Origin of the sequence: Glycomyces sambucus (genome assembly GCF_900102815.1) — a bacterium.
Taxonomy (GTDB): Bacteria; Actinomycetota; Actinomycetes; order Mycobacteriales; family Micromonosporaceae; genus Glycomyces; species Glycomyces sambucus.
Window position 1 is genome coordinate 501,651 of the sequence record NZ_FNGF01000004.1, and the last position, 101,259, is coordinate 602,909.

General features: G+C 72.0%; 83 protein-coding genes (1 of these 83 cut by a window edge). 20 read left to right on the top strand and 63 right to left on the bottom strand.

What is annotated here, in order from left to right:
* From BLS99_RS14875 to gsmA, 4 genes are all read right to left on the bottom strand, one after another.
* Positions 1-794: the start of an RICIN domain-containing protein gene (locus BLS99_RS14875; RefSeq protein ID WP_091051101.1), read on the bottom strand. It extends 1,096 nt beyond the left edge of the window; the window shows 794 of its 1,890 coding nt (coding positions 1-794); the start codon lies at positions 792-794; its stop codon lies off the left edge, out of view.
* Positions 795-883: 89 nt separating this feature from the next.
* Positions 884-1,321, bottom strand: a complete 438-nt coding sequence (locus tag BLS99_RS14880; RefSeq protein ID WP_176953367.1) for a prepilin peptidase — start codon at positions 1,319-1,321, stop codon at positions 884-886.
* Between the two features lie 404 nt (positions 1,322-1,725).
* Positions 1,726-4,626 (bottom strand): excinuclease ABC subunit UvrA, encoded by a 2,901-nt coding sequence (gene uvrA / locus BLS99_RS14885; RefSeq protein ID WP_091051487.1) that lies wholly within the window; start codon positions 4,624-4,626, stop codon positions 1,726-1,728.
* A 273-nt stretch (positions 4,627-4,899) separates the two neighbouring features.
* Positions 4,900-5,961, bottom strand: a complete 1,062-nt coding sequence (gsmA, locus tag BLS99_RS14890; RefSeq protein WP_176953368.1) for a sporangiospore maturation cell wall hydrolase GsmA — start codon at positions 5,959-5,961, stop codon at positions 4,900-4,902.
* A gap of 177 nt (positions 5,962-6,138) precedes the next feature.
* On the opposite strand from gsmA, the gene typA reads away from it, so the two are divergent.
* Entirely contained in the window at positions 6,139-8,013 is a 1,875-nt protein-coding gene (typA, locus tag BLS99_RS14895; protein ID WP_091051491.1) for a translational GTPase TypA, read from the top strand.
* A 64-nt stretch (positions 8,014-8,077) separates the two neighbouring features.
* On the opposite strand, the gene BLS99_RS14900 is transcribed toward typA, so the two are convergent.
* The 5 genes from BLS99_RS14900 to mraZ form a co-directional block, all read right to left on the bottom strand.
* Entirely contained in the window at positions 8,078-8,989 is a 912-nt protein-coding gene (locus BLS99_RS14900) for a proteasome assembly chaperone family protein (protein ID WP_091051111.1), read from the bottom strand.
* A 167-nt stretch (positions 8,990-9,156) separates the two neighbouring features.
* The gene (locus BLS99_RS14905; protein ID WP_091051114.1) at positions 9,157-11,370 is read right to left on the bottom strand and encodes a peptidoglycan D,D-transpeptidase FtsI family protein; all 2,214 of its coding nucleotides are present in this window, start codon (positions 11,368-11,370) and stop codon (positions 9,157-9,159) included.
* Between the two features lie 7 nt (positions 11,371-11,377).
* Positions 11,378-11,953 carry a cell division protein FtsL gene (gene ftsL / locus BLS99_RS14910; RefSeq protein ID WP_091051118.1) on the bottom strand — a complete coding sequence of 192 codons (576 nt, stop codon included), beginning with the start codon at positions 11,951-11,953 and terminating at the stop codon, positions 11,378-11,380.
* The gene (gene rsmH / locus BLS99_RS14915) at positions 11,950-12,921 is read right to left on the bottom strand and encodes a 16S rRNA (cytosine(1402)-N(4))-methyltransferase RsmH (RefSeq protein WP_091051121.1); all 972 of its coding nucleotides are present in this window, start codon (positions 12,919-12,921) and stop codon (positions 11,950-11,952) included. Before rsmH ends, ftsL begins: the two co-directional genes overlap by 4 nt.
* 16 nt (positions 12,922-12,937) lie before the next feature.
* Positions 12,938-13,369, bottom strand: coding sequence for a division/cell wall cluster transcriptional repressor MraZ (gene mraZ, locus BLS99_RS14920; RefSeq protein ID WP_091051494.1), 432 nt, complete (start codon positions 13,367-13,369; stop codon positions 12,938-12,940).
* 599 nt (positions 13,370-13,968) lie between these two features.
* On the opposite strand from mraZ, the gene BLS99_RS14925 reads away from it, so the two are divergent.
* From BLS99_RS14925 to BLS99_RS14950, 6 genes are all read left to right on the top strand, one after another.
* Positions 13,969-15,213, top strand: coding sequence for a Mur ligase family protein (locus tag BLS99_RS14925; RefSeq protein WP_176953369.1), 1,245 nt, complete (start codon positions 13,969-13,971; stop codon positions 15,211-15,213).
* 19 nt (positions 15,214-15,232) lie between these two features.
* Positions 15,233-15,958: a glutamine amidotransferase-related protein gene (locus BLS99_RS14930; RefSeq protein ID WP_091051125.1), complete on the top strand. Its 726-nt coding sequence runs from the start codon at positions 15,233-15,235 to the stop codon at positions 15,956-15,958.
* 108 nt (positions 15,959-16,066) lie between these two features.
* Positions 16,067-17,977 (top strand): beta-galactosidase, encoded by a 1,911-nt coding sequence (locus BLS99_RS14935; RefSeq protein WP_091051129.1) that lies wholly within the window; start codon positions 16,067-16,069, stop codon positions 17,975-17,977.
* Positions 17,978-18,024: 47 nt separating this feature from the next.
* Positions 18,025-19,623 (top strand): MDR family MFS transporter, encoded by a 1,599-nt coding sequence (locus BLS99_RS14940; protein WP_091051132.1) that lies wholly within the window; start codon positions 18,025-18,027, stop codon positions 19,621-19,623.
* Between the two features lie 45 nt (positions 19,624-19,668).
* Entirely contained in the window at positions 19,669-20,286 is a 618-nt protein-coding gene (locus tag BLS99_RS14945; RefSeq protein WP_091051135.1) for an NADPH-dependent F420 reductase, read from the top strand.
* A 95-nt stretch (positions 20,287-20,381) separates the two neighbouring features.
* Complete coding sequence (locus BLS99_RS14950) at positions 20,382-21,071, top strand: aspartate/glutamate racemase family protein (RefSeq protein ID WP_091051138.1); 690 nt, start codon at positions 20,382-20,384, stop codon at positions 21,069-21,071.
* A gap of 87 nt (positions 21,072-21,158) precedes the next feature.
* On the opposite strand, the gene BLS99_RS14955 is transcribed toward BLS99_RS14950, so the two are convergent.
* Genes BLS99_RS14955 through BLS99_RS14995 form a run of 9 tightly spaced genes read right to left on the bottom strand, consistent with a single transcriptional unit; the run spans position 21,159 to position 28,502 of the window.
* Complete coding sequence (locus BLS99_RS14955; protein WP_091051141.1) at positions 21,159-21,869, bottom strand: acVLRF1 family peptidyl-tRNA hydrolase; 711 nt, start codon at positions 21,867-21,869, stop codon at positions 21,159-21,161.
* A gap of 39 nt (positions 21,870-21,908) precedes the next feature.
* Entirely contained in the window at positions 21,909-22,247 is a 339-nt protein-coding gene (locus BLS99_RS14960) for a metal-sulfur cluster assembly factor (protein ID WP_091051143.1), read from the bottom strand.
* Entirely contained in the window at positions 22,244-22,699 is a 456-nt protein-coding gene (gene sufU / locus BLS99_RS14965; RefSeq protein ID WP_091051146.1) for a Fe-S cluster assembly sulfur transfer protein SufU, read from the bottom strand. Before sufU ends, BLS99_RS14960 begins: the two co-directional genes overlap by 4 nt.
* Positions 22,699-23,967 (bottom strand): cysteine desulfurase, encoded by a 1,269-nt coding sequence (locus BLS99_RS14970; protein ID WP_281243611.1) that lies wholly within the window; start codon positions 23,965-23,967, stop codon positions 22,699-22,701. The genes sufU and BLS99_RS14970 overlap by 1 nt, the downstream gene beginning before the upstream one ends.
* A 14-nt stretch (positions 23,968-23,981) precedes the next feature.
* Positions 23,982-24,743, bottom strand: coding sequence for a Fe-S cluster assembly ATPase SufC (gene sufC / locus BLS99_RS14975; protein ID WP_091051150.1), 762 nt, complete (start codon positions 24,741-24,743; stop codon positions 23,982-23,984).
* 11 nt (positions 24,744-24,754) lie between these two features.
* Positions 24,755-25,093, bottom strand: a complete 339-nt coding sequence (locus BLS99_RS14980; RefSeq protein WP_091051153.1) for a non-heme iron oxygenase ferredoxin subunit — start codon at positions 25,091-25,093, stop codon at positions 24,755-24,757.
* On the bottom strand, positions 25,090-26,271 hold the full coding sequence (gene sufD, locus BLS99_RS14985) for a Fe-S cluster assembly protein SufD (RefSeq protein ID WP_091051157.1): 1,182 nt from the start codon (positions 26,269-26,271) through the stop codon (positions 25,090-25,092). The genes BLS99_RS14980 and sufD overlap by 4 nt, the downstream gene beginning before the upstream one ends.
* A 36-nt stretch (positions 26,272-26,307) precedes the next feature.
* Entirely contained in the window at positions 26,308-27,741 is a 1,434-nt protein-coding gene (gene sufB, locus BLS99_RS14990) for a Fe-S cluster assembly protein SufB (RefSeq protein ID WP_091051161.1), read from the bottom strand.
* A gap of 8 nt (positions 27,742-27,749) precedes the next feature.
* Positions 27,750-28,502 carry a helix-turn-helix transcriptional regulator gene (locus tag BLS99_RS14995; RefSeq protein ID WP_091051167.1) on the bottom strand — a complete coding sequence of 251 codons (753 nt, stop codon included), beginning with the start codon at positions 28,500-28,502 and terminating at the stop codon, positions 27,750-27,752.
* Between the two features lie 164 nt (positions 28,503-28,666).
* Here BLS99_RS14995 and BLS99_RS15000 point away from each other — a divergent pair, with 164 nt between their 5' ends.
* Positions 28,667-29,686 (top strand): COX15/CtaA family protein, encoded by a 1,020-nt coding sequence (locus BLS99_RS15000; protein WP_091051171.1) that lies wholly within the window; start codon positions 28,667-28,669, stop codon positions 29,684-29,686.
* Between the two features lie 120 nt (positions 29,687-29,806).
* Complete coding sequence (locus BLS99_RS15005; protein ID WP_091051175.1) at positions 29,807-30,814, top strand: ADP-ribosylglycohydrolase family protein; 1,008 nt, start codon at positions 29,807-29,809, stop codon at positions 30,812-30,814.
* A gap of 20 nt (positions 30,815-30,834) precedes the next feature.
* On the opposite strand, the gene BLS99_RS15010 is transcribed toward BLS99_RS15005, so the two are convergent.
* From BLS99_RS15010 to BLS99_RS15055, 10 genes are all read right to left on the bottom strand, one after another.
* Positions 30,835-31,998: a malic enzyme-like NAD(P)-binding protein gene (locus BLS99_RS15010; RefSeq protein ID WP_091051178.1), complete on the bottom strand. Its 1,164-nt coding sequence runs from the start codon at positions 31,996-31,998 to the stop codon at positions 30,835-30,837.
* A 96-nt stretch (positions 31,999-32,094) separates the two neighbouring features.
* Positions 32,095-34,035 (bottom strand): hypothetical protein, encoded by a 1,941-nt coding sequence (locus BLS99_RS15015; protein ID WP_143034820.1) that lies wholly within the window; start codon positions 34,033-34,035, stop codon positions 32,095-32,097.
* A 51-nt stretch (positions 34,036-34,086) separates the two neighbouring features.
* Positions 34,087-35,226 (bottom strand): VWA domain-containing protein, encoded by a 1,140-nt coding sequence (locus BLS99_RS15020; RefSeq protein ID WP_091051185.1) that lies wholly within the window; start codon positions 35,224-35,226, stop codon positions 34,087-34,089.
* A complete protein-coding gene (locus BLS99_RS15025) occupies positions 35,223-37,493 on the bottom strand; it encodes a DUF5682 family protein (RefSeq protein ID WP_091051188.1) in 2,271 nt (756 codons plus the stop codon). The genes BLS99_RS15020 and BLS99_RS15025 overlap by 4 nt, the downstream gene beginning before the upstream one ends.
* Positions 37,490-38,578, bottom strand: coding sequence for an ATP-binding protein (locus BLS99_RS15030; protein WP_091051191.1), 1,089 nt, complete (start codon positions 38,576-38,578; stop codon positions 37,490-37,492). Before BLS99_RS15030 ends, BLS99_RS15025 begins: the two co-directional genes overlap by 4 nt.
* Positions 38,579-38,588: 10 nt before the next feature.
* Positions 38,589-41,801, bottom strand: coding sequence for a DUF4132 domain-containing protein (locus tag BLS99_RS27445; RefSeq protein ID WP_143034821.1), 3,213 nt, complete (start codon positions 41,799-41,801; stop codon positions 38,589-38,591).
* Between the two features lie 104 nt (positions 41,802-41,905).
* The gene (locus tag BLS99_RS15040) at positions 41,906-44,551 is read right to left on the bottom strand and encodes a DUF4132 domain-containing protein (protein WP_091051198.1); all 2,646 of its coding nucleotides are present in this window, start codon (positions 44,549-44,551) and stop codon (positions 41,906-41,908) included.
* A gap of 2 nt (positions 44,552-44,553) precedes the next feature.
* Complete coding sequence (locus BLS99_RS15045) at positions 44,554-47,871, bottom strand: DUF4132 domain-containing protein (RefSeq protein WP_091051202.1); 3,318 nt, start codon at positions 47,869-47,871, stop codon at positions 44,554-44,556.
* A 16-nt stretch (positions 47,872-47,887) separates the two neighbouring features.
* The gene (locus BLS99_RS15050) at positions 47,888-51,208 is read right to left on the bottom strand and encodes a DUF4132 domain-containing protein (protein WP_091051206.1); all 3,321 of its coding nucleotides are present in this window, start codon (positions 51,206-51,208) and stop codon (positions 47,888-47,890) included.
* A gap of 80 nt (positions 51,209-51,288) precedes the next feature.
* The gene (locus tag BLS99_RS15055; protein WP_143034822.1) at positions 51,289-54,624 is read right to left on the bottom strand and encodes a DUF4132 domain-containing protein; all 3,336 of its coding nucleotides are present in this window, start codon (positions 54,622-54,624) and stop codon (positions 51,289-51,291) included.
* Between the two features lie 247 nt (positions 54,625-54,871).
* Between BLS99_RS15055 and BLS99_RS15060 the strand changes: the two genes are divergently transcribed.
* Together BLS99_RS15060 and BLS99_RS15065 are read left to right on the top strand one after the other, a co-directional pair.
* The gene (locus BLS99_RS15060) at positions 54,872-56,017 is read left to right on the top strand and encodes an L-talarate/galactarate dehydratase (protein ID WP_143034825.1); all 1,146 of its coding nucleotides are present in this window, start codon (positions 54,872-54,874) and stop codon (positions 56,015-56,017) included.
* A 90-nt stretch (positions 56,018-56,107) separates the two neighbouring features.
* Positions 56,108-56,872 (top strand): IclR family transcriptional regulator, encoded by a 765-nt coding sequence (locus BLS99_RS15065; protein ID WP_091051211.1) that lies wholly within the window; start codon positions 56,108-56,110, stop codon positions 56,870-56,872.
* A gap of 24 nt (positions 56,873-56,896) precedes the next feature.
* Here the strand turns inward: BLS99_RS15065 and BLS99_RS15070 are convergent, their stop codons facing one another.
* The 6 genes from BLS99_RS15070 to kdgD all read right to left on the bottom strand — a co-directional run bounded on the left by BLS99_RS15070 (position 56,897) and on the right by kdgD (position 63,681).
* Entirely contained in the window at positions 56,897-58,408 is a 1,512-nt protein-coding gene (locus BLS99_RS15070; protein ID WP_091051214.1) for a tripartite tricarboxylate transporter permease, read from the bottom strand.
* 18 nt (positions 58,409-58,426) lie between these two features.
* Complete coding sequence (locus BLS99_RS15075; protein ID WP_091051220.1) at positions 58,427-58,954, bottom strand: tripartite tricarboxylate transporter TctB family protein; 528 nt, start codon at positions 58,952-58,954, stop codon at positions 58,427-58,429.
* The gene (locus tag BLS99_RS15080; protein ID WP_176953370.1) at positions 58,951-59,955 is read right to left on the bottom strand and encodes a Bug family tripartite tricarboxylate transporter substrate binding protein; all 1,005 of its coding nucleotides are present in this window, start codon (positions 59,953-59,955) and stop codon (positions 58,951-58,953) included. Before BLS99_RS15080 ends, BLS99_RS15075 begins: the two co-directional genes overlap by 4 nt.
* Before the next feature lie 65 nt (positions 59,956-60,020).
* Positions 60,021-61,337 carry an enolase C-terminal domain-like protein gene (locus tag BLS99_RS15085; protein ID WP_091051227.1) on the bottom strand — a complete coding sequence of 439 codons (1,317 nt, stop codon included), beginning with the start codon at positions 61,335-61,337 and terminating at the stop codon, positions 60,021-60,023.
* Entirely contained in the window at positions 61,334-62,755 is a 1,422-nt protein-coding gene (locus tag BLS99_RS15090; protein WP_218126512.1) for an aldehyde dehydrogenase (NADP(+)), read from the bottom strand. Before BLS99_RS15090 ends, BLS99_RS15085 begins: the two co-directional genes overlap by 4 nt.
* Positions 62,756-62,766: 11 nt before the next feature.
* A complete protein-coding gene (gene kdgD, locus BLS99_RS15095; protein ID WP_091051234.1) occupies positions 62,767-63,681 on the bottom strand; it encodes a 5-dehydro-4-deoxyglucarate dehydratase in 915 nt (304 codons plus the stop codon).
* 100 nt (positions 63,682-63,781) lie between these two features.
* Here kdgD and BLS99_RS15100 point away from each other — a divergent pair, with 100 nt between their 5' ends.
* The 3 genes from BLS99_RS15100 to BLS99_RS15110 all read left to right on the top strand — a co-directional run bounded on the left by BLS99_RS15100 (position 63,782) and on the right by BLS99_RS15110 (position 65,957).
* Positions 63,782-64,669: a LysR family transcriptional regulator gene (locus BLS99_RS15100; protein ID WP_091051237.1), complete on the top strand. Its 888-nt coding sequence runs from the start codon at positions 63,782-63,784 to the stop codon at positions 64,667-64,669.
* A 121-nt stretch (positions 64,670-64,790) separates the two neighbouring features.
* Complete coding sequence (locus tag BLS99_RS15105) at positions 64,791-65,168, top strand: DUF2784 domain-containing protein (RefSeq protein ID WP_091051240.1); 378 nt, start codon at positions 64,791-64,793, stop codon at positions 65,166-65,168.
* 72 nt (positions 65,169-65,240) lie between these two features.
* Entirely contained in the window at positions 65,241-65,957 is a 717-nt protein-coding gene (locus BLS99_RS15110) for a polyamine aminopropyltransferase (RefSeq protein WP_091051243.1), read from the top strand.
* A 74-nt stretch (positions 65,958-66,031) separates the two neighbouring features.
* Here the strand turns inward: BLS99_RS15110 and BLS99_RS15115 are convergent, their stop codons facing one another.
* Positions 66,032-67,015 carry a heme o synthase gene (locus BLS99_RS15115; protein WP_091051246.1) on the bottom strand — a complete coding sequence of 328 codons (984 nt, stop codon included), beginning with the start codon at positions 67,013-67,015 and terminating at the stop codon, positions 66,032-66,034.
* Positions 67,016-67,228: 213 nt separating this feature from the next.
* Between BLS99_RS15115 and tkt the strand changes: the two genes are divergently transcribed.
* From tkt to pgl, 6 genes are all read left to right on the top strand, one after another.
* Positions 67,229-69,307 (top strand): transketolase, encoded by a 2,079-nt coding sequence (gene tkt, locus BLS99_RS15120; RefSeq protein ID WP_218126513.1) that lies wholly within the window; start codon positions 67,229-67,231, stop codon positions 69,305-69,307.
* Positions 69,308-69,369: 62 nt separating this feature from the next.
* Positions 69,370-70,491 (top strand): transaldolase, encoded by a 1,122-nt coding sequence (tal, locus tag BLS99_RS15125; RefSeq protein WP_091051251.1) that lies wholly within the window; start codon positions 69,370-69,372, stop codon positions 70,489-70,491.
* Positions 70,488-72,101: a glucose-6-phosphate isomerase gene (locus BLS99_RS15130; protein WP_091051255.1), complete on the top strand. Its 1,614-nt coding sequence runs from the start codon at positions 70,488-70,490 to the stop codon at positions 72,099-72,101. The genes tal and BLS99_RS15130 overlap by 4 nt, the downstream gene beginning before the upstream one ends.
* Positions 72,102-73,640 carry a glucose-6-phosphate dehydrogenase gene (gene zwf / locus BLS99_RS15135; protein ID WP_091051258.1) on the top strand — a complete coding sequence of 513 codons (1,539 nt, stop codon included), beginning with the start codon at positions 72,102-72,104 and terminating at the stop codon, positions 73,638-73,640.
* A gap of 12 nt (positions 73,641-73,652) precedes the next feature.
* Positions 73,653-74,600 (top strand): glucose-6-phosphate dehydrogenase assembly protein OpcA, encoded by a 948-nt coding sequence (locus BLS99_RS15140; protein WP_091051261.1) that lies wholly within the window; start codon positions 73,653-73,655, stop codon positions 74,598-74,600.
* A complete protein-coding gene (gene pgl / locus BLS99_RS15145; RefSeq protein WP_091051264.1) occupies positions 74,597-75,337 on the top strand; it encodes a 6-phosphogluconolactonase in 741 nt (246 codons plus the stop codon). The genes BLS99_RS15140 and pgl overlap by 4 nt, the downstream gene beginning before the upstream one ends.
* Before the next feature lie 175 nt (positions 75,338-75,512).
* On the opposite strand, the gene BLS99_RS15150 is transcribed toward pgl, so the two are convergent.
* The 28 genes from BLS99_RS15150 to BLS99_RS15285 all read right to left on the bottom strand — a co-directional run.
* Positions 75,513-75,866: an RNA polymerase-binding protein RbpA gene (locus tag BLS99_RS15150; protein ID WP_091051269.1), complete on the bottom strand. Its 354-nt coding sequence runs from the start codon at positions 75,864-75,866 to the stop codon at positions 75,513-75,515.
* 364 nt (positions 75,867-76,230) lie between these two features.
* Positions 76,231-76,479: a preprotein translocase subunit SecG gene (gene secG, locus BLS99_RS15155; RefSeq protein WP_245712256.1), complete on the bottom strand. Its 249-nt coding sequence runs from the start codon at positions 76,477-76,479 to the stop codon at positions 76,231-76,233.
* Between the two features lie 247 nt (positions 76,480-76,726).
* Positions 76,727-77,512 carry a triose-phosphate isomerase gene (tpiA, locus tag BLS99_RS15160; protein ID WP_091051272.1) on the bottom strand — a complete coding sequence of 262 codons (786 nt, stop codon included), beginning with the start codon at positions 77,510-77,512 and terminating at the stop codon, positions 76,727-76,729.
* Positions 77,513-77,514: 2 nt separating this feature from the next.
* Positions 77,515-78,711, bottom strand: a complete 1,197-nt coding sequence (locus BLS99_RS15165; protein WP_091051276.1) for a phosphoglycerate kinase — start codon at positions 78,709-78,711, stop codon at positions 77,515-77,517.
* 7 nt (positions 78,712-78,718) lie between these two features.
* Positions 78,719-79,714 (bottom strand): type I glyceraldehyde-3-phosphate dehydrogenase, encoded by a 996-nt coding sequence (gap, locus tag BLS99_RS15170; RefSeq protein WP_091051278.1) that lies wholly within the window; start codon positions 79,712-79,714, stop codon positions 78,719-78,721.
* 284 nt (positions 79,715-79,998) lie between these two features.
* Positions 79,999-80,985 (bottom strand): DNA-binding protein WhiA, encoded by a 987-nt coding sequence (gene whiA, locus BLS99_RS15175; RefSeq protein ID WP_091051281.1) that lies wholly within the window; start codon positions 80,983-80,985, stop codon positions 79,999-80,001.
* A gap of 3 nt (positions 80,986-80,988) precedes the next feature.
* On the bottom strand, positions 80,989-81,906 hold the full coding sequence (locus tag BLS99_RS15180) for a gluconeogenesis factor YvcK family protein (protein WP_091051284.1): 918 nt from the start codon (positions 81,904-81,906) through the stop codon (positions 80,989-80,991).
* Positions 81,906-82,850, bottom strand: coding sequence for an RNase adapter RapZ (gene rapZ / locus BLS99_RS15185; protein ID WP_091051286.1), 945 nt, complete (start codon positions 82,848-82,850; stop codon positions 81,906-81,908). Before rapZ ends, BLS99_RS15180 begins: the two co-directional genes overlap by 1 nt.
* 93 nt (positions 82,851-82,943) lie before the next feature.
* Positions 82,944-84,827 carry an excinuclease ABC subunit UvrC gene (gene uvrC / locus BLS99_RS15190; RefSeq protein WP_091051289.1) on the bottom strand — a complete coding sequence of 628 codons (1,884 nt, stop codon included), beginning with the start codon at positions 84,825-84,827 and terminating at the stop codon, positions 82,944-82,946.
* Between the two features lie 37 nt (positions 84,828-84,864).
* Entirely contained in the window at positions 84,865-85,797 is a 933-nt protein-coding gene (locus tag BLS99_RS15195) for a serine protein kinase RIO (RefSeq protein ID WP_245712258.1), read from the bottom strand.
* Between the two features lie 213 nt (positions 85,798-86,010).
* Positions 86,011-86,817, bottom strand: a complete 807-nt coding sequence (locus BLS99_RS15200; protein WP_091051293.1) for an ABC transporter permease — start codon at positions 86,815-86,817, stop codon at positions 86,011-86,013.
* Positions 86,807-87,595 (bottom strand): ABC transporter permease, encoded by a 789-nt coding sequence (locus tag BLS99_RS15205; protein ID WP_091051297.1) that lies wholly within the window; start codon positions 87,593-87,595, stop codon positions 86,807-86,809. Before BLS99_RS15205 ends, BLS99_RS15200 begins: the two co-directional genes overlap by 11 nt.
* A 2-nt stretch (positions 87,596-87,597) precedes the next feature.
* Positions 87,598-88,416 carry an ABC transporter permease gene (locus BLS99_RS15210; RefSeq protein WP_091051301.1) on the bottom strand — a complete coding sequence of 273 codons (819 nt, stop codon included), beginning with the start codon at positions 88,414-88,416 and terminating at the stop codon, positions 87,598-87,600.
* Entirely contained in the window at positions 88,409-89,206 is a 798-nt protein-coding gene (locus BLS99_RS15215; protein ID WP_091051305.1) for an ABC transporter permease, read from the bottom strand. The genes BLS99_RS15210 and BLS99_RS15215 overlap by 8 nt, the downstream gene beginning before the upstream one ends.
* On the bottom strand, positions 89,203-90,201 hold the full coding sequence (locus BLS99_RS15220; RefSeq protein ID WP_091051309.1) for an ABC transporter ATP-binding protein: 999 nt from the start codon (positions 90,199-90,201) through the stop codon (positions 89,203-89,205). The genes BLS99_RS15215 and BLS99_RS15220 overlap by 4 nt, the downstream gene beginning before the upstream one ends.
* Complete coding sequence (locus BLS99_RS15225; protein ID WP_091051312.1) at positions 90,152-91,102, bottom strand: hypothetical protein; 951 nt, start codon at positions 91,100-91,102, stop codon at positions 90,152-90,154. Before BLS99_RS15225 ends, BLS99_RS15220 begins: the two co-directional genes overlap by 50 nt.
* Entirely contained in the window at positions 91,099-91,602 is a 504-nt protein-coding gene (locus BLS99_RS15230) for a hypothetical protein (protein ID WP_091051316.1), read from the bottom strand. The genes BLS99_RS15225 and BLS99_RS15230 overlap by 4 nt, the downstream gene beginning before the upstream one ends.
* Positions 91,603-91,644: 42 nt before the next feature.
* Positions 91,645-92,562, bottom strand: coding sequence for a hypothetical protein (locus tag BLS99_RS15235; RefSeq protein ID WP_091051320.1), 918 nt, complete (start codon positions 92,560-92,562; stop codon positions 91,645-91,647).
* Positions 92,559-93,056 (bottom strand): hypothetical protein, encoded by a 498-nt coding sequence (locus BLS99_RS15240; protein ID WP_091051324.1) that lies wholly within the window; start codon positions 93,054-93,056, stop codon positions 92,559-92,561. Before BLS99_RS15240 ends, BLS99_RS15235 begins: the two co-directional genes overlap by 4 nt.
* A 39-nt stretch (positions 93,057-93,095) precedes the next feature.
* Positions 93,096-93,491, bottom strand: coding sequence for a thiol-disulfide oxidoreductase DCC family protein (locus BLS99_RS15245; RefSeq protein ID WP_091051325.1), 396 nt, complete (start codon positions 93,489-93,491; stop codon positions 93,096-93,098).
* A gap of 10 nt (positions 93,492-93,501) precedes the next feature.
* Positions 93,502-94,317, bottom strand: coding sequence for a shikimate dehydrogenase (locus BLS99_RS15250; RefSeq protein ID WP_091051328.1), 816 nt, complete (start codon positions 94,315-94,317; stop codon positions 93,502-93,504).
* Positions 94,317-95,585 (bottom strand): endolytic transglycosylase MltG, encoded by a 1,269-nt coding sequence (locus BLS99_RS15255; protein WP_176953371.1) that lies wholly within the window; start codon positions 95,583-95,585, stop codon positions 94,317-94,319. The genes BLS99_RS15250 and BLS99_RS15255 overlap by 1 nt, the downstream gene beginning before the upstream one ends.
* An 8-nt stretch (positions 95,586-95,593) precedes the next feature.
* Positions 95,594-96,076, bottom strand: coding sequence for a Holliday junction resolvase RuvX (ruvX, locus tag BLS99_RS15260; protein ID WP_091051337.1), 483 nt, complete (start codon positions 96,074-96,076; stop codon positions 95,594-95,596).
* Positions 96,076-98,757, bottom strand: coding sequence for an alanine--tRNA ligase (gene alaS / locus BLS99_RS15265; RefSeq protein WP_091051340.1), 2,682 nt, complete (start codon positions 98,755-98,757; stop codon positions 96,076-96,078). Before alaS ends, ruvX begins: the two co-directional genes overlap by 1 nt.
* A gap of 29 nt (positions 98,758-98,786) precedes the next feature.
* Positions 98,787-99,077 (bottom strand): DUF6167 family protein, encoded by a 291-nt coding sequence (locus tag BLS99_RS15270; RefSeq protein ID WP_091051343.1) that lies wholly within the window; start codon positions 99,075-99,077, stop codon positions 98,787-98,789.
* 88 nt (positions 99,078-99,165) lie between these two features.
* On the bottom strand, positions 99,166-99,675 hold the full coding sequence (locus BLS99_RS15275) for a DUF948 domain-containing protein (RefSeq protein ID WP_176953372.1): 510 nt from the start codon (positions 99,673-99,675) through the stop codon (positions 99,166-99,168).
* Between the two features lie 124 nt (positions 99,676-99,799).
* Complete coding sequence (locus tag BLS99_RS15280; RefSeq protein ID WP_091051350.1) at positions 99,800-100,366, bottom strand: hypothetical protein; 567 nt, start codon at positions 100,364-100,366, stop codon at positions 99,800-99,802.
* Positions 100,356-101,259: AAA family ATPase (locus BLS99_RS15285; protein ID WP_218126514.1), on the bottom strand; the 904-nt coding region annotated here is incomplete at its 5' end. The genes BLS99_RS15280 and BLS99_RS15285, both read right to left, overlap by 11 nt.

Below are 101,259 nucleotides of genomic sequence, written 5' to 3' on the forward strand. Positions count from 1 at the left end.
TCGGCGAGGGCCGGGCCGAGGTGGTCGCCGATGAACGCGGCCTGGTCCTGCCAGGACATGCGCATCGACGGGTACGAGCCGGTCTCGTGCTGGGGCTCGTTCTGGGAGGTGACGGCGTAGATCGGGAGGCCCTGGGCCGCGTAGGCGTCCACATAGGCTTCGAAGTAGTCGGCGTACTCGTCGAACCGGTCGGCGTTGAGCTGGCCGCCGTTGAGCGAGCCGCTGCTCTTCATCCAGGCCGGGGCGGTCCACGGGGTGCCGATGATCTTGAGGTCGGGGTTGAGGCCCTTGGCCTGCTGGAGGACCGGGATGACCGACGCCTGGTCGCGGCCGATCGTGAAGTCGCCGACCGAGCAGCAGGTGTCGTCGTAGGTGTAGTCGGCGCCGCCGGCGGTGAAGTCGCTGGCGCCCATGGGCTGGCGGACCATGCTCAGTCCGATGCCGGACTGGTCGTCGAACAGCCGGATCATGAGCTGGTCGCGCTGGCTCTGGGTGAGCTCGTTGTCGACGAGCCAGGCGGAGGAGTCGGTGAACGAGGCGCCGAACCCGTCCATGACCTGGTAGGAGGTGCCGGCGTTGACGTTCACGACCGGGCCGGAGCCGCCGGAGCCGAAGGAGACGTCCGGCTGCTGTGCGAGGAGTCTGGACTGGTCGGCGGTGGTGACCCAGACCTGGACCTGGGCCTGCTGCGCCTGCGCGGGCGCGAGCCCGACCCAGGCGGCGGAGGCGGCGAGCACGGCGGCGCCGGTCGCGATGGCGAAGAATCGGGTGGTGCGGAGGGACGGTCGATGCATGGGCGGTTCCTTACGCCTCAATACTTATACGTAAGACTCAGATTAAGTAATACATGGAGATCTGTCAATATTCCTTATCAATTGGGCCGCTACGTTCCGAGCGGCCCGAACGCGAGCGCGGCGGCGGCGCCGGCGAGGATCGCGGGCCCGTAGGGGAAGTCCCGGCGGCCCAGGGCGAGCACGGCGGCGGCCTGTCCCCCGCCGACGGCCGCGGTGGCCGCGAGCGCGACGGCGGCGGTGCGCCAGTCGCTCCAGGCGAGCACGAGCGCGAGCAGTCCGGCGAGCTTGACGTCCCCGAAGCCCATCTGCCCTGCGGCGCAGCCGAGTCCGAACAGCCCGATCGCGGCGGCGGCGAGGAGGGCGGCCCGGAGCATCCGGTCGGTGTCCCCGGCGGCGATGAGGAGCGCGCCGACGACGGGGTACAGCGGCAGGATCAGCGCGTCGGGCAGCCGCCGCTCATAGGCGTCGATCCACCCGGCCGCGATGCCGGAGGCGGCCACGGGCGCGAGGGCGGCGGCATGCAGCACTCCCGTTGCACGCCAAGCTATAAGGAGCGCTGCCCCGACCGCGACCGCCGTGACCGGCCAAACGGCGGGCCGCCGCTCGGTGGCCACCACGACCAGCCGCCGCAACCCCGGCACCGCGGCAATGCCGACCGCCACGGCCCCGACGAACACCACCATCATCCGATGCTCGCACCGCATCCGAACGGCACCCCCGATCGACACACGCCGGCCTCATGAGCCGCCGAATGTCACACCCGCCAGGCACCGTTGCAGCCGGGGGCGACCGCGAACCGACACACCCGACCTCGTGATCCGTGCGCCGGCCACTCCCGCGATCCCGCCGCCTCCGGCGCGACGTCGCTCCCCGAAACACCGGACCCGGTGCGGCGCGGCCTCTCGGCCGCGCCGCACCGGGTCCGTTCGTGCTACTTCCTGGTGCGGCCGTTGCCGGTCTTGGCGCGCCGGGCGGCGGCGCCGGTGCCGTTGCCCTTGCCCTCCAGGCCCAGGAGCGGGCGCAGGTACTCGCCGGTGTGGCTCGCGGCGATGGCGGCGATCTCCTCCGGGGTGCCGGTCGCCACGAGGGTCCCGCCCTTGTCGCCGCCCTCCGGGCCGAGGTCGATGACCCAGTCGGAGGACTTGATGACCTCGAGGTTGTGCTCGATCGTGATGACCGTGTTGCCCTTCTCCACGAGGCCGTCGAGCACCCCGAGGAGCTTGCGCACGTCCTCGAAGTGCAGACCCGTGGTCGGCTCGTCGAGGATGTACACGGTCTTCCCGGTCGAGCGCTTCTGGAGCTCGGAGGCGAGCTTCACGCGCTGCGCCTCGCCGCCCGACAGGGTCGGGGCCGGCTGGCCGAGCCGGACGTAGCCGAGGCCGACGTCCACGAGCGTCTTCAGGTGCCGGTGGATCGTCTGGATCGGCTCGAAGAACTCCGCGCCCTCCTCGATCGGCATGTCGAGCACGTCGGAGATGGTCTTGCCCCGGTAGTGGACCTTGAGCGTGTCCCGGTTGTACCGGGCACCGCCGCACTCCTCGCACGGCACGTACACGTCCGGCAGGAAGTTCATCTCGATCTTCAGCGTGCCGTCGCCGCCGCACGCCTCGCAGCGCCCGCCCTTGACGTTGAAGGAGAACCGGCCCGGACCCCAGCCGCGGACCTTCGCCTCCGGGGTGCCCGCGAAGAGCTTGCGGACCTTGTCGAACACGCCGGTGTAGGTCGCCGGGTTCGAGCGCGGCGTGCGCCCGATCGGCGACTGGTCGACGCCCACCACCTTGTCGACCCCGTCGAGGCCGGTGATGGTGCGGTGCCGGCCCGCGACGAGCTTGGCGCCGTTGATCTCCGAGGCGAGCGTGTTGTACAGGATCTCGTTGACCAGCGTGGACTTCCCCGAGCCGGACACGCCGGTCACGGAGACCATGCAGCCCATCGGGAACGCCACGTCGATGCCCTTGAGGTTGTTCTCCCGGGCGCCCTTGACGACGAGCTCGCGGCCCGGGTCGGGCTTGCGCCGCACCTCGGGGACCGGGATGTGGCGCCGGCCGGAGACGTAGTCGCCGGTGATCGAGCCCTCGGCGTCGGTGAGCCCGGCGACGGGCCCGGAGTAGATCACGTGGCCGCCGTGCTCGCCCGCGCCCGGGCCGATGTCGACGATGTGGTCGGCGACCCGGATGGTGTCCTCGTCGTGCTCGACGACGATGAGCGTGTTCCCCAGGTCCCGCAGGCGCTCCAGGGTGGCGATGAGCCGGTTGTTGTCGCGCTGGTGCAGGCCGATCGAGGGCTCGTCGAGGACGTACAGGACGCCCACGAGCCCGGCGCCGATCTGCGTGGCGAGCCGGATGCGCTGGGCCTCGCCGCCCGACAGGCTCCCGGCGGCGCGCGCGAGCGTCAGGTAGTCGAGGCCGACGTCGAGCAGGAACTGGAGGCGGGCCGTGACCTCCTTGACGATCGGGGCGGCGATCATGGTGTCGCGGTCGGAGAGCTTGAGCGCGTCGAAGAACTTCGAGCACTCGTTGATCGAGAGCGTGCAGACCTCGTGGATCGACAGCCCGTCGACCGTGACGGCCAGGATCTCGGGCTTGAGCCGGGTGCCCTCGCAGGTCGAGCACGGGATCTCCCGCATGAACTGCTCGTACTTCTCGCGGGTCCACTCGGAGTCGGTCTCGGTGTGGCGCCGCTCGACCCACGGGACCACGCCCTCGAAGCGGGTCTCGTAGGAGCGGCGCTGCCCGCGCTTGTTGCGGTAGGCGACCTGGAGGGTCTCGTCGTAGCCGTAGAGGACGGCCTTCTGCGCGCGGCTGGGCAGGTCGGCCCACGGGGTGTCGACGTCGAAGCCGACGGCCTCCCCGAGCGCCTCGATCTGGTACAGGAAGTAGTCGCCCATGCCGACCGAGGACCACGGCGCGAGTGCGCCGGCCCGGATGGTGGCCTCCTGGTCGCGGATGACCAGCTCGGGGTCGACCTCCTTGCGCATGCCGAGGCCGTGGCAGACCGGGCAGGCGCCGAAGGGCGCGTTGAACGAGAACGTGCGCGGCTCCAGCTCGTCGAGCTGGAGCGGGTGGTCGTTGGGGCACGCGAGCTTCTCGGAGAAGCGTCTGGTGCGGCCCGGGTCGCCCTCGGCGACGTCGACGAAGTCGAGTTCCACGACGCCGTCGGCCAGGCCGAGCGCGGACTCCACGGAGTCGGTGACGCGCTGGATCGAGGAGGGCTTGACGACGAGGCGGTCGATGACCACGTCGATGTCGTGCTTCTCCTGCTTCTTGAGCTTGGGCACGTCGGTGAGCGCGTACACCTCGCCGTCGACGCGGGCGCGGGCGTAGCCCTGCTGCTGGAGGTCGCCGAACAGGTCGACGAACTCGCCCTTGCGCTTGCGCACCACGGGGGCGAGGACCTGGAAGCGGGTGCCCTCGGGCAGCGCCATGATCTGGTCGGTGATCTGCTGCGGCGACTGGCGGCCGATCTCCTCGCCGCACTGCGGGCAGTGCGGGACGCCGACGCGGGCGTACAGGAGCCGCATGTAGTCGTAGATCTCGGTGATGGTGCCGACGGTCGAGCGCGGGTTGCGCGAGGTCGACTTCTGGTCGATCGAGACGGCCGGCGAGAGGCCCTCGATGAAGTCGACGTCGGGCTTGTCCATCTGGCCGAGGAACTGGCGCGCGTAGGCCGAGAGCGATTCGACGTACCGGCGCTGGCCCTCCGCGAAGATCGTGTCGAACGCGAGCGACGACTTGCCCGAGCCGGAGAGGCCGGTGAAGACGATCAGCGAGTCGCGGGGCAGGTCGAGGTCGACGTCCTTGAGGTTGTGCTCGCGCGCGCCGCGGACGACGATGGTGCCCGACGGATGCCGTGCGGGTGCGGGTTGCGGGTTCGGATCGGTCGATGAGTACTCGTTGGCCACGGTGGGAATCTAACGTTCGGGTCCGACAGTTCTGGGAGGCCCGCTGTTCGAAAAGGCGCCGGAGTCGCGCCGGCGGCGGGCCGCCTGTCGAGGTTACCTCGCCGGGAGCTGCGGATATCGCCCTCGCTGTGAGCTTTCACTCATCCTTCACCGGAACGTGGAGCGGGCCCGGGGCGTCGCCCCGGGCCCGCTCCGCACCGCCGGTCAGTCGTACTTGTAGAGGTCGTAGTCGTCCATGATCCCGATGAGCTTGTCGGCGTACTTCGGGTCGGTGGCGTACCCGGCCTTGTGCACCTCGCGCGCGAAGCGCTTCGGGTCCCCCGCGTGGTCCATGGCGGTGGCGTACCGCGACCAGTTCGAGAGCAGGTCGCCGTGGTCCTGGAACGAGTCCTCGACCGAGGCGTAGGCCCGGAAGGTGGCGTCGATGTCGAAGCAGCCGCCGGTCGGGCTGCACTCGAAGGTGGCGTAGTCGCGGCAGCCGAGCGCGTGGTCGCCGGGCGAGCCGAAGCACTTCATGCCGAACAGGTTGTGGTCCTCGCGGGCGAGCGCGCCCCGGCCCCAGCCGGTCTCCAGGATCGCCTGGGCGAGCGTGACGGACGCGGGGACGCCGGTGTCGCGGTCGCTGGCCTGGGCCGCGGCGGCGTGGGCGTCGATGAAGCCCTGGTTGCCGCCGCGCGGGACGGACGGCGGGTCCTGCCCGCACCAGCCGAGCCAGGGCAGGCCGGCGCTCCACTTGATGTAGGCGGCGCTGACGTAGCGCTTGTCGCCGACCTTGTACCAGACCCCGGACTTGCCGGTGGTGCCGTCGACCTGCTGGCCCCAGACCTGGCATTCGACGAGGACGCCGGCGCCGTCGGCGAGGCCGCCCTGGCGTCCGGCGCCCGAGGAGGCGGCGGCGCGGACGTTGAGCTCGCCGCCGCCGGTGGTGACGGTGGAGGCGGTCGGCGCCTTGGTGGCGGCCGAGCACCACGGGACGGGCTGCGAGGGCGACCACGTGATGTACGCGTTGGAGACCCAGCGGTCCTTGCCGATGCGCAGCCAGGTCGGGGAGGTGCGCACGTGCCCGGCGATGCGCTCGCCGCGGGCCTTGCAGAACACCTGCGGGTTCGCGCCCTTGTCCAGGGTGCCGACGGCCTTCTGGTCGGTGGCGGGCCCCGACCGCACGTTGATCGGGCCGGCGCCGGTCGAGACGATCGCACCGGTGATCTCGGCATACGAGGGAAGCGCGCCGACGAGGATCGCTCCGGCGGCGAGCGCGAGAACCATAACGAATCGGATGGTTATATGGAATACGCCCATAACACGGCAGTGTATGAAAGTACGGACGATCTGTCATGCGAAGCCACAATGTGAGCAAGCCTCTCAGGCGTCGCGCGAGGGGCGTGGCCGCGATCACCTGGGTTGACGCCAGGTGGACCGGCTCACTAGGTGACAATGGTCGTCGTGTCTACACGCTCTGATCTGCGCAACATCGCCATCGTCGCCCACGTCGACCACGGCAAGACCACGCTCGTCGACGCCATGCTCAAGCAGGCGGGCGCCTTCCGCGAGGGGGCCGCCGTCGACGACCGCGTCATGGACTCCGGTGACCTGGAACGCGAGAAGGGCATCACCATCCTCGCGAAGAACACCGCGGTCCACTACGCCAACCCGGCCGACGGCTCCGAGATGGTCATCAACATCATCGACACGCCCGGCCACGCCGACTTCGGCGGCGAGGTCGAGCGCGGCCTGTCGATGGTCGACGCGGTGGTCCTGCTGGTCGACGCCTCCGAGGGCCCGCTGCCCCAGACCCGCTTCGTGCTGCGCAAGGCCCTGACCGCGCGCCTGCCGGTCATCCTGTGCATCAACAAGACCGACCGCCCCGACGCGCGGATCGACGAGGTCGTCAACGAGACGTACGACCTGTTCCTGGACCTGGACGCCGACGAGGACCAGATCGAGTTCCCGATCGTCTACGCGTGCGCCCGCGACGGGGTGGCCTCGCTGACCAAGCCGAAGGACGGCACGGTCCCCGAGGACTCCGACAGCCTGAAGCCGTTCTTCGACACCATCATCGAGCACGTGCCCGCGCCCTCGTACGACCCCGAGGCGCCGCTCCAGGCCCACGTCACCAACCTCGACGCCGACAACTTCCTCGGCCGCATCGCGCTGTGCCGCGTGGAGGAGGGCGAGCTGCGCAAGGGCCAGACCGTGACCTGGATCAAGCGCGACGGCTCGCAGCAGAACGTCCGCATCACCGAGCTGCTCATGACCGAGGCGCTCACCCGCAAGCCCGCCGAGAAGGCCGGCCCCGGCGACATCTGCGCGATCGCGGGCATCCCCGACATCATGATCGGCGAGACCCTCGCCGACCCGGAGAACCCGATCGCGCTGCCGCTCATCACGGTCGACGAGCCGGCGATCTCGATGACCATCGGGACCAACACCTCGCCGCTGGTCGGCAAGGGCGGCAAGGGCCACAAGGTCACCGCCCGCCAGGTGAAGGACCGCCTCGACCGCGAGCTGGTGGGCAACGTCTCGCTCCGGGTCCTGCCGACCGCGCGCCCGGACGCCTGGGAGGTGCAGGGCCGCGGCGAGCTGGCCCTGGCGATCCTGGTCGAGCAGATGCGCCGCGAGGGCTTCGAGCTGACCGTGGGCAAGCCCGAGGTGGTCACGAAGCAGATCGACGGCAAGACCCACGAGCCGGTCGAGCGCATGACCATCGACTCCCCCGAGGAGCACCTGGGCGCGATCACGCAGCTCATGGCGACCCGCAAGGGCCGCATGGAGACCATGACGAACCACGGGTCGGGCTGGGTCCGCATGGAGTGGCTGGTGCCCTCGCGCGGCCTCATCGGCTTCCGCACCGACTTCCTGACGCAGACCCGCGGCACCGGCATCGCGCACTCGATCTACGAGAAGCACGAGCCGTGGTTCGGCGAGCTGCGCACCCGCAACAACGGCTCGCTCGTGGCCGACCGGGCCGGGGCGGTCACCGCGTTCGCGATGATCAACCTCCAGGAGCGCGGCGTCCTGTTCGTGGGCCCGACCACCGAGGTGTACGAGGGCATGATCGTCGGCGAGAACTCGCGCACCGACGACATGGACGTCAACATCACCAAGGAGAAGAAGCTCACCAACATGCGCGCGGCCGCGGCCGACTCCACCGAGAACGTGGTGCCGCCGCGCCTGCTGTCGCTGGAGCAGTCACTGGAGTTCTGCCGCGACGACGAGTGCGTCGAGGTGACCCCCGAGACCGTCCGCATCCGCAAGGTGGTCCTGGACCAGAAGGAGCGCGGCCGCTCGGCCTCGCGCGCCAAGCACGGCAACGTGTAGGCGAGAACGTGCAAGCGGGCCCGACCATCCGGTCGGGCCCGCTTCGCTCTGCGGCGCAAGCGGTTCAGTCGTCGTCGCGCTTGTTGCGCTCGGCGAGGAAGCTCTCGAACGCGGCGCCGAGCTCGTCGGCGGTGGGGATGCGGCCCTCCTGGAGCATCTCGTCGGCGTCGGCGGCCTCGGTGAACGAGTCGTACTGCTCCTCGAGGGTCTTCACGACGTCGGCGACCTCGTCGGACTCGGCCACCTGCTCGGCGATGTCCGAGTCGACCTGGGCCCGTTCGACTTCCAGGTCCTCGTCGGAGGGCAGGTCGAGGCCGGTGGCCTCGCGGATGCCTTCGAGGAGGCGCATGGTGGCGGCCGGGTAGGTCATCTGCATGACGTAGTGGGGCACGTGCACCGACAGGCCGACCGCGTCGCGGCCGGACTCGCCGAGGCGGTACTCCAGCAGGCCCGCGGCGTTCCCGGGCACGGTGACCTCGTTGAACACGGGGCGGTTGTCGAAGACCAGTTCGGGGCGGGTCGCGTGCACGGTCATGCCGAGCGCGCGGGTGTGCGGCACGCCCATCGGGATGCCCTGGAAGCCCAGGGTCAGCGGCACGTGCCAGTGCTCGATCAGGTCCTCGACGGCGTCCACGAACCGCTCCCAGGCGAAGTCGGGCTCGGGGCCGGTCATGAGCAGGAACGGGCGGTCGGAGGCGTCGCGCATGAGGTAGACGACCAGTTGCGGCGCTTCGAAGTCCGACCAGCGGTCGATCGAGAACGTCAGGTTCGGCCGCCGGGAGCGGTAGTCGATGAGCTGGTCGACGTCGAAGGACGCGACCGGCGTGTGCTCGCAGGTCTTGAACAGGTGGTCCACCACACCCCGCCCCGCCTGGCCCGCGTCCATGAACCCGTCGAGGAAGTGCAGGAGGACCGCGCCGCGGGCCTCCGGAGGCTCGGCGAGGACTTCACACAGTGCCCAAGGGTCATCGTTCAAAACAATCGGCTCCTTCTTCCTTGACGCCTTCGATGCTAACGCCGGAGGCCGACCCCCGATTCCCCCTCGGGGAGGTTTCTGCCGAGCGTCACGCCCGCGCCGGCCGGCCCGGCCGCACCCCGGACCGCGGCGGTCGCGCCGCACCCGGTGCGGTGCGGCGCAACCGCTCAGCCCCAGACGTCGAACACCGGGGCCGGGCCCGTGGCGGGGCGGACCCCGAAGTAGCCCAACGCGAACTCGTTGATCTCCTTGAACGCCTCGCCGGTGGTCGAGCCGCCGCCGCCCCCGCCGGGGACGTAGACGCTCACGGCCACCACGTACTGCGGGTCCTCCGCCGGGGCGAACCCCACGAACGAGGCCACGTTGCCGGGCGCGTAGTCGCCGTCGACCACGAGCCCGCCGGTGCCGGTCTTGCCGGCGAGGTGGTAGTTCTCGAGCTCGGCGTTGCGGCCCGTGCCCGTCTCGGCCGCGATGGGCGCCTGGAGGAGGTACTGGAGGTCCTGCGCCGTCTCGGTCGAGATCACCCGCCGCGTCTCGGACTCCTCGCCGTCCTCGACGACGTTGCCGTCCGCGTCGAGCAGGTGGTCGACGAGCGTGGGCTGCACGTACACGCCGTCGTTCGCGATGGCGGCGTACAGGGCCGCCATCTGGATGATCGTGGCGGTGCCCTCGTGGCCGATCGGGACCGAGCCGTAGGAGGTGCCCGACCAGTTGTCCGGCGGCTGGAGGATGCCGGTGGCCTCGCCCGTGATGCCGACGCCGGTGGCCTCGCCGAGGCCGAACGCCTGCTGGTACTCGTACAGCCGCTCCTTGCCGACGCAGTCGGCGAGCTGGATGGTGCCCACGTTCGAGGACTGGGCGATGATCCCGGCCAGGCTCAGCTCGGCGCTGCCGTGCTCGTAGCCGTCGCGGTAGTCGGTGCCGCCCTTGTTGATCGTCTGCTCCACGTGCATGGTGCCGTCGGGCTCGATGCAGCCCTCCTCGAGGGCGGCGGCGAACACGACCGCCTTGTGGATCGAGCCGGGGTCCACGGTGGCCTGGGTGCCGTAGTCGCGGTACGCCTCGTCGCTGTCGACCTCGAACGGGTTGGCCGCGTCGTAGGTCGGGGTCGAGGCCATCGCCAGCATCTCGCCGGTGCCGACGTCCATGACCATGGCCGAGCCGAACTGCGCGTCGTGGTCGGTCACCGTCTGCTCCAGGATCTTCTGCACCTGGAACTGGAGGTCGGCGTCGATGGTGAGCTGGATGTCCCGGCCCGGCACCGCCTCCTCCTCGCGGTAGAACGCGCCGGGGATCGGCTGGCCGGACTGGCTGCGCTCGTAGGAGACCTCGCCGTCGGTGCCGGTGAGCCAGTCGTTGTAGGACGCCTCCAGGCCGCCCAGGCCCTCGCCGGCGTCGCCGCCGGTGAAGCCGAGGACGTTGGCGGCCAGGTCGTGCCCGGGGACCACGCGGCGCTCGTCGTCGCCGATGATGAGGCCCGGGTCCTCCAGGTCGGCGACCTCGTCGCCGATCGCGAGGTCCACCCCGCGCTGGAGGTACGCGAAGCGGATCGGCTCGCCCTGCGCGGTCTCCCGCGTGGCGATGATCGGCTCGAGCTCGGAGGCGGTGCGCCCCAGGAGCGGCGCGAGCCGGGCGGCGAGCTCGCCGGGGTCGCCCTCGACCATGACCGGGTCGACGGCGATGTAGTTCGCCTCGATCGAGTAGGCGAGGCGGTTCCCGTTGCGGTCCAGGATCGCCCCGCGCTCGGCCGGCAGCGGCTCGGTGGTCAGGCGCTGGTTCATCGCCTCCGCCGCGTACGCCGCCGAGTCGGTCACCTGGAGCTGGATGAGGCGGGTGCCCGAGAGCACCAGCAGGATCATGACGAACGCCGAGGCCATGCGCAGACGCCGCCGCGGGCTGCCCAGGCGCGGCAGGTGCGGCAGGGGCTTGACCGGGACGGCCTTGACCGGACCGGTGACGCGCGAGGTCGGGCGCGAAGAGGCGCGCCGCTGGGGCCCGGCGGCGGCGGTGCGCCGGGCCGTGCCCGCGCGCGCGGTGCCGTTGCGCCGCACGGGCTCCGACTTGACGGTGCCCGTGCGGCGGGCGGTCGTGGTGCGGGTCTCCGCGGGGACCGCGCCGGTCTCGCGCTGGCGCCGTTCGCGGGAGCGGGCCGCGGCCTCGCGGCGCCGCTGCGCCGCGAGGTCCTCGGTCCCGTGCTCCTGCTGCGCGGCCCGGTTGCGCTCGCGGCGCGCGGCCTCGCGGTCGCGCGCCCCGTTCTCCCTGGCCCGGTTGTCCTCTCCCGCCTCCGCGGCCTCGCGGACGGTGCGCCCGCGGGGCGTGTAGCGGCGCGCCCGGCTGATCGAGGAGGGGTCGCGGCGCCGTCGGGGGTCGGATTCGGTCATCGAACTCCTAGTCCTCGTTCCACGGCATCTCGACGGTCTCGCCGCCGGGAAGGTACAGGAACGTGACCTTGTCGGGGTGGACCATGCCGAACCGGGACGCCTCCGCCTCCAGGTTGTTCGGCGAGTTCAGGTTCGTCAGCTCGTCGGCCAGCGCCTGCTCGGACTGGTCCAGCTCGTTCGCCTGGGTCCGCAGCTCCTGCAGGTGGTAGGCGTCCTCGTTGATGACCGTGTTGAGCAGCAGCAGGCCCACGATGCCGGCGACGACCAGGCCGACGATGCCGCCGACGAAGGCCGGGCGCGGCACCTCGACCGGCTCGGGCGCGGGCTTGGCGGCCGGGCGCTCGGCGGTCTCGGTGCGCGGGATGACGACGGTCTCGCGCTGCGGCGCGGCCGGGGCGTCCGGTACCTCGACCGGGGTCTCCACGGGGGCCGGCTGCACCGCCAGGTTCCCGTCGAAGGCAGGGGCGTCCGCGGCGTCGCCGACGAGGGATCGTCGCCGCGAGGACGCGGCGCGCGCCCGGCGGCGGGCGGCCTTGATGATCTCCTCGGGGTCGGCCTGCGCGCGACGGTACTGGTCGCTCATGATGCGCCTCCTGCTCTGGTGGACGGTGCGATGCGTTCTGCCGCGCGGAGCCGGGCGGGCGCCGAGCGCGGGTTCCGATCGAGTTCGGTCTGGGTCGGTTGCTGGGCCTTCTTCGTCAGGAGTCGAAAGGTGGGTTCGGTTCCGGGGAGGTCGACGGGCAGTCCCGCCGGGCTGTTGGACCTGGCGCGCTTGGCCAGTTCCTGCTTGGTGATGCGGTCTTCGAGCGAGTGGTAGGACAGGACGACCACGCGGCCGCCGGGGTTCATGGCGTCGAGGGCCGCGGGCAGGGCCCGCTCCCAGGTCTCCAGTTCCCCGTTCACCTCGATCCGAAGCGCCTGGAAGGTGCGCTTCGCGGGATTGCCGCCGGTGCGCTTGCCCGCCTGCGGGATGGCGTCCTTGACGAGCTCGGCGAGGACGCCGGTGGAGGTGATCGGGGCCTTGCTCCGGGCGTCGACGATGGCGCTGACGACGCGGGTCGCGAACTTCTCCTCGCCGTAGGTCCGCAGGATGCGGACGAGGTCGCCGGGCGCGTAGGTGTTGACGACGGTCGCGGCGGTGAGCGGGTCGTCGGGGTTCATGCGCATGTCCAGGGGCGCGTCCTGGCTGTAGGCGAAGCCGCGTTCGCGCTGGTCGAGCTGCATCGAGGAGACCCCGAGGTCGAACAGCACGGCGTCGAGGGCCTTGAAGCCGCCGGCGCGCAGGACTTCGGGGATCTCGTCGTAGACGGCGCGGGCCGGGACGAACCGGTCGCCGAAGCCGGCGAGGCGCTTGGAGGCGAGGTCGAGGGCGTTCGGGTCGCGGTCGACCCCGACGACGGTGAGTCCGGGGTGCGCGGTCAGCAGGGCCTCGCTGTGGCCGCCGGCGCCGAGGGTGGCGTCGACCGCCACCGCGCCGGGCCGGGCCGCGGCGGGCTCCAGGTACGCCAGCACCTCGTCGAGCATGACGGGCACGTGCGGCGCGTCGTTCATCGCACTCACCTCCTTCTCACAGTCCTTCGGGCAGGTCGCCCTCTTCGATGTCGGCGAAGGCCTCTTCAGAAGCCTCCAGGTACTCGTCCCAGGTCGGTGCGTTCCATATCTCGACCCGGTTCGAGGCGCCGATGACGACCAGGTCGCGGTCGAGACCGGCGTAGTCGCGCAGGCGCTGGGGGATGGTGACGCGGCCCTGCTTGTCGGGGACCTCGTCGTGGGCCGAGGCGAAGAACACGCGCGTGTAGGCGCGGGCGGTCTTGCTCGACATGGGGGCCTGCTGGAGGGATTCGGCGATGCGCGCGAACTCCGCTTCGGGGAACACGTACAGGCAGCGCTCCTGGCCCTTCGTGATCACGACTCCCTCCGCCAGTCCTTCCCGGAATTTGGCGGGCAGGATCACGCGGCCCTTGTCGTCCAGGCGCGGGGTATGGGTGCCGAGGAACATCGGCGCCACCCCCCGTGACTCTCAGGCTGCGCGGCCTCCCCGACCGCTGTGGCGGGTCACCTGCCCCGCCATTGCGCCCCACCTTACTCCACTCTCCCCCACCTATGGGGGTTGTTTCCGCGTGGCATCCGTGTTGGGCGCGGCGTCGGGGCTGGTCAGCGGTGGTGGAGGACAGTGGAGTGACGGTTGCGCAACAGGGGGCCCGAAAGGCGAGTTTCACTCAGTGTTCACTCCGCCGAGTGGCTTGGGACGCAGGCGATCCGACCATGGGCGACGAGGGGCGCACGCTGCGCGACGAGGGCCGCGCACGGGCCGTCCCCGATCGGTCACTGTGGAGCGACGGGGAGGCCGGCGGCCCGGCGGGGCCCCGGGCGCGCCCGCGCGGCGGCGCAAGGGCATTCGCGTCCGTCACTGCGCCGGGGGCGGCGAACGCGGGCGGCCTCACGGCGACCGGCCACTCCTCACGCCTGCGGGGACTGGTGTGACAAACTCTTGTGCATAGTCGTTGGAAAAGCACGGTCGTTGGAGAAGCACGGTCGTTCGAGAAGCACGGTCGTTCGAGCACGCCGAGTGCGATCAAGACGAAAGCGAGAGCCCGTATGAGCGCGAGTCTGACCCCACGCGCGAAGTTCGCGACCACGCTGCTCCGGACCGCGGCGGCGCTCTCGCGCGCCACGGGCCGGGGCGACGGCTCGGTGATCGGCGGCAGAGTCGGACTGATCGTCGAACCGCGTCTCCTCGAACTGCTCGCCGAGGGCCGCCACGTGGTGCTCATCTCCGGCACCAACGGCAAGACCACCACCACGCGGTTCACCACGGCCGCGCTGGAGGCCATCGGCCGGGTCGCGACGAACTCGTTCGGCGCGAACATGCCGACCGGCCACACCACGGCGCTCGCGAAGGCCCCGAAGGCCGAGTACGCGGCGCTCGAATGCGACGAGCACTACCTGGGGCAGCTGCTGGACGCGGCCCGCCCGAAGGTCGTCGCGCTGCTCAACCTCTCCCGGGACCAGCTCGACCGGGCCATGGAGGTCACCGCGCTGGCCGCGAAGTGGCGCCAGACGCTCCAGGCGTCGGCCGGGCAGACCACGATCGTCGCCAACGCCGACGACCCGCTCATCGTGTGGGCGGCGTCGGTGTGCCAGCGGGTCGTGTGGGTCGCGGCGGGCCAGAGCTGGACCGCGGACTCGGCGATCTGCCCGAACTGCGGCGCGCACCTGGACCGCTTCGGCGAGTTCTGGCGCTGCACGAACTGCGGCCTGAACCGGCCGAGCCCGCAGTGGTCGGTCGCCCACCAGGGCGAGGCCGTGGTGGGCCCGGACGGGCGCCGCTACGACCTGCGCCTCCAGCTTCCGGGCCGGGTGAACCGGGCCAACGCGGCGACCGCGCTCGCGGTGGCGAGCCTGTTCGGGGTGGACCCGGCGCAGGCCGCGCCGCGCCTGTCGGAGGTCGCCTCGGTCGCGGGCCGGTACGCGAAGGTCGAGCGCGACGGCCGCCAGCTGCGGCTGCTGCTGGCGAAGAACCCCGCGGGATGGCTGGAGTCGTTCGACATGATCGACCCGGTCCCGCCGGTGGTCCTGTCGCTGAACGCGCGCGAGGTCGACGGCTTCGACACCTCCTGGATCTACGACGTGGACTTCACGTCCCTGGCCGGCCGGAAGGTCGTCGTCACCGGCGACCGCCGCACCGACCTGGCCGTGCGGCTGGAGGTCGACGGGGTCGACTTCATCGTGGTCGACGACATCAGGGCCGCGATCGCGGCGGTGCCGCCGGGCCCGGTCGAGGTGGTCGCGAACTACACGGCGTTCCAGGACATCCGCGCCGAATTCAACCGGGTCAACTAGCGAGAGAGAGCGACCGACCGTGGCAATGAGCACCCTGCGCATCGTCTGGCTCTACCCCGACCTCCTGTCCACGTACGGGGACCGGGGGAACCTCCTCGTGCTGGCCCACCGGGCGCGCGCCCGCGGCATCGACGTGGAGCCGATGCAGATCCGCAGCGACCAGCACATCCCGCACACCGCGGACATGTACCTCATCGGCGGCGGCGAGGACGGCCCGCAGGCCGTCGCGGCCGACCGGCTCCTCCAGGACGGCGCGCTCAGCCGCGCCGCCGAGGCCGGGAAGCCGATCCTCGCCATCTGCGCGGGCTACCAGCTCCTCGGCTCCTCGTTCTACGCGAACGGCCGCGCCTACGAGGGCCTGAACATCCTCGACCTGCGCTCGGACCGGGGCCCTTCGCGGGCCGTGGGCGAGATCGCCGGCGAGTCGCACCCGCAGCTGGGCATCGGCCCGATCACCGGGTTCGAGAACCACGGCGGGCGCACCCACCTCGGCGAGGCCGTGCAGCCCCTCGCGCGCGTCACGGCCGGCGTCGGCAACGACGGCGCGACCGAGGGCGCCTGGGCGGGCCACGTCATCGGCACCTACATGCACGGCCCGGGCCTGGCCCGAAACCCCAGGCTCGCCGACCTGCTGCTGGCGTGGGCGGTCGGCGTCGACCCCTCGCAGCTCCCGCCGCTCGACGACACGTGGCCCGAGCGGCTGCGCTTCGAGCGGTTCCAGGCGCTCCAGACCGCGGGACAGTGACCACCCCGCACTGACATGTAGTCCACTCGCATTAGGCTGGGCAAACCACCCGGAACCAGTTAGTTTTGTCCTGCAACTAACTGACCCCCTTTGCGCTGTGGAGGACCCATGGACTGGCCCCGAGGTCTCGACGGCCTGTGCTACGGCGGCGACTACAACCCCGAGCAGTGGCCCGAGGAGGTCTGGGACGACGACGTCCTCCTCATGCGCGAGGCCGGGGTCAACCTCGTCACCGTCGGCGTCTTCTCCTGGGCGCGGCTCGAACCGCGCGAAGGCGAGTACGACTTCGCATGGCTCGACACCGTGCTCGGCAAGCTCCACGCCGGCGGCATCGCGGTCAACCTCGCCACCCCGACCGCCTCGCCCCCGCCGTGGTTCACCCTCGCGCACCCCGACGCGCTCAACGTACGCCCCGACGGCGTGCGCCAGGTCCACGGCTCGCGCGACACCTACGACGTCACCGCGCCCGCCTACCGCGAGGCGTCCCGGCGCATCGCCGCCGCCCTCGCCGAGCGCTACGCCGGGCACCCCGCCCTCGCGATGTGGCACGTCCACAACGAGTACGGGTCGACGAGCTTCTCCGAGCACGCCGAGCGGGCCTTCCGCACCTGGCTGGAGGCGAAGTACGAGACGCTCGACGCCCTCAACACGGCCTGGTGGGGCTCGTTCTGGAGCCAGCACTACGGCGAGTGGGACCAGGTCCTCGCCCCGCGCGCCACCCAGTACCTCGCCAACCCCGCGCACGAGCTCGACTTCAAGCGCTTCACCTCCGACGCGATGCTCGACCACTACAAGGAGCAGCGCGACCTCCTGCGCGAGGCCAACCCCGAGGTCCCCGTCACCACCAACCTCGTCTTCGGGCAGTGGGTCCCGGTCGACCCGTGGAAGTGGGCCGCGGAGGTCGACCTCGTCGCCTTCGACTCCTACCCCTCCGCGCCCGACGAGCGCGCCGAGCAGCAGAGCGCCTTCCACGCCGACTTGTCCCGGTCGTGGGCCGGAGGCGGCGACTGGCTCCTCATGGAGCAGGCCGCCGCGGCCGTCCACTCCAAGGACGGCGCCGTCGCCAAGACCCCTGGCCGCATGGCCCGGCACTCGATGATCCACATCAGCCGCGGTTCCAAGGGCGCCATGTTCTTCCAGTGGCGCGCCGGGCGCGGCGGCGCCGAGCAGTGGCACTCCGCGCTGGTCCCCCACGCGGGCAAGAACACCCGCATGTTCCGCGAGGTCGTGGAGTTCGGGAACACCCTCCCGGGGATCGCGCACACCACGGCCGAGCCGGTCGAAGCGGACGTGGCGATCCTGTGGAGCCCCGAGTCGTGGTGGGCGACCGCGGCGGCCCACCTGCCCGCGCCCGTCGACTACCTGGAGAACGCCGCCCAGATCCACCGGGTCCTGCGCGAACGCGGCGTCGTCGCCGACTTCGCCTCCCCCGAGGGCGACCTGTCGAAGTACGCCACGGTGATCGCGCCGACGACGTACGTCCTCAGCCGGGCCGCGGCCGAGAACCTGCGCTGGTTCACCGCCGGGGGCGGGCGCCTCGTCGCCTCCTACCTCACCGGCGCGGTGGACGAGCACTGCCAGGTCTGGCTCGACGGGTACCTCGGCGGTCTCACCGACCTGTTCGGCGTCCGCGTCACCGAGCACCTGCCCCAGCCCGCCGGGGAGCGCCGCGCGCTGTGGAACTTCGGCGCCGCCGAGCGCTTCTGCGAGCTCGTGGAGCTGCGCGGCGCCCAGTGCGTCACCCAGTACGCCACCGGCGACCTCATCGAGGGCCAGCCCGCCGTCACCGTCAACCCGTTCGGCGAGGGCGAGGCGTGGTACGTCTCGTGCAAGCTCGGCGACGACGCCTGGGACCGCCTCTTCGAGGAACTGGAGCTCACCGGCCCCGGCGGGCCCGGACTCGACGTGGTCGACCGCGGCGAATGGCGGTTCATCGTCAACCACACCGAGCAGGAGGCCCAGGTCGGGCACGTCATCGTCCCGGCCGGATCGTGGGCGGTCGACAAGCGGCCCCGATAAGCCGGTTTCGGCCCGCCTCGACGGAGGCGGGCCATACGCTCGCACCTATGGGCGAGCGGGCGGGCGCGGCGGACATGAGCCGCAAGGAGCTGTACACGCTCTTCGGCGCGCTCATGCTCACCATGCTCCTGGCGTCCCTCGACCAGACCATCGTCGGCACCGCCCTGCCCACGATCGTCGGGGACCTCGACGGCATGGGCGACTACACGTGGGTCGTCACCGCGTACCTCATCGCGACCACCGCCTCGACGCCGCTGTACGGGAAGCTCTCGGACCTGTACGGGCGGCGGCCGGTCATCCTCGTCGCGATCGTCATCTTCCTCGTCGCCTCGGCCCTGGCGGGCCTGTCGCAGAACATGCTCCAGCTCATCCTGTTCCGCGGCCTCCAGGGCCTCGGCGGCGGCGGCCTCATCTCGCTCGCGTTCACCGTCGTCTCCGACGTCGTCTCGCCCCGCGAGCGCGGCAAGTACCAGGGGTTCTTCGGCGCGGTCTTCGGCATCTCGTCGGTCGCCGGGCCCGTCCTCGGCGGCTGGCTCTCCGAAGTGGACTGGCGCTGGATCTTCTACATCAACCTGCCCCTGGGGCTCGCCGCGATGATCGCGGTCGACCAGGTGCTGCGCCGCCACCACTTCCCGACCCGGCCCCGCAGGATCGACTACCTGGGCGCGGCCTGCCTCGTCCCGGCCGTGGTGTGCCTGCTGCTGGCGGTGACGTGGGGCGGGGACGACTACGCGTGGGGCTCGGGGGTCATCATCGGCCTGTTCGCCGCCGCGGCGGTGCTGACGGCCGCGTTCATCCTCGTGGAGACCCGCGCGGAGGAGCCGATCCTGCCGCTGCGGATGTTCCGGCAGGGCACGTTCGCGCTCGCGAGCGTCATCGCGCTCATCTTCGGCGTCGGCATGTTCTCGGGGATCGTGTACATCCCGCTGTTCTTCCAGATGGTGCGCGGCTACTCCCCCACCGACTCCGGGCTCCTCATGATCCCGATGATGGCCGGCATGGTGCTCACGTCGGTGTCCTCGGGGTTCGTCATCTCGCGGGTGGGCCGGTACAAGTGGTTCCTGGTCGCCGGGTCGATCGTCATCACGGCCGGGCTGGCGCTGTTCACGCAGCTCCACGTCGACACGCCGCTGTGGACCAGCAGCCTGTTCCTGCTGGTCCTGGGCGTGGGCATGGGCATGTTCATGCAGCCGCTGGTCCTCGCGATGCAGAACATCGTGCGGATCGAGGACCTCGGCGCGGGCACGAGCACGAACAACTTCGCCCGCTCGCTCGGCGGCGCGATCGGCACGGCCGTGCTCGGTGCGGTCATGACCTCGAAGCTGAACGACGAGCTCGCCGCGAACCTGCCGGGCGCGGTCGCGCAGCTCTCGCCGCAGGAGGCGTCCGGGTTCGGCGAGACCGACCTGTCGGCGGTCATGCAGTCCCCCACGGTGGTCGCCCACCTGCCCGAGCCGGTGCGGCTCGTCGTGCAGCAGGCGTTCACCGACGGCCTCGACCTGGTGTTCCTCGTGGCCGCGTGCATCGCGGCGGTGACGATCGTGCTGACGCTGTTCATGCCGAACCTGGTGCTGCGCGGATCGCAGCCGCCGATGGACGACCCGGACGCGAAGGCGTGCGAGGTCCGCGCCGAGACCGCCCCCTGACGCCCCGCCCGAATGTCTCTACCGGACCGTACGAAGGAGTCATCCATGGAAGTCCTGATCGTGGGCTCGGGCAACATGGCCCGCGGCATCGGCCTGCGGCTCGTGCGCGGCGGCCACCGCGTCCGCATCGCCGACCGCGAGCCCGACAAGGCCGCGGACCTGGCCGCCGAACTCGGCGACGGTGCGGCGGGCGAGCCGCTGAACAACGCCGCCGGGGCCGAGGTGGTCGTGCTGGCCACGCCCTACGAGGGGAGCAAGCAGGTCGCGGAGATGTGGGCGGGCGACCTCGCCGGCAAGACCGTGGTCGACATCTGCAACCCGGTCGACTTCGACACCTTCGACGGCCTCGTGACGCCCGCGGGGAAATCCGCGGCGGAGGAGATCGCCGCGGCCGCGCCGGGCGCGCGGGTCGTCAAGGCGTTCAACACCACGTTCGCCTCCCGGCTCGCGAACTCCGGGCCCCTCGACGTCTTCATCGCCGGGGACGACCCCGAGGCGAAGCGGACCCTCAGCGGCCTGTGCCTCGACGCCGACCTGCGCCCGATCGACGTCGGCGGCCTCAAGCACGCCGCCGCGCTGGAGTCGTTCCAGCTCCTGCACATGAAGGTCCAGGACCAGATCCAGGGCAACTGGTCGACGGAGCTGGCGCTCAAGTCCGCTTGAGCGCCGCGGAGGCCGCCCCGGGCATCGGCCGGGGCGGCCTTCGCGTGCCGGGATGCAAGGCGCCGAGATGCGAGGGCGCCGGGCACAATGGGGCGATGCGCACCATCGGACTGATCGGCGGGATGTCCTGGGAGTCCTCGGCCGAGTACTACCGGCTCGTCAACGAGGACGTCAGGACCCGCCTGGGCGGACAGCACAACGCGAAGAGCCTCATGGCCACCGTGGACTTCGGCGAGATCGAGGCGATGCAGCGCGCCAGGGACTGGGACGGCGCGGGCAAGGCCCTCGCCGAGGCGGCCGTCGGCCTCGAACGCGGCGGCGCCGACCTCATCGGCCTGTGCACCAACACGATGCACCTGGTCGCCGACCGGATCGAGGCGGCGGTCCGGGTCCCGTTCGTGCACCTCGTGGACGCCACGGCCGACGCGATCCGCGCCGCGGGACTCACCCGGGTCGGCCTGCTCGCCACCCGGTTCACGATGGAGATGGGCTTCTACGCCGAGCGCATGGCGACGCACGGCATCGAGGTCGCGGTGCCGGACGCCGCGGACCGCACGGTGGTGCACGACGTGATCTACGAGGAGCTGACCCTCGGCGTCGTCCGGGACGGGTCCCGCGACGCCTACCGCCGCATCATGGCCGGCCTGGCGGCCGAGGGCTGCGAGGGCATGGTCTACGGCTGCACCGAGATCACCCTCCTGGTCGACGGGTCCGACAGCCCGGTCCCGGTCTTCGACTCCACCCGCCTCCACGCGAAGCGCCTGGTCGACCTCGCCCTGGACTGACCTACAGGGTCGAGTCGACCACGAAGTCGCGCCCGAGTCCGAGCAGGACGGCGTCGGCGGCGGGTGCGGGCGTTCAGTGCAGGCGGCTCAGGCGATGAGGATGCGGAAGCCGATGGCGCGGTAGGCGGTCTCGGTGAGGAGGTGCTGCTTGGGTTCGGCGATGTCGCCGAAGTGGACCGCGGGCCTGAGGCGCGCGAGGCGCGGGTCTTCGAGGATGCCGTCGACCACGCCGCCGGTGACGAGGGCGTCGAATTCGGCATTGCCGAGGACGCTGAACACGGCGTCTTTGGCGCGCTTCTCGGCGGCGTGGGCCTGGCCCTCGCGGCGGCGCGCGAAGCGCTGCTGGGACTGGCCGCCGGCCTTGGTCTTGCCCTGGACGTACGCGGTGTCGGTCTTCGAGGCGGTGATCCGGCCGTCCCGCAGGATGCCGACCGAGTACGCGCCCTTGCGGGCGAGGAGCACCGCGATGACGCGGGGTTCGAGGGCGTAGTCGCGCAGGTGCTCGGCTGCCCGCCGCGGGTCGTCGTCGAGGAGCCATCCGGCGGGCAGGCCGCCGGCCAGTGTCCAGCGGACCTGCGCCGTCTGGCGCCCGGGTCCGCGATCACCGGCCGGCGTGCCGCCGTTCAGTGAGCCGCTGTTCGATGAACCGTTCGACTCGATCGTCCACGCGTCGCCCTCGGCGTGGTGGGCGGCGATGCCGCCGTTGCGCGCCGCGAAGTTCGCCACCCACTTGGGCAGGCGCTCGGGCTCGACCTCGACGTTCGCGCCGCCGCCCGCGGCGGGGCGGATCCTGACCATCTAGACGTTCCTGTGCTTCACCCTTCAAGTCTGACTTCGTCAGACATTGAAGCCCAGTGCCCGGAGCTGGTCGCGGCCGTCGTCGGTGATCTTGTCGGGGCCCCACGGCGGGATCCACACCCAGTTGATCTTGAGGTCGGCCGCGAGGCCGCCCTCGGCGCCGGAGCACAGGGCCGAGCGGGACTGGTCCTCGATGACGTCGGTCAGCGGGCAGGCCGCCGAGGTCAGGGTCATGTCGAGGGTGACCACGTTCGTCTCGTCGACGTGGACGCCGTAGATCAGGCCCAGGTCGACGACGTTGATGCCCAGCTCGGGGTCGACGACGTCTTTCATGGCCTCGAGGACGTCGTCCTCCTTGGCCTTCACGGTGTCGGTCATGCGTCGGTCCTTCCGGAGGTCGCTTCGGCGCGGACCAGGGCGTCCTTGAACGCCATCCAGCCCAGGAGCGCGCACTTGACGCGCATGGGGTACTTCGAGACGCCGGCGAACGCGACCGCGTCCTCCAGGGTCTCCTCGTCGCCCTCGCCCTGGCCCTTGGAGTTCATGAGTTCGGTGAACTCGGCCAGACGGGCCAGCGCGTCGTCGACCGTGGAGCCGTTGACCAGCTCGTAGAGGACGGAGGCGGACGCCTTGGAGATCGAGCAGCCGACGTTCTCGTAGGAGACGTCGGCGATCTTGTCCCCGTCGACGTGCACCCGGAGGGTGATCTCGTCGCCGCAGGTCGGGTTGACCTGGTGCGACTCCCCCTCGTAGGGCTCGCGCAGGCCGGCGCCGCGGGGGCGCTTGTAGTGGTCCAGGATGACTTCCTGGTAGAGCTCGTCGAGATTCATCAGGAGAACACCTTTCGCACCCTGCCCAACGCCTCCACGAGCCGGTCTATTTCCTCGTGCGTGTTGTACACGTACGCGGAGGCGCGGGTCGTGGCGTTGACGCCGAAGCGGTCGCAGGTGGGCTTGGCGCAGTGGTGGCCGACGCGGACGGCGACCGCCTCGGCGTCGAGGACCTGGCCGACGTCGTGCGGGTGCACGCCCTCGAGGGTGAAGGAGACGGTGGCGCTGCGCCCGATCGGGACGCGGGGGCCGATGACGGTGAGCCCGTCGACGGTCTCCAGCCGCTCGAGCATGTACCCGGCGAGCTCCTTCTCGTGGGCGCGCACGTTCTCCATGCCGAGCGAGTCGAGGTAGTCGACGGCGGCGGCGAGGCCGACGGCCTCGGCGATCGGCGGCGTGCCGGCCTCGAACTTGGCCGGCGCCTCGGCGAAGGTCGTCTGCTCCATGGTGACGGTCTTGATCATGGAGCCGCCCGTGAGGAACGGCGGCATGGCGTCGAGCAGGTCCGCTTTCGCCCACAGGACGCCGATGCCGGTGGGCCCGAGCATCTTGTGGCCGGTGAAGGCGATGAAGTCGACGCCGAGTTCAGCGACGTTCACGGGAATATGCGGGACGGACTGGGAGGCGTCGAGGCCGACCAGTGCGCCCACTTCTCGGGCGCGCGCGGTGATCTGCGAGGTCGGGTTGACCGTGCCGAGCAGGTTCGCGACGTGCGTGAACGAGACCAGCTTGGTCCGCTCGGTGATGACCTCGGGGACCGACTCGAGGTCGAGCCGGCCGTGGTCGGTGATGCCGATCCACTTCAGGACCGCACCCGTGCGCCGGGCGAGCTGCTGCCACGGGATGAGGTTGGCGTGGTGCTCCATCTCGGTCACGACGATCTCGTCGCCGGGCGCCAGGCGCAGTCGCGGGTCGGCGTGCGGGTCGAGCGCGGCATTCTGGAACGCGTACGCGAGCAGGTTGATCGCCTCGGTGGAGTTCTTGGTGAACACCACCTCGTCGGCGCTCGGGGCGCCGATGAAGGCGGCGACCCGGGCGCGGGCGCCCTCGTACGCCTCGGTGGCCTCGGCCCCGAGGGTGTGCACCGAGCGCGAGATGTTCGCGTTCGAGTGCTCGGTGAAGCGGCGCATGGCCTCGACGACCTGGACGGGCTTCTGCGAGGTCGCAGCGGAGTCCAGGTAGGCGACCGGCCGGTCCCCGATCATGCGTTTGAGGATCGGGAAGTCGGCGCGGACGGCCTCGACGTCGAGCTTGGTGACAGCCTCCACGGGCTCCTCCTGGTCTAGGCGGCCTTCGTGCCGACGTAGGACTCGTAGCCTTCGGCCTCGAGCTTCTCGGCGAGCTCCGGGCCGCCCTCCTCGGCGATCCGGCCGTCAACGAAGACGTGCACGAAGTCGGGCTTCACGTACCGCAGGATGCGGGTGTAGTGCGTGATGAGCAGGACGCCGGAGTCGGTGGTCTCCTTGGCGTGGTTGATGCCCTCGGAGACGACGCGCAGGGCGTCCACGTCGAGGCCGGAGTCGGTCTCGTCGAGGATCGCGAACTTGGGCTTGAGGAGCTCCATCTGCACGATCTCGTGGCGCTTCTTCTCACCGCCGGAGAAGCCCTCGTTGACGTTGCGGTTGATGAACGCCTCGTCCATCTTCAGCTCGGCCATGGCGCCCTTGAGGTCCTTCATCCAGGTGCGGAGCTTGGGGGCCTCGCCGTCGACCGCGGTCTTGGCGGTGCGCAGGAAGTTGGAGACGCTGACGCCGGGGACCTCGACCGGGTACTGCATGGCGAGGAAGAGGCCGGCGCGGGCGCGCTCGTCGACGCTCATCGCCAGGACGTCGTCGCCGTCGAGGAGGACCGTGCCGCCGGTGATCTCGTACTTCGGGTGCCCGGCCAGCGAGTAGGCCAGGGTCGACTTGCCGGACCCGTTGGGGCCCATGATGGCGTGGGTCTCCCCGGAGTTGATGGTCAGGTCGACGCCGTGCAGGATCGGCTTGGCGCCCTCTTCGGTGTCGACCGAGACGTGCAGGTCGCGGATCTCGAGCTTGCTCATAACAGTTTCCTCTAGGCGTTTTCGGTGGTCTTGGGCTTCAGGCTGAGGTAGACGTCGCCGTCGCGGAGCTCGACCGGGTAGGTCGGAACCGCGGTCGTGGCGGGCGGGCCAGACGGCTTGCCGGTGCGCAGGTCGAACATGGACCCGTGCAGCCAGCACTCGATCGAGCAGTCGTCCACGTCGCCCTCGGAGAGCGCCACGGCGGCGTGGGAGCACTCGTCGTAGAGGGCGAACACCTCGTCGGACTTGCGCACGAGCACGATCGACGTGCCGTGGATGTCGGCCGCGACGGGCTCGGACTCCGGCAGTTCGTCGAGGGCGCACACGCGCAGGAAGTCGGTGTCGGTCATGCCGCGGCCGCTCCGGCGTCCAGGCGGGCGACGACGAGCTCGGTGAGCTCCTCGCGGAGGGCCTCGTCGGGGACCTTGGCGACGATCTCGTTGAAGAAGCCCTTGACGACCAGGCGGCGGGCCTCGGCCTCGGGGATGCCGCGCGACTGGAGGTAGAACAGGTGCTCCTCGTCGAAGCGGCCGGTCGTGGACGCGTGCCCGGCGCCGGCGATCTCCCCGGTCTCGATCTCCAGGTTGGGGACCGAGACGGCGCGGGCGCCGTCGGAGAGGACGAGGTTGCGGTTGATCTCGTACGTGTCGGTGCCGGTGGCGGCGTCCTGGATGAGGATGTCGCCGACCCAGACCGTGCGCGCGGTGTCGCCCTGGAGGGCGCCGCGGTAGTTCACGTTCGAGCGGCAGTCGGGGACGGAGTGGTCCACGAGCTGGCGCTGCTCCAGGTGCTGGCCGGTGTCGGCGAAGTAGAGGCCGTAGGCGTCGACGGAGCCGCCGCGGCCGGCGTAGTCGACCGACAGGTACTGGCGGACCAGGTCGCCGCCGAGCGTGACGGCGACGTGGTCGAGCTTCGCGTCGGTGCCGAGGCGGGCCTTCTGGTGCTCGACGTGCGTGGACTCGCGGTCCCATTCGGCGAGGACGACGAGGCGCAGGTGGGCGCCGTCGCCGACCGAGACCTCGACGTTGTCGCCGAGGCGGGCCTGCCCGGTGTGGCGCACGATGATCGTCGCGTCGGCGTGGTGGCCGACCTCGATGTACGTGTGGGCCCAGGTGGCGCCGTCGAGGCCGCCGCCGGTGACGTCGATCCAGACGGGCCCGGCCACGGCGGCCTCGGGCGCGACGGCCACGAGGAGCGCCTTCTCGGTCTTGGCCCAGGCGACCGCGCTGGGGCGGTCGAACGGGGTCAGGATCGAGCCGAGCCGCTGGTCGTCCTTGCCGACCGCTTCGGCGGTGACGCCGGCGGGCAGGTTGCGGACGGCGTACTCGGCGGCCTTCGCCGCCGGGGCGGTCCCGGTGTCGTCGAGGCCGGCGAGGCGCTTGACGGGCGTGTAGCGCCAGTCCTCCTCGCGGCCGTTCAGCGCCGGGAACTCCTCCGGGTCGAACGAGCGCAGCAGCTGCGACTTCGTCTTCGGGGGCACCTCGCCGAGGCCGTGGGTGTGCGGCTTCGGGGCCACTTCAATGCTCATAGAAAACTCTGGTTCCTAGTCTCCGGTCCGGGTCGCTTAACCGACCGCGCCTTCCATCTGCAGCTCGATCAGACGGTTCAGTTCGAGGGCGTACTCCATCGGGAGCTCCTTGGCGATGGGCTCGATGAAGCCGCGCACGATCATGGCGGCCGCCTCGTCCTCGGTGAGCCCGCGGCTCATGAGGTAGAACATCTGGTCCTCGCCGATCTTGGAGACCGTGGCCTCGTGGCCCATGTCGACGTCGTCCTCGCGGATGTCGACGTACGGGTAGGTGTCGGAGCGCGAGATGGTGTCGACCAGGAGCGCGTCGCACTTGACGGTGGACTTCGCGTGGTGGGAGCCCTCGTCGACCTGGACCAGGCCGCGGTAGGAGGTGCGCCCGCCGCCGCGCGAGATCGACTTCGACACGATGGTCGAGGAGGTGTGCGGCGCGGCGTGGGTCATCTTGGCGCCGGTGTCCTGGTGCTGGCCCTCGCCGGCCATGGCGACCGACAGGACCTCGCCCTTGGCGTGCTCGCCGACCATGACCACGGCCGGGTACTTCATGGTGACCTTCGAGCCGAGGTTGCCGTCGACCCACTCCATGGTGGCGCCCTGCTCGGCGATCGCGCGCTTGGTGACCAGGTTGTACACGTTCGAGGACCAGTTCTGGATGGTCGTGTAGCGGACGCGGGCGTCCTTCTTCACGATGATCTCCACGACGGCCGAGTGCAGCGAGTCCGAGGAGTACACCGGGGCGGTGCAGCCCTCGATGTAGTGCACGAACGAGCCCTCGTCGGCGATGATGAGCGTGCGCTCGAACTGGCCCATGTTCTCGGTGTTGATCCGGAAGTACGCCTGGAGCGGGATGTCGACGTGGACGCCCTTGGGCACGTAGATGAACGAGCCGCCCGACCAGGTGGCGGTGTTGAGCGCGGCGAACTTGTTGTCGCCGACCGGGATCACGGAGCCGAAGTACTCCTTGAAGATCTCCGGGTGCTCGCGCAGGCCGGTGTCGGTGTCCATGAAGACCACGCCCTGCTGCTCCAGGTCCTCGCGGATGGAGTGGTAGAGCACCGTGGACTCGTACTGGGCGGCCACGCCGGAGACGAGCTGCTGGCGCTCGGCCTCGGGGATGCCCAGCTTGTCGTAGGTCTTCTTGATGTCCTCGGGCAGGTCCTCCCAGGACTCGGCCTGCTTCTCGGACGCCTCGACGTAGTACTTGATGTTGTCGAAGTCGATGCCCGAGAGGTCGGCGCCCCAGTTCGGCATGGGCTTGCGGCCGAACAGTTTGAGGCCCTTCAGGCGCAGGTCGAGCATCCATGCGGGTTCGCCCTTGCGCGCGGAGATGTCGCGGACGACCTCTTCGGTCAGCCCGCGCCGCGCGTTGGCGCCGGCGGCGTCGGAGTCGGCCCAGCCGTACTCGTAGCGTTCGAGGGAGGCGAGGGCCTCCTCCTGGCTCAGCGGCTCGCTCTTCTGCGTGTCGGTCATCTGAAGTCTCACCTTTGACCTGTCGGGTTGTCGGTCTGTGCGCGCTCGGGGGCGGGCAGCGGAACGGGTCCGCTCCCCCCGGCGCCGTGCGCGGCCCTGCGGCCGCGGTCCTTGCCGGGCACGTGGGTGGTGCACACCCCGTCCCCGTTCGCGATCGTCGCCAGGCGCTGGACGTGGACGCCCAGCAGGCGGCTGATCACGCGCGTCTCCGCCTCGCACAGCTGCGGGAACTCCGCGGCCACGCCCGCCACCGGGCAGTGGTGCTGGCAGATCTGCCCGCCCGAGGCGATGACGGACGCCGTGGCGGCGTAGCCCTCGCTCGACATGGCGGTGGCCAGCGCCTGGGCCCGCTCCATCGGGTCGTCCGCGTCGACCGCGTCGAGGGCGGCCCGGCAGCGGGCCTCCAGGCGCGCGACCTGCTCGGCGGCGAAGCCGCTGACGGCGCCCTCGCCTTCGAAGCGGCGGATCCAGCGCAGCGCCTCCATCGCGAGGTCGTCGTAGGTGTGGCCGAAGGAGGTGCGGGCGGCGGGCGTGAGCTGGTAGCTCTTCGCGGGCCGTCCGCGGCCGGCGGTCCTGACCACGCGGGTCTCGACCTGGCCTTCGGCCTCCATCGCGTCGAGATGGCGGCGGGTGGCGGTGGCGGTGATGCCGAGGTCCCGCGCGAGGTCGGCAGCCGTGGCGTGGCCGCGTTCGAGCAGGAGGCGGGTCACTCGGCGGCGGGTGTCCCCGTCCGTCGAGTGGCTGGTCGCCCTCGTCACCATTTCCACAAGGTAAATGTTACTTAATTCGCTCCGGGCCGTCGAGACGGCCTGTGGTGAGACGGGGCACGCAGGTTTGCCTAACCTCACCTCGGGACCGGACGATGCGGCCCACACCGGGAGACCCGGCCGCACGCTGCGCGCGCGCACCGGGTTAGGTTCGCCGGGTGAACCTGTTGCAGCGGTGGTTCAGCAAGCCCGGCGCGGTGCGCAGGTGGGCGCTGGCCAGTGTGATCGCCAATGTCGGCATCATCGTGACCGGCGGCGCGGTGCGCCTGACCGAGTCGGGCCTGGGCTGCCCGGAGTGGCCCAAGTGCACCGAGGACTCGCTGGTGGCGACCCCCGAGATGGGGGTCTACGGCGCGATCGAGTTCGGGAACCGGGTGCTGACCTGGGTGCTCGTGACGATCGCGGTGGGCGCGCTGCTCGCGGCGTGGCGGCGGGTGCCGCGGCGCTCCTCGCTGGTGAAGCTGGCGTTCGGGGCGTGCCTGTACGTCCCGGTGCAGGCGGTCCTGGGCGGGATCACCGTGTGGACGGGCCTGAACCCGTGGGTGGTGGGCCTGCACTTCCTGGCCTCGATCCCGCTCGTGGCGCTCTCGTTCGCGCTGTACGTGCGCTCGGGCGAACCGGACGGCGAGGTCGTGCCGCTGGTCCCCCGGCCCGTGGTGCTACTGAGCCGCGGCCTGGTGGCGACGGCGGCGGCGGTGATCGTGCTCGGTGCGATCGTGACCGGCTCGGGCCCGCACGCGGGCGACGCCGACACGCCGCGCAACGGCCTCGACCCGGCCCTGATGTCGCAGTTCCACGCGGACCTGGTGTGGCTGCTGGTGGGCCTGACGGTCGCCTTGATCGCGGCGCTGCACGCGGTGAAGGCCCCGCGCCCCGCGATCCGCGCGGCGTACGTGCTGCTGGTGGTGGAGCTGCTCCAGGGCGTCATCGGCTACACGCAGTACTACCTCGACCTGCCGGTGCTGCTGGTGGGCCTGCACATGCTCGGCGCGGGCGTGCTGTGGGTGGCCGTGGTGGCGGTGCCGTTCAGCCTGCGCAGGCGCGAGCCGAGCACCGACGCGGTGCCGCTGCACTACGAGATCCACGGCGAGCGCGAGGGCGACGTCATCGTGGACCGGACGGAGCGGGAGCAGGGCGACGTGGCGGAGGACGACGAGGCGAAGGAGCCGGCGGTCTAGCCGGACCCGACTCTCGCGGCCCCGGGCTCCGGCCCGGGGCCGCGTCGTCTATAGGGGTCGGCGGCGCACCGGGCCGCCGCGGTCGCGCCCGAGGAGGCAAGGACGCCATAGAATCCCGGCGTGACACAAGCGCTCTCACGCCACGACCGCGTCCTCGGCAGCCTCATCGGCGGCGCGGTCGGCGACGCCCTGGGGTACCAGGTCGAGTTCGACGCCTGGCCGTTCATCGCGGCGGAGTTCGGCCCCGCCGGGGTCACCGAGATGCGGTTCAACCGCGTCTCCGACGACACCCAGATGACCCTCTTCACCGCCGAGGGGCTGCTCCTCGCCGCGCCCGGCGGCGAGGTCGAGTCCGTCCGCAAGGCGTACCTGCGGTGGCTGAACACCCAGCGGGAGCCCATGCCGCCCATGGCGTCCGAAGGGCTCGCCGCCCAGCCGTGGCTGTACGCGCGCCGCGCCCCCGGCAACGCCTGCATCTCCGGCCTCGCCGCCCACGACCGCGTGGGCGACGCCTCCGACTGGCGCGCCCGCACCGCCGGGGTCAACGCCAACTCCAAGGGCTGCGGCACCGTCATGCGCTCGGCCCCCTTCGGCCTGCGCCACTCCCCCGCCGCGGCCTACGACCTCGCCGAGCAGTGCTCGGCGCTCACCCACGGGCACCCGACCGCGGGGACGGCGGCCGGGGCGTTCGCGATGATCGTGTCGCACCTGGTCAACGGCGAGACGCCGCAGCGCGCGGTCTCCGAGACCATGCTCCACCTGCGCCGCGACCTCGGCCGCTCCGAGACCGCCGACGCGCTCCAGCGGGCGTACATGCACGCCGGGACCGTCCCGCCCGGGCCGAACACGTGCGCGAAGCTCGGCGAGGGCTGGATTGCGGAGGAGGCGCTGGCGATCGCGGTCTACTGCTTCCTCGGCACCGACGACGTGCGGGCCGGGCTGGTGGCGGCCGTCAGCCACGGCGGCGACTCGGACTCGACCGGGTCGGTCCTGGGGAACCTGTACGGGGCCGCGTACGGACACGCGGCCCTCCCGAGGGAATGGTCTTCCCAGGTGGAGGGCCGCGAGGTGATCGCGGCGCTGGCGGGTCTGCTCAGCGCCGAACCGGTGTCCGAGAGCGCGGTCTAGGCCGTGTTCTCTGCGGCGGTCTAGGCGGCGGCCTTGACCGCCGCGGCGACCGCGGGGGCCACGCGCGGGTCGAGCGGCGAGGGCACGATGCGGTCGGCGGCGAGGTCCTCGGCCGCGATGTCCGCGATGGCGCGCGCCGCGGCGAGCTTCATCGCCTCGGTGATCTGCGGGGCCCCGGCGTCGAGGGCGCCGCGGAAGATCCCCGGGAACGCCAGGACGTTGTTGATCTGGTTCGGGTAGTCGCTGCGGCCGGTCGCGACGATCGCGGCGTGCCGCAGGGCGGTCTCCGGGGCGACCTCCGGCGTCGGGTTCGCGAGGGCGAACACGATCGCGTTCGGCGCCATGCCTTCGAGCGCGGACTCCGGGATCGAGCCGCCCGAGACGCCGACGAGGACGTCGGCGCCGCGCAGGGCCGCGGTGACGTCGCCGCGGCGGCCGGTGCGGTTGGTGAACGTGGCCAGGCGGGCCTTCACGGAGTTGAGGCGCCCGCGGCCCTCGTGGACGATCCCGGTCGAGTCGCACACGATGACGTCGCCGACCCCGGCCTCGGTGAGGATCTTGGTGATCGCGACCCCGGCCGCGCCGGCGCCCACGATCGTGACGGTGAGGTCCTCGGCGCGGCGGTCCTGGAGGCGCAGGGCGTTGGTGAGCGCGGCGAGGACGACGACGGCGGTGCCGTGCTGGTCGTCGTGGAACACCGGGATGTCGAGCCTCGCCTTGAGGCGGTCCTCGATGTCGAAGCAGCGCGGTGCGGCGATGTCCTCCAGGTTGATCCCGCCGAAGGACGGCGCGATGGCCGCGACGGCGGCCACGATCTCGTCGGGGTCCTTGGTGTCCAGGCAGATCGGGACGGCGTCGACGTCGGCGAACTGGCGGAACAGCGCAGCCTTGCCCTCCATGACCGGGAGGGAGGCGGCCGGGCCGATGTCGCCGAGGCCGAGGACGGCGGTGCCGTCCGTGACCACGGCGACAACGTTCGAGCGCCAGGTGTGCGTGCGGGCCAGGGACTCGTCGGCGGCGATGGCCTCGCACACCCGGGCCACGCCGGGGGTGTAGGCGACCGACAGGTCCTCGCGGCTGTCGAGGGGGACGGTGGTCGAGGTGCGGAGCTTGCCGCCGCGGTGGGCGAGGAAGATCGGGTCTTGCAGGTCGATCACGGTGTGTGATGGCACAGAAAGCCTCATTGCTTCGATGTGGATCGCCGACTCTGCGGAGGGGACGGTCGGCCCCTGTGGTGTTGGAGTGGCTGGTGTGATGACCGGGGATCTCCCGAGAGACGGCTAGTGTAGCTCAGCGGTGACCAACATCCGGACCGCGGCGGCGGTCCAGGCGGCGCCCTTCGCCCCCTCGTCCTCATTGCCCAGTGCTTTGGACAGGTGCACGAAATCCATTGCGGCCCTTTGGAGGCCGACGCGGTTGAGCGCTGAGGCGGCGGCCTCGACGCGGACCCGGGAGGGCTCGCGGGAGCGCCGCAGGCCCTGGTGCGCGAGGTCGGCGCAGACGCTGATCGCGTCCTCGATCGCGGCCGAGACGGGCTCGGAGGCGGCGGCGTCGCCCGCGGCGGCGAGGTCGGCCGAGTCGTCGCCCGGCGCGAAGTCCGGGACAACCGGGCCGTCCGCGGTGAGGATCGCGGTCGGCTCGACGATGAGCCGCCCGCGGTGGCGGTGGACGTGTCCGGCGACCGCGAGCGGGCCTGCGGTGAACGCCCGCTCGGCGGCCTCCAGGGCGCCCGGGGCCGCGGAGGTGTGGGCGACGACGACGAGCGCGGTGCCGCCGTCGGGACCGGTGATCTCGGCGGCGAGGCGCTGGGAGGCCGGGTCGTAGCCCAGGGGCTCGGTCTCGGCGACCGCGAGGACCCGCAGGGACTCCGCGGCCACGCGCGGGCGCACCAGCGCGGGCGGGCGCTCGCCGAGCTCGTCGGCCAGCGCCCCGAGGTCGGTGGCGCGCAAGGAGGACGGGAGGTCGTTCCAGGCGAGGCCGAGCGGGAGGACCTGGGTCTTGGCGAGGCGGCCGGTGCCGAGCTTGAGGGCGCGGGCGGCGGTGCGGGTGGCGGCCTCGGTGACGGTGTTGCCCGCGGCGAGGGCGCCGATGCGGCATCCGGCGAGGCGGCGGGAGGCGACCTCGGCGCCGGTGACGGTGCCGTCCTCGGGGATCGGCCAGTCGCGCTTGATGGAGAGGACCATGCCGGTCTCGGGCTGGGCGAGGTAGAGCTCCATGGTGCGGCGGTCGCCCTCGGTGCCGACGCGGGCGCCGAGTCCGGTGAGGCGCACCAGGGTCAGCGGGGTCGCGTCGGCCTCCTCGGAGCCGAGGACGTGCGCGGCGGGGGTGCCGAGGGGGTGGGCGGCGGCCTTGGCGCGGGCGGGGATCTCGGCCAGGAGCACGGCGAGGCGGTGGGGGTCGTAGGCGGCGGAGCGGTCCTCGTAGCGCTGGAGCTGGTCGATGAGGTCGTTCACGGCGCCGGCGGGCCAGTGGGCGCGGCGGCGGGTGAGGGCCTTGGCCTCGCGCTGGAGGGAGGCGCGCAGGACCGCGTCGGCCCCGGCGGCGCCGTCGAGGAGGACCTGGGCGGCGAGGTCGACCGTGGCGGCCAGGGTCTCCTCGGGGTTCGCGCCGCCGACGGCGACGGTGGCCGCGCCGGGCTCGGCCTCGCGGAAGGCCCAGACGGCGAGGACGATCGCGGTGTCGCGGGCGGGGCCGGTGGCGTCGGTGTGGACGTAGCCGAGGCCGGGCACGAGGAAGCTCACGGTGGCGGCGGGGAGTTCGGCGGCGGCGGGCCGCTCGGGTCCGGGCCAGGTGAGGCGGGCGGTGTACCCGGCCTTGCGGGTGGCCTCGGCGGCCTTGAGGGCGTGGGGGCCGAGGGCGTCGCGGAGCTGGTCGTCGGTGATGACGGCGGGGGTGGCGGTCTCCGCCGGCGCCGCCGGGGCCGCCTCGGTCCCGGCCGGTTCGGCGCCGGCGTGCTCGCGCTGGTAGGCGAGGACGGCGCCGACGCGGTGGCGGCACTTGCCGGCGGCGCCGCAGGTGCAGGTCGCGGTCTCCAGGCCGCCCTCGGCGGGGAGGACGGCGGTGGCGCCGTCGGGGAAGACCGCGGTGAGGGCGCCGTCGGCGAGGGTGAGCTCGGGGGCGGTGCCGGCGTCGAGGTCCTTGGCGGCGCGCTTGACGAGGCCGCGGTTGGCGAGGGCGGCGAGGGCGTCCGGGGTCAGGGCCAGGAGGTCACTTCTGGACACGGTGGTCACTCCGTTTCGGGAAGCGAGCGGTGGGCGGGACGGGTGCGGGCCTCACGTGCCGAGCCGTTCCGCGACGAACTCGACGAGGTGGGAGGGGGTCATGGCGCCGATGTGGGCGCCGACGTCGGCCATGCGCTTGGCGAGGTTGCGGTCGTAGGAGGGGTTGGCCTCCTCGTCGAGGGCGGCCAGGCCGAGGAACTGGGTGCCCTGCTCGCACAGCTGCTTGGTGGTGTGGACGAGCCGGGACTCGCTGCCGCCCTCGTAGAAGTCGGTGATGAGGGCGACGATGGACCGGCGGGGGTTCTCGATGAGCCCGGCCGCGTAGTCGACGGCCTTGGCGATGTCGGTGCCGCCGCCGAGCTGGACCTTCATGAGCAGTTCGACCGGGTCGTCCACTTCGGAGGTCATGTCGACCACGCTGGTGTCGAACGCGACCAGGTGGGTCTTCAGGCCCGGGAGGGCGTACAGGCACGCGGCCGTGACCGCCGAGTGGATGACCGAGCTGGTCATCGACCCCGACTGGTCGACCAGGAGCACGAGCTGCCACTGCTCCAGGCGCTTGGAGGTGCGCGAGTGGAAGTGGGGGCGCTCGATGGCGACCTGCCGGTCCTCGGGCCGGTAGTGCTTCAGGTTCGACTTGAGGGTGCGCTTGAGGTCGAAGTCGCGGGCGCGGCGGTGGAAGCTCGGCTTGCGGTTGCGGCTGCCGGTGAAAACGGTGCGGACCTGCACGGACAGCTTCTCCACCAGCTGGCGCACCACTTCCTCCACGATGCGCCTGGCGGCGTTGAGGACCGCCGGGTTCATCAGGTGCTTGGTCTGGAGGACGGCCTTGAGGAGCGCGGGGTTCGGCTCGATGCGGGCGAGGACGTCGGGGTCGGTGAGGACGTCGTGGATCTGGTACCGCTCGATGGCGTCGCGTTCGAGGCGCTCGATGGTGTCCTTGGGGAACAGCTTGTGGATGCTGTCGAGCCAGTCGACGGTGGTCACGATCGACGCCTCGTCGCCGCCGCGCCGGTCGTCGCTGTCGCGGGCGCCGCCGCGGCGCACGTCGCGCTTGCCGAGGTCGTCGTCGCGGCCGTACAGCCAGTCGAGGGCGGCGTCGCGCCCGGCGTTCTCCGCGTTGAGGCCCCCGGTGGAGCGTTCGGCGGCGGGGCCGAGGATCAGCCGCCAGCGTTGCAGGTCGGCGCTCATGTCACGTCCGTTCCGAAGAGGAGGTGCTCGCGGTCGAGGACGGCCTCGACGCGCGCTTCGAGGGCGAGGGACGCGGCCACGGTCATCGGGTCGACCTCCAGCCGCTTGGTCAGGTCCGCCGCGTCGCCGCCGCCCTGGAGGGCGACGACCCGCTCGGCGATGAGGCCGCGCTCGCGCGGGGGGAACATCGCGAACGCGTGGCGCAGCGCGGGCAGGGCCTCCAGGAACTCGGGCTCGGTGAGGTCGCCGACGAGTTCGTCGACGGCGGCGATGACGCCCTCGTCCTCGGCCACCACCTCCTCGCGGGCGAGCGAGAACAGCCCGGCGAGCCAGTCCCCCAACCGGTCCGGGGCGGCCGCGCCCTCGGCCGCGGCGGCGGCGTCGGCGGGCGCGCCGAGGGCCCAGGCGAGGCCGAGCGCGGCCCCGCGCAGGTCCGGCGGGGCCTGCGGGTCGAGCGCGATCCGGTCGGCCGCGGCGGTGACGCTGCCCGCGGCCGGGGCCAGGCCCGGGGCGTGGCGGACCGCGTCGCGCAGGGCCGTGAGCGCCCGCAGGCGCCCGGGCTCGGCGGGGCCGGGCGGGGCGTGGAGCCCTTCGGCGAGCCACATGATCCGGTCGCAGCACGCGGCCACGACCGAGCCGTACAGGTCGCTGCCGGCGGTGCCGAACAGGTGGTCGTGGCGCCACAGCGCCAGCGCCACCGCGAGGGCCTGCCCGACCGCGGCGAGGTCGCTGGACTCGGACACGGCCGCTTCGACGGCGCCGCCGAGCCGGTCGGTCAGGTGCGCGCGGCCGCACAGCGCGGCGTCGAAGAGGATGGCGGCCAGCATCTCCAGGGCGCCGTCGCGGTCGAGGCGCTGCTCCAGGACGGTCTGCGCGGCGTCGCCCAGGGTGGCGCCGAGCGCGCCCGCCTCGATGAGCGCGGGGAGCCGGTCCTCGGTGGGGCGCAGCGTCCAGTACTCCTCGGAGGTGACGTCGGCGCCCGCGGACGGGCCCTCGTCGCGGCGCACCCCGGGCACCGACAGCAGTCGCAGGCAGTGGAGGACGCGGCTGCGCGCGAGGTCGGCCGGGCGGGCGAGGTCGAGGCGCATCGCGCCGTCCTTGTCGAGGCCCAGGCGCTCCATCTCGGCGTGCGCGTCGGCCACGAGCGGCGGCGCGGGGGTGTCGGGGTGGAGGCGCCCGACGCGCTCGCCGGTGAGGGCGGCGGTCATCTCGACGACGACCGGATGCGTTCCGGGCGTGAGGGTCCCGCGCCGCGTCCACGGCAGCGGGCCCTCCAGGTCGTCGCTGATGAGGGCGCTGGCGAGGCCGTCGAGGAGGTCGGTGCGGCCCGGCACCTCGTGGCCGCGCAGGCGCGCGAGGCCGTCGGTGAGGGCGCGGGCGCCGATGAGGTCGGCGGTGGAGACGTGGAGACCCTTGCCGCGCAGGCGGGTCGTGATGCGCTCCATGAGCGCGCCGGCGGCGACGGCGGCGCCGTCCTCCCACAGGCGCTGGTAGTACTCGGGCGAGGGCATCCCGGACTGGTAGCCGGCGAAGGCGTCGAGGCGCTTGAACGAGTACGGGACGAGGAACCCGCCGGTCTCGGTGCCTTCGGGCGGCCGCGGGACCTGCGGGGCCGCGGTGTCGCCCTCCTCGGCGAGGCGGCGCAGCGCGGGGGCGTGGAAGCCGCCGCAGACGACCAGGACCGGGCCCTCGTGCTCGGCGAGCGCGGCCCGGATCCACTGGGCCATGTGGGCTTCGCGGGCGGTGTCGGCGCCGTTGGTGTCGGCCTCGCCGCGCACCAGGTCGAAGTAGGCGTCGAGGCGGTCGGCGAGGCCGTCGGGGTCGGCGTTCTCGACCAGGTGGTCCCAGAGGGCGTCCTGGTTGTCGGCGCTGAAGGCGGCGCAGAGGCGGTCGGTGGCCTCGGTGTAGCGGCGCTCGGCGTCGGAGTAGCGGTTCTCGACCCCGTCGAAGGCGTCGTGCCAGGCGGGGAGGTCGATGAACCGCACCTGCGCGCCGGTGCGGCGGCCCTCGGTGAGGGCCGTCCACTCCGGGGAGTAGTCGCACAGCGGGGTCCAGGAGCGGCGCACCGAGGTGCCGGTGCTGGCGTAGGAGTAGATCGCCACGGGGAGTTCGTGTTCGAGGGCGAGTTCGTCGAGGCGGTCGTTGAAGTCGGCGGGGCCCTCGATGAGGACGGCCGCGGGCCGGAGCCGTTCGATGCGGTCGGCGACGAGGCGGGCGCAGGCGGGCGAGTGGTGGCGCACCCCCTGCACGTGGAGGCGGTCGATCATCCCGGCAGTAGGTTCCGGGCCTGGTAGAGCGACTGCCAGTGCGGGCCTTTGCGCTTGGGGGCCTTCTGCTCCAGGTAGCGGCGCAGGCGCGCGAGGTCCTCGGCGGAGTCCTTGGCGGCGGCGCCGGCCATGCAGTCGACGATGTCGCCGGCCTCGGCGACCCCGCCGCGCAGGTACCACGCCTTGATGCCGACGGCGTGGGCGACGGAGACGGCCTCGGCGGTGGACATGACGGCCTGGGGGCGGCCGCCGTTGGCGTCGCCGACGCGGAGGTCGCGGAAGACCCGGACGAGGACTTCGAGGACGTCGCGGGAGGGGGCCTGGGGGACGCCGGAGCGGGCGAGCGCGTTGGCGGCCTCGTGCTCGACGAGGTCGAGTTCGGTCTTGAAGTCGCCGATGGGGAAGACGGTCTCGAAGTTGAAGCGGCGCTTGAGGGCCGCGCTCATCTCGTTGACGCCGCGGTCGCGGGTGTTGGCGGTGGCGATGATGTTGAAGCCCTCGCGGGCGAAGACCATCGAGTCGCCTTCGAGCTCGGGGATGGCGAGGACGCGGTCCGAGAGCGGGGACAGCAGCGAGTCCTGGACTTCGAGGGGGCAGCGGGTGATCTCCTCGAAGCGCACGACGCGGCCTTCGGCCATGCCGCGCAGGAGCGGCGCGGGGACGAGGGCGCGCTCGGTGGGGCCTTCGGAGACGAGGAGGGAGTAGTTCCAGGAGTAGGCGATCTGGTCCTCGGTGGTGGAGGCGCCGCCCTGGATGGTGAGGGTGGAGTCGCCGGAGACGGCGGCGGCGATGAGCTCGGAGAGCAGGGACTTGGCGGTGCCGGGCTCGCCGACGAGCATGAGGCCGCGGCTGGTGGCGAGGGTGACGAGGGCGCGGTCGATGAGCGAGGGGTCGCCGACGAACTTCTTGGCGATGCCGCGGGACTCGTCGCCGCAGATGAAGGTGCGGGCGGCCTGGAGGCTCAGGGCCCAGCCGGGCGGGCGCGGGGCGTCGTCCTCTTCGGCGAGCTTGGCGAGTTCGGCGGCGTAGCGCTGCTCGGCGGGGGGCCGCTGGAGGCGCGGTTCGGCGGTTGCGGTGTCGCTCATGGGAGTCTTTCTAGCTGGTGGTCTGGACGGGTGCGGTGAGCCGGGCGAGGAGTTCGGCGGCGGCCACCGGGTCGATGGCGCGGCCGGGGAGGGGCCTGGCGTGGTCGGGGCGGCGGTTGCGGTTCGCTTGCAGCCGCAGGCCGGTGACGGTGTGGACGAGGTCCGGGTCGGGGTCGTGGCGGTCGGGGGCGGGGGCGGCGTCGCCGAGGAGCCAGCCGCCGGGGACGGCCCGCTGGAGGCGCCAGACCCAGGCGGGCGGCTCCCCGGCGGAGCGGTAGGTCTGGATCCAGCCGACGCGCTCGCCGAGCTGGGGGTAGGTGCCCTGGAGGCCGTCGAAGCGGGTGAGGCGGCCGGTCTCCAGCTCCTCGGCGGTGAAGCCGGCGCCGGGGCGGGAGAGCTGGTCGAAGGGCTGGATGACCTCGTAGTCGGCGAAGATCGTGACCCAGGCGGGGGTCTCGTCGCCCAGGAGCGCGGGGTGGGCGAGGCGGATCGCGGCGGGGTCGGGGTGGAACTCGCGGTCGTCGGCGTCGGCGAAGCCGCCGTCCTCGGCGATGCGGAACCCGGCGCCGCGGCTGTGCCAGGCGAGGCGGCGGGTGAAGACGCCGGTGATGGGGTGGGCGTCGAGGACGCGGAGGTCGGCGAGGGTGAAGGTCCGGCCGTCCATCATGGCCTCGCGCAGGAGGTCGGCCTGCTCCTCGGCGGTGGTCTCGACGGTCTTGACGAGGGCCTTGCAGCGGGCGGCCGCGGCTTTGGCGAGCGCGGCGTCGTCGCGGACGCCGGGTTTGGGGAGGGCCTTGCGGGCCCTGCCGGTGTCGTCGGTCAGGCGCGGGGTGAGGAGCCGGTCGAAGACGAGGTGGAAGCGCCTGGGGCCGTAGTCGAACTCGATCGGGCCGGGCACGCCGTGGTCGGGCAGGAGGCGGTCGGCGAGGGCTTCGTAGGTGAGGCCGCGGTCGGCGGCGAGGCGGTCGGCGAGGACGCGGGCGCGCTCGGTGGCGGTGTTGGCGAAGCGGAACGCGCGGGTGACGTCGCGCAGGGCGGCGAAGGCGGCCTCGGTGCCGATGTGGGCGAGGACGTCGAGGCCGGTGAGGGCGCGGTCGAGCTGGCTGCGGCCGGGCCAGTCGGCGACGAGGGGGCCGAGGACGGCGACGGTGGCGTCGTCGCCGAAGGCGCCGAGCTGGTCGACGGCCCAGGAGTCCTTGCTGGGGGCCTCGGCGCGCAGCCACAGGTCGAACAGGGCGAGGGAGAACCGCTGGAGGGATGCGGGTTCGCAGTGGGCGGCGAAGTCGTCGACGCCGGGGAAGGGCAGTCGCGGGGACCAGAGCGCGAGGGCCGCGATGAGGTGGCGCACGGACGCGGCCGGGAGCGCGGTGGCGTTGCCGCGCAGCATGACCGGGGGGAGCATGGCGGGGTCGGCCCAGGCGCCGGGGGTGACGGTGCCGGCGAGGGGCACGCGAGGGTCGGTGGCGAGGAGGGCCTCGATGCGGGCGCGGACCTCGGGGCCGGGGGGCAGGGCGTCGAGGACGGCCCGGTCGCCGAGGCGGCGGGCGAGGTGGCGCAGGGCGGCCTCGCCGCCGTCGCGCAGGCGCTTGTCGGGGCCGAGGGCGCACGGGACGAGGTAGGGGACGGCGCGGGCGCCGTGGCGGTCGAGCCAGGCGGCGCCGTGGGCGCGCGCGGACTTCAGTCGCGCGAACCAGTCGGCGGCGAGGGCGGCGGCCTCGGCGCTGCGGATGGGGACGAGGGCGCCGGCGTACTTGGGGGCGTCGCGGAGCTTCGCGAGGACGGCGCCGGCTTCGGCGGCGCCGCCGCGGGCGAGGCGCCCGCGCAGGCGGTCGGCGAAGCCGAGGCCGAGTTCGGAGTCGCCGGTCCAGAAGGCGGCGTCGTCCCATTCGGCGAAGGACGGCTCGATGGCCATGGCGGCCTCGCGTTCGCCGGGGGCCCAGACGATCTCGGTCCCTTCGGGGGCGGTCAGGCCGGGGACGGGGTCGGGGGCGCTCCGGCGGCGGCGCTCGGCCCAGGGGGGCGCGAGGAGGGCGGCGGGGAGCCGGTCGGGGTCGGCGACGTCGGGGGCGGCCTCGGCGAGGAGGGCGTCGACGGCGGCGCGCTCTCGGTCATCGAGTCCTTTGAGAACGGTGTCGAGGGGGACGGCGTCCTGGCGCAGGGCCCCGGCGAGGCGGAAGCGCTCGGTGGGGGCGGTGTCGGCCGCGAGGGCGGCGACGGCGCGGGCGAAGCGGTGGGGCTGGCGGACGGCGGCGGGCTTGACGGCGGCGAGCGCGCCGGGTTCGGCGGCGCGGGCGACCAGGAGCCGCGCGGCCTCGTCGCTGGGGAGGGCCGCGACGGCCTGGAAGAGCATGGTGCGCTGGGCGAGTTCGAGGCTCTTGTGGCCGAGGGTGGCGGCGAGGACGGGGAGGGCGGCGGCGCCGAGGTTGCGGAGGAGTTCGGCGACGAGCCATTCCTTCGCGAGGTGGGCGGGCAGGCGCGTGTCGCCGAAGGCGCGCACGTGCTCCTCGCGGCTCATGGCGGCCCACACGGCCTGCTCGACGGCGGCGATGCCCTTGTAGGCGGCGCGTTCGGCGCAGGTCTGGGCGACCCACTCGTGCTCGTCGGGCAGGAGCAGGACGGCGGCGGCGCGCTTGAGGGGCGTGTCGCGGTGGGCCGCGGCGGTCGCCACGACACGGGCGTACTCCTCGTCGCCGGCGGCGGCGAGGAGGCCGCGGACGAGCGCGAGGGCGCCCTTGCGGTCGGACCAGACGACGATCCACTTGAGGCTGGAGGCTTCGCCGGGGGCGACGGTGGGGATGTCGTTGACGCCCCAGCCGGCGGTGGAGGTCCAGCGGGTCTCGACGTCGAGCTCCTCGATGGCGGCGGCGACGGCGAACGGGAGGCCGTGGTCGGCCGCGAGCGCGGCGAACAGGTCGCGGTTGACGGCGGCGTGGTCGCCGTCGCTCTGGTACTGCGACCCGCGGAAGGGGTCGGCGAACCGGAGCAGGGTGACGACGACCGCGGCGCCGGCGGGGTTCGCCTCGCCGCGCAGGTGCGCGAGCCCGGCCCGGCCGCGCTCGGGGTCGCAGTCGGGGTGTTCGAGCGCGGCGATCATGTCGTCGCGGCGGGCGGCGAGGACGGCGCCCACTCTCGCGGAGGCCGCGGGGTCCGGCGCGACCGGAGCGCCCGCGCCGCGCCCGCGCCGGGGCAGGACCGGTTCCGTCCACTCGGCAGGAAGGATCAATCGATCTTCTTGCGCTGCAACGGTTTCGGTCATGTCATTCCTTCGCGGGGCGGTCGGTTCCCCAAGATCATAGAGACAGGGTGCGACATCCCGTCCCGCTCAGGTCATCGAACGGTGTGGCGGTCCAGGAGGGCCAGCAGCTCGGATGCGAGCAGCGGGTCGAGGTCGCGGGGGGCGTCCGCGTCCGCGGACTCCTCGGCGGTGAACCGCACCGTGTTCAGTGTCTGATGCGGCGCGGCGCCGGGGTCGGCGGGGTCGATGCCGGGGCTGAGGCCGAGCATGAACCAGCCGCGGTCGCGGATCTCGCGGCACAGGCCGAGCGGCGCGCCGGCGCCGCTGAACACGTGCGTGTACTGCCACCACCCGCGGGCGCGCTGGAGGCCCAGCAGCGGCCCGGTGGCGACGGTGCGGCCCTCGAAGCGCGCGATGCGGCCGGTGGCGGCCTCCTCGCGGGTGAGGGTGAAGACGGGGCGGGCGAGCTGCTCGAACGGCTGCACCACTTCGTAGTCGGTGAGGAGCTGGGCCCACGCGGCGGTCTCGGCGCCGAGGTGGAGCGGGTGCGGCAGGCGCACCGCGGCGCGTTCGGGCAGGCGCAGGACATCGTCGCGCACGTCGGCGTAGCCGCCGTCCTCGGCGATGCGGAACGCGGTCCACCCGCGCCCGGTCGTGTACTGCCACACCAGGCGCCGGGCGAGGTGGCGCATGAGGGCGTGCCCGGCGACGAAGCGCTCGAAGTCGGACCGGGACCAGACCCGGCCGCCGGTCATCGCGCGCTCCAGGCGCCCGACCTGCTCGGTGCCCACGGACTTCAGACCGCGCTTGAGCCGGTCGAAGCGGGCAGCAGCCGCGGCGGCGGCCTCGGGGTCGTCGCCCGCGGCGGGGCGCGGCAGGCTCCTGCGGGCCTTGCCCTTCGGGTCGATGACGTAGGGCTTGAGCTGCTCGTCGAAGCCCACGGTGAACGAGCGGGGCCCGAAGTCGAGGGCCATGCGCCCGTCGGCGTCGAGTTCGACGTCCGGCACGAGGCGGTCGAGCAGCTGCTCCTGGTCGAGGCCGAGGCGGGCGGCGATGCGGTCCACTTCGGACGCCGCGGCCTTCTTGAGGCCCTTGAAGGACGCCTGCCGGGAGATGCGGTGGACCGCGCTCAGGGCCTCCTCGGTGCCGATGGCGCCGAGCAGTTCCAGGCCGCGCACGGCCCGCTTGTGCAGGCTCCGGCCGGGCCATTCGTGGACGAGCGCTTCGAGGCGGCGCACCGTGGCGTCGTCGGCGAACCGGGCGAGCTGCGTGAACGCCCACGGGTTCGCGCGGTCCCCGGCACCGTTCCAGGTGGCGAACACGGCCCACGAGAACTCGCGGAGGCTCGCGGGGTCGCAGTGCGCGACCGCGGCCTCCACCGCGGGGTGCGGGTCCCTGGCGGTGTCGAGCGCGAGCGCGGCCAGCAGGTGCTCGACGGCGGCCTGCGGGAGGCGGGCCCTGCGGCCCTTGGTGAGGACCGGGGTGGCGGTGACCATCGCGGCCCAGGGGGCGCCGCGGCGACCGTGCGGCGGCGCCGCCAGGGCCGCGGGGACGTCGGCGGTCTCGGGCGGGTGGCCGCGCCAGGCGAGGAGCGCGTCGACGCGGTTGCGGTCGGCGGGGTCGAGCGCGTCGCGGGCGGGGCCGTCGAGGACGGGGTGCGAGCGGATCAGTCCGATGAACCGGGCGAGCTGCGCGGTGTCGGCGTCCTCGGTGAGGGCGGCGACGGCGCGGAGGGTGCGGACGGGGAAGCGGTCGGCGACCCGCTGGAGGCGGTCCCAGGTGCGGTGGGTCTCGATGTGCTGGAGGAAGAACCGCACGGCGTCGTCGCGGGGCAGGGTCGCGAGCACGTCGTGCAGGGCCTCGCGTTCGGAGTCGCCGAGCGCCGGGGCGAGGGAGGCGGCCAGGAGCAGCGGCGCGCAGTCGGGGCCGACGCCGTCGAGGAGCGAGCAGTGGTCGTGGGCGCGGCTGAGGGCGTCGAAGCGGTGGCCGAGGAGGCCCGCCGCCGCGAGCTGGGCCGTGGAGCCGACGCTGCGCAGCAGCCAGACGGTGCTCTCGTGGCCTTCGATCAGCCCGGCGGCCCGCTCGGCGCAGGCGGTGTCGACCCAGTCGGTGCGCCCGGGCACGAGGTAGGCGCGGACGGCGCGCTGGACCGGGTTGCGACCGTTGGACTCCAGGACCGCCTCGATGGTGCGGAACTGCGCTTCGGGCATGGTCGAGAGGTGGGTGCGCAGGCGCAGGAGTTCGCGTCCGAAGCTGCGCCAGGGGATGCGGGCCGGGCCGTCCGGGACCGCGGTGAGCGGGACCGGGGCGCCCCCGCGGTCGGGGAGGCCGTACAGGACGCGGTGCACGGTGGTGACGGCGAAGTAGGCCATGACCGCGCTCGCGGCGAACTCGGCGCCGTGCTCGCCGAGCCAGGCGTCGTACTGGCAGTACCCGGAGTCGCGCCAGAACGAGGTGCCGACGGCGTCGTCGACGGTGAACGCGGCGGCGGCGCCGAGCGGGTCGGGTTCGCCGCCGAGGTAGTACCGGAGCGCCGCGCCGATCCGGAGGTCGGTCTCGGGGTGCGCCGCCGCCGTGAGCAGCGGCTCCCGGCGCTGCTCGACCCCGGTGAACCGCCACCACTCGGTGTCCGCGGGCCGCATCGTGAACGGGCGGGCCGACCGCCCCCCGCGCCGGGGCGCGGCGGCGGCGAGCTGGTCGGCGGTGAGGGCGAAGGCGTCCTCGTCGGGGAGGCCCACGGTCAGGACTTCGCGGTGACGCGGGTGAGCGCGGCGAGGACCTCGGAGGCGGTGACGGGGTCGATGTCCCTGGGGTGGTCGCCGTCCGCGGCGCGCCCGGCCCGGCTCCACCAGTAGACCTCGGTGGCGGAGAGGCGGACGCCTTCGAGGGTCTGGACCGGGTTCTCGGCGACCATGCCGACCCAGATGCCCGGGTCGAGGGCGACGGTGACGTACCCGCCGCCGGGCAGGGGGAAGTAGATCCCGGGCTCGACGCCGCCGTCCTCGGGCGAGGAGCGGTGCCAGCCGCGCGAGGTGAGCCCGAGGAGCTTGCCGACCTCGACCTTCGCGCCGTCGAAGCGGGCGAGGCTGCCGGTCTCCAGTTCCTCCGGGGTGAAGGCCATGACGGGGCGCGACAGCTGCTCGAAGGGCTGGAGGATCTCGTAGTCGGCGAAGAGCTCGGCCCATTCGGAGGCCATGTCCCCCATGCGGACCGGGTGGTCGAGGCGGATGACGGCGTCGTCGGGGAGGGTGAGCGCGTCGTCGCGGGCGTCGGTGTAGGTGCGGTCCTCGGCGACCCGGAAGGCGGTCCGGGACCCGGCGGACTCGGCGGACCAGACCAGGCGGCGCGAGAGGTGCCAGGTGAGGGGGTGGCGCACGTAGTAGCGCTCGAACTCGTCCTTGGTCCAGGTGCGGCCGTTGACCATCGCGGCCTCCAGGCGCTGCACCTGGTCGGCGGCGACGGTGCGCAGCTCCTTCTTGAGGATCGCGAAGCGCTTGTAGGCGGCGTCGGCGGTCTCGGGGTCGTCCTTGGCGCCGGGCTTGGGCAGGCTCTTGCGGGGCTTGCCGGTCTCGTCCTTGACGAAGGGCTTGAGCTGCTCGTCGAAGGCCACGGTGAACGAGCGGGGCCCGTAGTCGAGGACGAGCGTGCCGGTCTCGCCGAGGCCGAAGTCGGGGAGGAGGCGGTCGGCGAGCTGGTCCTGGGTGAGGCCGAGCCCGTCGGCGATGGCCGCGATCTGGACGCGGGCCTCCTCCTTGAGCGCCTTGAACTTCACCTTCTCGGCGATGCCCTGGATGGCGCGCAGGGCCTCCTCGGAGCCGATGGCGCCGAGCACGCCGAGGCCGTTGACGGCCCGCTTGTGCTGGGACTGGCCGGGCCATTCGCGGACGAGCGGGGCGAGGAGGCGCACGGTGGCGTCGTCGGCGAAGTGGGAGAGCTGCGTGAGCGCCCAGGAGTCCTTCGAGGGCGCGCTCATGGAGAGCCACAGGCGGAACAGGGCCCGGCTGAAGCGGGTGAGGGAGTCGCGGTCGAGGGCGTCGGCGGCCACGTCGAGCCCCGCGTACGGGTAGTCCGGAGTGGACAGTGCGAGGACGGTGACGAGGTGGCGCACCGAGTCGGCGGGGATCGCGCGGCCCTCGGTGGTGAGCACTTCGGGGAGCATCACGGGGTTGGCCCAGGCGCCGGGCTTGGGGAGCTTGACGCCGCGCGGCTCCAGCGGGTCGCCCGCGAGGAGGTCGGCGACGGCGGCCTCCGCCTCGGGGCCGTAGCGTCCGGCGGCGGCGGTGACGGCCTCGGTGCCGATGCGCAGCGCGATGTTCCACAGGGCCCCTTCGGCGTTGCCGCGGAGCTTCTTGTCGGCGCCGAGCGCGTCGGGGACGAGCAGGGCCGCGCCCTCGGCGCCGTGGCGCTCGAACCAGGCGACGGCGCCGACGCGGGCGCCCTTGAGGCGCGCGTACCAGTCGGCGGCGAGGCGGGCGGCCGCCGCGCTGCGGATCGGGACGATCGCCTCGTGGTAGGTCGGGTGCGAGCGGAGCGCGGTGACCACCTGGTCGGCGGCGAGGGGTCCGAAGCGGCTGACGATGACCTTGAGGTCGCTGGTGGTGTAGGGGCTGAAGGAGCCGTCCCACTTCGCGACCGCCCGGAGCGCGACCGAGGTCGGCGCGAACGTGGCCATGACCGAGTAGTCGTGGCGCCTCCCGCTGCTGGCGACGCCGCCGCGGGCGAGCATCTTCTCCCATTCCGCGTCGGTGAAGTTGCGGAAGTAGTCGTAGTCGGGCTTGGACCAGCGCTCAGACTCGCCGTCGGCCCAGACCACGGCCGGTCCGGCGTCGGCGGTGAGGTCGAGCGTGAGGGGCTTGCGCTTGGCGCCCTTGACGGTCCACGGCGGCGCGGTGAGGATCACCGGCAGGTCCGCGGGGTCGGCGGCCGGGGTCGTGGAGGGCGCGAGCAGGGCCTCGATCGCGGCGCGGCCGGCGGGGTCGAGGGCGTCGCGGTGCTCGGCGGGGATGTCGGCGGCGAGCGCGGCCAGGCGCGGCCGCAGTTCGGCGCCGATGGTGCCGGCCTCGACGGCGGCGGCGCGCAGGAGGCGGCGCGGGTAGCGCTTGGCGGCCTCGGTGGCGGCCTGGTACACGTGCTCCTCCCCCAGGGTCCCGACGAGCTGGGCGGCGGCCTCGTCGGTGGGCAGGAGCGCGACGGCGTCGAGGAGCAGGTGGCGGGCGTCGGTGGCGACCTGCTGGCGCAGGGTCGCGTTGAGGAACGGCAGGGCGGCGCCGCCGATGTGGTGCAGCACCGTGGCGAGGAGTTCGCGCTTGACCCACCAGTGCTCGATGCCCGAGAGCCCTGCGGCGGTGAGCAGTTCGGGCCGGTCGAGGGTGAGCCACAGGATGGAGTCGGCGTGGGACACGCCGACGGCCTTGTACTCGCGGCACGCCTCCTCGGCCCAGCCGAGCTCGTCGGGGAACAGGACCATGGCGATGAACCGGGCTTCGGGGGTGGTGCGGTGCGCCTCGACGGCGGCGACGGCGGCCTCGTAGTCGGTCGCGGCGGCGTGGGCGAGGAGCGCGCGGAGCGTCTCGACGCCGCGGTCGAGGTGGGTGCGGAGCGTGTGGAGTTCGCGGTGCTCGTAGCGGCGCACGGTGCAGTCGCGCATGGACTCGTTGTACTTGCGCCAGGAGGAGACGCCCAGGCGCGTGAGCGCGGCGACGGCCGCGAAGGGCAGGCCGTGCTCGAGGACCCAGGCGTCGAGTTCGGGGCGCAGCACCGACATCTGGCCGTTTCGTTCGCGGGCCCACATGACCGCCGAGACGATCGCGGCGCCTTCGGGGTCGGGCGCGCCGTCGAGGTGGCGCAGGGCCGCATCGGCGTACCGGGCGAGTTCGGGGCGCCCGAGCGCGTGGCGCAGGTCGTCCTCGTGGAGGGCGATGAGCCGCGCGGCCTCGGCGGGGCCGCCGGGGTCGAGCACGGCCGGCTCGCCGGGGTCGGTGCGGCGAGGCACGCGCACGGGCTGCCAGTTGGCGGGGAAGACGATGCGGTCCTCTTGGGAGGCGTGGTACTCGGTCATCGGTGGTCCTTCGGGATCAGGCGCGCACGAGGCGGGCGAGGGAGGCCAGGGCCTCGGCGGCGGGGACGGGGTCGAGGCGGGCGGTGATCGGGACGGGGTCGCCGCCGAAGCCCTCGTGGTCGTTGCAGCGCACGGAGACGACGGTCTGCCGCGGGTGCTCGGCGGCGTACCCGATCGCGATGCCGGGTTCGACGGTGAGGACGAGGAAGCAGCGGCTGGCGAGGAAGTAGGTGAAGCCGGGGACGAGGCCGCCGTCGCCGGGGTAGGCGCGGTGCCACCCGCGCTTGGCGAGGCCGAGGAGGCGGCCGGTCTCCACCGTCGCGCCTTCGAAGCGGGTCAGGACGCCGGTGGCGAGCTCCTCCTCGGTGAAGGCCATGACGGGCCGGGCGAGCTGGTCGAAGGGCTGGAGGATCTCGTAGTCGGCGAACAGCTCCGCCCACGCGGCGGCCTCGCCGCCCAGGAGTGCGGGGTGGGCGAGGCGGACCGCGGCCTCGTCGGGGAGGTCGAACGCGTCGTCGGCGGCGTCGCCGAAGGACCCGTCCTCGGCGATGCGGAACGCGGTGAACTGTCCCTTGTGGTCGGCGAGCCAGACGAGGCGGCGGGCGAGGATCCCGGTGAGGGCGTGCTCGACGCAGTAGCGGCGGAACTCGGCGGCGCCCCAGGTGCGGCCGCCGATCATGGCGCGTTCGAGGCGCTTGACCTGCTCCGCGGCAACGGACTTGAGCTCCTTGCGGAACGCGAGGAAGCGCCGGTAGGCGTCCTCGGCCACGGCGGGGTCGTCCTTCGCGCCGGGCTTGGGGAGGGTCTTGCGGGCCTTGCCGGACTCGTCGATCACGAAGGGCCGCAGCGCCTCGTCGAAGCCGACCGTGAACCGGCGGGTGCCGTAGTCGACGGTCCGCGCCCCTTCCTCGCCGAGGCCGAAGTCGGGGACGACGCGGTCGGCGAGCTGTTCCTGGGTGAGGCCGAGTTCTGCGGCGATGCGCTCGATCTGGACGCCGGCCTCCAGGCCCAGCGCCTCGAACCGGACCGTCGCGGCGGTGGTCTGGATGGCGCGCAGGGCCTCCTCGGAGCCGATCGCGCCGAGCACCTTGAGGGCGGCGACGGCCCGGCGGTGCTGGCCCTCGCCGGGCCACTCCCGCAGGCGGGGCGCGAGCATCCACACGGTCTCGTCCTCGGCGAAGTGCGCGAGCTGCGTGAGCGCCCACTGGTCCTTCGCGGGCGCGCCGACGGCGAGCCACTGCTCGAAGACGGCGCGGCCGAAACGCGCGAGCGAGGCCCGGTCGCAGGTCTCGGCGACCACGTCGAGCCCGGCGTACGGCTGGTCGGGGGCGGCGAGCGCGAGGACGGTGAGGAGGTGGCGCACGGACGCCTCGGGGAGCGCGCGGTCGCGTCCTTTGAGGAGGACCTGCGGGAACATCACCGGTGCGGCCCACGGGCCGGGCTTGGGGACCTTCGCGCCGCGCGGATCGAGCGGGTCGAGCGCGAAGAGCGCCGCGACGCCCGCGACCGCTTCGGGCCCGTAGGGCTCGGCCGCGGCGATGACGGCGTCGTCGCCGTGGACGGCGGCGAGGTGGTACAGCGCGGCCTCGGCGGCCTGGCGGTTCCCGCGGTCGGCGCCGAGGGCGTCGGGGACGAGGACAGTGGCGGCGGCGAGGCCGTGCCGCTCGAACCACTGGGCGGCGGCGGCGCGTTCGGTCTTGCGCCGCGCGAAGCGGCCCGCGACCCACCTGGCGGCCTCGGCGCTGAACACGGGCATGAGGTGGTCGTCGAAGCCCCAGCGCTCGGCGAGCAGGAGGGCGGGTGCGATCGCGGCGGTGCCGTGGCGGTGGAGGATCGCCTCCACGTCGCCGGGGTAGGACTGGTCGGCGAGCGCGGCCCAGTCGGGGAACGCCTTGTGGGCCATGCCGTCGGGGCCGTAGGCGGCGACCATGGCGAGGCGGTGGTCGTACACCCCGGGGGTGCGGGCGGCCATGAACCGGTACCAGGAGGCGAGCTGCGCGGCGTCGTTCCCGTAGCGGTCGAGGAAGTACCGCGAGCGCTCGGCCTCCTCCTCGCTCCACACCAGACGGGGACCGCCGATCGGTTCGAGGTCGAGGACCACCGGCTTTGGCCTGCGGCGCTTGACGGTCCACGGCGGGGCAGTGAGGAGCGCGGGGAGTTCGGCCGGGTCGGCGTCGGGCGCGGTCCGCCGCAGGTCGGCGAGGCCCGCGATCGCCTCGCGCAGGTCGGCGGGGTGGCCGTCGAGGGGCCCGGCCTCGGCGGCGACCGCGGTGAGGGGGCCGAGCCGCTCCGGCGGGGCCCCGGCGGCCGCGGCGGCGACGGCGCGCAGGAGGGGTCCGGGGTGGCGGCGGGCGGACTCGACCGCGCCGTCGAAGACGTACGGCTCGTCGAGCCGCGCGACGAGGGCCGCGGCGGGCGCGTCGCCGGGGAGCAGCGCGACGGCCCTGATGAGGGTCCTGCGGTCGGCGGCGCCGACGGCGTAGCGCGAGTCGAGGGTGGCGAGCAGGATCGGCAGGCTCGCGGCGCCGACCGAGTCGATGAGGGCGGCGACGTGCTCCGTCTCGAGTTCGTAGGTGGTCATCTCGGTCAGCCCGGCGGCCGCGAGGTGGGCGGCGTCGCCGGCGGCGTGGTACAGGATGCGGTCGTCGGTCGCGCCGCCGCGGTGGGGGCGGAACTCGGTGCAGCTCTGGAGGACCCAGTCGTGCTCGGTGGGGAGCAGGAGTGCGGCGGCGAGGCGCTTGACGGGGTCGTCGCGGTGCGCGGCGGCGGCCGCGACGACGGCGCCGTACTCCTCGTCGGAGGCCGCGGCGAGCGCGGCGCGGACCTCGGCGGTGAAGCCGTTGTCGAGGTCGCGGTCGAGGTTGCGCAGGTCGCGGGTGGTGGCGGTGGTGAGCCGGAGGTGCCAGTGCGGGGGCCGGGTGCCGTCGGGGTGCCAGCTGTGGTCGACCTGGAGGGCGTACCGCTCGATGAGGGTGCCGACCGCCCACGGGAGGCCGTGCGCCGTGCGCCAGGCGTCGAATTCGAGGCGGGTCCACCAGCCGGCGGTGTGCGGGCCCGCGTACCGCAGCAGCTCGCCGACGGCGGCGGCGCCGAGGGCGTCGGGCTCGCCGGCGGTGAACGCCTCGATGGCCGCGCGGTGGCGCCGGTTCCGCTTCATGACCAGGAGCTGCGCGAGGAGGTCCGCGTGGACCTCCAGCTGCTCGGCGAGGAGGTCGGGGGCGTCGGGGTCGGTCGCGGGCGCGGTCCCGGGGCGCTTCCCTCGGCGCGGGAGGAGCTTCGCGGCCCAGGCCGCCGGGAGGTCGAGGCGGTCCTCTTGCGGCGCGGCGTGTTCGGTCATGAGGCGTCTTTCCAGGGTGGGAGGGTGCCGCCCCGAGGATACGACCCCGGGGCGACGCCCTCCGCGACGAGTGGGACGGGTCAGGAGCGGCCGGTGAGGCGCGACAGCGAGCCGAGGACCTCGGCGGCGGCGACCGCGCCGACGTCCTTGGGGAACTTGCGGTCCGCGGTGTCCTTCGCGGCGGACCACCAGTACTGCTCGTGGTCGCTCAGGCGCACGTCCTGCACGGTCTGCTGCGGGGTCTCGCTGATGGCGCCCACGTAGATGCCGGGGTCGAGCGAGACGGTGACGAAGCCGCCGCCCGGAAGGCGGTAGGCGATGCCCGGCTCGACGCCGGCGTCCTCGGGCGCGGCCCGCTGCCAGCCGCGCTTGACCATGCCGAGGACGCGGCCGGGCTCCACTGTGGCCCCTTCGAAGCGGGTGAGGCGGCCGGTGGCCAGCTCCTCCTCGGTGAAGGCCAGCACGGGGCGGTCGAGCTGGTCGAAGGGCTGGAGGATCTCGTAGTCGGCGAGGATCTCGGCCCACGCGGCGACCTCGTCGCCCAGGAGGGCGGGGTGGGCGACGCTCACCGCGGCGTCCTCGGGGAGGTCGAACGCCTCGTCCTCGACGTCGCTGAAGGAGCCGTCCTCGGCGATGCGGAACCCGGAGCGGTCGTCGCCGACCGCGGCGGTCCACACGAGGCGGCGCGCGAGGTGCTTGGTGAGCGCGTGGTCCACGAAGAACCGCCGGAACTCCGCGGCCGACCAGGTGCGGCTGCCGGTCATGGCCGCTTCGAGGCGGAGGATCTGGTCGGCCGCGACGGCGCGCAGCTCCTTCTTGAGCGCGGTGAAGCGCTGGTAGGCGGCGCCGGCGAGGTCGGCGTCGTCCTTCGCGCCGGGCTTGGGCAGGACCTTGCGGGGCTTGCCGGCCTCGTCGACGACGAAGGGCTTCAGGGCCTCGTCGAAGCCGACGGTGAAGGTGCGCGGGCCGTAGTCGAGGACGAGCGCGGCGTCCTCGCCGAGCCCGAAGTCGGGCACGAGACGGTCGGCGAGTTGGTCGCGGGTGAGGCCGAGCTCGGCGGCGATGTGCGCGATCTGCCGGTTCGCCTCCTCCTTGAGCGCCTTGAACTTCACGCGGTCGGCGATGACCTGGATGGCGCGCAGGGCCTCCTCGGATCCGATGGCGCCGAGCACGGCCAGGCCGTTGACGGCCCGCTTGTGCTGGGACTGGCCGGGCCATTCGCGGATGAGCGGGGCGAGCATCCACACCGTCTCGTCCTCGGCGAAGTGCCCGAGCTGCGTGAGCGCCCACGAGTCCTTCGCGGGCGCGCCCACCGAGATCCACAGCTGGAACAGGGCGCGGGCGAAGCGGGTGAGCGAGGCCCGGTCGCAGGCGTCGGCGACGACGTCGAGGCCCGGGTAGGGGTACTCGGGGCTCGCCAGCGCCACGACGGTGAGGAGGTGGCCGACGGATTCGGCCGGGAGGGCGCGCTCGCCGCCCTTGAGGAGGACCTGCGGGAGCAGGGCCGGGGAGGCCCAGGCGCCGGGCTTGGGGACCTTGACGCCGCGGGGCTCCAGCGGGTCGCCCGAGAGCAGGTCGGCGATGGCGGCGGTCGCTTCGGGGCCGTAGGTCTCGGCTCGGGCCGCAACGGCTTCGGGGCCGTGGCGCAGGGAGAGGTGGAGGAGTGCGGTCTCGGCGTACTGGCGGCGCTTCTTGTCGGCGCCGAGGGCGTCGGGGACGAGGTAGGGGACGGCGTCGAGGCCGTGGCGCTCGAACCACTTGGCGGCGGAGACGCGGGCGGACTTGAGCCGGTCGAGGCGTTCGGCGGCGAGGCGGGCGGCGCGCAGGTTGAGGACGGGGCCGGGGAGGCGCTGGAAGGTGTGGTCGCGTTCGGCGGAGCCGAGGGCGCGGTCGGCGGCGCGTTCGCCGTAGCGGGCGAAGATGCGCAGGACGGTGTACTCGTAGCCGGAGTAGCCGTGCTCGATCCACTGGTCGAGGAAGCGCTCGGCCTTGGCGGGGTCGCCGTAGGCGAGGAAGGACTCCATGCGCCAGTCGAAGGAGTCGAGCTTGGCGTCGGGGTCCTCCAGGTCCTTCCAGTAGCTCTCGTCGTCCATGGCCCAGGGCTCGGTGAGGCCGGCCCACTCCTCCTGCTCGTTCCGGGCCCAGCGCAGGTGGAGGTCGGCGGGGGCCTGGAGGCCGTCGATGACGACGGGGGTGCGCTTGGCGCGCTTGGCCTTCCACGGCGGGGTGACCAGGAGGGCGGGCAGGTCGGCGGGGTCGGCCTCGGGGGCGCGGCCGCTGCCGGCGAGGAGGGTGTCGAAGACCGCGCGGTCGGCCTCGGCGAGGCGGTCGCGCTCGGCCTCGGGGATGAGGCCGCCGACGGCGCTGAGGCGGAAGCGGGCGTCGCCGGTGGTGCTCGCGGCGAGCTTGACGAGGTGGCGCAGGGCGCGCTGGGGGAAGCGCTGGACGGCGTCGGCGGCGGACTCGAAGACGTGGGGCTCGCCGAGCTGCTTGAGCAGCAGGGCCATGGCCTCGTCGGTGGGGACGGCGGCGACGCCCTTGTAGAGGAGCTTCTTGAAGTCGACCGGGAGGTGCCCGGACTGGGTGAGCGGGGCGGTGAGGAGCGGGAGGGCGTCGGCGCCGAGGTTGGCGAGGAGGGCCGCGAGGGAGCCGGCGTCGGTGTAGTACTCGTTCAGGGAGCCGATCCCGGCGGCGTCGAGCTGGTCGGCGCTGCTGATGGAGTGCAGGAACAGGCGGTCGGACCAGCCGTAGGAGCGGACCTGCGCGTACTCGGGCGCGGCCTCGTCGACCCAGGCGGTCTCGTCGGGGAGCAGGACGGCGGCGGTGATGCGGCGCATGGGGGTGGTGCGCTGGGGGCCGGTGAGGGCGACGGCCTCGGCGTAGTCGGCGTCGGAGAGGTCGGCGATGAGGGAGCGCACGGCGCCGACGCCGCCCTGGTCGTACTCGTGGAGGATCAGGCTGTGGTACTCGACGGTGTTCTCCACGACGGTGCGTTGCTCGTAGCCGCTGCCGGAGGACGAGTCGTGGCGGAGCGCGAGCCGGACGACGGCCGCGGCGACGGCGAAGGGGGCGCCGTGCCACTGGACCCAGGCGTCGAACTCGGGGCGGAGCCAGGACTCGTCGCGGCGGGCGTGGGGGTCGCACATGAGCGCGGCGGCGACGGCGGCGCCGTGTGGGTCGGGCTTCCCGGCGAGGTACGCCTCGACCGCGTCGGCGTGCTCGGCGTTGTCCTCGCGGGCCAGGGCGAGGCGCAGCTTCTCGGTGCGGGCCTCCAGCTTCCGCTGGAGGCGCTCGCCCGCCTCGGCGTCCAGTGCGACCGGTTTGCCGCTGCGCCGCCCCCGCCGCGACAGCGCCCGGGAGGCCCACGCGGTCGGCAGGATCAACTGGTCTTCTTGGGGTGCAACGTGATCGGTCATGTCCGTCCTTCGTGCCGCAGGGGTTCAGTGCCCCGAGACTAGGGGCCCGGTGCGACATCCGGTCTCGAACACCGGGCCTTGTGCCCGGCGGGCGGGTGGCCTATGCTCAGGGTGTCCCATTCATCGGCATTGAGTCCCATTCATCGGGACTATTGAGCTCCGGGAGGACCCCTTGGCCGAATCGACGTTCCTCGACTTCACCAGCGCCACCGAGACGAGCGCCGCGAACGAGCGGCACTTCAGCGCGCTGGAGCGCGGTGAGGCGAGCACCGACCGGATCGCGTCGGTGCGGATCTCGCACACGGTGCTGCCGCTCAAGGGCGCGATCAGCGACGCCAAGGTGCTCACCGGCCGCCAGAAGCCGCTGACCGAGGTCCCGTTCCTGTTCGCGGAGATCACGACCGAGGCCGGGCTCGAAGGGATCGGCTTCAGCTACTCCAAGCGCAAGGGCGGCGACGGCCAGTTCGCGCACGCCCGCGAGATCGCCGCCGACCTCATCGGCGAGGACCCCAGCGACATCCAGCGGATCTGGACGAAGCTGGTCTGGGCCGGCGCCTCGGTCGGCCGCAGCGGGCTCGCCGTGCAGGCGGTCGCGGCCTTCGACATCGCCCTGTGGGACCTCAAGGCCAAGCGCGCGGGCCTGCCGCTCGCGAAGCTCCTGGGCGCGCACCGCGACTCGGTCGCCTGCTACAACACCTCCGGCGGGTTCCTGTCCTCGTCCGTCGAGGAGGTCGTCGCGAACGCCCGCCAGACCGCGGCCGACGGCATCGGCGGCGTCAAGATCAAAGTGGGCCAGCCGGACACGCGCATCGACCTGAAGCGGGTCGCGGCGGTCAAGGAGGCGCTGGGCGAGGAGACCGCGCTCATGGTCGACGCGAACCAGCAGTGGAACCGCGGCACCGCCGTCCGCATGGGCCGCGCGCTGGAGGAGTTCGACCTGGCGTGGATCGAGGAGCCCCTGGACGCCTACGACGCCGAGGGCCACGCCGACCTCGCCCGCGAGCTCGCGACCCCGATCGCCACCGGCGAGATGCTCACCAGCGTCGCCGAGCACGTGGAGCTCATCCGCCACCGCAGCGTCGACTTCATCCAGCCCGACGCCCCGCGCGTCGGCGGCATCACGCCGTTTCTGAAGATCATGGCGCTCGCCGGGCACGCGAACCTGCGCATGGCCCCGCACTACGTCATGGAGCTGCACCTGCACCTGGCCGCCGCCTACGAGCACGACCCGTGGGTGGAGCACTTCGACTGGCTGGAGCCGCTGTTCAACGAGCGCCTGGAGACCCGCGGCGGGCGCATGATCGTCCCGGCCCGTCCGGGCATCGGGGTGAGCCTCAGCGACGCGGCCCGCGGCTGGACCACGGCCTCGGAGCGGTTCGGCTCCGGCGCCTGACGGAGGGCCCGGCGCGCGGCGCCGGGCCCCGTTTACGCTTGTGGACACCCGGCGCGCGTCGCGCCGCCACGGACTGCGAAGGACCACGCCATGCCGCGCGCGCAGGCGCCCCCGAAAGGCTCGCTCGACCGGGCCCTGGAGATCTTCGACGTGCTCACCGCGCGCGGCACGGCCACCACGGCCGAGCTCGTGGCCGCGGTCGGCGCCAGCCGCAGCGCGGTCTACCGGCTCGTCGAGCGGCTCCAGGCCGCCGAGTACCTGACCGCCGCCGACGGGCGGTGGCGGCTCGGGCCCGCCGCCGCGCGCATGGCCATGGCCGCGGTGCAGCACATGGACGTCTTCGCCGCCGCGCCCCCGCTGCTGCGCGACCTCGCGGCCGGGACCGGCGAGACGGTCAACCTCGGGGTGCTCAGCGGCGACGAGATCGTGTTCGTGTTCCGGGAGCTGGGCCGCCACGCCGTGCAGGTGCGGTCCGAGCTGGGGGCGCGAAGGCCCTTGCACGCCACCGCGGTCGGCAAGGCGTACCTGTCCGGGCTCGCCCCCGACCGGTGCGACGCGCTCATCGCGGGCCTGCGATTGGAGCGGTTCACCGACGCGACGATCACCGACCCCGACGCGCTGCGCGCGGAGATCGCGGCGACGCGGCGGCGCGGCTGGTCCGAGGAGCGCGGCGAGTTCGACGCCGGCAGCACCTGCTTCGGCGCGCCCGTATTCGAGCAGAGCGGCGAGGTGGCCGCCGCCGTGAGCGTCGCCGGACCGACCGCGCGGATCGCGGACGCGGCCTTCGGGCCGCTCGCGGCCGAGGCCGCCGGGACGGTGTCCCGCCGGCTCGGCTACGTGCGGCCCGAAGGCTGACATCACTCCCCTACCGCCGCAAGGTCATTCCGCCGTGACCCGCGCTGCGGCCGCCGACTGGCGGGCGCGCACGCCCCGCAGGAGCGGGACGACCACCACGGTGAGCACCAGGACCGCGACGAGCACGCCGGAGACCGGGCGCTGCACGAACTCGGTGACGTCGCCGCCGAAGAGCCGCATCGAGCGCCGGAACGACGCCTCCAGGAGCGAGCCGAGCACGAACGCGAGCACGAACGGCCCCGGCTCGAACCCGAGCTTGCGCATCCCGTAGCCGAGCAGGCCCAGGCCCACGACCAGAAGCATGTCGAAGGCGTTGTTGCGGATCGAGTAGACGCCGAGCATCGTGATGACCACCGTCAGGGGCGCCAGGACGCCGGGGCGGACCTTGAGCATCCGCACGAACACCCCGATGAGCGGGATGCTCAGCGCCAGCAGGAGCAGGTTCCCCACGTACATCGAGTTGACGACGCCCCAGAACACGTCCGGGTGGTCGTTCATCAGTCCCGGGCCCGGCGTGATGCCCTGGAGCATCAGGGCGCCGAACAGGACCGCCATGGTCGCGTTCGCCGGGATGCCCAGCGTCAGCAGCGGGATGAACGAGGAGGTCGCGGCCGCGTTGTTCGCCGACTCCGGCCCGGCGACGCCTTCGATGGCGCCCTTGCCGAACCGCGACGGGTCCTTCGCGACCCGCTTCTCCACGGCGTACGACACCAGCGACGACATGGTCGCGCCCCCGCCCGGCAGGATGCCGAGCACGAAGCCCGTCACCGAGCCGCGCAGGATCGCCATGCGCGAGCGCAGCCAGTGCATCCGGCCCGGGATCGCCCGCCCGAAGGCGGGCACCCGCGGCTGCGGCCGGTCGCGGTGCTCCAGGTTGTACAGGATCTCCCCGACCCCGAAGAGCCCCATGGCGACGATGGTGAAGTCGATGCCGTCGGCGAGCTGGTCGGTGCCGAACGTGAACCGCGGTGTGCCCAGGAGCGGGTCGAGCCCGACCGTGGCGATGAGCAGCCCGAGGGCCGCCGCCGCGGCGCTCTTCCACAGCGAACCCGACCCGAGGGTGCCGACCAGGAAGATCCCGATGAGCGCCAGCACCGTGTACTCGGCCGGCCCGAACGCCAGCGCGACCCCCGCGAGGGCGGGCGCGATGAACGTCAGGAGCAGGATCGAGGCGGTGCCGCCGATGAATGAGGCGATCGCGGCGACCCCGAGCGCGGGCCCGGCCTCGCCGCGGCGCGCCAGCGCGTGCCCGTCCAGAGCGGTGACCACTGTGGAGGCTTCGCCGGGCATGCGCAGCAGCACCGAGGTGATGGTGCCGCCGTACTGGGCGCCGTAGAAGATCCCCGCGAGCATGATGACCGCGGCGGTGGGTTCGAGGCTGTACGTGATCGGCAGCAGGATCGCGATCGTGGCGGCCGGGCCGAGGCCCGGGAGCACGCCGATGAGCATCCCCACGGTGACGCCGATGAGGCAGAACAGGAGGTTCTGCGGCTCGAACGCCACCGCGAAGCCCGAGAGCACGGAAGAGAAGTCCATGGTGGAGTCCTCCCGGCCCTAGAGGGCGATGAGGTGCGGCAGCGGCACACCGAGGCCGAGGATGAACAGGGCGTACGCGGCCGCCGTGGCGACCACCGCGATGACGGCGCTCGACGGCCACGACTCGCGGCCCAGGAACCGCAGCCACGCGAACAGCAGCAGCAGCGTGGGCGCCTCGAAGCCGACGACCTCGAACAGCGAGGCGTAGACGGCGAGGGCCCCTGCGGCGCACAGGACGGCGGTCGTGCCGCGCGTGAACGCCTCGGTCCCGTTGGGCGCGTGGGCCTTCGCGGTGGCGGCCACGACGGTGATGCCGACGCCGCAGGCCACGAGGAGCCCGGCCACGATGAGCGGCCACAGCCCCGGGCCGGGGTCGGTCAGGCTGCCGATCCGCAGCCCGAACGCGAGCCAGGCCGCGAACGCGCCGATCGCGACCGGCAGCGCGCCGGCCACGACGGCCTGCACGCGCCCGCCGGGGCGCGCCTCCTCGAAGGTTTCCTCCTGGGGCGCTTCAGATGCGGGTTCGGCCATGACCGCCCCGCTCATGACCCGTCACCGAGCTGGAGTCCCGCGTCCTCGGCGAGCGCCGCGTACTGCTCGGCGGCCTCCGACAGGTGGGCCTTCGCCTCGAGGTTGTCGACCTCCCAGCGGTCCATGTAGTTGTCCTGGAGGAACTGGCCGTACTCCGGGGACTCCTTGGCGTCCTCGAAGGCCAGCGAGAGCACCCCGGCGACCTCGTCGTCCACCGCGGCGGGGGCGACGACGAAGCGGCGCTGGTCGACCACGACGTCGTACCCGGCCTCCATCGCGGTCGGGACGTCGTTGAGGAACGGGCTGCGCTCCTCGGAGAACACGGCGATGGCGCGCAGCTCCCCGGCCTCGATCTGCGGCATGGTCTCCGCCAGGGACGCCGACACCGCGTCGACCTCCTGGCCGAGCAGCGCGGTGACCGCGGAGGCGCCGCCGTCGAACGGGACGTCCGTGGCGTCGACGCCCGCGCCCACGAACAGGAGCTGCGCCGAGAGCTGCGAGCCGGTGCCGACGCCGGTGGTCGCGTAGTTGACCGCGGAGGCGGCGAGCAGGTCGTCGAGGGTCCGGTACGCCGAGTCGGCGTGGACGACGAGGACGTACGCCTCGTTGGTGAGGGTGGTGATGATGCGGAAGTCCTCGATCACGACGGCGTCGGGGTCCTCGACCGCGAGCGGCGTGATGGCGAAGAGGGACTTGACGGCCAGGGAGATCGTGTAGCCGTCGGCGTCGCCGGCCAGCAGCTCCTTGAGGCCGACGGCGCCGTTCGCGCCGGGCTTGTTGGTGACGGGCAGGGACTCGCCCAGGGGCTCCTCGGCGGCCTTGGCGAGCGCGCGGCTGACCAGGTCGCCCGACCCGCCCGGGTCGAAGGGGACCCAGAAATCGACGGCTCTGGTGGGGAAGTCCGCCGCGGCGGCGTCGGCGCCGCCTTGGACGCCGTTGCAGGCGGTCAGGGCGGCCACGGGGGTCGCGGCGATGCCGGCGAGCACGCCGCGGCGGGTGAAGGGGCGGGGGTTCATCTGTCGACTCCTCATTGAGCGTTGCTGGTTCCTCGGGCGCGGGGCCCGGGTCGTAGGGACGGGTGTCAGCCCAGGCAGGGGCGTTTCGGGTCGAAGGCCCAGCCGGGGGCGAGGTACTGCATGGCCGCGGCGTCGTCGCGCGCGCCGAGGCCGTGCTCCAGATACAGGTCGTGCGCCGCCTCGACCTGGTCGAGGTCGAGGTCGACGCCGAGTCCGGGCGCGGTCGGCACGGCGATCTCGCCGTCGCGGATCTGCAAGGGCGCCTTGGTGAGGCGCTGGCCGTCCTGCCAGATCCAGTGGGTGTCGATCGCGGTGATCGCGCCCGGGGCGGCCGCGGCGGCGTGGGTGAACATCGCCAGCGACACGTCGAAGTGGTTGTTGGAGTGGGAGCCCCAGGTGAGGCCCCACGCGTCGCAGAGCTGGGCGACCCGCACGGCGCCGGACAGGGTCCAGAAGTGCGGGTCGGCGAGGGGGATGTCGAGGGCGCCGGCGCGCACGGCGTGGCCGAGTTCGCGCCAGTCGCAGGCGATCATGTTGGTGGCCGTGGGCATCCCGGTGGCGCGGCGGAACTCGGCCATCACCTCGCGGCCGGAGTAGCCGTGCTCGGCGCCGCAGGGGTCCTCGGCGTAGGCGAGGACGCCGTCGAGGCCGCGGCACAGGTCGACGGCCTCCCGGAGGGACCAGGCGCCGTTGGGGTCCAGGGTGATCCGGGCGTCGGGGAAGCGCTCGGCGAGCGCGGTGACGGCGGCGGCCTCCTCGGGGCCGGGCAGGACGCCGCCCTTGAGTTTGAAGTCGCGGAAGCCGTAGCGGTCGCGGGCGGCCTCGGCGAGGGCGACGACCGCCTCGGGGGTGAGGGCCTCCTCGTCGCGCAGGCGGAGCCACGCGTCGCCGGTGCCGTCGGCGCGGTACGGGAGGTCGGTCCGGTCCTTGTCGCCGATGTAGAAGAGGTAGCCGAGGACGGGGACGCGGTCGCGCTGGACGCCGTCGCCGAGGAGGGCGGCGGCGGGCACGCCGAGGTGCTTGCCGAGGAGGTCGAGGAGCGCGGCTTCGAGGGCGGTGCGGGCGTGGACCTCCACGCGCTGGTCGAAGGTCTGGCGTCCGCGTCCGGCGGCGTCGCGGTCGGCGAAGCGGCGCCGGACCTCGTTCAGGACCGCGTTCCAGGTGCCGATGGGGCGGCCGACGACGAGGTCGCGGGCGTCGTCGAGGGTGGCGGCGATGGCCTGCCCGCCGGGGACCTCGCCGACGCCGGTGGCGCCGGAGTCGTCGGTGAGGATCACGAGGTTGCGGGTGAAGAAGGGCGCGTGGGCGCCGGAGAGGTTGAGCAGCATGGAGTCGCGCCCGGCGACGGGCACGACGCGGAGGCCGGTGACGACGGGGGTCATGCGCGCTTCAGCTCCCGGGGCAGGAGGTCGTCGGGGAGGTCCTGGTAGGCGACGGGGCGCAGGAACCGGTCGATCGCGAGGGTGCCGACGGAGGTGGTGCGGGCGTCGCTGGTGGCGGGGAAGGGCCCGCCGTGGACGGTGGCGGGGCCGACCTCGACGCCGGTGGGCCAGCCGCCGTGGACGATGCGCCCGGCGAGCAGTTCGAGGCGCGGGAGGAGTCGCGCGGCCTCGCCGAGGTCGCCGGGTCCGGTGTGGAGGGTGGCGGTGAGCTGGCCTTCGAGGACGTCGACGAGGCGGTGGGTCTCGGCCTCGTCGGCGGCGGTGACGATGAGGGAGGTCGCGCCGAAGACCTCGTCGCGCAGGGCGGGTTCGGCGAGGAACGCGGCGGCGTCGGCGCGGTAGAGCGCGGGCGCGGGCGCGCCGGTCCCCCGGGCGAGGAGTTCGACGCCGGGGACGGCGGCGAGGCGGTCGCGGCCGGCCTCGTAGGCGGCGCGGATGCCGTCGGTGAGCATCGGCTGCGCGGCGGTCGCGCCGAACGCGGCCGCGGCGGTCTCCAGGAACGCGTCGAGTCCGGTGCCGTTGCGGGCGAACACGAGTCCGGGGTTGGTGCAGAACTGGCCGGAGCCCAGGACCGCGGAGGCGGCGAAGCCGCGGGCGAGGTCCCCGGGGGCGTCGGCGAGCGCGCCGGGCAGGAGGAACACCGGGTTGACGCTCGACATCTCGGCGTACACGGGGATCGGCACGGGCCGGGCGGCGGCGGTCGACGCGATGGCGAGTCCGGCGGCGCGGGAGCCGGTGAAGGCGACGGCCGCGACCCCGGGGTGGGCGACGAGCGCTTGGCCGAGGGTGCGGCCGGGGCCGAAGAGGAGCGTGAAGGTCCCGGCGGGCAGGCCCAGGGCGGCCAGCGCGTCGGTGACGACGCCGCCGACGAGCCGGGACGTGTCGGGATGGGCCTCATGGGCTTTGACGATCACGGGGGCGCCGGCGGCGAGCGCGGCGGCGGTGTCGCCTCCGGCCGCGGAGAACGCGAGCGGGAAGTTGCTGGCGCCGAAGACGGCGACGGGCCCGAGGGGGATGTGGCGCAGCCGCAGGTCCGGGCGCGGCAGGGGCTCGCGGGCGGGGTCGCCGGGCGCGATGCGGGGGCGGTTCCATCCGGGCGTGTCGAGGAGGGCCGCGAACATGCGGAGCTGGCCGCAGGTGCGGTCGCGTTCGGAGCGGGCGCGGGCGAGCGGGAGGCGCGTCTCGCGGTGGACGGTGGCGGCGAGGTCGTCGCCCAGGGCCTCGATCCCGTCGGCGATCGCGCGCAGCAGCCCGGCGCGGGTGCGCGGTTCGGTCTCGCGGTAGGCGCCGAACGCGGCGGTCGCGGCGGCGACGGCGGTGTCGACCTCGGGGAATGCGCTCTTTTCACCGGTGCTCATTTGACCGCCGCTCATTTGACCTGCTCCACGAGCGCCGCGAGCGCGGCGAACTCGTCCTCGCGCAGTTCGGTGAGCGGCGGGCGCACCGGCCCGGCGGGGCGCCCGGCGGCGCGCATGCCGGCCTTGACGATCGAGACGGCGTACCCCTTGCCGCGGTTGCGGATGTCGAGGTAGGGCAGGACGAACTCGCGCAGGCGCCGGTAGACCTCGTCGGCGTTCCGGGCGCGCACGTCCTCGTAGAAGGCCAGCGCGAACTCGGGGACGAAGTTGAAGATCGCCGAGGAGTAGGTGGTGACCCCGAGCTGGAGGTACGGGAGCGCGAAGGTCTCGGCGGTCGGGAGGCCGCCGATGTAGAGGAGGCGGTCGGCGAGGGTCGCGTAGAGGCGGGTCATGAACTCGATGTCGCCCACGCCGTCCTTGAAACCCACGAGGTTCGGGCAGGCGTCGGCGAGGCGTTCGACCGTGGACACGTCGTAGCTGGCGTTCGCGCGGTGGTAGACGACCACGCCGAGCCCGGTCGCGTCGCAGACGGCCTTCGCGTGGGCGAGCAGGCCGTCCTGGCCGACCTCGGTGAGGTAGGGCGGGAACAGCAGGATCGCGTCGGCGCCGGCGGCCTCGGCGTCGCGGGCGGCGGCCACGGCCTGGGCGGTGCCGAGCCCGGCGGGGGCCACGATCGGGACGGCCCCGGCCGACTCGTCCACGGCGGCCCGCACGATCCGCGCGGTCTCCTCGGGCGTGAGCGAGAAGAACTCCCCCGTGCCCCCGGCGGCGAAGAGCCCCGCGGCCGGGTGGGACGCCAGGCGGGCGAGGTGCCCCCGGTACCCCTCCTCGTCGAACGACAGGTCGTCGCGGAAGTGCGTGACCGGGAAGGACAGCAGGCCCGAGCCGAGCGCGGCCTGGATCTCCGCGGGGGCGAATCGTGTCATTCGGGGGGAACTCCTGTGGTCGTAGGGATGGACAGTACCCTAGGAGCCTTGACCGATACCCGTCCAACACCGTTTGGACATGAGCCGATACCTTGAAGGTATGAGCGATGGCGGATACACCCTCGACCAGTTGCGCGGCTTCGTCGCGGTGGCCGAGGAGGGGCACTTCGGGCGGGCCGCGGCCCGCCTCCACATGACGCAGCCGCCGCTGAGCCGCCAGGTGCAGCGCCTGGAGCGGGCCGTCGGGTTCGCGCTGTTCACCCGCAGCCAGACCGGCGCCGAGCCGACCCCGGCCGGGCGCGTGTTCCTCGACGAGGCCCGGCGGCTCCTCACCGCCGCCGACGTCGCGCCGCTGCGCGCCCGCCGCGTCGCGGCCGGGACGGCGGGCACGATCCGCATCGGCTTCACCGCGGTCTCGGCGCTCACGGTGCTCGGCGAGTGGATCAAGACCGCCGCCGCCGAACTCCCCGAGGTCGACCTGGTCCTCAGCGAGATGGTCACCCACGCGCAGCTCGACGCGCTCCTCGCCGGGGAGCTCGAAGTGGGCCTGGTCCGGCAGGTCCCCCGCTCGGAGATCCTCGACTCGCGCCTGGTCGCCACCGACTCGCTGGTCCTGGCCGCCCCGCGGGGCCACGCGCTCACCCGCCTGGAGAAGTGGCCGTCCCTCGCCGACATCGGCGAGCACGACGTGGTGACCTACTCCCCCTCCGAGGCGTGGTACTTCTACGAGCTCGTGGTCGCCGCATTCCAGCACGCCCGCGTGAAGCCCCGGTACGTGCAGCACATCAGCCAGGTCCACACCGTCGCCGCGGTCGTCAACGCCGGGCTCGGCGTGGCCCTCGTCCCCAGCTCGGCCATCGCGCTCGGCCTCCCGAACCTGGTGTTCCGCGAGATCGCGGACATGCCGCGCGACACCGTCGAGCTCTTCTGCACCTGGCGGACCACCCACGACAACCCGGCCCTGGCGGCGCTCCTCGACCGGGTCTGACCGATGCGGACGGTGGTGTGGGAACGGGCGCGCGGGGAATCCTCGGGAGTGGCGCCGGACCGGTACCCATGGGACCATGGGGGAACGGGGCCGTAGCCGACGCTGCACACGGAGTCACCGCATGGTCTACCGCATCCTGGCCGACATCACGATGACCGTCCACTTCCTGTTCCTGGCGTACGTGGTCCTGGGCGGGTTCATCGCGTGGCGCTGGCCGCGGACCTGGTTCGTCCACGCCGCGGTCGCGGTCTACGGGACCTTCAACGGCATCCTCCGCTTCGTCTGCCCGCTCACCCCGCTCGAACACGGGCTGCGCCTGCGGGCAGGCCAGGCCGGTCTCGAACCCGCCGGCTTCGTCGACACCTACCTCAACGACGTCGTCTACCCCACCGAGCTGTGGCCCGAGGTCCAGCTGTGCGCGGCCGCGGTGGTCGCGGCCTCCTGGATCGGCCTGGCGGTGCGGCTGCGGCGCAAGCGCACGGCGGACGTGGCGCCGTAGCGGATCCTGCCGTCCGGTGCCGGCCGCCGACCCGCGCGGAACGCGAGGACCGGCACAGGGTTCGATTGCCCGATGAGCATTCGATTCGAGGTCCTGGACTCGCGCCCCTCGCCCATGGGGGAGATCAGCCTGCGCCGCCGGTACGACGAGGAGGCGCGGAGCGAGGTCTACGAGGTCAAGCTGGGCGAGGAGTACCTCATGTCGAGCCTGTTCCCCGTCGCCGAGATCGAGCTCGCCCGGCTCGGCCTGGCGCGGACCCCGGGCACCGGCCTCGACGTCGTTGTGGGCGGCCTCGGCCTCGGCTACACCGCCCAGGCGGCCCTGGAGGACACCCGCCTCAAGACGCTCACGGTGGTCGAGTACTCCGAGGCGGTCATCGACTGGCACCGCGAGGACCTGGTCCCCGACACCGAGGGCCTGGCCGCCGACCCGCGCGTGCACCTGCTCCGCAGCGACTTCTTCGCCGCCGCCATGGGCGACGCGAGCTTCCACCCCGACGAGCCCGGCCGCCGCTACGACGCGGTCCTCCTCGACATCGACCACACCCCCCGGCACGTGCTCCACGAGCCGCACACCGCCTTCTACACCGTCGAGGGCCTGCGCGGCGTGGCCGCCAAACTCCACGAGGGCGGCTGCTTCGCCATGTGGTCCGACGACCCCGCCGACGACGACTTCATGACCACCCTCGCCCAGGTCTTCGACGACGTCGAGAACCGCGAGATCTGGTTCGACAACCCCTACACCGGAGGCCAGTCCTCCAACTCCGTCTACCTCGCCACCAGGCGCTAGAACGGCAAGGGCGGGGCGATCCGATGGATCGCCCCGCCCGTTCGCGCACGACTGCGCTACATGATGAACCTGCGCTACATGATGAAGGAGTCGACCGCCAGGGCCAGGAAGAGGAGGGTCAGGTAGCTGGTGGACCAGTGGAAGAGGCGCATCGGCTTGGGGTCCTCGCCGCGGTTGACGCGGCCGAGGAGTTTGTGGCACTCCCAGACGAACAGGGCGCCGGTCACGAGGGCGACGGCGCCGTAGAGCCAGGTCGCGCCGAGCGGGACGGCCACGAGGGAGACGGCGAGCATCGCCCAGCCGTAGACGACCGACTCGACCGCCACGCGCTTGGCGGGGGCCACGACCGGGAGCATCGGGATGCCCGCGGCGGCGTAGTCGTCCTTGAACTTCATCGCCAGCACGTAGAAGTGCGGGGGCTGCCACAGGAACACCACCGCGAACAGCACCCACGCCATCCACGACATGTGCCCGGTGACCGCGGCCCAGCCGATGAGCACGGGGGCCGCGCCGCACGCGCCGCCCCACACCGTGTTGTACGGCGTGGTCCGCTTGAGCCAGATCGTGTAGACCACGTCGTAGTAGACGATCGCGCCGAAGGTGAGGAGCGCGGCGAGCCAGTTGACGAGCAGGCCCATCCCGAGCACCGCGATCGCGCCGATGACGAGCCCGAAGACCAGGGCGTTGCGCGGCGGGATCTGGTGCTTGGCGAGCGGGCGCCGCGAGGTGCGGGCCATGAGCTGGTCGATGTCGCGGTCGATGTAGCAGTTGATCGCGTTCGCCGACCCGGCGGCGAGCGCGCCGCCGATGAGGGTCGCGAGGACCGCGGTGAGCGAGGGCAGCGCGTCGTACTCCATCCGCGCGGCGACGAGCATCGCCGGGATGGTGGTGATGAGCAGCAGCTCCACGATGCGGGGCTTCGTCAGCGAGACGTAAGCGCCGATGCGGGCGCGCCAGCCCGGCCGGACCGCTTCGGCGGCGGCGGGGTCGGGCAGTTCGATGCGCTTGCGGGCGGGCCGGGGGTGGTCGGCGACGGCCTGGGTCGGGTCCTCGTTCATCACCGCCCACAGTACGGGCGGTGCGATCGCCTCCCGGCCGCGGGTCGGGGGCCCCTAGCAGGCGCTTTCCAATGCGAGACTTGCTCGTGGGCGGGTTCACAACGCGCGGAATTCCGCCTCCCGAGAGACTGCGCATAAAGTTCACCACGTGTAGGTAGGGTCAGAAGGCACACGTCGCAGGCCCAAATAAGACGAGTACCAAGGAGTATCGCAGTGGCACAGTTCGAGTGGACCGAGCTCGACCGGAAAGCGGTCGACACGGCGCGGCTGCTCGCCGCCGACGCGGTCGAGAAGGCGGGCAACGGGCACCCCGGCACCGCCATGAGCCTCGCCCCGGTCGCGCACACGTTGTTCCAGAAGGTCATGCGCCACGACCCGAGCGACCCGCACTGGGAGGGCCGCGACCGGTTCGTGCTCTCGTGCGGCCACTCCAGCCTGACGCTGTACGTCCAGCTCTACCTCTCCGGGTACGGCCTGGAGCTGGAGGACCTGAAGAGCCTGCGCCAGTGGGGCTCCCTGACCCCGGGCCACCCCGAGGTGGGCCACACCGCGGGCGTCGAGACCACCACCGGTCCGCTCGGCCAGGGCCTGGCCACCGCGGTCGGCATGGCGATGGCGGCCCGCCGCGAGCGCGGCCTGTTCGACCCCGAGCCCGCCCCGGGCGAGAGCCTGTTCGACCACTTCGTGTACGTCCTGGCCTCCGACGGCGACATCGAGGAGGGCGTGACGCACGAGGCGTCCGCCATCGCGGGCGTCCAGGAGCTGGGCAACCTGGTCCTGATCTACGACGACAACGAGATCTCGATCGAGGACGACACGAAGATCGCCCTCGGCGAGGACGTCGCCAAGCGCTACGAGGCGTACGGCTGGCACGTGCAGGACGTGGACTGGCGCCACGGCGACGAGTACAAGGAGGACCCCAAGGCCCTCTTCCACGCCATCGAGAAGGCCAAGGCCGTCACCGACAAGCCCTCCCTGATCCGCCTGAAGACGATCATCGGCTGGCCCGCCCCCAAGAAGCAGAACTCCTACGCCGCCCACGGCTCGGCCCTGGGCGCCGACGAGATCGCCGCGACCAAGGAGATCCTCGGCTTCCCCGCCGGCGAGTCCTTCTACGTCGCCGACGAGGTCCTGGCCCACACCCGCGGCGCCGTCGAGCGCGGCCGCGAGCACCACTCCGCGTGGCGCGCCGACTTCAACGACTGGGCCGCCGAGCACCCCGAGCACAAGGCCCTCCACGACCGCCTGTGGGCCGGGGAGTTCCCCGAGGGCTTCGCCGACGCGTTCCCCGAGTTCGAGCCGTCCGCCAAGGGCGTCGCCACCCGCTCGGCCTCCGGCAAGGTCCTCTCGGCGCTCGCGCCGGTCCTCCCCGAGCTGTGGGGCGGCTCCGCCGACCTCGCCGGCTCGAACAACACCACGATGGACGGCGAGCCGTCGTTCCTGCCCCTGTCGCGCCAGACCAAGGCGTACCCGGGCAACCCGTACGGCCGCACCCTCCACTTCGGCATCCGCGAGTTCGCGATGGGCGCGATCCTCAACGGCATCAAGCTCCACGGCCCGACCCGCCCGTACGGCGGCACGTTCCTCGTGTTCTCCGACTACATGCGCGGCGCGGTGCGCCTGGCGGCCCTCATGAAGACCCCGGTCGTCTACGTGTGGACGCACGACTCGATCGGCCTCGGCGAGGACGGCCCGACCCACCAGCCGGTCGAGCACCTCGCCGCCCTGCGCGCGATCCCGGGCCTGGACGTCGTCCGCCCCGGCGACGCGAACGAGACCGCCGTGGTCTGGAAGACCCTGCTCCAGAAGGCCGACCGCCCGGTCGCGCTGGCCCTGACCCGCCAGAACATCCCGGTGTGGGACCGCACCGAGTTCGCCTCGGCCGAAGGCGCCGCGAAGGGCGCGTACACGCTGCTCGACACCGACGGCACCCCCGACGTGATCCTGCTCGGCTCCGGCTCCGAGGTCCAGCTCGCGGTGAAGGCCGCCGAGACCCTCGCGGGCGAGGGCGTCAAGGCCCGCGTCGTCTCCGTCCCCTCCATCGAGTGGTTCGAGGAGCAGGACGAGGACTACAAGGAGTCCGTGCTGCCGCGCGCCGTCAAGGCCCGCGTCTCGGTCGAGGCCGGCATCGCCCTGTCCTGGCGCGGCCTGGTGGGTGACGCGGGAGTCAGCGTCTCCCTGGAACACTTCGGTGCGTCCGCGCCGTTCGAGAAGTTGTACGAGGAGTTCGGGATCACCGCCGCCGCCGTGGCGGACGCGGCCCGCGCCTCCATCAAAAAGACGCAGCAGTAAGAGCCCTGAGTACAACTGAACCAAGCGGATCAAGAGACTAGCTGGGAAAGCTGGAGGAACCGATGAGCGCGAACGAGAACCTCGCGGGACTGTCGGCCGCGGGGGTGTCGGTCTGGATCGACGACATCTCCCGCCACCGACTGGAGTCGGGCGACCTGAAGGAACTCATCGCCGGGTCGTCGGTCACGGGCGTGACCTCGAACCCGACCATCTTCGCCAACGCCATCTCCAAGGGAGACGGCTACGACGGGCAGATCGCCGACCTGGCGGTCCGCCGAGTGAGCGTCGAGGAAGCCGCTCGCGCCATCACCACCTACGACATCCGCTGGGCCGCCGACGTCCTGGCGCCGGTCTTCGAGCAGACCGGCGGCCAGGACGGCCGCGTCTCGATCGAGGTCGACCCGCGGCTCGCCAACGACACCAAGGCCACCATCGCGGAGGCCAAGTACCTGTGGTGGGCCGTCGACCGGCCCAACACCATGATCAAGATCCCGGCCACCGAGGCCGGGCTCCCTGCGATCACCGCCGCGATCAGCGCCGGCATCAGCGTGAACGTGACGCTGATCTTCTCCCTCGCGCGCTACCGCGGCGTCATGGACGCCTACATGGCGGGCCTGGAGGGCGCCAAGGCCGCCGGGCTCGACCTGTCGGCGATCCGGTCCGTCGCCTCGTTCTTCGTGTCCCGCGTGGACTCCGAGATCGACAAGCGGCTCGACGCGGTCGGCACCGACGAGGCCAAGGCCCTCAAGGGCAAGGCCGCCGTCGCCAACGCCCGCCTCGCGTACCAGGAGTTCGAGAACGCCTTCGCGTCCCCGCGCTGGGAGGCGCTCGCGCAGGCCGGGGCCGTCCCGCAGCGTCCGCTGTGGGCCTCCACCTCGGTCAAGAACCCCGAGTACCGCGACGTCCTCTACGTGGAGGACCTCATCGCCCCCGGCACGGTCAACACCATGCCCGAGGGCACCATCCACGACTTCGCCGACCACGGCGAGGTCGAGTCCGACACGATCCGCCCCTTCTACGCCGACGCCGCGACCGTCATGCTCCAGCTGGAGCGCAACGGGATCGACTACGCCGACGTCGTGAAGGTCCTGGAGGACGAGGGCGTGGAGAAGTTCATCGTGAGCTGGAACCAGCTCCTGGAGCAGATCGAGTCCAAGCTCGAGACGAGCGGAGAGACGAAGTGAGCGAGCCGATGGGCAAGATGGAAGCCGCCGGGGGCCTCGCGGTCACGACCGGCGTCGACGTGAACACCGGCGTCGAGCGCCTCAGGAACGAGGGCGTCCCCGCCAAGGTCGCCGCCAAGGACGCCACCCTGTGGGGCCCCGAGGCCGCGGAAGAGGCCGCGATCCGCCTGGGCTGGGTCGACACCTTCGTGCAGTCCAAGGAGCTGGTCGCGCCGCTCGCGAAGCTCCGCGCCGAGTTCGCCGAGCAGGGCATCGACCACATCGCCCTCGCGGGCATGGGCGGCTCATCGCTCGCTCCCGAGGTCATCTCCCGCACGCTCGACCTGGGCATCAGCATCCTCGACACCACCGACCCCGGCCAGATCCTCGCCGAACTCGGCGAGGCGTCCCTGCGCCGCACCGCCGTCGTGGTGTCCTCCAAGTCCGGGTCCACCGTGGAGACCGACTCCCAGCGCCGCGCCTTCGAGGCCGCGTTCAAGGGCGTCGGCATCGAGGACTCGACCAAGCGGTTCGTGTTCGTCACCGACCCCGGCTCCGCACTGGAGAAGCTCGCGACCGAGCAAGGCTCGCACCTGTTCCTCGCCGACGCGAACGTCGGCGGCCGCTACTCCGCGCTCACCGCGTTCGGGCTCGTCCCGACCGCGCTCGCCGGGGCCGACATCGCCGAGCTGATCGACCAGGCGGAGGAGTTCGCCACCTCGATCACCAGCGAGGACGACAACCCGGCCGTGGTCCTCGGCGCGGTCATCGCGGCCAAGCCGACGATCACCATCGCCGACGACGGCACCGGTGTCGTGGGCCTGGGCGACTGGGCCGAGCAGCTCATCGCCGAGTCCCTCGGCAAGGACGGCAAGGGCACCCTCCCGGTCGTCCTCGAAGGACCCGCCGCCGCGGGCGCCCGCGGCGCCGACCGCGTCTACGCGACCGTCGGCGGCTCCTCCACGGGCCTGCCGACCGGTTCGGCCCTGGCGATGCCCGACGTCGTGGTGAACGGCCCGCTCGGCGCGCAGTTCCTCGCGTGGGAGCTCGCGACCGCCTACGCCGGCTACCTGATCGGGATCGACCCGTTCAACCAGCCGAACGTGACCGAGTCCAAGGAGAACACCAACCGCATCCTCACCGAGGGCCTCCCCGAGGAGCGCCCGCACGCGGTGGACGGCGCGGTGGAGATCTACGGCTCGCACGCCGACACCGTCGCGGGCGCGCTCGGCGAAGTGCTCACCAACGCCGACCGCGAGGACGCGTACATCGCGGTCCTGGCCTACCTGGACCGGATCGACGACGCCGCGCTCGCGGGGCTCCGCGCCGAACTGGCCGACCGCACCGGCGCGCCCGTCACGTGGGGCTGGGGACCGCGGTTCCTGCACTCCACCGGGCAGTTCCACAAGGGCGGGCGCCAGACCGGCGTGTTCGTCCAGATCACCGGCGAGGTCGGCGAGGACCTGCTCATCCCGGGCCGCGACTACACGTTCGCCGGGCTCCAGGCCGCGCAGGCCGCCGGGGACCGCCAGGCCCTGGAGTCGCGCGAGCGCCCGCTCGTGCGCTTCCACCTGACGAACCGCAAGCACGGGATCAACCAGCTCCTGCACGCCGTCAGGGAGCTGAGCTAGATGAACGCCGAGCACCTGCCCTCCAACCCGCTCCGCGACCCGGCGGACCGGCGGCTGCCGCGCATCCCCGAGCCGTGCGCTCTGGTGATCTTCGGCGTCACCGGCGACCTCGCGAAGAAGAAGCTCATCCCGGCGGTCTACGACCTCGCCAACCGGGGCCTGCTCCCGGCGTCGTTCGTGATCGTGGGCTTCGCGCGCCGCGACTGGGGCGACGAGACGTTCGAGGAGATGTCCCGCGAGGCGGCCAAGGCCCACGCGCGCACGCCGTGGCGCGAAGAGGTCTGGGCCCGCCTGGCCGGCAACTTCAAGTTCGTGCCCGGCGCGTTCGACGACGACGCGGCCTTCGACAAGCTCGACGAGACGGTGGACGAGCTGCGCATCACGCACGGCATCGTCGGCAACGCGGCGATGTACTTCTCGATCCCGCCGCTGGCGTTCCCGACGGTCCTCAAGCAGCTCAAGCGGACCGGCATGTCCGACAACCGCCAGGACGGCGGCGGCTGGCGCCGCGTCGTGGTCGAGAAGCCGTTCGGCGAGGACCGCGCGTCCGCGGCCGAGCTGAACCAGCTCGTCGACGACGTGTTCACCGCCGAGGACGTGTTCCGCATCGACCACTACCTCGGCAAGGAGACGGTGCAGAACATCTTCGCGCTGCGCTTCGCGAACGCGATGTTCGAGCCGATCTGGAACTCCAACTACGTCGACCACGTGCAGATCACGATGGCCGAGGACGTCGGCATCGGCTCCCGCGCCGGGTTCTACGACGACAACGGCGCCGCCCGCGACGTCCTCCAGAACCACGTGCTCCAGCTCCTCGCCATCGCCGCGATGGAGCAGCCCAACGGGTTCGAGGCCGAGGAGATCCGCACCGAGAAGCTGAAGGTCCTGCGGGCGATCAAGCTCCACGACGACCTGGAGTCGACCGCGATCCGCGGCCAGTACACCGACGGCTGGGTGCAGGGGCGCCCGGTCCAGGGCTACCTGTCCGAAGACAACATCCCGCAGACCTCCACCACGGAGACGTTCGCGGCGGTGCAGCTCGGGATCCAGAACCGGCGCTGGAACGGCGTCCCGTTCTACCTGCGCACCGGCAAGCGGCTCCCCAAGCGGGTCACCGAGATCGCGGTGGTCTTCAAGGAGGCCCCGCACATGCCGTTCGCCGACTACGACACCAAGACGCTCGGCAACAACCAGCTCGTCATCCGCGTGCAGCCCGACGAGGGCATCACCGTCAAGTTCGGGTCGAAGGTGCCGGGCACGGGCATGGAGCTGCGGGACATCTCGATGGGCTTCGGCTACGGCGAGACGTTCACCGAGTCCAGCCCCGAGGCGTACGAGCGGCTGATCCTGGACGTGCTCCTGGGCGACAAGACGCTGTTCCCGGACGCGCAGGAAGTGGACGCGTCCTGGGCGGTCATCGACCCGCTGGAGGAGTACTGGAAGTCCACCAAGCCCGAGCCGTACGAGTCGGGGACCTGGGGCCCCGCGGGGGCCGACCTGATGCTGCAATCCTCCGGCCGCCGCTGGCGCCGGGCGTAGAAGGGTCCTGACATGCATCTCAAGGACACCACCACCGGCGACATCATGAAGGCGCTGGAGAAGCTCCTCCACGAGACCGGCGGCGGCGCCTCCGGCCTGGCCCTCAACCTGGTCGCCCTGACCACCGAGGACGAGCGCGAGGAGGTCGAGAAGGCCGCCTCGTTCGCCGCGCAGGAGCACCCGTACCGGCTGATCCTGGCGATCCCCCGCGACGTCGACGCGGCCGAGCCGCGCATCGACGCCGAGGTGACCGTGGGCGAGCGCCTGGGCTCGGCCGAGGCGATCATCCTGCGCCTCGACGGCCCGGCCGCCGCGCACCTGACCTCGATCGTGCTGCCGATGCTCGCACCGGACGTCCCGGTCGTCACCTGGTGGCTGCTGGACCCGGTCCGCTACGGTCTGGAGCACGAGCTGCGCTCGTTCGCCGACCGCCGCATCACCTACTCGGCCCGCGCGGCCGACCCGGTGCAGTCGCTGTTCCGCCGCGCCGAGTCCTACGCGGCCGGCGACACCGACATCTGCTGGACCCGCATCAGCCTGTGGCGCTCGCTCATCGCCAGCGCCTTCGACGGGGTCACGCAGTCGGTCGACTCGATCGCCATCAAGGCCGCCGAGGACGACCCGTCGGCGCAGCTCATGGCCGCGTGGCTCCAGAACCGCCTGGGCGTGGCGCCCGAGGTGGTCGACACCGATGTCGAGCGCAACTCCGAGCACCTGCCCGCGATCGCCTCCGTGGCGTTCACGATGTCCGGCGGGGAGACCATGGAGGTCGAGCGGCTGGCCGACGGGACCACGATCCTACGCCAGGCGGGGCTGCCGAAGCGCCGCCAGACGCTCCAGGGCCGGACCCTCGGGCAGCTCCTCGCCGAGGAGCTGCGGCACATCGACCCCGACACCGCGTACCGGAAGGTCCTCGACACCTTCCAGGAGCACTACGCGGGCGACCGGGCGTCGGCATGAGCACCGGTGCCGTGATCGTCCACGAGGACGCGGAGGTCCTGGCCGAGGCGGTCGCGTCGCGGCTCATCAACCGGCTGGCCGACGCGCAGGCGCAGCGGGGCGAGGCTTCGATCGTGCTCACCGGGGGCCGCATCGCGGCGAAGGTGTACCGGTACGTGCTGGAGTCGCCGATCCGCAGCGTCGTGGACTGGTCGAAGGTCGACTTCTGGTGGGGCGACGAGCGGTTCCTGCCGTCCGGCGACCCCGAGCGGAACGAGACGCAGGCGCGCGCGGCGTTCCTGGACCGGATCCTGCTCGACCCCGAGCGGGTGCACCCGATGGCGGCCGCTGACGAGGTCGGCACGCCCGAGGAGGCCGCGGCGCGATATGCGGCCGAGCTGGAGGCCGCCGCGGGCGGCGCCGGCGTGCCCGCGTTCGACGTGCTGCTGCTGGGGATCGGCGAGGACGGCCACGTCGCGTCGCTGTTCCCGGGGAACCCGGCCCTCGAGGCCGCCGGTGCGGCCGTGGGGGTGCACGACTCCCCCAAGCCGCCGCCGGAGCGCGTCTCGCTGACGCTGGAGGCGATCAACACCGCTGCCGCGGTGTGGATCATCGCCTCGGGCGAGGGCAAGGCCGCGGCCGTGGACGAGGCCCTGTCGAAGGGCGAGCTCCCGGCCGGCCGGGTCAAGGCGGCGGGCCACACGCGGTGGCTTGTCGACAAGGACGCGGCGGCGAACCTGAAGCACCTGGAGTTCTGAGACGAACCGCGAGGGCCCGGATCGTTCGATCCGGGCCCTCGGTGTCTCTCGTGGCCGCCTGGCGGGCGCTGTTCCGCTCGGGTGGTGGGACCCGTGTCAGCGCGGTGCGATCCGGCGCCCCTTCACCCAACCATGTGAAGGGCGGCTGCGGGATTCATCGTGCCGAAGGAGGGATTCAGAAGAGGGATCGCCCGCCGCGCGCGGCGGCTCGGGCGGCGAGGGCTTCGGCGAGGAGGTCTTCGGCCTCTTCTTCGCTGCGGCGCTCGCGGACGTAGTTCAGATGGGTCTTGTACGGTTTGACGGTTCGTCGTTCGGGGGGATTGTCCTGGTCGGGGCCGGCGGGCCAGCCGCAGCAGGTGCAGTCCCATTCTTGGGGCACTTCCACATACAGTGCGAATGGCAGTACGGTCTCGTGTCCGTTGGCGCACCAGTACTTGACGCTCTGCCGGGCGACCGGCTCGCCGCGTTCCGAGTGGAGACCCGGTATGGCGCCGATGCGGGTGCCGCGGATGGCGTGTCCGTTGGACATATGTGTGATCGCTCCTCACAGACAGGGGGATCTTCTGTGGATGTCGGCCGTGCGCGACCACGGAACCGGAGCGTCAGCGGGAGGAAGACCGAGACTCCCCGAGGGCGTGGCCGTGGAGTCAGCGGCCGTAGCGGCTGGGGCACCGCATCGATTGATTCTATGACGTAACGCACACAGTGGCAAGATGTCATGTATGGGGGTTGTGCGAAAAAAGGCGGCGCGGGCAACGAGCGGCCTGATCCTTCGTTGTCATTGCAGCCCTAAGGAAGTCGTGAAGCAGCGAGGATGCGGGCTCGGAGCTCCGGAAACGCGGAAGGGCCCGGCGAGCGGTGCTCGCCGGGCCCTTTCGGAAGTCTGTCGGTGTCTACACCATCGTGCGCATGATGAGGCCGAAGGCGATGATGCTGGCGAACCAGATGATGCCCACGCCGATCGTGATCCGGGTGAGGTTCTTCTCCGCGACCGTCGAACCCGACGCCACGGAGGACATCCCGCCGCCGAACATGCTCGACAGGCCGCCGCCCTTACCTTTGTGCAGCAGCACCATGAGGATAAGGATCGCGCTGGAGAGCAGCAGGATGATCAGCAGGGACCAGCTCAGAACCGTCATCATCAGTGATCGGGTGTCCTCTCAACAACTACGGCCCGGTTTGGGGCTTGGGCCACGACGAGTCTAGCCAATCCCGATCGGTCGCTCACCCTGAGGTGCTCAGTTTGAGCCGCTCAGCGTGAGCGGCTCAAACTGAGAGGCTCATTATGAGCGGCTCAGATACGCAAGGAGCCGCCGTACTCCGTTGTACGGCGGCCCTGTCTGCGACCCCGCAGCGCTCAGCTCGGGCGCTGCGAGGAGGTATATGGAATTACGCCCCCGCGTGCTCGGGGAATCGAACGATCTTGGCGAACTCTTCGGCGTCCAGCGAGGCACCGCCGACGAGCGCGCCGTCGATGTCCGGCTTGCCCATGATCTGGGCGACGTTGGAGGACTTCACCGAACCGCCGTAGAGGATCCGGACCCGCTCCGCCACCGCGCCGAACTTCTCGGCGAGGGCCGCGCGCAGTGCGCCGATGACCTCCTGGGCGTCCTCGGCGGAGGCCGTGCGGCCCGTGCCGATGGCCCAGACGGGCTCGTACGCGACGACGACCTTGGCGAGCTCTTCCTCGGTCAGGCCGTCCACGGCCGCGATGAGCTGGGAGACCGAGTGGGAGATGTGGTTCCCCGCCTCGCGGACGTCCAGCGCCTCGCCGACGCACAGGATCGGGCTGATGCCGTTGTTGAGCGCCTGGCGGACCTTGGCGGCGACCAGGTCGTCGCCCTCCTCGTGGTACTGGCGGCGCTCGGAGTGGCCGACGGCCACGTACGAGCAGCCCAGCTTCGCGAGCATCGAGCCGGCGATCTCGCCGGTGTACGCGCCCGACGGGTGCGCCGACAGGTCCTGGGCGCCGAAGCCGATGGTCAGCTTGTCGCCGTCGACCAGCGTCTGCACGCTGCGGATGTCGACGAACGGCGGGAGGACGACGGTCTCGACCGCTTCGAGCTGGTCGCGGTTGAGGCTGAAGGCGAGCTTCTGCACCAGCGCGATCGCTTCGAGGTGGTTGAGGTTCATCTTCCAGTTGCCGGCGATGAGCGGCTTGCGGGTCTCAGTCATGTTCACTTCTCCAGTGCGTCCAGGCCGGGGAGCGTCTTGCCCTCGAGGTATTCGAGGCTCGCTCCACCGCCGGTCGAGATGTGCCCGAAGCCGTCCTCGGGCAGGCCGAGGGTGCGGACCGCGGCGGCGGAGTCGCCGCCGCCGACCACGCTGAACGCCTCGGAGTCCACCAGCGCCTGGGCGACCGTGCGGGTGCCGGCGGCGTAGTCGGGGAACTCGAAGACGCCCATGGGGCCGTTCCAGAACACGGTCTTGGCTCCGGCGATCCGCTCGGCGAAGAGCTTCGCGGACTCGGGGCCGATGTCGAGGCCCATGCGCTCGGCCGGGATCGCGTCCACGGGCACGGTGAGCGGCTCGGCGTCGGCGGCGAACTCGGCCGCGGTGGTCGTGTCGACCGGCAGCAGCAGTTCGACGCCGAGGGCGGCGGCGCGCTCCAGGTAGTCCTTGCAGACCTCGATCTGGTCCTTCTCCAGCAGCGACGATCCGACCTCGTAGCCCTGGGCCGCGAGGAACGTGAACATCATGCCGCCGCCGACGATGAGCGTGTCGACCTTGTCGAGCAGGTTGTCGATGACCGCGAGCTTGTCGGAGACCTTCGCGCCGCCGAGGATGACGACGTACGGCTGCTCCGGCTTGCCGGTGAGCTTCGAGAGGACCTCGACCTCTTTGGCGATGAGCCAGCCGGCGTAGTGCGGCAGGAGCTTCGCGACGTCGTACACGGAGGCGTGCTTGCGGTGGACCGCGCCGAAGGCGTCGTCCACGTACAGGTCGCCGAACGCGGAGAGCTGGCCGGCGAACTCGGCCCGCTCGGTGTCGTCCTTGCTGGTCTCGCCCTTGTTGAAGCGCAAGTTCTCCAGCAGGAGGACGTCGCCGTCGCCCTGGGCGACGGCCTTGGCCTCGGCGTCGGTGCCGACGGTGTCGTGGGCGAACGCGACTTCGCGCCCCAGGACCTCGCCGAGCCGCTTGGCCACGGGGGCCAGCGAGAAGGCGGGGTCGGGCGCGCCCTTCGGGCGGCCCAGGTGCGAGCAGACCACGACGCGGGCGCCGGCTTCGGCGAGCGCCTTGATCGTGGGGGCGACGGCGCGGATGCGGCCGTCGTCGGTGATGGTCTTCCCGTCCAGAGGCACGTTGAGGTCGGCGCGTACGAGTACGCGCCGACCGTTGACGCCCTCCTGCAGGAGTTCGTCGAGCGTCTTCATCGCTGCGTTAGCCGACGAGTTCGACGAGGCTGACGAGGCGGTTGGAGAAGCCCCACTCGTTGTCGTACCAGCCGAAGACCTTGACCTGGTTGCCGATGACCTTGGTCAGGAGGCCGTCGATGATGCACGAGTGCGGGTCGGTCTCGATGTCCTTGGAGACGATCGGGTCCTCGGTGTAGGCCAGGATGCCCTTGAGCGGGCCCTCGGCAGCGGCCTTGAGCGCGGCGTTGACCTCTTCCTTCGTGGTCTCCTTGGAGGCCTCGAAGGTCAGGTCGGTGATGGAGCCGGTCGCGATCGGGACGCGCAGCGAGTAGCCGTCGAGCTTGCCGTTGAGCTCGGGCAGCACCAGGCCGACGGCCTTGGCGGCGCCGGTCGTGGTGGGCACGACGTTCAGGGCGGCGGCGCGCGCGCGGCGCGGGTCCTTGTGGGGGCCGTCCTGGAGGTTCTGGTCCTGCGTGTAGGCGTGGATCGTGGTCATCAGACCCTTCTCGATGCCCACGGACTCGTTGAGGACCTTGGCCATGGGGGCCAGGCAGTTGGTGGTGCAGGACGCGTTCGAGATGATGTGGTGGTTCTCGGCGTCGTACTTGTCGTGGTTGACGCCCATGACCACGGTGAGGTCCTCGTTCTTCGCCGGAGCGGAGATGATGACCTTCTTGACGGAGCCGCCCAGGTGCGCGGCGGCCTTGGTGCCGTCGGTGAAGAAGCCGGTCGACTCGATGACGACCTCGGCGCCCACCTCGTCCCACGGGATGTTCGCGGGGTCGCGCTCGGCGAACGCCTTGATGGTCTTGCCGTCGACGGTGATCTCGCCGGCGCCGACCTTGACCTCGTAGGGGAGGCGCCCGAGGATCGAGTCGTACTTCAGCAGGTTTGCGATGGTCTCGGCGTCGCCCAGGTCGTTGTAGGCGACGATTTCGACATCGGCACCGGAGGCGAGAACCGCCCGGAAGAAGTTGCGCCCAATGCGGCCGAAGCCGTTGACGCCAACGCGGATGGTCACGTGCCCATCTCCTCGCTAGAACAGGATCGGATATCTGAATGAGACCGGAGGCGGTCTCGCACGCGATCCGTTCAGCCGAAGAGCGACGGTGGAACAGATCGCTGTTCGGCCTCGTCGCCGAGCACTCCTTGACCCGCACCGCTCCGGTTCTCAGACCTTCCGCGGCCGGTTCCCCCCGATCATGTCACACCCGGGACGCGGGTGTGACATCGCGGTTAAGCCTAACCCTTGGTGCGCCGGTCGCGACGGGTACGGCCGGTGCGGCGAATCGGGGCGAAGTCGCCCTATGCGACCAGCACGTCTTCTTCGGCGACCACGTCGTCGGGTCCCGGGACGCCGGTGTCCTGAGCGCGTTTCGTGGCCATGTTGATGAGTCGCCGAATCCGTCCCGCGATCGCGTCCTTGGTGAGCGGGGGCTCCGCGAGGGCGCCGAGCTCCTCCAGGGACGCCTGGCGGTGCTCCAGGCGCAGGCGGCCCGCGGAGGCCAGGTGCTCGGGGACGTCGTCGGCGAGGACTTCGAGGGCGCGGGTGACCTTCGCAGCGGCGGCGACGGCCGCGCGCGCGGAGCGGCGCAGGTTCGCGTCGTCGAAGTTCGCGAGCCGGTTGGCGGTAGCGCGGACCTCGCGGCGCACGCGCCGCTCCTCCCAGGTCAGGACCGAGGAGTGGGCGCCGAGGCGGGTGAGCAGCTCCCCGATGGCGTCGCCGTCGCGGATGACGACGCGGTCGACGCCGCGGACGTCGCGGGACTTCGCGGAGATGCCGAGGCGGCGCGCGGCGCCGACGAGGGCGAGCGCGGACTCGGGGCCGGGGCAGGTGACCTCGAGGGCCGAGGAGCGGCCGGGCTCGGTGAGCGAGCCGCGGGCGAGGAACGCGCCCCGCCAGGCGGCCTCGGCGCAGCACGGGTAGGCGCCGACGACGTGGTTGGGCAGGCCCCGGACGGGGTAGCCGCGCTGGTCGGTGAGGCCGATCTGCTTGGAGAAGGCCTGGCCGTCGGCCATGACGCGCAGCAGGTAGTGGTTGTTGCGGCGCAGCCCGGCGGCCACGAGGACGTGGATCTCGGACTCGTAGTGGTAGAGGTCGTTGATCGTGCGCTTGGCGCGGCGGGCGACGTTCCCGGCGTCGACCTCGGCCTCGACGACCACGTTCCCCTGGCCGACGAGGTGGAGGCCCCCGGCGAACCGGAAGAGCGCGCCGAGTTCGGCGCGCTGGCAGCAGGACTTCGTCACCTCGATGCGACTGAGCTCGTCCTTGACCTCCGAGGTCATCGCCATTCGTTAACCACCATCTTCGACCAGCAGCTTTCCCAATACGGCGGCCAGGGACGCGACGTCGTGCGTGACGCCGTCGGCGGCGAGGTCCGCCGCGACCAACCGGGCCTCCAACGATTGTGCCGCACTGTTCAACGAGCGGGGATCGGCGAGGGTTCGGGCGTCGCCCGACACGACGTAGTGAAACCGAACACCTTCGGCGTATCGGCGCAGCGTGTCGACGTGACCGGCGAGGGTCAGGCCGTCCGTCTCCTTCTCCTCCGAGAGGTTGAGCACCACGGCCTTGCGGGCCGTCGAGGCGGCGATCCCCTCGCGCAGCGAGGGCAGGAGCAGGTGCGGGATGACCGAGGTGTACCAGGAGCCGGGCCCGAAGACGAGCCAGTCGGCCTCGGCGACCGCGGCCAGGGTCTCGGGGCAGGCGGGGGCGTCGGCGGGCAGGAGGCGCACGTCCTCCACCTGGCCGTCGGCCACGGCCACGTCGTGCTGGCCGGTGATCGTGCGGGTGCCCGAGCCCTCCGCGAGGTCGGCCTCGATGACCAGCGGCGTGCACGACATCGGCAGCACGCGCGCGCGGGTGCCGACCATGCGCCCGGCCGCGGCGACGGCCTCGACCGGGTTCGCGTGGCGCTCCAGCAGCGAGAGCAGCACGATGTTGCCGACCGGGTGGCCGGCGAGGAAGTCGTCGCCGCCGAAGCGGTGCGAGAACAGCTCGGCGGCCTCGGCCCGGGAAGGGTCGGCGGTCGCCACGAGGGCCTTGCGGAGGTCGCCGGGCGGCAGGACCGGGCGGGTGGCGCGGATGTCGCCCGACGAGCCGCCGTCGTCGGCGACCGTGACCACGGCCGTCAGGTCGACGTCGAGTTTCGCGAGCGCGCGCAGCGAGGCCGACAGGCCCCGCCCGCCGCCGAACGCGACCACTTTCTGCATCAGCGGTTCCCTCGGATCGGGGTGTGTCGGTGGGGTGCCGGGACTAACTCGTTCCCGCGGTCCCGGTGGTAGGTGTTCGCGGGGAACCCGGCCGCGGTCAGGCGCTTGGCGATCTCCTCCGAGATGGCCACGCTGCGGTGCTTCCCGCCGGTGCAGCCGATGGCGATCGTCATGTAGCGCTTGCCCTCCCGCTCGAAGCCCTGGGTGGTGCCGAGCAGCAGCGCCGTGTACGACTCGACGAACTCCTCCGCGCCGTCCTGGCCGAGGACGTACTCCGACACGTCGGAGTCGGTCCCGGTGTGCTCGCGCAGGGCCGGAACCCAGTACGGGTTGGGAAGGAATCGTACGTCAGCGACGTAGTCGGCGTCGCGCGGGATGCCGTACTTGAACCCGAACGACATGCAGGTGAACTGGAGCCGCGGCGAGGACGGGGCGAGGAACGCGTCCTCCACCCGGGCGCGCAGCTGGTTCTCGTTCAGGTGCGTGGTGTCGAACAGGGTGTCGGCCGAGCCGCGGGCCGGTTCGAGCAGCAGCCGCTCGGCGGCGATGCCGTCGGCGAGCATCCCGTCGCCCTGGAGCGGGTGGGCCCGGCGGACCTTCTCGAAGCGGCGGATGATGACGTCGTCGTCGGCGTCCACGAACACCAGGTGCGGCTTGAAGCCGCCCTTGCGGAGGTCCTCGATGACGCCCACGAGGTCGGTCATGAACGCGCGCGAGCGCACGTCGAGGACCATCGCGGTCCGGCGCACCTCCTCGCCCCCCGCGGCCGCCAGCTCGGCGGCCTGGCCGACCAGCGACTCCGGGAGGTTGTCGATGACGTAGTAGCCCACGTTCTCCAGTGCGCGCGCCACGGTCGAGCGCCCGCCGCCCGAGATGCCGGTGACGATCACGAGGTCCAATTCGCTGCGGTCGCTCGAACCCGCATGCACTGCTGCCACACCCATAAGACAAGTATCCCCGAGTCCGTTCCAACCGCCGTGCTGACACGGCCCCGGCGCTTCCGCCGAATCGACAATCGTATAGCTACCAGAGCAGTCTCAAGCACCGCTGTCGTCGGGATTACGAAGATGTGTCAGCAAGGCCTCGGCGAGCTTCGGGCCGATACCGGACACGGCCTCCAGATCGGACTGCTCGGCCTCCCGGATGCGCTTCACCGACCCGAACTCGCGCAGCAGCGCCTTCTTCTTCGACTCCCCCAGACCGGGTACGGCATCGAGCGCGGAGGCCGTCATCTTCTTGCGGCGGCGGGTGCGGTGCAGGGAGATCGCGAACCGGTGGGCCTCGTCGCGCACGCGCTGCATCAGGTACAGCGCCTCGGAGGTGCGCGAGAGGATCACCGGGAACTCCTCGCCCGGGAGCCAGATCTCCTCCAGGCGCTTGGCGAGCCCGGCGAGGTTGATCGTGTCGATCCCGAGTTCGGCGAACACCTGCTCGGCCGCGGCGACCTGCGGCTGGCCGCCGTCGACGACCAGGAGCTGCGGCGGGTAGTGGAAGCCGCGCCTGGGCTCGTCGCCCTCCTCGACCGGCGAGCCGGCGGGCTGGTCGGCGAGCTTGGCGAGGCGCCGGCGCAGCGTCTCCTGGAGCGAGGCAAGGTCGTCCTTGCGCTCGCCCTTGATGACGAAGCGCCGGTACTCGCTCTTGCGCGGCAGGCCGTCCTCGAAGACGACCATCGACGCGACCACGTCCTCGCCCTGGGACTGCGAGACGTCGTAGCACTCGATGCGCAGCGGCGCCTCGGGCAGGTCGAGGGCGTCGGCGAGCTCTTCGAGGGCCTTGGACCGGGAGGTGAGGTCCCCGGCGCGCTTGAGCTTGTGGCGCTGGAGGTTCTCCAGGGCGTTCTTCTCCACGGTCTCGGCCAGCGCGCGCTTGTCGCCGCGGCGGGGGACGCGCAGGTCGACCTTGGCGCCGCGGCGCTCCGACAGGAGCTCGGCGAGCGCTTCGTGGTCGGAGGGCAGGGCCGGGACCAGGACCTCCTTGGGGACGGTCTCGTTCTGCTCGCCGTAGAACTGGAGGCAGAAGCGCTCGACGATCCCGGGCAGGTCGACCGGTTCGGCCTTGTCGATGACCCAGCCGCGCTGGCCGCGGATGCGGCCCTTGCGGACGTGGAAGACCTGGACGGCGGCTTCGAGCTCGTCGTCGGCGACGGCCATGACGTCGCAGTCGACGTCCTCGGCGAGGACGACGACCTGCTGTTCGAGGACCTTGTCGAGGGCGGCGAGGTCGTCGCGCAGGCGCGCGGCGCGCTCGAACTCCAGGGCCTCGGACGCCTCCTGCATCTCGGCGATGAGGCGGCGGCGCACGGGCGCGGTCTCGCCGGACATGAAGGCGCAGAAGCCGTTGACGAGTTCGCGGTAGTCCTCGGCGGAGATGCGGCCGACGCAGGGGGCGGAGCACTTGCCGATGTCGGCAAGGAGGTTGGGGCGGTTGATCCGGTTGCAGCGCTTGAACTCGGTGTCGGAGCAGGTGCGGATCGGGAAGACGCGGGTGAGGAGGTCGAGGGTCTGGCGGATGGCCCACGCGGAGCCGAAGGGCCCGAAGTAGCGGACGCCCTTGCGGCGGGTGCCGCGCATGACCTGGGCGCGGGGGAACTCCTCCCCCACGGTGACGGCGAGCCAGGGGTAGGACTTGTCGTCCTTGAACATGACGTTGAAGCGCGGGTCGTACTCCTTGATCCAGGTCCACTCCAGCTGGAGGGCCTCGACCTCGGTGGCGACGACGGTCCACTCGACGCTGCGCGCGGTGTTGACCATGCGGCGGGTGCGCTCGTGGAGGCGGGTCTCGTCGGCGAAGTACGAGTTCAGGCGGTTGCGGAGGTTCTTGGCCTTGCCGACGTAGATGACGCGCCGGTCGCGGTCCCTGAAGCGGTAGACGCCCGGTTGGGTGGGGATGGTGCCGGGGGCGGGACGGTAATCGACTGACACAGCACAAGGCTATATCCCGCCCCCGACAACGTGTCCGCTACGGCCGGGCCGCCAGCGCCAGGACCTCCGCGTGGAGGTCGTCGACGGTCTCGCGCCCGATGCCCCGGTTGGTGAACCAGGACCCGAGGTTCTCCACGTCCCGCGTCAGGAAGTCCATCCCGAGGGGGTTCGCGTAGATGTCGACGACCTGCGGGAGGTCGAGGACCACGAGGCGGCCGTCGTGGACGACCGTGTTGTAGGGCGAGAGGTCGCCGTGGGCGAACCCGAGCTCGGTCATGCGGCGCAGGGCCTCGGCGGCCTGCTCCCAGAGGCTGTCGAGCTCGGCCTCGTCGGGCCTGGTCTCGGCGAGCCGGGGCGCGGCGGTGCGGCCGTCGCCGATGAACTCCATGACGACCTCGGTGCCGTGGACCTGGACCGGGTAGGGCACCGGGACGCCGACGGCGTAGAGGCGCTTGAGCGCGTCGAACTCGGCGGCGGCCCAGCGTCCGGCGGCCTGCTCCAGGCCGAAGGTGGTGCGCTTGGCCATGGCCCGGTTGTCGCGGGAGCGCTTGGCGGCGCGGCCCACGGTGTAGTCGCCGGCCCGGTTGAACTGGGTGTGCTCGGCGCTGCGGTAGCGCTTGGACGCCATGACGACGGCCCGGTCGGTGCCGGGGACGGCGCGTTCGATGAGGAACACGTCGGCCTCTTTGCCGGTCTTGAGGACGCCGAGCTCGTAGTCGACGGCGCCGTGGTCGGTGATGACCCACTCCGGGTGCGGCTCGGGGCCGCGCTGGAGCGGTTCGGAGTCCCACCAGATCGACCAGCGGTCCCCCGCGGGGGGCCGGTCGTCGTTGGGGATCTCGTCGAACTCGGTGCGCATGGCTTCGAAGCGCTCGTGGTCCTCGGCCGAGAAGACCTCGTCGGAGGGACGGTCGCGGTGCTTGCGCTTGGTGGACTGGAAGGACTCAGTGAACTGCTGCTTGCGAGGCAAGATGGAAGGCTCCTGTGCGGAAGGCCCCGTCGGCGCGTGTGTGCGTCAGCGCTGAGCGACGGGAGGTGAACTGATTTTCAAGGCGCGGGCGTGAGCGACGACAGCCATCAGAGACACCTCCATTCCATGCGAGCCCCGGGGCGGTCCGCCTCCGGGCAACGAACGCTACGTTAGCGGACCTCCCCCGCGGAGCGCAAGTCTTTTTCCGTCACGTCAGTGGCCTGCGGAGTCGTAGGCGCGCAGGCCCATGCGGAAGACCCAGACGGCGATCGCGGCCGTCGCGGCGGCGGCGAGCGGCGGGGCGAGGAGCCACCATGCGTCGAGGCGGCCGGTGAGGATCTGCGCGGGGACGAAGCTCGCGAAGGCCAGGGGCAGCCCGAAGGTGAGGACGAGGCGGACGGCGGCGGGGAAGATCGTCAGCGGGAAGCGCATGGCCTCGTTCTGGAGCTCGGTGAGCATGAACGCGATGACGGGGTTGCGGCCCTTCACCCAGAAGTTCGCGGCGTTCGCGATGGTCAGCAGCGCGGCCTGGACCACGATGGCGCACACCAGGAGGAACACGCCGACGGGGATCGCGGCGAGGCCGAGTCCGGCGCCGGCCCAGCCGATGCCGAGCATGACCAGGCCGAGCGTGGCCTCCCCGAAGACCTGCATGCCGACGTGCTTGGAGCCGACCTGGACGAGGACGGGCGCGGGCCGGGTGAGCCGGTAGTCCATGTCGCCCTCGACGATCATCTTGCCGGTGTCCCAGATGCCGTCCCAGAACAGGGCGGTCGCGGACCAGGAGGTGGCGAGGAACCCGGCGAGGACGAGCATCTCGTGGTAGCCCCAGCCCGCGATGGCGTTCACGTTCGCGAACAGGATGCTCAGGAACCCGAACAGGACGATCTGCCACAGCGTCCCGGAGACCGCCATGATCCAGAAGTCGGCCGGGTACTCGGCCATGGAGCGGATGTAGGCGCCGATGGAGCGCTTGTAGACCCCGAACGCGTGGCGGGGGCCGAGGACGTCAGCCGCCATGGACGGTCACCTTCTTCACGAGCCGGTTCCAGACGAGGCGGGTGCCGAACCACAGCCCGAGGGCCCACGCCGCCTCGGCGGCGATGAGGCCGAGCGCGCCGAGGGCGTCGACGCGGCCGAGGTAGATCGACGCGGGCGTGGTCGTGAAGTGCACGAACGGCAGGCCCCAGGCGATTCCTTGGAGCCACCCGGGCATGAGCGCGAGCGGCACCATCATGCCGGAGAAGAACGCCAGGAAGCAGTCCCTCGCCCACTGGATGCCGAGGTACCGCTGGGTCACGAAGCAGGCCATGGTCGCCAGGTAGTTGACGCCGAAGGCCAGCGGGAAGATGAACAGCAGGCTGAGCACCGTCAGGGCCGCGGCGAGCGGCGACGCGGGGGCGGCGGGCTGGAATATGAGCACGGCCGCGACCGTCCCGAGGATCGCCGCGGGCACCGAGGCGGTCATGCCGCCGATGTACTCGGCGGCGCGGGCCCGCTGGAAGTCGATCGGCTTGGTCAGGTCGACCGCGATGAGGCCGTCGAGGATGCGGTTGGCCATCTCCCAGTCGGCGCCGGCCCACGCGAGGGTCGAGGTGAGGAAGCCGATGATGAGGTACGCCTTCATCGCGGGCCAGTCGTAGCCGCCCAGCTCGCCGTCGCCGATGAGGTGGCTCCACACCGCGAGCCCGGCCAGCAGCGACCAGCCGCCGAACAGGATCGAGAAGAGCCAGGTGGTCTTGTAGGCGATCTTGCGCTTGAACGAGATCGTCGCCAGCGCGACGTCGACGCTTGCCATGGTCAGTGTCCGGAGGAGTCGTAGGAGCGCAGGCCGAGGCGGTAGACGCCGAGGGCGGCGAGGACCGAGGCCGCGGCGGCCACGGGCATGCCGATCACCCACCAGGGCGCCAGGTGGCCCGAGAGCGCGGCGACGGGCACGAAGTTGACGAAGGCCACCGGGACCACGAACATGGTCACGACCTTGACGCCGATCGGGAAGAGGCCCAGGGGCATCGTCATCGCGTGGTGCTGGAGGTCGAGCATGACGAACGCGAAGTTCGACATGGGTCCCTTGATCCAGAAGTTCACGGCGCAGAACAGGGTGATGAGCGCGCACTCGATGACGACGGCGCACACGATGCCGAGGAGGACGAGCGGGAGGGAGGCGGGGCCCAGGCCCGCGCCGATCCAGCCGTAGGCGACCATGACGAGGCCGAAGCCGACCTCGCCGAAGCCCTGCATGCCGATGTGGGTGGTGGCGACCTGGACGACGACGGGCGCGGGCCGGGTCATCCGGTAGTCGATCTCGCCTTTGAGGACCATCTGCCCGGTGCTCCAGATGCCGTCGCACAGGATCGCGGTGGAGCCGGCGGCGACGGTGAGGAGCCCCGAGAGCATGAGCATCTCGTGGTAGCGCCAGCCGGCGACCTCGGGGACGGCGGCGAAGAGCACGGTGAGGAACGCGAACTGGAGGACGTTCCACATCACGCCCGCCGAGGCCATGACCCAGAAGTCGCCGGGGTACTCGGTGATGGCGCGGATCTGGGCGAGCAGGGCGCGGCGGTAGACGGCGCCGACGTGCCGCGCGGTCAGCCGGTCGGGGGTCAGCGTGTCAGCCACCGTGCACCGTCACCTTCTTGACCGCGTGGTTGAAGACGATGCGGGCGCCGAACCACAGGCCGAGGGTCCAGGCCGCCTCGGCGGCGAGGAGCCCGAGGGCGCCGGCGGTGTCGACGCGCCCGAGGTAGATCGCGGCGGGCGTGGTGGTGAAGTGCGGGAAGGGCAGGGCCCAGGCGACGGCCTGGAGCCAGGAGGGCATGAACGCCAAGGGGATCACCATCCCGGAGAAGAAGCCGAGCAGGGCCTCGCGCAGCCACATGACGCCGAGGTAGCGCTTGGTCCAGAAGCACACGAGGACCGTCAGGTAGGTCAGGCCGAACGCGAGCGGGAAGACGAGGACGAAGCTGACGGCGGTGAGGAGTCCGGCGAGGGGCGTGGCGGGGCCGGGCGGGTCGAACAGGAGCCACGCGCCGAGGACGCCGACGAGGACCGTGGGGACGGTGGAGACCATCGAGCCGATGTACTCGGCGGCGCGGGCGCGCTGGAAGTCGACGGGCTTGGTGAGGTCGACGGCGATGTGGCCGTCGAGGATGCGGTCGGCGACCTGCCAGTCGGCGGCGCCGAAGACGACGGTGGCGGTGACGAACCCGATGATGATGTACGCGCGCATCGAGTCCCAGTCGTAGCCCGAGAGCGCGCCTCCGGCGAGCAGTTCGCGCCACATGGCCATGGAGACGAGCATGGCGCCGCCGCCGAGGACCAGGGCGACGACCCACTGGGCCTTGTAGGCGAGGCGGCGCTTGAACGCGATGGCCGCGAACGCGCGGTCGACCGCGAATGCACTCGTCACTTGGTGAGTTCTCCTGCGTAGAGGCGCCGGATGACGTCTTCGATGGACGGTTCCGAGAGGGACAGGTCGCGCGGGGCGAGCTCGGCGGTGAGGCCGCCGAGGACCTCGGCGGCGGTGAAGTGCCGGGACTCGTAGGTGACGGTCACTTCGCTGGGGGCCTCGCCCGCGGCCCACTCGTACTGCGGGAACTTGAGTTTGAGCTCGTCAACGTCGGCGGGGCCCTCCAGGAACAGGTTCACGGCCTTGGTGGTGATGTAGTGGGCCTTGAGCTGCTGGATGGGGCCGTCGTAGGCGACCGCGCCCTTGTCGATGACGACGATGCGCTCGCAGACCTCCTCGATGTCGGCGAGGTCGTGGCTGGTGAGCAGGAGCGTGGTGCCGCCGTCGACGAGTTCGCGCAGGAACGCTCGGAGGCGGTCCTTGACGGAGATGTCGAGGCCGATGGTGGGCTCGTCGAGGTAGACCATCTTGGGGGCGTGGATGAGCGCGCAGGCGAGGTCGGCGCGCATGCGCTGGCCCAGGGAGAGGGTGCGGGCGAGCGCGGGCATGAACTCGCCGAGGTCGAGGAGTTCGTCGAAGCGGGCGATGCGGGCCTTGTAGTCGGCGTCGGAGACGCCGTACATGTGCTTGAGGAGCTTCAGGGACTCCTCGACGGGCAGGTCCCACCAGAGCTGGGTGCGCTGGCCGAAGAGCACGCCGATGTCGTGGGCGTTGGCGATCCGCTCGGTGTGGGGGTCGCGGCCCATCACCCGGACGGTGCCCTCGGAGGGGCGCAGGATCCCGGTGAGGAGCTTGACGGTGGTGGACTTGCCCGCGCCGTTGGGTCCGACGTAGGCCACCGACTCGCCCGGCTCGATCGACAGGTCGATGCCGTCGACCGCGGTGTAGTTCTTGTACTTGCGCTGGACGAGGTGTTTGACCGCGCCCTTGAATCCGGAGGTCTTGTCAGGCCGCCGGAACGTCTTCGTGAGGGATCGGGCTTCGAGAATCGGCATGCTTCCACGGTAGGAAGTTCCGGCGCCTTTCCTCAACTCCTTTCCCACGGCGGAGCCTGCGAGCGATGTCACGGGGGCTGATGCGCTCCAGGGGGAGGAAGCAGGCCATCGCGACCAGGTGGGGCAGGAAGCTGATCTCGACGGCGAGGTAGACCGTCAGGTGGAAGCAGTAGAAGAACGCGACGATGCCGTACTTGACGCGTTTGGCGGCCACGAACATCACGACGGGGCTGAGCAGTTCGAAGCAGACCATGCCCCACTGGGAGGCGCGGAGCATCCAGGGGTAGTCCAGGAGCCAGGTGGAGAACTCGGTGCCGCGGCGGATGATCGCCCAGGTCATGGTGGCGGAGTTGACCCATTCCCAGCCGCCGTAGCGGATCTTGGCCCAGGCGGCGAAGAAGTAGGTGCAGACGACGCCGATCTGGACCAGGTTGAAGCCCCAGCCGACGTGCTCGGAGAGGCTGCGGCGGTCGCCCCACTTGGCTTTCGGCATGGTGGGCAGGAGGAACAGGAGCAGGAGGAACCCGAACTTGCCGTGGTCGACCTTCCCGTAGGACATCGCGATGATCATCCACTCGAAGTAGGCGACCGCGACGATCCACCCGAACAGGCGCGGGGCCTTGCCGAGCATCATGGGGACGGAGGCCGCGAGCAGCACGACGAGGGTGCCGACGACGATCCAGTAGTTCGGGACGGGGAAGACCGGCAGGACGCGGGCGATGAACAGCGGCTGGTAGAGCTCGCCGGGGACGTGGCGGTGGCCGAGGATCCACGGCATGTACCACCACCAGTCGACCCAGATGAAGGCGCCGGCGAGGAACCGCATGGCGGCGACGCGGCCGAGGGCGACGGGCTGGAAGAACCATCCGGTGGTCCTGCGGGCGAGGGGAAGCGGGGTCACGCGTCCTCCTCCCGGGTCCAGGTGGCCTCGACGACCTCGACGACCTCGCCGGTCTGGTAGCCGTCCTCCAGGCGGTAGCGGCGCTCGATGATCTCGACGGTGACGATCTCGGGTTTGCCGGGGTTGGTGTTCTCGTACGCCTCGGCGATGTACCGGAGCAGGTCCGGGTCGTCGATGAAGCGGCTCTTCTGGCCTTCGAGTTCGGCGCGGCGGAAGCCGGTGATGCGCTCGGTGAGGCTGAAGCGCTCGCCCTCCTCGTTGACGGCCTCGACCCGGGTGGACCCGGCCCAGCCGTCCAGCTCCTTCGAGAACGAGTACATCTTGAAGGGCGCGAAGGGGAAGAAGTCGTCGGCGCCCCAGAAGGTGGTGGCGGTGACAAGCGCGAGCACGACCGCGGTGATCGCGACGCGCACCGCGCGTCCCGCGGGCCGGACCCGGGCGAGCACGGTGTCGCCGGTCGCGGCGGCGTCGGTGGAGGGGTGGGGATCTTCCGCAGGCACGGCAGCAGTATGGCACGGGCCCGCAAGCGAGGGCCCCACGCGTCAGGGGCCGGTCTCGACCTGTGGCTCCGGCTCGCGCGCGGTCGGACCGGAGCCGCGTGATGCGAAGCGCGCCTTGGTCTTCCGGGCGATCTCGCGGGGGTCGACGCGCTCCAGCGGCAGGAAGCAGGCCATGGCGACGAGGTGCGGCAGGAAACTGATGCCGAGCGCGGCGAACACGGCGACGTGGAAGCAGTAGAAGAACGCGACGATCGCGTACTGGACCTTCTTCCACCGGTACACGAGGAGCACCACGGGGCTGAGCAGTTCGAACGCGATCATGCCCCACTGGGCGAAGTGCAGCAGCCCGGGGAAGTCGAGCATCCAGTCGGAGAAGACGGTGCCGCGGCGGATGATCGCCCAGGTGAAGACCCCGGAGTTGGCCCATTCCCAGCCGCCGTAGCGGAACTTGGCCCAGGCCGAGAGGAAGTAGGTGCAGACCACGGCGATCTGGACGAGCTTGAAGCCCCAGCCGACGCGTTCGGACAGGTGCTCGCGGTCGCCCCACGTCGCGCGGGACGGCATCAGGCACAGCACCAGGAGCAGGGTCATGAACCCGAAACTGGCGTGGTCGACCTTCCCGTAGGAGTTGGCGATGACCATCCACTCGAAGTAGGCGGCGAAGAGGATCCAGCCGAAGAGCTTGGGCCGGTAGCCGAACATCATCGGGGTCGCGGCGGCGAGCATGACCACGAGCGTGCCGGTGACGAGCCCGTAGTCGGGGGTCGGGAGCGGCAGGATCCGGCCGATGAACAGCGGCTGGTAGAGCTCGCCGGGCACGAACCGGTGCCCGAAGATGAAGGGCATGTACGCCCACCACTCGATCCAGACGTAGAGCCCGGCGAGGAAGCGCATGGCGGCTACCCGGCCCAGCGGCACGGGTTCGAAGAAGAAGCCGTTCACGGCGCTGCGGACGCTCACGCGGCCCCCTCCTCGGTCCAGACCGCGACGGTCTCCTCGGTCTCCTCGCCGGTGCGCTCGCCGTCGACGAGCTCGTAGCGCCGCGTGATGATCTCGGCGGCGACGATCTCGGGGTCGCCGGGGTGCGCGGCCTCGTACGCCTCGGCGATGTGCGCCAGGAGGTCGGGGTCCTCGCGGAAGCGGGGAAGCTGGCCCTCGAGTTCGGCGCGGCGGAACCCGGTGTCGTCGTCGTCCACGGCGATCCGCTCGCCCTCGGCGTCGATGAGGAACACGTTGGTGCTCTTGACCCAGCCGTCGGGGTCGGCGCCGCGCGAGTACATCTTGAAGGGCGCGAAGGGGAAGAAGTCGTCCTCGCCCCAGACCGAGGTCGCCATGAGCGCGAGGACCATCAGGGCCGCCGCGGCGACGCGCACGAGCTTCCCGGTGCGGCTCAGGGGGCGTTCGGCGGGCGTCGGCGCCTGGTCCTGGCGGCGCTCGGCGGGCTCAGCGGGCATCGGCAGAGTATGGCATACCGGGCTCGCGGCACACGGGGCTCACTGCTGGCCGCGGAGGCGGTCCCGCTCGGCCTGCGGGAGCGAGCAGGCGGCGGTGCCGCCGGGCAGGCGGTGGCGGTTGCGGGCGACCCACCGGTACACCGGCCAGGCGACGAACGCGACCGGCTTGAGCGAGAGCAGCCAGCCGAAGGGCTTCCAGTACCACTGGGCGCGGCGCAGGAGCACGGCGATCGCGTCGGGCCCGGCGCGGCGGAAGCTGATCTCGATCCACCACACCGCGTCCTCGGCCTCCTGCTGGGTGACCCCCAGGGCGTCGAGGTCGGCCCACTGCCACGGGACGACCTTCGCGCTGGTGCGGATGTGCTTCTCGATGAAGTTCGCGGAGGTGGTGCAGAACGCGCAGTCGCCGTCGTACAGGAAGGTGTGCTCGTGCATGGTCGGTCCTTCACTCGGTCCGGGACGGGACCGCGTCGTAGAGGGCGCGGCGCATCGCCGCGACCGGGGCGTCCTCGATCCCGGTGAACTGCGTCCACTGGCGGACGGCCTGGGCGAGCAGGAGAGCGAGGCCGTCGAGGACGCGCACGCCCCGGGCCTGGGCGCCCGCGGCGAGCGGGGTCGGCCACGGGTCGTAGAGGATGTCGAACAGGACCGCGTCGCTCGACCAGTCCGGGACCAGGTCGTCGGTGACGCCCTTGGGGACCGTGGCCACGACGAGGTCGGCGCGCCCGGCGCGGGCGGCGTCCTCCCAGTCGGCGGCGTGGAGCGTGAGCCCGAGGCGGGCGGCGACCGGGCCGAGTTCGGCGACGGCCTCGCGGCGGCGGGCGTACACGGTGACCGAGGCGGCGCCGAGCTGCTGCGCGGCGGCGAGCGCGGCGCGCGCCGACCCGCCGGCGCCCAGGACGGCGACGTGCTCGGCCTCCTTCATCCCGGTCTCGGCGAGCGCGTCGAGGATCCCGGGGGCGTCGGTGTTGTCCGCGAGGCGGCGCCCGCCGCGCAGGACGAGCGTGTTCGCGGCGCCGATCGCTTCGGCGACCGGGGTGGCCTCGGCGGCGACGTCGAGGGCGGTCTCCTTGAGCGGCATGGTGAGCGAGAGCCCGGCCCAGGTCGCGTCGAGTCCGTCCACGAACGCCGCGAGCCCGGACTCGTCGCACTCGTGCCTCGTGTAGGTCCAGTCGGCCAGGCCCGCGGCGGCGAAGCCCGCGTTGTGTATGACCGGCGAGAGCGAGTGCCCGATGGGCTTGCCGAGGACCGCTGCCTTCATCACTGGATGCCGTTCTCCTCGGCGATCACGATGTTGTCCTGGTGCTCTTCGTAGGTGGCGGCGAACAGGGCGGAACCGTCCTCGTAGGCGGTCACGAAGAACAGCCAGTCGCCCGCTTCGGGGGCGACCGCCGACTCGAGCGCGGCGGCGCCGGGGTTGGAGATCGCGCTCGGCAGGTAGCCGGCGTGCTCGGGGGCGCTCGGCGACCACGGGTTGTCGGGGTCGCGCATGACCGCGCCCCAGTCGATGTCCTCGCCGGAGGTGATGGCGTCCTCGCCGTTGAGCAGGCGCCCGTAGTTCCAGATCGCCTCGGACTCGAAGCAGTTGCAGTTGGTCTGCTCGTGCGTGTACGGGTTGATGTACAGCTTGTTGTACATGACCTGGGCAATCTTCGGGTCGTCGGTGGCGATGCCGGACTCGGACTGGACGATCGAGGCGACCTGGAGGGCCATCCACGGGTAGACCTTGAACTCGCCGTTCGTGGGCGGGTAGAAGGTCTGGTTCTCCATGGCGCTGGGGTCGTACTCGGGGTCGGGGTCCTGGATCGTGGCGAGCTTGTCGAAGAAGCCGATCTCCTCGATCGTCTGGTTGAAGCGCGTGACCATCTCCGTGAGCATCGCGGCGGCCGTCCAGGTCTCGTCGAACTCGTAGGCCGACGGGAACAGGAAGCCCTCGACGGACCTGACCTGCCGGTCGGAGAAGCCCTCGAACCAGACCGGGTCGACGCCGAGCGCCTCGGGGTCCTGGGCGGCGGCCTCGAACTCCTCGATCGGCACGCCGGTGTAGGCGGAGAGGATCTCGTAGACCTCGAAGGAGCGCTTGCCCTCGGGGACCACGACGTGGTCGAGGGTGAGGTTGCCCGGGTCGGTCATGAACGCGAGCGCGGACGCGGCGGACATCTCCTCCTCCATGGCGTAGGAGCCCGGCTGGATGGAGGTGCCGGAGTCCCCGTCGTCCTCGGAGGCGTTGAGGAACGCCTTCGCGGAGGCGACCACGCCCTGGGTCTCGAGCTCGTCGGCGATGTCGGAGACGAGCCAGCCGGACTCGACCACGACCACGACCTGGTTGCCGTTGCCGTCGCCGGTGAAGTCCTCGGCCGTGAAGTAGTCCTTGACGACGTTGTTGTACGCCCACCAGCCGCCGACTCCGATGACGCCGAACAGGGCGACGACCAGGGTCATGGCGATCAGTGACTTGCCGGAGTCCTTGCGCCGGTGGCTCCTGGGTGCCGCCGAGCGGTCGTCCTCGGTCCTGAAGTCGCCGAGCATCCTGTTGCCTACCTCCGCCGCCGGTCCAACCATTGCTGGAGGATCTCGACCGCGGCCGCCTGGTCGACGATGGAGCGCTTCCGCTTGCCGCGCACCCCGCCTTCGTTGAGGCGGCGGGTGGCGACTGCGGTCGTCATGCGCTCGTCGGTCAGGGTCACCGGCGTTGGCGAGACGTGGTCGGCGAACCGTTCCACCCAGGTGCGGGTGTGGGCGGCTGCCGGCCCCTCCTCACCCGAAAGAGTAACCGGTAGGCCGACGACGATTTCGACCACATCGTATTCCCGGGCCGTTTCGGCGATTTCGAGAATATCGGCCGGAATGTTCTCACCAGCGGTTTTGAGGTCGCGACGAACGGTCGCGACCGGGGTGGCGAGGATGCCGTCGGGGTCGCACACGGCGACGCCGATGCGGGCCTTGCCGAGGTCGACGCCGAGACGCCGGCCCCGCGCCCACCGAGTGGACGCGGGGCCGGCGTTCGATTCGTCTTCCATCACTCGCCGATGGCGCGGAGGACCGCGTCGAGCAGGTGCGGGGCCTGGTCGGCGGGGACGCCGCCGCCCTGGGCGATGTCGTCGTTGCCGCCGCCCTTGCCCGAGAGCGCGGCCTTGACGAGGGCCGAGGCGGACACGTGCTGGGCCTTCGCGGCGGCGTTCGCCGCGACGACGATGCTGGCCTTGCCGCCGGCGGTGGCGACCACCGCGGCCACGCCGGGCTCGTCCTGCGCGAGGGCGTCGCGGATCTTCAGCGCGAGGTCGCGGACGTCGCCGCCCTTGGTGCCCTCGGGCGCCTGGACCGCGGCGACCCTGACGGCGCCGATCTGCTTGGCGTCCTGCGCGAACTCGGCCGCGCGGCCGGAGACCAGCTTCGCCTGGAGGCCGGCGAGCTCGCGCTCGGCGTCCTTGGAGCGCTGGAGGATCGCGCGGACGCGTTCGAGGACGTCGCCGCGTTGGGCGCCGATCTCATCGGCGATCTGCGAGACGAGGTCGCGCTCGCGGGCGAGGTAGCGGTACGCCTCCATGCCCGTGGCGGCCTCGACGCGGCGCTGGCCCGAGCCGACCGAGGACTCGCCGGTGAGGACGAGCGGGCCGATCTGGGCCGAGTGCGACACGTGCGTGCCACCGCAGAGCTCGCGCGACCAGGGGCCGCCGATCTCGACGACGCGGACGGTCTCGTCGTAGGTCTCGCCGAACAGCGCCACGGCGCCGAAGTCCTTGGCCTCGGGGAGCGTCATGTACTTGACGGCGACGGGGAGGTCGTCGCGGACGGCCTTGTTGGAGACCTCCTCGATCTCGCTCTTCGTCTCGTCGGAGAGCTTCGCGCGCCACGAGAAGTCCAGGCGCAGGTAGCCGGGCCGGTTGAAGGAGCCGGACTGGAGCGCGGTCGGGCCGAGCACCTCGCGCAGCGCCGCGTGCACCACGTGGGTGCCCGAGTGGGCCTGGCGGGCGCCGAGGCGCCATTCGCCGTCGACGGCGGCCTCGACCCTGTCGTCCAGGGCGAGTTCGCCTTCGAGGACGCGGACCTGGTGGACCACGAGCTTCTTGACGGGGCGCTGCACGTCCACGACCTCGGCGAAGAGGTTCGGGCCGACGAGCTTGCCCGCGTCGGCGTGCTGGCCGCCGGACTCGGCGTAGAACGGGGTCCGGTCGAGCACGACCTCCACGATCTCCCCGGCCTTGGCGACCGGGACCGGCTGTCCGCCCGAGAGGAGCCCGATGACGCGGGACTCGGTCTGGAGGGTCTCGTACGCCTTCCAGTCGGTCGGGCCCTGGTCCTTGAGGAGGTCCCAGTACGCGGTCAGGTCCGCGTGCCCGGTCTTGCGCGCGGCGGCGTCGGCCTTCGCGCGCCGGCGCTGCTCGGCCATGAGCTGCCGGAAGCCCTCCTGGTCGACCGAGAGGCCCTGCTCCTCGGCCATCTCCAGGGTCAGGTCGATCGGGAAGCCGTACGTGTCGTGCAGCTCGAACGCCTTGGCGCCGGCGAGGGTCTTGCCGCCCTCGGTCTTGGTCTCGGCGACCGCGGTGTCGAGGATGGTCGTGCCGTGCTTGAGGGTCTTCAGGAACGCCTCCTCCTCGCCGTAGGCGTAGGAGGAGATCCGCTCGAAGTCCTTCGCGAGCTCGGGGTAGGACGCGCTCATGCAGTCGCGGGCGACCGGCAGCAGCTCGGGCAGCGCGGGCTTGTCGTAGCCGAGCAGGCGCACGGCGCGGATCGCGCGGCGCATGATGCGGCGCAGCACGTAGCCGCGGCCCTCGTTCGAGGGCGCGACGCCGTCGCCGATGAGCATGAGCGCCGAACGCACGTGGTCGGCAATGACGCGGAAGCGCACGTCGTCGGGGTGCGACTCGGAGGCGGTCCGGGAGGTGGAGACGCCGTAGCGCTTCCCCGTCAGCTCGGACGCCTTGTCGATGAGCGGGCGGACCTGGTCGATCTCGTACATGTTGTCGACGCCCTGGAGCAGGGCGGCCATGCGCTCCATGCCCATGCCGGTGTCGATGTTCTTCTTCGGCAGGTCGCCGGTGACCTCGTAGCCCTCCTTCGCGGGGCCGCCGCCGCGGATGTTCTGCATGAACACGAGGTTCCAGAACTCCAGGTAGCGGTCCTCGTCGACCTCGGGGCCGCCCTCGGGGCCGTAGTCGGGCCCGCGGTCGTAGTACAGCTCCGAGCAGGGGCCGCAGGGTCCGGGGATGCCCATGGACCACATGTTGTCGGCCTGGCCGCGGCGCACGATGCGGTCGAGCGGCAGCCCGATCTGCTTGTGCCAGATGTCGATCGCCTCGTCGTCGTCGAGGTAGACCGTGGCCCAGATGCGGTCGCCGTCCAGGCCCAGGCCGCCGGACTCGAGCGAGCCGGTGGTCAGGTCCCAGGCGTAGCGGATCGCCTGCTCCTTGAAGTAGTCCCCGAAGGAGAAGTTGCCGTTCATCTGGAAGAACGTGCCGTGGCGCGAGGTCTTGCCGACCTCGTCGATGTCGGGGGTGCGGATGCACTTCTGCACCGACGTGGCGCGGTCCCAGTCCGGGGTCGCCTGGCCCAGGAAGTAGGGCACGAACGGGACCATGCCGGCGGGGACGAACAGCAGGTTCGGGTCCTCGATCGCCGGCAGCGGTGCGCTGGGGACCACCGTATGGCCGTTGGACTCGAAGAACTTCAGAAATCGGCGTTGGATTTCAGCGGTCTCCATGGGCACCTCCTTCAAGGTCTCGGGACTTGCTAGAACAACCGGCCCGCGGACCGGTCGTCCTCTTCATCTTCTTCGGTGAGGAGCGGCGAGATGTCCTCGCCGCGCTCGATCGCCTCGTACAGCTCGGCCTCCTTGGCGGCCTTGGCCTCGGAGACGTCCGCCCAGAACGATTGGAGCGACGCTCTCATTCCAGCACCGGCATCGCCGATCCGCTCGGCGACCCCGCCCGGAGTGACCGACTCGGCCGCCTTGGTGATCTTGCGGACCACCACGACGCCGACCACGACGCCGATGCCTACCCAGATCATCCGCTTGAGCACGGGGACCCCTCAATCAGTTTTCGGGAACGATGTCACTTCGCCGCGGCCGTGCCGCCGCGCGATTGCGCCGGTTCGCAGCGCGGCCGCACTATTTCGCTGCGCGGCGGCGGGACTTGGCGGCCCGCTTCGACTCGCGCTTGGACTGGCGGGACGCCTCGACCATGCGCCGGACCTGGTCCTCGTCGTAGCCCTCGTTGCGCTTCTTCACGGCGGTGCGCAGACCGAAGCCGAACGCGGCGGCCTTCACCAGCGGCGAGCCGACGGCCGACACGACCAGGCTCGTGATGTTGGCGACGTTCGAGGAGATGTGCGCGGCGTTCCCGGTGATCGAGGAGACCTTCTCCAGCTCGCCCTCGACCTGGACCAGGGAGGCGTTCACATTGTCGAGGGTCGCGTTCGCGTTCCGCAGGATCGGGCCGATCTCGTGGTCGACCTTGTCAAGCACGCTGTTGACCCGGGTGACCGTGCCGGTGAGCTTGCGGAGGAGACCCACCGCGAGCATCAGACTGAAGATGAAGATCGCGACCGCGATGATCAGGAACGCGACTTCCCCGAGGCTCACGTTCTCGAACTCGACCGCCAACGTCTCGTCTGGCACAGCTCTTCCCCCTCGTTGAAGCATTGACCGACCGGTGCGGCTGGTGAATGGACCCGGTTCTCGCGTAGAAGCGACGCAGCCCCGACCTTACCCTGCGGGACCGGACATCCGACGCAACGGGGCGCTAGCCCGCCTCTTCGACCGCGCGGCGGTCCTCCGCCAGCCGCGGCAGCGCCGCGCGGGCCGCGACCACGGCCGTGACCTCCGAGCCCACGCACAGCTCGTACCGGTCGTCGCACTCGACCGGGACCACCCAGAGTTCGAGGTACAGCTCGTCGCGCACGTAGCAGCCCTCCTCGCCGATCCCGCCGACGCAGGTGCCCGGTTCGGCCGGGGACCAGCCCGCGGCCAGGACCGCCTCCCAGTACACCGCCGACGTGTCCTCCACGGTGCCCTCGGACTCCCAGGTGCGCATCCGCACCCGGCACTCCCCCAGGCACCAGCGGCTGCCGTACGTCTCGTCGGCGACGCTCACGGCCGCCCACGCCGGCACCGTCAGCTCGTCGGCGGCCCGGCGCGTCGGGTCCACGGTCACCGCGCGGCCCAGGAACAGGACCGCGGCCACCAGCAGCGCGGCCGAGACCACGACCGCGACCACACCCATGCGCAGCCGCTCGATCCGGGCCCCGGTGCCCTCCAGCGACTGCGCGATCCGGTCGGCGGTCCGCCGGGGCGGGCGGTCAGTCGCCATCGGCCGCGCTCCGCCCCTCGTCGGCCTTGCGCACGATCCGGCGCAGCTTCTCCAGGCGCGGCCCGATCTCGGCCTCCAGGCCGTGCCGGGTCGGCCGGTAGTAGTCGCGGCCCGCCACGACGTCGGGCGCGTACCGCTGCGGGACCACGCCGCGCGGGTCCCCGTGCGGGTAGACGTAGGCGGCACCGTGGCCGAGCTGCTTCGCGCCGCCGTAGTGGGCGTCGCGCAGGTCCGGCGGGACCGGGCCGATCTTCCCTTGCCGCACATCGGCGATGGCCTCGTCGATCGCGGTGATGACCGCGTTCGACTTCGGCGCGGTCGCCAGGTGCGCGACCGCCTGGGCGAGGTTGATGCGGGCCTCGGGCATGCCGATGCGCTCGACGGCGGTCGCGGCGGCGGTCGCGGTCTGGAGCGCGGTCGGGTCGGCCATGCCGACGTCCTCTGAGGCGAAGATGACCAGGCGCCGGGCGATGAAGCGCGGGTCCTCCCCCGCGACGACCATGCGCGCGAGGTAGTGCATCGCGGCGTCGACGTCGGAGCCGCGGAGGCTCTTGATGAAGGCGCTGGCGACGTCGTAGTGGCCGTCGCCGTCCCGGTCGTAGCGGACCGCGGCGGTGTCGATGGCGGCCTCGACCACGGCGACGGTGATGACGTCGTCCTCCCCGACCGAGAGCGCGGCGGCCTCCAGCGCGGTGAGGGCCTTGCGGGCGTCCCCGGCGGCGGTGCGCACGAGGTGGTCGCGGGCCTCGGGTTCGAGGGTCACCTCGCCGTTGAGCCCGCGCTCGTCGGCGACGGCGCGCTCGACGAGCTCGCCGATGTCGGTGGCGTCGAGTTCGCGCAAGGTCAAGAGCACGCAGCGGCTGACCAGCGGGGCGACCACGGAGAAGTAGGGG

Coding starts and splice junctions, on each gene's coding strand:
- gsmA (WP_176953368.1), bottom strand. CDS start 5,961: ATGGTTCTCGCGCTCGCCGCCGGAGCGATCCTCGTCGGCGCGCTTCCC.
- BLS99_RS14905 (WP_091051114.1), bottom strand. CDS start 11,370: ATGACCGAATCCGACCCCCGACGGCGCCGCGACCCCTCCTCGATCAGC.
- ftsL (WP_091051118.1), bottom strand. CDS start 11,953: ATGAGCGACCAGTACCGTCGCGCGCAGGCCGACCCCGAGGAGATCATC.
- rsmH (WP_091051121.1), bottom strand. CDS start 12,921: ATGAACGACGCGCCGCACGTGCCCGTCATGCTCGACGAGGTGCTGGCG.
- mraZ (WP_091051494.1), bottom strand. CDS start 13,369: ATGTTCCTCGGCACCCATACCCCGCGCCTGGACGACAAGGGCCGCGTG.
- BLS99_RS14925 (WP_176953369.1), top strand. CDS start 13,969: ATGAGCGCGAGTCTGACCCCACGCGCGAAGTTCGCGACCACGCTGCTC.
- BLS99_RS14935 (WP_091051129.1), top strand. CDS start 16,067: ATGGACTGGCCCCGAGGTCTCGACGGCCTGTGCTACGGCGGCGACTAC.
- BLS99_RS14940 (WP_091051132.1), top strand. CDS start 18,025: ATGGGCGAGCGGGCGGGCGCGGCGGACATGAGCCGCAAGGAGCTGTAC.
- BLS99_RS14945 (WP_091051135.1), top strand. CDS start 19,669: ATGGAAGTCCTGATCGTGGGCTCGGGCAACATGGCCCGCGGCATCGGC.
- BLS99_RS14950 (WP_091051138.1), top strand. CDS start 20,382: ATGCGCACCATCGGACTGATCGGCGGGATGTCCTGGGAGTCCTCGGCC.
- BLS99_RS14955 (WP_091051141.1), bottom strand. CDS start 21,869: ATGGTCAGGATCCGCCCCGCCGCGGGCGGCGGCGCGAACGTCGAGGTC.
- BLS99_RS14960 (WP_091051143.1), bottom strand. CDS start 22,247: ATGACCGACACCGTGAAGGCCAAGGAGGACGACGTCCTCGAGGCCATG.
- sufU (WP_091051146.1), bottom strand. CDS start 22,699: ATGAATCTCGACGAGCTCTACCAGGAAGTCATCCTGGACCACTACAAG.
- sufC (WP_091051150.1), bottom strand. CDS start 24,743: ATGAGCAAGCTCGAGATCCGCGACCTGCACGTCTCGGTCGACACCGAA.
- BLS99_RS14980 (WP_091051153.1), bottom strand. CDS start 25,093: ATGACCGACACCGACTTCCTGCGCGTGTGCGCCCTCGACGAACTGCCG.
- sufD (WP_091051157.1), bottom strand. CDS start 26,271: ATGAGCATTGAAGTGGCCCCGAAGCCGCACACCCACGGCCTCGGCGAG.
- sufB (WP_091051161.1), bottom strand. CDS start 27,741: ATGACCGACACGCAGAAGAGCGAGCCGCTGAGCCAGGAGGAGGCCCTC.
- BLS99_RS14995 (WP_091051167.1), bottom strand. CDS start 28,502: ATGGTGACGAGGGCGACCAGCCACTCGACGGACGGGGACACCCGCCGC.
- BLS99_RS15010 (WP_091051178.1), bottom strand. CDS start 31,998: ATGAGGCTTTCTGTGCCATCACACACCGTGATCGACCTGCAAGACCCG.
- BLS99_RS15020 (WP_091051185.1), bottom strand. CDS start 35,226: ATGAGCGCCGACCTGCAACGCTGGCGGCTGATCCTCGGCCCCGCCGCC.
- BLS99_RS15025 (WP_091051188.1), bottom strand. CDS start 37,493: ATGATCGACCGCCTCCACGTGCAGGGGGTGCGCCACCACTCGCCCGCC.
- BLS99_RS15030 (WP_091051191.1), bottom strand. CDS start 38,578: ATGAGCGACACCGCAACCGCCGAACCGCGCCTCCAGCGGCCCCCCGCC.
- BLS99_RS15045 (WP_091051202.1), bottom strand. CDS start 47,871: ATGACCGAGTACCACGCCTCCCAAGAGGACCGCATCGTCTTCCCCGCC.
- BLS99_RS15050 (WP_091051206.1), bottom strand. CDS start 51,208: ATGACCGAACACGCCGCGCCGCAAGAGGACCGCCTCGACCTCCCGGCG.
- BLS99_RS15055 (WP_143034822.1), bottom strand. CDS start 54,624: ATGACCGATCACGTTGCACCCCAAGAAGACCAGTTGATCCTGCCGACC.
- BLS99_RS15065 (WP_091051211.1), top strand. CDS start 56,108: ATGCCGCGCGCGCAGGCGCCCCCGAAAGGCTCGCTCGACCGGGCCCTG.
- BLS99_RS15070 (WP_091051214.1), bottom strand. CDS start 58,408: ATGGACTTCTCTTCCGTGCTCTCGGGCTTCGCGGTGGCGTTCGAGCCG.
- BLS99_RS15075 (WP_091051220.1), bottom strand. CDS start 58,954: ATGAGCGGGGCGGTCATGGCCGAACCCGCATCTGAAGCGCCCCAGGAG.
- BLS99_RS15080 (WP_176953370.1), bottom strand. CDS start 59,955: ATGAACCCCCGCCCCTTCACCCGCCGCGGCGTGCTCGCCGGCATCGCC.
- BLS99_RS15085 (WP_091051227.1), bottom strand. CDS start 61,337: ATGACCCCCGTCGTCACCGGCCTCCGCGTCGTGCCCGTCGCCGGGCGC.
- BLS99_RS15090 (WP_218126512.1), bottom strand. CDS start 62,755: ATGAGCACCGGTGAAAAGAGCGCATTCCCCGAGGTCGACACCGCCGTC.
- kdgD (WP_091051234.1), bottom strand. CDS start 63,681: ATGACACGATTCGCCCCCGCGGAGATCCAGGCCGCGCTCGGCTCGGGC.
- BLS99_RS15100 (WP_091051237.1), top strand. CDS start 63,782: ATGAGCGATGGCGGATACACCCTCGACCAGTTGCGCGGCTTCGTCGCG.
- BLS99_RS15105 (WP_091051240.1), top strand. CDS start 64,791: ATGGTCTACCGCATCCTGGCCGACATCACGATGACCGTCCACTTCCTG.
- BLS99_RS15110 (WP_091051243.1), top strand. CDS start 65,241: ATGAGCATTCGATTCGAGGTCCTGGACTCGCGCCCCTCGCCCATGGGG.
- BLS99_RS15115 (WP_091051246.1), bottom strand. CDS start 67,015: ATGAACGAGGACCCGACCCAGGCCGTCGCCGACCACCCCCGGCCCGCC.
- tal (WP_091051251.1), top strand. CDS start 69,370: ATGAGCGCGAACGAGAACCTCGCGGGACTGTCGGCCGCGGGGGTGTCG.
- zwf (WP_091051258.1), top strand. CDS start 72,102: ATGAACGCCGAGCACCTGCCCTCCAACCCGCTCCGCGACCCGGCGGAC.
- BLS99_RS15140 (WP_091051261.1), top strand. CDS start 73,653: ATGCATCTCAAGGACACCACCACCGGCGACATCATGAAGGCGCTGGAG.
- pgl (WP_091051264.1), top strand. CDS start 74,597: ATGAGCACCGGTGCCGTGATCGTCCACGAGGACGCGGAGGTCCTGGCC.
- BLS99_RS15150 (WP_091051269.1), bottom strand. CDS start 75,866: ATGTCCAACGGACACGCCATCCGCGGCACCCGCATCGGCGCCATACCG.
- secG (WP_245712256.1), bottom strand. CDS start 76,479: ATGATGACGGTTCTGAGCTGGTCCCTGCTGATCATCCTGCTGCTCTCC.
- tpiA (WP_091051272.1), bottom strand. CDS start 77,512: ATGACTGAGACCCGCAAGCCGCTCATCGCCGGCAACTGGAAGATGAAC.
- BLS99_RS15165 (WP_091051276.1), bottom strand. CDS start 78,711: ATGAAGACGCTCGACGAACTCCTGCAGGAGGGCGTCAACGGTCGGCGC.
- whiA (WP_091051281.1), bottom strand. CDS start 80,985: ATGGCGATGACCTCGGAGGTCAAGGACGAGCTCAGTCGCATCGAGGTG.
- BLS99_RS15180 (WP_091051284.1), bottom strand. CDS start 81,906: ATGCAGAAAGTGGTCGCGTTCGGCGGCGGGCGGGGCCTGTCGGCCTCG.
- rapZ (WP_091051286.1), bottom strand. CDS start 82,850: ATGGGTGTGGCAGCAGTGCATGCGGGTTCGAGCGACCGCAGCGAATTG.
- BLS99_RS15200 (WP_091051293.1), bottom strand. CDS start 86,817: ATGGCGGCTGACGTCCTCGGCCCCCGCCACGCGTTCGGGGTCTACAAG.
- BLS99_RS15205 (WP_091051297.1), bottom strand. CDS start 87,595: ATGGCAAGCGTCGACGTCGCGCTGGCGACGATCTCGTTCAAGCGCAAG.
- BLS99_RS15220 (WP_091051309.1), bottom strand. CDS start 90,201: ATGCCGATTCTCGAAGCCCGATCCCTCACGAAGACGTTCCGGCGGCCT.
- BLS99_RS15240 (WP_091051324.1), bottom strand. CDS start 93,056: ATGCCCGCTGAGCCCGCCGAGCGCCGCCAGGACCAGGCGCCGACGCCC.
- BLS99_RS15245 (WP_091051325.1), bottom strand. CDS start 93,491: ATGCACGAGCACACCTTCCTGTACGACGGCGACTGCGCGTTCTGCACC.
- BLS99_RS15250 (WP_091051328.1), bottom strand. CDS start 94,317: ATGAAGGCAGCGGTCCTCGGCAAGCCCATCGGGCACTCGCTCTCGCCG.
- BLS99_RS15255 (WP_176953371.1), bottom strand. CDS start 95,585: ATGCTCGGCGACTTCAGGACCGAGGACGACCGCTCGGCGGCACCCAGG.
- ruvX (WP_091051337.1), bottom strand. CDS start 96,076: ATGGAAGACGAATCGAACGCCGGCCCCGCGTCCACTCGGTGGGCGCGG.
- alaS (WP_091051340.1), bottom strand. CDS start 98,757: ATGGAGACCGCTGAAATCCAACGCCGATTTCTGAAGTTCTTCGAGTCC.
- BLS99_RS15280 (WP_091051350.1), bottom strand. CDS start 100,366: ATGGCGACTGACCGCCCGCCCCGGCGGACCGCCGACCGGATCGCGCAG.